This is a genomic window from Paenibacillus sp. FSL W7-1279 (assembly GCF_037969845.1).
In the GTDB taxonomy this organism is placed as follows: Bacteria; Bacillota; Bacilli; order Paenibacillales; family Paenibacillaceae; genus Paenibacillus_AQ.
In genome coordinates, this window is sequence record NZ_CP150215.1 from 5,533,725 (window position 1) to 5,649,067 (window position 115,343).

General features: G+C 50.5%; 94 protein-coding genes, 1 pseudogene, 1 riboswitch and 2 other annotated features (1 of these 98 only partly in view). Of the genes and pseudogenes, 24 read left to right on the forward strand and 71 right to left on the reverse strand.

The window, feature by feature from the left end; all coding sequences use genetic code 11:
* The first annotated feature begins 1,052 nt into the window (after positions 1-1,052).
* Positions 1,053-2,192, forward strand: coding sequence for a zinc-dependent alcohol dehydrogenase (locus MKY82_RS25000; protein WP_194543994.1), 1,140 nt, complete (start codon positions 1,053-1,055; stop codon positions 2,190-2,192).
* A gap of 203 nt (positions 2,193-2,395) precedes the next feature.
* Here MKY82_RS25000 and MKY82_RS25005 read toward each other — a convergent pair whose 3' ends face one another.
* Together MKY82_RS25005 and MKY82_RS25010 are read right to left on the reverse strand one after the other, a co-directional pair.
* Entirely contained in the window at positions 2,396-2,767 is a 372-nt protein-coding gene (locus tag MKY82_RS25005; RefSeq protein ID WP_339294610.1) for a hypothetical protein, read from the reverse strand.
* An 87-nt stretch (positions 2,768-2,854) separates the two neighbouring features.
* Positions 2,855-3,775 carry a phosphotransferase family protein gene (locus MKY82_RS25010; RefSeq protein WP_339294611.1) on the reverse strand — a complete coding sequence of 307 codons (921 nt, stop codon included), beginning with the start codon at positions 3,773-3,775 and terminating at the stop codon, positions 2,855-2,857.
* Positions 3,776-3,977: 202 nt separating this feature from the next.
* Between MKY82_RS25010 and MKY82_RS25015 the strand changes: the two genes are divergently transcribed.
* The 3 genes from MKY82_RS25015 to MKY82_RS25025 all read left to right on the forward strand — a co-directional run bounded on the left by MKY82_RS25015 (position 3,978) and on the right by MKY82_RS25025 (position 5,842).
* The gene (locus MKY82_RS25015; protein ID WP_339294612.1) at positions 3,978-4,475 is read left to right on the forward strand and encodes a DinB family protein; all 498 of its coding nucleotides are present in this window, start codon (positions 3,978-3,980) and stop codon (positions 4,473-4,475) included.
* 66 nt (positions 4,476-4,541) lie between these two features.
* Positions 4,542-5,534, forward strand: coding sequence for a YafY family protein (locus MKY82_RS25020; protein WP_339294613.1), 993 nt, complete (start codon positions 4,542-4,544; stop codon positions 5,532-5,534).
* Positions 5,535-5,539: 5 nt separating this feature from the next.
* On the forward strand, positions 5,540-5,842 hold the full coding sequence (locus tag MKY82_RS25025; RefSeq protein ID WP_339294614.1) for an antibiotic biosynthesis monooxygenase: 303 nt from the start codon (positions 5,540-5,542) through the stop codon (positions 5,840-5,842).
* A 64-nt stretch (positions 5,843-5,906) separates the two neighbouring features.
* Here the strand turns inward: MKY82_RS25025 and MKY82_RS25030 are convergent, their stop codons facing one another.
* Positions 5,907-6,734 (reverse strand): AraC family transcriptional regulator, encoded by an 828-nt coding sequence (locus MKY82_RS25030; protein ID WP_194543999.1) that lies wholly within the window; start codon positions 6,732-6,734, stop codon positions 5,907-5,909.
* Positions 6,735-6,853: 119 nt separating this feature from the next.
* Here MKY82_RS25030 and MKY82_RS25035 point away from each other — a divergent pair, with 119 nt between their 5' ends.
* From MKY82_RS25035 to MKY82_RS25045, 3 genes are all read left to right on the forward strand, one after another.
* Positions 6,854-8,203 carry an alpha-L-fucosidase gene (locus MKY82_RS25035; RefSeq protein ID WP_339294615.1) on the forward strand — a complete coding sequence of 450 codons (1,350 nt, stop codon included), beginning with the start codon at positions 6,854-6,856 and terminating at the stop codon, positions 8,201-8,203.
* 233 nt (positions 8,204-8,436) lie between these two features.
* Positions 8,437-9,321 (forward strand): ATP-binding cassette domain-containing protein, encoded by an 885-nt coding sequence (locus MKY82_RS25040; protein ID WP_339294616.1) that lies wholly within the window; start codon positions 8,437-8,439, stop codon positions 9,319-9,321.
* A complete protein-coding gene (locus MKY82_RS25045; RefSeq protein ID WP_339294617.1) occupies positions 9,321-10,109 on the forward strand; it encodes an ABC transporter permease in 789 nt (262 codons plus the stop codon). The genes MKY82_RS25040 and MKY82_RS25045 overlap by 1 nt, the downstream gene beginning before the upstream one ends.
* A 423-nt stretch (positions 10,110-10,532) precedes the next feature.
* Here MKY82_RS25045 and MKY82_RS25050 read toward each other — a convergent pair whose 3' ends face one another.
* From MKY82_RS25050 to MKY82_RS25065, 4 genes are all read right to left on the reverse strand, one after another.
* Positions 10,533-11,333 (reverse strand): TetR/AcrR family transcriptional regulator, encoded by an 801-nt coding sequence (locus tag MKY82_RS25050; protein WP_339294618.1) that lies wholly within the window; start codon positions 11,331-11,333, stop codon positions 10,533-10,535.
* Between the two features lie 147 nt (positions 11,334-11,480).
* Positions 11,481-11,831: a VOC family protein gene (locus MKY82_RS25055; RefSeq protein ID WP_339294619.1), complete on the reverse strand. Its 351-nt coding sequence runs from the start codon at positions 11,829-11,831 to the stop codon at positions 11,481-11,483.
* 278 nt (positions 11,832-12,109) lie between these two features.
* Entirely contained in the window at positions 12,110-12,847 is a 738-nt protein-coding gene (locus tag MKY82_RS25060; protein WP_220684265.1) for an SDR family oxidoreductase, read from the reverse strand.
* A gap of 65 nt (positions 12,848-12,912) precedes the next feature.
* Positions 12,913-13,176 carry an Atu4866 domain-containing protein gene (locus tag MKY82_RS25065; RefSeq protein ID WP_220684264.1) on the reverse strand — a complete coding sequence of 88 codons (264 nt, stop codon included), beginning with the start codon at positions 13,174-13,176 and terminating at the stop codon, positions 12,913-12,915.
* Positions 13,177-13,375: 199 nt separating this feature from the next.
* On the opposite strand from MKY82_RS25065, the pseudogene MKY82_RS25070 reads away from it, so the two are divergent.
* Positions 13,376-14,305, forward strand: a pseudogene (locus tag MKY82_RS25070) (AraC family transcriptional regulator).
* Positions 14,306-14,409: 104 nt separating this feature from the next.
* On the opposite strand, the gene MKY82_RS25075 reads toward MKY82_RS25070, so the two are convergent.
* From MKY82_RS25075 to MKY82_RS25085, 3 genes are all read right to left on the reverse strand, one after another.
* Positions 14,410-15,243 (reverse strand): carbohydrate ABC transporter permease, encoded by an 834-nt coding sequence (locus MKY82_RS25075; RefSeq protein ID WP_113060616.1) that lies wholly within the window; start codon positions 15,241-15,243, stop codon positions 14,410-14,412.
* Between the two features lie 16 nt (positions 15,244-15,259).
* The gene (locus tag MKY82_RS25080) at positions 15,260-16,150 is read right to left on the reverse strand and encodes a sugar ABC transporter permease (protein ID WP_194544008.1); all 891 of its coding nucleotides are present in this window, start codon (positions 16,148-16,150) and stop codon (positions 15,260-15,262) included.
* Positions 16,151-16,251: 101 nt separating this feature from the next.
* Entirely contained in the window at positions 16,252-17,652 is a 1,401-nt protein-coding gene (locus MKY82_RS25085; RefSeq protein WP_071223248.1) for an ABC transporter substrate-binding protein, read from the reverse strand.
* A 323-nt stretch (positions 17,653-17,975) separates the two neighbouring features.
* Between MKY82_RS25085 and MKY82_RS25090 the strand changes: the two genes are divergently transcribed.
* The 3 genes from MKY82_RS25090 to MKY82_RS25100 all read left to right on the forward strand — a co-directional run bounded on the left by MKY82_RS25090 (position 17,976) and on the right by MKY82_RS25100 (position 20,292).
* Complete coding sequence (locus MKY82_RS25090) at positions 17,976-18,461, forward strand: anthrone oxygenase family protein (protein ID WP_339294620.1); 486 nt, start codon at positions 17,976-17,978, stop codon at positions 18,459-18,461.
* Between the two features lie 170 nt (positions 18,462-18,631).
* Positions 18,632-19,318: a G1 family glutamic endopeptidase gene (locus MKY82_RS25095; RefSeq protein WP_339294621.1), complete on the forward strand. Its 687-nt coding sequence runs from the start codon at positions 18,632-18,634 to the stop codon at positions 19,316-19,318.
* Between the two features lie 86 nt (positions 19,319-19,404).
* The gene (locus MKY82_RS25100; RefSeq protein ID WP_339294622.1) at positions 19,405-20,292 is read left to right on the forward strand and encodes a DUF2268 domain-containing putative Zn-dependent protease; all 888 of its coding nucleotides are present in this window, start codon (positions 19,405-19,407) and stop codon (positions 20,290-20,292) included.
* A 72-nt stretch (positions 20,293-20,364) separates the two neighbouring features.
* On the opposite strand, the gene MKY82_RS25105 is transcribed toward MKY82_RS25100, so the two are convergent.
* Together MKY82_RS25105 and MKY82_RS25110 are read right to left on the reverse strand one after the other, a co-directional pair.
* Positions 20,365-21,591, reverse strand: a complete 1,227-nt coding sequence (locus MKY82_RS25105) for an amidohydrolase (protein ID WP_339294623.1) — start codon at positions 21,589-21,591, stop codon at positions 20,365-20,367.
* A 32-nt stretch (positions 21,592-21,623) separates the two neighbouring features.
* Positions 21,624-22,229 (reverse strand): ankyrin repeat domain-containing protein, encoded by a 606-nt coding sequence (locus MKY82_RS25110; protein WP_339296717.1) that lies wholly within the window; start codon positions 22,227-22,229, stop codon positions 21,624-21,626.
* A gap of 206 nt (positions 22,230-22,435) precedes the next feature.
* Here MKY82_RS25110 and MKY82_RS25115 point away from each other — a divergent pair, with 206 nt between their 5' ends.
* Complete coding sequence (locus tag MKY82_RS25115) at positions 22,436-23,305, forward strand: LysR family transcriptional regulator (protein WP_339294624.1); 870 nt, start codon at positions 22,436-22,438, stop codon at positions 23,303-23,305.
* Positions 23,306-23,396: 91 nt separating this feature from the next.
* Here MKY82_RS25115 and MKY82_RS25120 read toward each other — a convergent pair whose 3' ends face one another.
* The 17 genes from MKY82_RS25120 to MKY82_RS25200 all read right to left on the reverse strand — a co-directional run bounded on the left by MKY82_RS25120 (position 23,397) and on the right by MKY82_RS25200 (position 45,008).
* Entirely contained in the window at positions 23,397-25,247 is a 1,851-nt protein-coding gene (locus MKY82_RS25120; protein WP_194544014.1) for an ABC transporter ATP-binding protein, read from the reverse strand.
* Positions 25,231-27,006 carry an ABC transporter ATP-binding protein gene (locus tag MKY82_RS25125; RefSeq protein ID WP_339294625.1) on the reverse strand — a complete coding sequence of 592 codons (1,776 nt, stop codon included), beginning with the start codon at positions 27,004-27,006 and terminating at the stop codon, positions 25,231-25,233. Before MKY82_RS25125 ends, MKY82_RS25120 begins: the two co-directional genes overlap by 17 nt.
* Positions 27,007-27,284: 278 nt before the next feature.
* Complete coding sequence (locus MKY82_RS25130; protein ID WP_339294626.1) at positions 27,285-29,342, reverse strand: UvrD-helicase domain-containing protein; 2,058 nt, start codon at positions 29,340-29,342, stop codon at positions 27,285-27,287.
* Positions 29,343-29,544: 202 nt separating this feature from the next.
* Positions 29,545-30,378 (reverse strand): ABC transporter permease, encoded by an 834-nt coding sequence (locus MKY82_RS25135; RefSeq protein WP_194544017.1) that lies wholly within the window; start codon positions 30,376-30,378, stop codon positions 29,545-29,547.
* A complete protein-coding gene (locus MKY82_RS25140; protein WP_194544018.1) occupies positions 30,375-31,325 on the reverse strand; it encodes an ATP-binding cassette domain-containing protein in 951 nt (316 codons plus the stop codon). Before MKY82_RS25140 ends, MKY82_RS25135 begins: the two co-directional genes overlap by 4 nt.
* Before the next feature lie 60 nt (positions 31,326-31,385).
* A complete protein-coding gene (locus MKY82_RS25145; RefSeq protein ID WP_194544019.1) occupies positions 31,386-32,204 on the reverse strand; it encodes an NAD(P)H-binding protein in 819 nt (272 codons plus the stop codon).
* Between the two features lie 75 nt (positions 32,205-32,279).
* Positions 32,280-33,170: a YafY family protein gene (locus MKY82_RS25150; RefSeq protein ID WP_339294627.1), complete on the reverse strand. Its 891-nt coding sequence runs from the start codon at positions 33,168-33,170 to the stop codon at positions 32,280-32,282.
* Positions 33,171-33,438: 268 nt separating this feature from the next.
* The gene (locus MKY82_RS25155; RefSeq protein WP_259445180.1) at positions 33,439-33,627 is read right to left on the reverse strand and encodes a hypothetical protein; all 189 of its coding nucleotides are present in this window, start codon (positions 33,625-33,627) and stop codon (positions 33,439-33,441) included.
* Between the two features lie 77 nt (positions 33,628-33,704).
* Complete coding sequence (locus MKY82_RS25160) at positions 33,705-34,976, reverse strand: Gfo/Idh/MocA family oxidoreductase (RefSeq protein ID WP_216530335.1); 1,272 nt, start codon at positions 34,974-34,976, stop codon at positions 33,705-33,707.
* Positions 34,977-35,010: 34 nt separating this feature from the next.
* Positions 35,011-36,633: an extracellular solute-binding protein gene (locus tag MKY82_RS25165; RefSeq protein WP_194544022.1), complete on the reverse strand. Its 1,623-nt coding sequence runs from the start codon at positions 36,631-36,633 to the stop codon at positions 35,011-35,013.
* A gap of 48 nt (positions 36,634-36,681) precedes the next feature.
* The gene (locus MKY82_RS25170) at positions 36,682-37,566 is read right to left on the reverse strand and encodes a carbohydrate ABC transporter permease (RefSeq protein WP_071223266.1); all 885 of its coding nucleotides are present in this window, start codon (positions 37,564-37,566) and stop codon (positions 36,682-36,684) included.
* 19 nt (positions 37,567-37,585) lie between these two features.
* Positions 37,586-38,512, reverse strand: coding sequence for an ABC transporter permease subunit (locus MKY82_RS25175; protein ID WP_233355130.1), 927 nt, complete (start codon positions 38,510-38,512; stop codon positions 37,586-37,588).
* A gap of 752 nt (positions 38,513-39,264) precedes the next feature.
* Positions 39,265-40,308 carry a LacI family DNA-binding transcriptional regulator gene (locus MKY82_RS25180; RefSeq protein ID WP_339294628.1) on the reverse strand — a complete coding sequence of 348 codons (1,044 nt, stop codon included), beginning with the start codon at positions 40,306-40,308 and terminating at the stop codon, positions 39,265-39,267.
* Positions 40,309-40,512: 204 nt separating this feature from the next.
* A complete protein-coding gene (locus tag MKY82_RS25185) occupies positions 40,513-41,697 on the reverse strand; it encodes an MFS transporter (RefSeq protein WP_339294629.1) in 1,185 nt (394 codons plus the stop codon).
* Positions 41,698-41,847: 150 nt separating this feature from the next.
* A complete protein-coding gene (locus MKY82_RS25190) occupies positions 41,848-42,150 on the reverse strand; it encodes a metalloregulator ArsR/SmtB family transcription factor (RefSeq protein ID WP_194544911.1) in 303 nt (100 codons plus the stop codon).
* Positions 42,151-42,195: 45 nt separating this feature from the next.
* A complete protein-coding gene (locus MKY82_RS25195; RefSeq protein WP_339294630.1) occupies positions 42,196-43,407 on the reverse strand; it encodes a glucuronate isomerase in 1,212 nt (403 codons plus the stop codon).
* Between the two features lie 29 nt (positions 43,408-43,436).
* Positions 43,437-45,008, reverse strand: coding sequence for an extracellular solute-binding protein (locus tag MKY82_RS25200; protein ID WP_339294631.1), 1,572 nt, complete (start codon positions 45,006-45,008; stop codon positions 43,437-43,439).
* Positions 45,009-45,332: 324 nt separating this feature from the next.
* On the opposite strand from MKY82_RS25200, the gene MKY82_RS25205 reads away from it, so the two are divergent.
* A complete protein-coding gene (locus MKY82_RS25205) occupies positions 45,333-46,145 on the forward strand; it encodes an SDR family oxidoreductase (protein ID WP_339294632.1) in 813 nt (270 codons plus the stop codon).
* 55 nt (positions 46,146-46,200) lie between these two features.
* Here MKY82_RS25205 and MKY82_RS25210 read toward each other — a convergent pair whose 3' ends face one another.
* The 6 genes from MKY82_RS25210 to MKY82_RS25235 all read right to left on the reverse strand — a co-directional run bounded on the left by MKY82_RS25210 (position 46,201) and on the right by MKY82_RS25235 (position 58,056).
* Entirely contained in the window at positions 46,201-47,364 is a 1,164-nt protein-coding gene (locus MKY82_RS25210; RefSeq protein WP_339294633.1) for an MFS transporter, read from the reverse strand.
* A 443-nt stretch (positions 47,365-47,807) separates the two neighbouring features.
* A complete protein-coding gene (locus MKY82_RS25215; protein ID WP_339294634.1) occupies positions 47,808-49,370 on the reverse strand; it encodes a 2-isopropylmalate synthase in 1,563 nt (520 codons plus the stop codon).
* Between the two features lie 103 nt (positions 49,371-49,473).
* Positions 49,474-49,703: a binding site (T-box leader), on the reverse strand.
* Positions 49,704-49,784: 81 nt separating this feature from the next.
* Positions 49,785-50,852 carry a bifunctional 3-deoxy-7-phosphoheptulonate synthase/chorismate mutase gene (locus tag MKY82_RS25220; RefSeq protein WP_339294635.1) on the reverse strand — a complete coding sequence of 356 codons (1,068 nt, stop codon included), beginning with the start codon at positions 50,850-50,852 and terminating at the stop codon, positions 49,785-49,787.
* 470 nt (positions 50,853-51,322) lie between these two features.
* Entirely contained in the window at positions 51,323-52,546 is a 1,224-nt protein-coding gene (locus MKY82_RS25225; RefSeq protein WP_339219035.1) for a Gfo/Idh/MocA family oxidoreductase, read from the reverse strand.
* Positions 52,547-52,621: 75 nt separating this feature from the next.
* Complete coding sequence (locus MKY82_RS25230) at positions 52,622-56,566, reverse strand: Ig-like domain-containing protein (RefSeq protein WP_339294636.1); 3,945 nt, start codon at positions 56,564-56,566, stop codon at positions 52,622-52,624.
* Positions 56,567-56,841: 275 nt separating this feature from the next.
* Positions 56,842-58,056, reverse strand: coding sequence for a DUF418 domain-containing protein (locus MKY82_RS25235; RefSeq protein ID WP_339294637.1), 1,215 nt, complete (start codon positions 58,054-58,056; stop codon positions 56,842-56,844).
* 384 nt (positions 58,057-58,440) lie between these two features.
* On the opposite strand from MKY82_RS25235, the gene MKY82_RS25240 reads away from it, so the two are divergent.
* Entirely contained in the window at positions 58,441-59,136 is a 696-nt protein-coding gene (locus MKY82_RS25240) for a response regulator transcription factor (protein WP_220687343.1), read from the forward strand.
* On the forward strand, positions 59,133-60,596 hold the full coding sequence (locus MKY82_RS25245; RefSeq protein WP_220684237.1) for a HAMP domain-containing sensor histidine kinase: 1,464 nt from the start codon (positions 59,133-59,135) through the stop codon (positions 60,594-60,596). Before MKY82_RS25240 ends, MKY82_RS25245 begins: the two co-directional genes overlap by 4 nt.
* A 109-nt stretch (positions 60,597-60,705) precedes the next feature.
* On the opposite strand, the gene MKY82_RS25250 is transcribed toward MKY82_RS25245, so the two are convergent.
* On the reverse strand, positions 60,706-61,662 hold the full coding sequence (locus MKY82_RS25250) for an HD domain-containing protein (protein WP_194544035.1): 957 nt from the start codon (positions 61,660-61,662) through the stop codon (positions 60,706-60,708).
* Between the two features lie 185 nt (positions 61,663-61,847).
* Between MKY82_RS25250 and MKY82_RS25255 the strand changes: the two genes are divergently transcribed.
* The gene (locus MKY82_RS25255; RefSeq protein ID WP_220684236.1) at positions 61,848-62,774 is read left to right on the forward strand and encodes an NAD(P)-binding domain-containing protein; all 927 of its coding nucleotides are present in this window, start codon (positions 61,848-61,850) and stop codon (positions 62,772-62,774) included.
* 130 nt (positions 62,775-62,904) lie between these two features.
* On the opposite strand, the gene MKY82_RS25260 is transcribed toward MKY82_RS25255, so the two are convergent.
* Positions 62,905-63,825 carry an aldo/keto reductase gene (locus tag MKY82_RS25260; RefSeq protein WP_339294638.1) on the reverse strand — a complete coding sequence of 307 codons (921 nt, stop codon included), beginning with the start codon at positions 63,823-63,825 and terminating at the stop codon, positions 62,905-62,907.
* Between the two features lie 207 nt (positions 63,826-64,032).
* On the opposite strand from MKY82_RS25260, the gene mgtE reads away from it, so the two are divergent.
* Both mgtE and MKY82_RS25270 read left to right on the forward strand, forming a co-directional pair.
* Complete coding sequence (mgtE, locus tag MKY82_RS25265) at positions 64,033-65,388, forward strand: magnesium transporter (protein ID WP_339294639.1); 1,356 nt, start codon at positions 64,033-64,035, stop codon at positions 65,386-65,388.
* A gap of 262 nt (positions 65,389-65,650) precedes the next feature.
* Positions 65,651-66,727 carry an SDR family oxidoreductase gene (locus MKY82_RS25270; RefSeq protein WP_339294640.1) on the forward strand — a complete coding sequence of 359 codons (1,077 nt, stop codon included), beginning with the start codon at positions 65,651-65,653 and terminating at the stop codon, positions 66,725-66,727.
* Between the two features lie 72 nt (positions 66,728-66,799).
* Here the strand turns inward: MKY82_RS25270 and MKY82_RS25275 are convergent, their stop codons facing one another.
* The 4 genes from MKY82_RS25275 to MKY82_RS25290 all read right to left on the reverse strand — a co-directional run bounded on the left by MKY82_RS25275 (position 66,800) and on the right by MKY82_RS25290 (position 71,171).
* Positions 66,800-67,174: a helix-turn-helix domain-containing protein gene (locus tag MKY82_RS25275; RefSeq protein ID WP_194544039.1), complete on the reverse strand. Its 375-nt coding sequence runs from the start codon at positions 67,172-67,174 to the stop codon at positions 66,800-66,802.
* A 285-nt stretch (positions 67,175-67,459) separates the two neighbouring features.
* Positions 67,460-68,614 carry a bifunctional diaminohydroxyphosphoribosylaminopyrimidine deaminase/5-amino-6-(5-phosphoribosylamino)uracil reductase RibD gene (gene ribD / locus MKY82_RS25280; RefSeq protein ID WP_220684232.1) on the reverse strand — a complete coding sequence of 385 codons (1,155 nt, stop codon included), beginning with the start codon at positions 68,612-68,614 and terminating at the stop codon, positions 67,460-67,462.
* A 17-nt stretch (positions 68,615-68,631) separates the two neighbouring features.
* On the reverse strand, positions 68,632-69,381 hold the full coding sequence (locus tag MKY82_RS25285; RefSeq protein WP_194544041.1) for a GTP cyclohydrolase II: 750 nt from the start codon (positions 69,379-69,381) through the stop codon (positions 68,632-68,634).
* 187 nt (positions 69,382-69,568) lie between these two features.
* A riboswitch (cyclic di-GMP riboswitch) is annotated at positions 69,569-69,662 on the reverse strand.
* Positions 69,663-69,824: 162 nt separating this feature from the next.
* Positions 69,825-71,171: a PLP-dependent aminotransferase family protein gene (locus MKY82_RS25290; RefSeq protein ID WP_220684231.1), complete on the reverse strand. Its 1,347-nt coding sequence runs from the start codon at positions 71,169-71,171 to the stop codon at positions 69,825-69,827.
* A 178-nt stretch (positions 71,172-71,349) separates the two neighbouring features.
* On the opposite strand from MKY82_RS25290, the gene MKY82_RS25295 reads away from it, so the two are divergent.
* Positions 71,350-71,982, forward strand: a complete 633-nt coding sequence (locus MKY82_RS25295; RefSeq protein WP_220684230.1) for a nitroreductase family protein — start codon at positions 71,350-71,352, stop codon at positions 71,980-71,982.
* Between the two features lie 126 nt (positions 71,983-72,108).
* Complete coding sequence (locus MKY82_RS25300) at positions 72,109-73,092, forward strand: glycoside hydrolase family 43 protein (RefSeq protein WP_339219055.1); 984 nt, start codon at positions 72,109-72,111, stop codon at positions 73,090-73,092.
* A 171-nt stretch (positions 73,093-73,263) separates the two neighbouring features.
* Here MKY82_RS25300 and MKY82_RS25305 read toward each other — a convergent pair whose 3' ends face one another.
* The 4 genes from MKY82_RS25305 to MKY82_RS25320 form a co-directional block, all read right to left on the reverse strand.
* Positions 73,264-73,902, reverse strand: a complete 639-nt coding sequence (locus MKY82_RS25305) for an SdpI family protein (protein ID WP_194544045.1) — start codon at positions 73,900-73,902, stop codon at positions 73,264-73,266.
* Positions 73,886-74,170, reverse strand: coding sequence for an autorepressor SdpR family transcription factor (locus tag MKY82_RS25310; RefSeq protein WP_015736836.1), 285 nt, complete (start codon positions 74,168-74,170; stop codon positions 73,886-73,888). The genes MKY82_RS25305 and MKY82_RS25310 overlap by 17 nt, the downstream gene beginning before the upstream one ends.
* Positions 74,171-74,399: 229 nt before the next feature.
* Positions 74,400-74,909: a GNAT family N-acetyltransferase gene (locus tag MKY82_RS25315; RefSeq protein ID WP_220684228.1), complete on the reverse strand. Its 510-nt coding sequence runs from the start codon at positions 74,907-74,909 to the stop codon at positions 74,400-74,402.
* 140 nt (positions 74,910-75,049) lie between these two features.
* The gene (locus tag MKY82_RS25320; RefSeq protein ID WP_194544047.1) at positions 75,050-75,631 is read right to left on the reverse strand and encodes a TetR/AcrR family transcriptional regulator; all 582 of its coding nucleotides are present in this window, start codon (positions 75,629-75,631) and stop codon (positions 75,050-75,052) included.
* Positions 75,632-76,009: 378 nt separating this feature from the next.
* On the opposite strand from MKY82_RS25320, the gene MKY82_RS25325 reads away from it, so the two are divergent.
* The gene (locus MKY82_RS25325; RefSeq protein ID WP_339296718.1) at positions 76,010-77,179 is read left to right on the forward strand and encodes an MFS transporter; all 1,170 of its coding nucleotides are present in this window, start codon (positions 76,010-76,012) and stop codon (positions 77,177-77,179) included.
* Between the two features lie 182 nt (positions 77,180-77,361).
* Here the strand turns inward: MKY82_RS25325 and MKY82_RS25330 are convergent, their stop codons facing one another.
* From MKY82_RS25330 to MKY82_RS25345, 4 genes are all read right to left on the reverse strand, one after another.
* Complete coding sequence (locus MKY82_RS25330; protein WP_339294641.1) at positions 77,362-78,843, reverse strand: chromosome condensation regulator RCC1; 1,482 nt, start codon at positions 78,841-78,843, stop codon at positions 77,362-77,364.
* Between the two features lie 127 nt (positions 78,844-78,970).
* Positions 78,971-80,272: a DUF1963 domain-containing protein gene (locus MKY82_RS25335; RefSeq protein WP_339294642.1), complete on the reverse strand. Its 1,302-nt coding sequence runs from the start codon at positions 80,270-80,272 to the stop codon at positions 78,971-78,973.
* A 710-nt stretch (positions 80,273-80,982) separates the two neighbouring features.
* The gene (locus MKY82_RS25340; protein ID WP_220684223.1) at positions 80,983-81,837 is read right to left on the reverse strand and encodes an NAD(P)-dependent oxidoreductase; all 855 of its coding nucleotides are present in this window, start codon (positions 81,835-81,837) and stop codon (positions 80,983-80,985) included.
* 614 nt (positions 81,838-82,451) lie between these two features.
* A complete protein-coding gene (locus MKY82_RS25345; RefSeq protein ID WP_194544051.1) occupies positions 82,452-82,634 on the reverse strand; it encodes a GapA-binding peptide SR1P in 183 nt (60 codons plus the stop codon).
* Positions 82,635-83,081: 447 nt separating this feature from the next.
* On the opposite strand from MKY82_RS25345, the gene MKY82_RS25350 reads away from it, so the two are divergent.
* Positions 83,082-83,729 carry a transcriptional regulator gene (locus MKY82_RS25350; protein ID WP_339294643.1) on the forward strand — a complete coding sequence of 216 codons (648 nt, stop codon included), beginning with the start codon at positions 83,082-83,084 and terminating at the stop codon, positions 83,727-83,729.
* A gap of 1,629 nt (positions 83,730-85,358) precedes the next feature.
* Here MKY82_RS25350 and MKY82_RS25355 read toward each other — a convergent pair.
* The 4 genes from MKY82_RS25355 to MKY82_RS25370 form a co-directional block, all read right to left on the reverse strand.
* Positions 85,359-85,970, reverse strand: coding sequence for an SRPBCC domain-containing protein (locus MKY82_RS25355; RefSeq protein WP_339294644.1), 612 nt, complete (start codon positions 85,968-85,970; stop codon positions 85,359-85,361).
* Between the two features lie 80 nt (positions 85,971-86,050).
* Positions 86,051-87,019, reverse strand: a complete 969-nt coding sequence (locus MKY82_RS25360; RefSeq protein WP_339219075.1) for a YafY family protein — start codon at positions 87,017-87,019, stop codon at positions 86,051-86,053.
* 343 nt (positions 87,020-87,362) lie between these two features.
* Positions 87,363-88,286 carry an NAD(P)-dependent alcohol dehydrogenase gene (locus tag MKY82_RS25365; RefSeq protein WP_339294645.1) on the reverse strand — a complete coding sequence of 308 codons (924 nt, stop codon included), beginning with the start codon at positions 88,284-88,286 and terminating at the stop codon, positions 87,363-87,365.
* Between the two features lie 167 nt (positions 88,287-88,453).
* Positions 88,454-91,207 (reverse strand): LuxR C-terminal-related transcriptional regulator, encoded by a 2,754-nt coding sequence (locus MKY82_RS25370; protein ID WP_339294646.1) that lies wholly within the window; start codon positions 91,205-91,207, stop codon positions 88,454-88,456.
* A 297-nt stretch (positions 91,208-91,504) separates the two neighbouring features.
* Here MKY82_RS25370 and MKY82_RS25375 point away from each other — a divergent pair, with 297 nt between their 5' ends.
* Positions 91,505-92,377 (forward strand): AraC family transcriptional regulator, encoded by an 873-nt coding sequence (locus MKY82_RS25375; RefSeq protein WP_339294647.1) that lies wholly within the window; start codon positions 91,505-91,507, stop codon positions 92,375-92,377.
* 164 nt (positions 92,378-92,541) lie between these two features.
* Positions 92,542-93,612 carry a hypothetical protein gene (locus MKY82_RS25380; RefSeq protein WP_339294648.1) on the forward strand — a complete coding sequence of 357 codons (1,071 nt, stop codon included), beginning with the start codon at positions 92,542-92,544 and terminating at the stop codon, positions 93,610-93,612.
* Positions 93,613-93,716: 104 nt separating this feature from the next.
* Here MKY82_RS25380 and MKY82_RS25385 read toward each other — a convergent pair whose 3' ends face one another.
* From MKY82_RS25385 to MKY82_RS25470, 18 genes are all read right to left on the reverse strand, one after another.
* Positions 93,717-94,802: a nitronate monooxygenase family protein gene (locus tag MKY82_RS25385; protein ID WP_339294649.1), complete on the reverse strand. Its 1,086-nt coding sequence runs from the start codon at positions 94,800-94,802 to the stop codon at positions 93,717-93,719.
* A 207-nt stretch (positions 94,803-95,009) separates the two neighbouring features.
* The gene (tyrS, locus tag MKY82_RS25390; RefSeq protein ID WP_100538678.1) at positions 95,010-96,269 is read right to left on the reverse strand and encodes a tyrosine--tRNA ligase; all 1,260 of its coding nucleotides are present in this window, start codon (positions 96,267-96,269) and stop codon (positions 95,010-95,012) included.
* 90 nt (positions 96,270-96,359) lie between these two features.
* Positions 96,360-96,590: a binding site (T-box leader), on the reverse strand.
* A 118-nt stretch (positions 96,591-96,708) separates the two neighbouring features.
* Entirely contained in the window at positions 96,709-97,524 is an 816-nt protein-coding gene (tetB(58), locus tag MKY82_RS25395) for a tetracycline efflux ABC transporter Tet(58) subunit B (protein ID WP_071223302.1), read from the reverse strand.
* Positions 97,521-98,552, reverse strand: a complete 1,032-nt coding sequence (tetA(58), locus tag MKY82_RS25400) for a tetracycline efflux ABC transporter Tet(58) subunit A (RefSeq protein ID WP_194544058.1) — start codon at positions 98,550-98,552, stop codon at positions 97,521-97,523. The genes tetB(58) and tetA(58) overlap by 4 nt, the downstream gene beginning before the upstream one ends.
* A 297-nt stretch (positions 98,553-98,849) precedes the next feature.
* Positions 98,850-99,797 carry an ArsR family transcriptional regulator gene (locus MKY82_RS25405; RefSeq protein WP_071223304.1) on the reverse strand — a complete coding sequence of 316 codons (948 nt, stop codon included), beginning with the start codon at positions 99,795-99,797 and terminating at the stop codon, positions 98,850-98,852.
* A 241-nt stretch (positions 99,798-100,038) separates the two neighbouring features.
* Positions 100,039-101,436: a family 43 glycosylhydrolase gene (locus MKY82_RS25410; protein WP_194544059.1), complete on the reverse strand. Its 1,398-nt coding sequence runs from the start codon at positions 101,434-101,436 to the stop codon at positions 100,039-100,041.
* A 90-nt stretch (positions 101,437-101,526) separates the two neighbouring features.
* Complete coding sequence (locus MKY82_RS25415) at positions 101,527-103,269, reverse strand: sugar-binding domain-containing protein (RefSeq protein WP_339294650.1); 1,743 nt, start codon at positions 103,267-103,269, stop codon at positions 101,527-101,529.
* 57 nt (positions 103,270-103,326) lie between these two features.
* Entirely contained in the window at positions 103,327-104,331 is a 1,005-nt protein-coding gene (locus MKY82_RS25420; protein ID WP_220684214.1) for an aldose 1-epimerase, read from the reverse strand.
* A gap of 13 nt (positions 104,332-104,344) precedes the next feature.
* Positions 104,345-106,123 carry a sugar-binding domain-containing protein gene (locus MKY82_RS25425; RefSeq protein ID WP_194544062.1) on the reverse strand — a complete coding sequence of 593 codons (1,779 nt, stop codon included), beginning with the start codon at positions 106,121-106,123 and terminating at the stop codon, positions 104,345-104,347.
* Positions 106,124-106,174: 51 nt separating this feature from the next.
* Entirely contained in the window at positions 106,175-107,110 is a 936-nt protein-coding gene (locus tag MKY82_RS25430) for a carbohydrate ABC transporter permease (RefSeq protein ID WP_071223309.1), read from the reverse strand.
* Between the two features lie 15 nt (positions 107,111-107,125).
* Positions 107,126-108,097 (reverse strand): ABC transporter permease subunit, encoded by a 972-nt coding sequence (locus MKY82_RS25435; protein WP_071223310.1) that lies wholly within the window; start codon positions 108,095-108,097, stop codon positions 107,126-107,128.
* A 29-nt stretch (positions 108,098-108,126) separates the two neighbouring features.
* Positions 108,127-109,860: an extracellular solute-binding protein gene (locus MKY82_RS25440; protein ID WP_339219102.1), complete on the reverse strand. Its 1,734-nt coding sequence runs from the start codon at positions 109,858-109,860 to the stop codon at positions 108,127-108,129.
* Between the two features lie 612 nt (positions 109,861-110,472).
* Positions 110,473-111,426: a glycoside hydrolase family 43 protein gene (locus tag MKY82_RS25445; protein ID WP_220684209.1), complete on the reverse strand. Its 954-nt coding sequence runs from the start codon at positions 111,424-111,426 to the stop codon at positions 110,473-110,475.
* A 313-nt stretch (positions 111,427-111,739) separates the two neighbouring features.
* Positions 111,740-112,390, reverse strand: a complete 651-nt coding sequence (locus MKY82_RS25450; RefSeq protein WP_339296719.1) for an SUMF1/EgtB/PvdO family nonheme iron enzyme — start codon at positions 112,388-112,390, stop codon at positions 111,740-111,742.
* A gap of 61 nt (positions 112,391-112,451) precedes the next feature.
* Positions 112,452-112,820 carry a DUF4180 domain-containing protein gene (locus MKY82_RS25455; protein WP_339294651.1) on the reverse strand — a complete coding sequence of 123 codons (369 nt, stop codon included), beginning with the start codon at positions 112,818-112,820 and terminating at the stop codon, positions 112,452-112,454.
* 2 nt (positions 112,821-112,822) lie between these two features.
* Positions 112,823-113,482: a TetR/AcrR family transcriptional regulator gene (locus MKY82_RS25460; protein ID WP_220684207.1), complete on the reverse strand. Its 660-nt coding sequence runs from the start codon at positions 113,480-113,482 to the stop codon at positions 112,823-112,825.
* 284 nt (positions 113,483-113,766) lie between these two features.
* Positions 113,767-115,224 (reverse strand): ABC transporter substrate-binding protein, encoded by a 1,458-nt coding sequence (locus MKY82_RS25465; RefSeq protein ID WP_339294652.1) that lies wholly within the window; start codon positions 115,222-115,224, stop codon positions 113,767-113,769.
* A gap of 70 nt (positions 115,225-115,294) precedes the next feature.
* Positions 115,295-115,343, reverse strand: the final stretch of a protein-coding gene (locus MKY82_RS25470; protein WP_071223322.1) for a carbohydrate ABC transporter permease. The gene runs 848 nt beyond the window's last position; only the last 49 of its 897 coding nucleotides appear in the window; the start codon falls outside the window, past its right edge — the gene reads right to left on this strand; the stop codon is at positions 115,295-115,297.

Genomic DNA, 115,343 nt, shown 5'->3' on the forward strand with positions numbered 1-115,343 from the left:
AACATGCAGATCCAATTACCAATTTACTGCTTCTATCACCAACCTGCTATCCCAAACAAGTGAATTCCATCACACAACTTGCAGCTGCCATCACCAAACAAGCTAATCCATCCCTAACAGTCGGCGGCTATCGCCAACAGCGGCTACGATCACGAAAACATGCAGATCCAATTACCAATTTACTGCTTCTATCACCAACCTGCTATCCCAAACAAGTGAATTCCATCACACAACTTGCAGCTGCTATCACCAAACAAGCTAATCCATCCCTAACAGTCAGCTGCTATCACCAAACAGACAGGTTTCATCAGCTGCATACGGCTGCTCTCCCCAAAACATGCGGATCCATCACTAACAGTCGGCTGCTATCACCAAACAAGAAGGTTTCATCAGCTACATACGGCTGCTCTCCCCAAAACATGCGGATCCATCACTAACAGACGGCTGCCATCACCAAACAAGCGGCTTCCAACGGACTACAGATCCGTTATTCGCCATATTTCAGGCGATTCTCTTATCCTAACGGACACCAAGTCCGTTATTTAACCTTTTTGCTGCGGAAAAACGGACTTTTTATGCAAATAACGGAACTCATGTCCGCAAGTATTAAAGTTTAGCTCTTATCAGAGCAAATAACGTATCCTGTGTCCGGTAAATCCCATTTGACTCATTTGGCACGTTTGCTACATTTATCCCCTTTGACACGTTTATCACGTTTATCCCCTTTGCCAAGTTTGTCATCAGTTTGTGCAGCCTGTTCACTTTACACGTTTGTCATCAGTTTGCGCAGCCGGTTCACTTTTACACTTTTGTCATCGAGGTTCGCGCAGCCGGTTCACTTTTACACGTTTGTCATCGAGGTTTGCGCAGCCGGTTCACTTATACGCGTGCCCCTAGCGACCATCAGAAGTAATTAGCACTGGTCTTTCTTCCACAAACTATGTTTTTGCGCGTATCAGCGCATAGGCATGAATAGCGGTGGGGATGTTAATACAATTGGATATCGGGTATTAAAAAAGAGAACTTCTGTACAACGCATAAGGAGGGAACGTATGAGAGCAGTCACATTTCAAGGCGCAAAAGACATTCAGGTCAAACACGTAGAGGATCCATCCATTCGGACCCAGGATGATATTATCGTCCGCATCACCTCTACAGCCATTTGCGGTTCCGATCTTCATATATACCTAGGAGCTATGCCTGCGGCTAAAGATTTCGTGATCGGCCATGAGCCCATGGGGATCGTAGAAGAGGTCGGTGCCAACGTAACCCGCGTGAAAAAAGGCGACCGCGTCGTTCTTCCGTTCAATGTTTCTTGCGGTCACTGCTACTATTGCAATCATGATATGGAGAGTCAATGCGACAATTCCAATCGCAACCCGGATGTCCATGCCGGAGGGTTCTTGGGTTACACCGAACGCTACGGCAACTACCCTGGCGGACAAGCTGAATATTTGCGCGTGCCGTACGGGAACTTTATGCCGTTTGTCATCCCTGAGTCATGCGAGCTGGAGGATGAAGCGCTTCTGTTTTTGTCTGATGTTCTTCCTACTGCCTATTGGAGCGTGGAGAATGCCGGCGTGAAGCCGGGCGATACCGTGACGGTGCTCGGCTGTGGACCGATCGGTCTGATGACCCAGAAATTCGCCTGGATGAAGGGGGCCAAACGGGTAATCGCTGTGGATCGTCTCCCTTACCGGCTGCAAAAAGCAAAGCGGATGAACAACGTGGAGATCTTCAATTTTGAAGACTATGATGATATGGGCGCATACATCCGCGAGATCACCAAGGGCGGCACGGATGTTGTGATCGACTGTGTTGGTATGGACGGCAAGAAGTCAACCATGGAAGCCATCGGTCAAAAGCTGAAGCTCCAGGGCGGAACGTTAAGCGCAATCGATATTGCCATCGATGCCGTTCGCAAATACGGCACGATTCAGCTGACCGGCGTATACGGTTCATTGTACAATATGTTCCCGCTCGGCCATATTTTTGAACGGAACATTACCCTTACCATGGGACAAGCCCCCGTCATCCATTATATGCCGGAGCTGTTCAAGAAGATCACCGCCGGGGAATTCGACCCAACCGAGATTGTATCCCACCGTCTTCCATTGGAGCAAGCAAGCGATGCCTATCGGATATTTAACGATCATGAAGAAGACTGCACCAAGGTGGTTCTGAAGCCGTAGCGTAATTCCTCAGCAAAAAGTTAAACCAAGCATCCCTGTCACAATCTTTTTCTTGGATAGCAGATGCTTGGTTTTTTTTGTGTCCCGGTTCATGGAATGTAGTGAGCAAAAAATTTTACCGAATACGTGGTTGGACGCTTCGACATAACCTCACGTCTCAAGGGATGTATCGTCAACGGCTAACCAACGCCGGTTAGGCTTGTCTATTCACTCACTTTTCTAGGATTCACCCGAATGATCGTCCCGCATGGATCGGATATCCAGTAGCCCTGCGAGTTCTCGTAAACCTCCACCTCATCCCTGCGATCTACCTGATGCTCTTTCAAATACGAAGCGGCCGCCTCGGGATGATCCGTAGTGACCTCTAACCAGACATCCTGCTGAGCATAGTGAGTCATGCAATCCAGCCATAAATTGTTCGGACCGTGCTGGAAGAGGTGGGAACCATCCTTGAAGCCCAAATAAGGCAGCTGCAAAACCTCTTTGTAAAAATGCACGGTTTCCTCATACTTGTACTTCGGAATTTTAAGGGCAATATTGTTTCCGCCGACAAACCGAATATCCGCTGATGACATGAGTACAAACCTCCATCTGTTTTTTTATATCGTATCATGCTGCGGCTTCAATAAATTCTTCTAGATTGCTATCCTGTCAATGATAGGCTAAGATGACCCCGGCATCGGTTTATACCAATTGGGTATATGCGTCTCGAACCCCTCATACCAGTTCAGTACGTCTTGAGCCTGATTCAGCATAACCTCCACTTCCTGCTCACCGAATGGAATTGCCCAGTGTATCGAGGAAATCTGATTACTCGCGATATAAAGTGCCATTAATCTGAAGAATGAATCCGGTACCTCTCCACCCTGGAAATATCCGTGAATACGACCGGAAGCAAACCACGGGCTAATCGCAGCATCCCACGTAATCCGGTTAAACTCCTCCCAAGGATCACCGGAATCCGCCCGGTTGAAATCGATGATGCCCAGCTCGCCTTCAGGCGTAACCACCATATTGCCGACATGATAATCCCCATGCTGAAAAGAACGGGGCCGCTCATCAAGCAAATATCGGTGCTCCTCCATATAACGAATGATGTTCTCAGCACCTGCGAGCCGGATACCGCAGCTCTCATAATTTTTGATGTACCTATCCATCTTGGAATTATAATAAACCGCCCACGTATCAAAGCCGCTCTCAGCCGGAATGCTATGCATCTTGCACAAATATTGGCCTGCCTGAACGCCCAGCCGGTACTGCTCCTCAGAATCCAGCAATGGAATGGCGTCCCTGGCATCTTCTCCCGAAACCCATGTGAACAGGGAAAACACTTGGCTGCCATCACGGCATACACCAAAATCAATCGGGCGGGACATACGCATTTCGATAGGATCCAGCTTTTTTACCGTTTCAAACTCCCATCGCTTCCTCTCGTATTGAGAGATGTCGGATAGCCGAAGGAGCCACTCCTTGCCTTGCGTATCCTGAACATAATATTTACGATCTGCCGACCAGCCCTTGTCAATCGCTTGAATGACGATCCATTCTTGAGCTCCCGGGATTTCACGAAGCATTTCCTGCATGCTGTCCCCCCTATATTCCTTCACGAAATTTAAATCTCATACATTATAAATGATGAAGGATCTGTAGACCATCGGATCAATATTCGGCTAAACCCTGGAATAAATAAATTCGTATCGCCCATAATCACTGACCGTAACTGTCAGGAATGGTGTAATATACTCGACTTGCAGCACACATCCTAAACCAAAGCGAGGGTTATACATGAACATGAGTATAGAGGATTTTAAGACTGAATGGTTAAAAGAGGCGCATATCACCGAACAAGTCATGAACGCTTTAACCGACGAATCGCTCAAAACCGCTATGACGGAGCAGCATCGCACGCTTGGACAGCTGGCCTGGCATTTGGTGATGTCGATTCAGTACATGACCATGCTCGGTTTGCAATTTGATGGCCCGTCCCGCGAGCTGGAAACCCCCGATTCGGCCGCCGAGATTCAGGACCGCTACCGCCGGATTCGGCATGACCTTCTGGATGCGGTTCAGTCCCAGTGGAGCGAGGAGGATCTTCGTGCTACCCGCGAATTCGACGGAGAGCCATGGACAAACGCGGCATTCCTGCATTTTACCCTGGTTCATCAAGCGCATCACCGCGGACAGATGACGGTGCTGATGAGACAAGCCGGCCTGCGGATTCCCGAACTCTACGGCCCGACCTACGATTCCTGGATCGACAAGGGCATGGACCCGCTCGTGTAGAAAAGATACAATCTACTTAAACGTAAAACATTCGGGATCATCCCATCCTAGAAGGAGCGAATCTAGATGTCCAAAGCGGATAATATGCTGTCGATCTTGTGGATGCTCCGCTCGGGCAAGAAGATGACCGCACAGCAAATTGCCGATGAGCTGGAAATCCATGTCCGAACGGTGTACCGCTGCATCGATTCGTTATGCGCCAGCGGCGCGCCCATCATTGCCGATTCCGGGCCGAACGGCGGCTTTCGGATCCTCGGGCAGTTCGCGGAATCCCCGCTGATGTTTGACGCCGAAGAGCAGAAAGCATTAGTGCACGCTTCGATCTTTGCCAAAGAAACCGGCTATCCGTATACGGACGCACTGGAGCGGGCGATCGACAAGCTGAAGCTTTATACAAATGAGGAGCAGCTTCATCAGATCGAACGGCACAGCAGCGGCATCTCGGTTTTGCAGCCCCCTGTCCATACCGGGCTTCAGCCGTTGCTGCAGACGCTGGAGAATGCCGCGGCGCAAGGACAAACCTTGAAGATGTCGTATTCGAAGGGCAGGGAAGGCGAGCGCGTCGTCCGAAACTTCGACCCCTACGGCATCATCCATTGGAAGGGTCAGTGGTATGCTGCCGGCTTCTGCCATCTGCGCCAAGAGATTCGCAATTTCCGCGTGGATCGGATCATCGGGCTGGAGCTGACAGAACATGTATTTGAACGGCCCGCTGACTTTTCGGCCAAGGATGTACTGCTTGGCAGTCTTCTGCCCGATTCAGGCAGCCGTGAACCACTGATCCATGTCGTCGTCCAAGGCCATGAGCATGTACTGAATGAATTAAGCCAGCATTGGTTATTTGGACATACTCTCGTGAAACGTCGTGATGGAGAAGCTCATTTCCAACTGGATACGTCTTCGCTGATGTCCTATGTTCCCTATTTTCTACTCCCTTACGGCAAAGCTTTAACCATTCTGGAGCCCGCTTCTCTCGTGCTCAAACTGTCAGAGATCACGACAAGCATGGCGCTCCATTACGAACGCATGCTAAGCGACATGACCAAAAAGGAAGGGTGAACCCGATGGAGAAGTTCGCGATGTACGGAAAGCTGATTGCCCATCCCGGTAAACGGGATGAACTTGCGGAGATCCTGCTCGAAGCGGCAGCGATGCTTCGCGATAACGTAGACTGTGAGCTCTATATCGTCAACATTTCGGACAGCGATCCGAATGCCGTATGGGTCACGGAATTGTGGCGCAGCCAAGACGCGCATGCCGCTTCGTTGCAGGGAGCCGATACGTCCGAGCTGCTGCAGCTCGGGCGTCCGCTGATCGCCGGCGCGGAGCCGCTCAAGCTTAAGCCGCTTGGAGGAAAAGGTTTTTAGGCAAACCTGATCAGAAGAATAGAGGCTATCCCCGAATCGAATTTCAGGGACAGCCTCTTTTTTGCTATATATTGTTCCGATATTCCGAGGGGCTGTAACCAACCTCTTTACGAAACGTTTTCGAGAAATAGTTCGCTGATTCAAAGCCGGTTGCGTCTGCAATTTCTTTGATGCTTAGAGAGGTGGTTCTTAGCATGAGTTTGGCCTGCTCCATCCGCTTGAGGCTTAGATATTTTTGCGGCGTGATCCCAAAATGCCGTTTGAAGTACTTAATAAAATAATTCGGATGCAAATGCAGCGTTCCCGCCATCTGCTCCAGCGTAATCTCCTCATGCAGGTGATTCTTAATGTACTGCTGCACTTTGTGGAGCCTGCCCATATCTTCCATTTTGTCCGTATGAATCTGCGGCTGCTGGTGCTCGAACACGCGGGACAGGATGTCCAGCATCACCGACTTTTCCTTTAACCGCGCAGCTATCGTACCGGTACGGTGCGCTTCCACCAACTGCTGGAATAATGATGGAATCTCCGCATTGCCCGATAAATCATAACAATAAGGAACGTTCAACCAGGAAAACACGTCGGAATCGCCTACGGTCGCCGAGAAGTGCGACCAGTATTTAAGATAGGGGCGGCCGCTGATGACGGAGTAGGATTGCCTGGTGCGTGCCGGCATCAGAACCAATTGACCCGGAACGGGATACAGCTCCTCATCGCCGATCTTCACCCATCCTTCCCCATCCAGGATAAAATAGAGCTTGTTGTAAGACACGGTGTAGTCGAATTCCTTCCACTCCGGCCAGCACTGCGTTCTTTCGGCCTCCCAGATCTGAACCTGCATGTTCAGGAGCATCTGCTGAATGGCTTCATGTTCATTTCGTTCATTCTTCATCTTCGATTATCCTCTAAAGTTATTATAATACCCGTCAGAGTTAAGTAATTATCTATTCATACTAACACATTCTTGTTAAAATCAAACTCGACAATTCCAAGAATCGGAGGTTTGAATCCATGACAACGACTACCACTCCAACCATTCAAGTCATCCACGATCGCAACCAGCGCGTGCAATGGTTCCAGAACGACCGTTTCGGCATGTTCATCCACTGGGGGCTCTACTCCATTCCGGCCAGAGGCGAATGGCTCCGAAGCACGGAACAGATGAGCATCGAAGACTACCAGACCTATTTCGATGAATTTGATCCCGTTGACTATAACCCTCGGGAGTGGGCCAGAGCGGCCAAGAAAGCTGGCATGAAATATGCGGTGCTGACGGCCAAGCACCACGACGGATTCTGTTTGTTCGACAGCAAGCTGACCGAATATAAATCAACGAATACCAAAGCCGGGCGGGACCTCGTGCAGGAGTTTCTGGAAGCATTCCGTGAAGAAGGCCTTAAAGTCGGCCTCTACTTCTCACTGATTGACTGGTACCATGAGGACTATCCGGCCTATGGGGACCGCATTCACCCGATGCGGGCGAACGAAGCCTTTAAGCGCGATCCGAAAAACTTCGACCGATACCTGGATTACATGCATGGGCAGGTGCGGGAGTTGCTGACAGGCTACGGCAAACTCGATATCATGTGGTTTGACTTCTCTTATGATAACATGCGCGGCGAGGTGTGGCGCGCTACCGAGCTGATGAAGATGATCCGCGAACTCCAGCCGCATATTCTTATCGATAACCGGCTTGAAGGCAGCGGCGAGAGCGGGGGCAGCATCTACACTACCGATCCTTCCGTTTACAGCGGAGATTTCGCTTCGCCTGAACAGATCATTCCGCCGCACGGCGTCGTGGATCAGACAGGTGCCCCGATCCCATGGGAAGCCTGCATCACGTTGAATAACAACTGGGGCTATGCAGCCGCTGACCGCAATTACAAATCGGCAACCACGATCATCCGTAAGCTGGTGGAATGCGTCAGCAAGAACGGCAACATGCTGCTGAACGTCGGACCAGACGCGAGAGGCGTCATTCCTAAGGAGAGCCTCGACGTGCTGGAGGAAATCGGTGACTGGATGAGCAAGAACGGCGACAGTATCTATGGCTGCGCGGCCGCCGATTATCCGAAACCGGATTGGGGGCGGTATACCCAAAAAGGCAATAAGCTGTATGCCCACGTTTTTGAGGAGTCCATCGGACCGATCAATCTCATAGGTATGGCCGACAAGGTGAAGAAGGCCCGTCTGCTGGCTGACGGATACGAATTGTTCCTCAGCCGCCCATGGAGCGCAGCGGAATTCACCGAGGACGCATTTGTGAATTTCGCGCGACCTGAACACTTCACGTATCCGCTTCCCGACAAGCGCAATACCGTCATTGAACTCGAGCTTCATGACGAATCGGATCGTTCATAGCGCCAAGCCGGCCTATACCCTGGCTTACATTCCTGAATAGAGCCTGACACGATGTTTTGTTACATCGTGCCAGGTTCTTTTTTTATACCCAGAAGCTCCATCATCCCTGTAATCTCACGCAGCGTCTATACTTAAAAAAACATATTGCAAGTCAACTGTTTATACAATATACTAATTATCAATTAAACTGTTTATCATATATACAATTTATAATTCAAGGAGATGAACCTAACATGAGTAACTATGCTGTTGAGATTCGTCAATTGCGTAAAAGCTTTGGACATCAAACCGTCCTGGACGGGATCAACCTGAACGTGCCGGCAGGAAGCGTATTTGCCCTTCTCGGTCCCAACGGCGCCGGCAAAACCACCTTAATCAACATTCTATCGACCTTGGTGACACCCGATGCAGGCAGTGTGCGGATCAACGGATATGATCTGGAAGAGGGCAAGCAGGATGTCCAGAAGTCCATTAGTCTGACCGGCCAGTTTGCTGCCGTCGACGAAGTATTGACCGCGGAAGAGAATCTGCGGATGATATGCAGGCTGTCGGGTTTATCCGCAGCGGAAGCACGCCTGCGAACCGCCGAACTGCTCGAACAATTCGATCTCGCAGCTGCTGCAGCCAAGCGCGTGAAGACGTATTCGGGCGGAATGAAAAGACGGCTTGATCTTGCGATCAGCCTTGCCGTGCCGCGTCCCGTTCTGTTTCTGGATGAACCGACCACGGGACTGGATACACGCAGCCGCCGTACCCTGTGGGATATCATCCTGCAATTGAAGAGTCAGGGCATCACCATACTGCTGACCACGCAGTATTTGGAAGAAGCCGATCAGCTTGCGGACCGGATTGCGGTCCTGGATAGTGGACGAATCGTTGCTGAGGGGAGCCCGGCTGAGCTGAAGACGCAGGTCGGAGGTGAAATGCTGGAGCTCCGCAACGTACACGACGAGGTGATTCACAGGATTCCGACAAACGGCAGCATCAGGGATGTCGCGCAGACGCTTCAAGAGTTGACTCGCCTGCTTCCTAGCGAGACGCGTGTAAGTCTTCACAGACCAAATATGGATGATGTATTCCTGTCGCTAACCGACAAGAAATTGGAGGAAATTGTATAATGAGAGCAACAGCTTCGAACTCAAAAACAGCGTCTTTAGCGGTCACCCAAACCGTCTTTATCGGTCGCAGCTTACGTCACAGCATCCGAAACGCGGAAGCGATGATAACGGCGATGGTGCTGCCGATCATGTTGATGCTGCTGTTCACCTATGTATTTGGCGGCGCCCTCGATCCCAGCGGACAGTATGTTAACTACGTGGTTCCGGGGATCATCCTGCTATGCGCCGGCTTCGGATCGTCCAGCACGGCCGTCGATGTCTCCCAGGATATGACCAATGGCATCATTGACCGCTTCCGCACCATGCCCATTCAAAGCATCAGTGTCATTACAGGACATGTGGTAGCCAGCCTTGCCCGAAACATGCTGGCGACATTCGTCGTTATCGCTGTAGCTCTGCTCGTCGGATTCAGACCTTCGGCCGGACTTCTGGATTGGATTCTCGCCATCGGTTTGATCGCGCTGTTCATCTTTGCCTTCACTTGGCTCTATGCCGCCATCGGCCTCGTTGCAGGCAGTCCGGCAGCGGCCGGCAGCTATGGATTCGCCCTGCTATTCCTCCCCTACCTCTCCAGTGCCTTCGTTCCTACCGAGACGATGCCGACATGGCTGCAAGGAATCGCAAGCTACCAGCCGATCACCCCGGTCATCGAGTCCATTCGCGGGTTGCTGACGGGTGGATCTGTCCAGGATCACATCGGCTGGGCAATAGGATGGTGTCTGTTCATCCTTGTCGCCTCTATGGTATGGGGCATGTGGACCTTTAAGCGAAAAGCTGGTCGACGTTAAATATGCTTTAAGCGCGGTAACCATTCAAGCATGCCCCGGACCACACACCGCATAGAGGGAGCAGTACTCACAATATAGTATTGCGTTTTTAAGAGCCACATAAGGGAGTTCGTCCTCCTTCCAGCGGCGGTCATGTCCGTCCGGAAACGATATTTACCAAACTAGATCCTGGTCCCCCGGATCAGGCTTTATGAATTAGCAAAAAACCGATCCTCATACGAGGATCGGTTTTTTTACTCAGCTGCGGCACACTTTTTCTGCATGCTCTTACAGCATACTCATACAGCGTACTCATACAGCGTACTCTTATTGTGTATACTCTTACAGCATACTCTTACTGTGTACTTTCTTAATGCACTTTCTTTCTGTCTGTACTCTCTTACTCCACACTCTTACAACCACGACCTGTAACTTTGACGAATATCATGACTTGTCCGACTGTCCGGGCTGTGTCTTGGCCTGAAGATAATGATCAATGCCGTCCAAGATGCGTTCCAACCCGAAATCAATGTCGTTGCCAATCGGGTTCTCTTCCTGATTCTCTTCCGTGTAGACTCCCGACATCACAACCGGATGCAGGAATGGAAACCGATCCGGCGTTACAAGTTGTTTCAGCGCGGCCGTATAATCGAGTCCGCTAAATTGTTCCGGGGTGGATCCTGCCTGCAGGGCGCGGTCCATGTCCCGCTGCATCATGCCGCTTGATCTTGAATAATTGCTTAACAGGAGAATCAAAGACATCCGCTCATAATCATTCAACGGCATGTCCTTCATGAAGCGCAGGCCCCAGTCGATAAATCGCAGATTGTTTGGCGTAAGGGGGATACCCGCAATCGGTATGTCGCCGAACCAGGGATGGTCACGGAATACCTGCATCGTCGATTTGACGTAGATTCGCATATTCTCGCGCCAATCCGCGGAATCTTCCGGTGGAATGGGAATATCGCACACGGCGTCCTGCATCAGGAGCAGCAGGTCATCCTTGCTGGTAATATACCGGTACAGGGACATGGCAGTAAAACCCAAAGCGGATGCGATCCGATTCATGGAGACCGCCTGAAGCCCTTCTTTATCAGCGATGTCGATGGCCGTCTGCACAATCTGCGTCAGGCTCATCTCCCGTTTCGGTCCCCGCTGCGGCGGCTTTACCAATCCCCAGCTCAGAGCCGCCCCTCCGGGAAGCTTGGATCCAATATCCGGATCTATATTCTCATCTTTTGACATGATTTGTGTATCCTTTCTGCATGCTAGCTTCTGATGTGCATTGATAATTGTTTATATTATAAACAGTATATCATATGCGTTGATTCTTATGTACAGAGTAGAATATGAGCATACTTGCTAGGATACCAAACTTGACGCACCGTGCACTCATACATGCGTCAATATGTTGACCAGCTTCCCGAACGGATCGCGGACAAAAAAGCGTCTTACTCCCCAAGGCTCATCAACGGGTCCGTATTCAATGGAAAAGCCCGCCGACCTCATCTCTTCCAGCACAGCCTCTATCTCATCCACTTCGATTGACAGATCCGGGACGGGCGTGCCGCCGCCTCCCTCGGAAGCAAAGCTGATCTGTATGCTCATCCTCTCCTGCGAGCCATAAGTGGCAATCCAGCCATGATCCATTAACATATCCAGACCCAGCACATCTTGATAAAACGTCTTGGCTGCGGCGACATCCTTCGTTACGACATTCGCGACAATGCGTTTAACTCCCAACTTGTCTCCTCCATTCATTCATTCATTCATTCATGCTAAAGAAAGTCATTGCATCCATGCTGTACGCGCCCTTATGTAAAATACATAACTAAAGTATAACAAATCCTTCCAACAAAAAAAGCTGTTGAGGTTTACTCAACAGCTGATTTCCTTAGCCCTTTGATGCAGTGGTCCCTCCATGCAGAAGCCCAAGGCCTGCGCTCAAACTTATGCTTACTCGATACTATGAACCAAGCGCTCCCAAAGAGGGTTGCTATCGTCATGGATGTATCCTTAAGTTAAGCGGAACTTGCGGTCGGCCTAATGATGATTTCATTTACATCGACTTCAGGCGGCTGCCCGATAGCATATACAATCGCTTGCGCAATCGAAGTCGCCGGAATGGATATTCTTCGATATTCCTTCATGACCTGTCTGGCCGTATCATCGGAGATACTGTCGGCCAGCTCCGACTCCGTTACCCCCGGCGATATTTGCGTGACCCGTATACCGCTTCCGACCTCCTGCCGCAGGCCCTCCGAGATTGCCCGAACCGCATGCTTGGTCGCACAATAAACGGCTGCGGTTGGCGATACTTCGTATGCCCCGATGGAAGCAATATTAATAAATTGACCAAAGCCCTGCTTCTGCATCACCGGCAGCCCTGCCGCAATGCCATGGAGGACGCCGCGGATGTTCACATCGATCATCCGGTTCCATTCGTCCACCTTCAAGGCCTCCAAGGGTGACAGAGGCATGACGCCAGCATTGTTGAGCATGACATCCAGCCTACCGAATCGGCTCACCGCCAAGTCAATGAAAGATTCCATTTGATCGAGATGAGCCACATTCAGCGATTGGTAAACAGCTGATCCGCCTTCCCGATTCAATGCGGAAGCAAGCTTCTCCAGCCTGTCCGTCCTTCTCGCCCCAAGAACCACATGAGCACCGTGATGTGCCAGCAGCCGGGCTGCCGCTTCACCGATCCCGCTGCTTGCGCCTGTAATGGCCACGACTTTTCCTTTAACGTTAGACATACAGCTCTCCTCCTGATACCTGTTCTGTACTTTTAAGCCAAACCGTTCTCTTCTATCTCGCACGTTTAGTTTTCCCGAACCAATACCATCCCTGCATGATAGAGAACGCCGTCCCGAAAATCACCGTCAGCCGTGAATCCGGTATCATCCACATATTCGATGTGATCGCCTTGAATGAAATAGCGTCCTTGATAAGCGCTTTTCCGCCGGCCCCGTGCTTCATCATAACGACCGTTTGGCAGCAGTTCGTGGCGAATGTATCCGTCCTTGGTCACCCACATGCCTATATAGGGATGCTGAACCTCATTCCCATTAAGAGCTGGATCCATTCCAATACCTCCTCATTACACTTATCTGATCCTCTTGAGTTTCATGCATAACCGTCTTGCCTTCAACCATCGAGGATACTCTAATTATGCCTTCATGGAGTATTTATCCGGTAGCCGAATCCACCATGATTCTTGCCTATTCCTGCAAACCTGATTAAGATTAAATCAAATACCATCGGAGGAGGCTCGCCGAACCGGGATGTTAGATCATGGAGGAAGCAATCTGCAGAATGAACTTGCAGGATACATCGAAAAATATACGGGTACGGACGGTACCCATACTACGCCTATACCCAATCTATCTTTAATACGGGCAACCGACGGGACGGAATTGATCCACACCATTCACGAGCCCGCACTTTGCATCGTAGCTCAAGGCAGAAAACTAATCATGCTGGCACAATAAAGCTATTTTTATGACTCGAACAGTTATCTTGTCGTCTCGCTGCAATTGCCCATATCCGGCCAAGTGATTCAGGCATCACCGGAGCGGCCCTACCTGTGCCTTAGACTGGATTTGGATCGACATCTGATCTTCGACCTCATTCCATCCTGCCAAGAAACTCTTCCTAAGAAAACCGACTCCACAAAAGCCCTCTTTGTCAGCTCGATGAATCAGGCACTCCTGGACGCCGTCGTCCGCCTCGTGCGCCTTCTGGATACGCCGGAGGATATTTCCGTCCTTGCTCCCCTGGTCACGAAGGAAATTGTTTATCGAATCCTTCAAGAGGAACAAGGCCAATCCCTGAAACAATTTGCCGTCAGCGGCAGTCATGCGCAGCGAATCGCGGCAGCGGCCCAGTTGATTGAGCGGGATTATAATCAGCCCCTTCACATCGCTGATCTGTCCGCTGCCGTCAATATGAGTCCTTCTTCGCTTCATCATCACTTTAAGGAAATCACCGCCATGAGCCCGCTGCAATATCAAAAACAAATCCGATTGCAAGAGGCGCGCCGACTTATGCTCTCAGAAACATCCGCAGCTGCGGATGCCGCCTTTCAGGTCGGCTATGAAAGTCCCACTCAGTTCAACAGGGAATATGCCCGCATGTTCGGTTTGCCTCCGATCCGGGATATCAAGCGTCTGCGCGAGTCATTGGACCTCGGCCCTAGGCAGGGCCATGCTTAATTTGACCAGACAGCTCAAGGGAACGATTTCGCCAAATACAAAAAAACGGCATGGCTGCCGTTTTTCTATTTTGAGCATCCCATGCCCTTCATTCTGTTTTTTCCCTATCCCTTCGTTCCGCCTTGCAGCCCGAAGCCCTTGGACATGAACTGCTGGGAGAGAATATACATGATGATCGCCGGAATGGCGTACAGCACCGAGAAAGCGGCCAGGCTGCCGTAATCGACCATGCCATACTGCCCGAAGAACTGATAGAGCTTCAAGGAAGCCGGGAACTTCTCCGGCGACTGCAGCAGGATATATGGAACGAAGAAATTGCCCCAGCTGCCCGAGAAGGTAAATATCGCGACCGTACAAATACCCGGAACCATCAGCGGCGCCACCACCTTGCGCATTCCCGTAAACACCGAAGCGCCGTCCACCCAGGCGGCTTCCTCCAGATCGCTCGGCACGGAATCCATGAAATTCTTCATCATCCATATCCCGTACGGCATGGACGATGCTACATAAAACAAGATGACGCCAAAAATATTGTCATACAGCTTGAGCCCCAGGAACAGCTGGTACACAGGCACCATTACGGCCGTAATCGGGAGCGATGTCATAAACAGAATGGTCAGCATAAAGGGCTTTTTATATTTCATCTGATATCGGGATAGCGGATAAGCTGCGAGCAGCGCCAGAAGAACAACCAATACGGCTTGGCCAAGCGACATCACAAGACCAATCAGATATGCGCGCTGGTTCTCGCTGCTGGTCATCACCTCTACGTAGTTTGCACCGGTAACCCTGCTGGGCATCTTCAGCGATTGCATCGCATTCGGATCGACGGAAGCCACGAGCACCCAGAGCAGCGGCAGCACAAAGCAAATACCGATCCCCGTTAGGATCGCGTACGGCAGAATTCGATAGATTAATTTACGTTGTTTGGCATTCATATGATCTCACCTCTGGTTACTCTTTCATCGACCTGATATACAGCAGGCTTAACACAATCCCGATCAGCAGCAGCAGCAGCGAAATGGCGGTTCCATAGCCTAATTGATAGTTCACAAATGCCTGATTGTACATGAAGATCGGCAGGGTCGTCGTCGAATTGCCCGGACCGCCCCCGGTCATCGCATAGATGAGTCCGAACACCCCAAGCGTCTGCAGCGTAACCAGCATCATGTTGGTTGTAATGGTGCTTTTAATGTAGGGAATAATGATGTGCGTGAAGATTTTCCACTTGGAGGCTCCATCCACCACCGCCGCTTCCTCAATTTCGTTAGGCACATCATCCAGCGCTGCTTGAAATACCAGCATCGAGAAGGCGGTGCCGTGCCAGATGTTCGCAAGAATGATGGTCAGCATCGGGACGGTAAACAGCCAGGTCACTTCCGAAAATCCAAAAAAAGTGATGATCGCATTCAGCGTGCCTTCATCCCCGAAGAAACTGTACAAGCAAAGAGCACATACAATCTCGGGCGTCACCCATCCTGCAAGCACAATCGTTCCAATCACTCGCCGAAACGTTTTGTTTCTCTGCTTCATCAGCAGCGCGATCAAAAATCCCAGCACCTGCTGCCCGATCACAGCCGAGCCGATGAGGAAAACCAGCGTGTTCCATATACTGATCCGAACCGTGGGGTCCTGGAACATCCGGGTATAGTTGTCAAGGCCGATAAACTTAAGCTCCCTCGCCGCTTCGCCGGTTAACGCCAGGTTGGTGAAGGAATAGAAGAACGTTAACAGAATGGGATATATAAAAAACACGAGCATAATCGCGATTGAAGGAAGCAAAAAAAAGAGCCAGGTATACGTTTTTCTTCGTTTCGGGTAAACGTCTACGGACAGACTGCTCATGGTTCGTTCTCCTTTTCGTGCAGATGATCTGAAACACCGCTTGCCCAAGCCTCCGCGATACATGGAGCGCTTGAGCAAGCCGGTTCTGTACGTATAGCCGATTATTTCTCCAAGATATGATCCGCTCCGACAATGCGGGTGACGTCCTGCGCATATTTATTCATGGCATCTGCAGGCGATGTTCCCGTTGCTACGGATTCCACCATGGTCTGAATCTGCGTCGACACTTCCGGATACTTCTCCTGGGCCGGTCTAAACTCTGCGTTCTGCAGGTATTCGGTCGCGATTTCGTTAAACGGCATTTTCGTATATTCCGGATCCTTGGCAACATCGGCACGGACCGTGATATTCCCTGAGGACATGACAAGCTTCTGCGTATTTTCCTTGTTTAGCGCATACTTGATAAATTCCCAAGCCTCGTCTTTGTTCTTGGAGTTGCTTGGAATCGACAGCGCCCACCCTCCGGCTAGCGTAATCGATCCAGGGTCCTGCCCTTGGCTGGTCGGCATCGGCGCGAAGCCGAGAACATCTTTGTATTCAGGCCATGGCGCCGCGCCTGATTCCATATAGTTACCTGTGATCCAGGATCCATCCAGGGAAATCGCCAGCTTGCCTTGCGGCAGGTATTCGCGGGAAGCCGTGTTGCCTGCCTGACCATTCAATACTTTGGAGAGCGGGGGGCCAAGCTTCTCTTTATTGACCGTCTCCACAAAAGTCAGCGCGTCCAGAATGCCCTGGCTTTTTGTAATCCATTTGCCGCTGGCATCGTCATACAGCCTTTCTCCAGTTCCGTAGAGCAGCATTTCATAGGTTTGCATGGAGGTAGCTTCGCCTGTAGCCTTGCCCATGTTCATCCAGATCGGCACAACGTCAGGCGCCTTCTCCTTGATCGTACGCGCAGCGCTTAAGACCTCCTCCCAGTTCTTAGGCTGCCAATCCTCCGGAAGACCTGCCTGTTTGAAAATGTCCTTGTTGTACCAGAGGCCCCTGGAATCCGTATTGTACGGTACGCCATAAACCTTGCCATCGCTGGCAGTAACCCCCTTCTTCATCGCTTCGATGAAGGAACCGTTGCCCCAGTCTTCCCATCCCGCCAATTTATCGTCAAGCGGTTCGAGATAACCTGCGCTTGCATCAGAATTCAGGATAAAGGTATCCTCTGTCACGATATCCGGCGCCGTATCTTTTGACTTGAGCGCCAAGGCCACCTTGGCAAAATAATCGCCTTCCGAGGCCTGAATCGGTGTCGGCTTAATCTCTACGCTTTTGTCAGGGTAGCTGGCCGAAACTTCCTTGAGCCATTTATAGAACGCTCCGTTCTCGCCGATCCCGTCATCCCGAAACGTTACAGTAATGATTTTCTTGGCCGTCTCTCCATCCTTTCCTGGCTCCGGATCGCCGGTATCGGCCGGCGCTCCCTTCCCCCCGGTACAACCGAATAACAAAGAAACGCTTAATAAAGCCGTCGTTACTAGCCAAAAACCCCTCTTGCCTGACTTCATACTACTCCCTCCTTTTGGCTGCAGCACATTTGATATATTATCCAAATTCTGTATACGCTTACGAGAGCGTATATATAACTCTATTTTGAAAATAGTGGGGATATTCTGAACTTTTTTTCTCATAACGCGCGGCGTAATGAACTAATTACCAAAAATAGAAAATATTAATAGATCATTCAGAGTCTATTGATTGATTATCATTTTCTGCATATTTAGGTCTTTACTTTTGCTGGAAATCCATTTATATTTGTATGTACAAACAATTATATGAATATACTGGAACCATACCAGTAATAATCTATGACATTGGAGGTTTACTATCCATGAGTGACCGCTTAATTTTTTTGTTGGCTGTATTCTCGGTAACCGGATCGGGACTCATAGCCGGACTGTTCTTCGCTTTCTCGTCTTTTATAATGACAGCGCTAGCCCGAATTCCCAATGAACAGGGGATCCATGCCATGCAGTCCATCAATGCAACCATTCTCAATCCTTTGTTCGGCACATTGTTTACAGGCACTGCGTTAACCAGTATCGTGCTTGCGGTCGTATCCATCATGCGCTGGGGGGAACCCGGCTCGTTGTATTTGCTTGCCGCCAGCCTGCTCTATTTAGCGGGATTCATCGTAACGATGGCATTCAACGTCCCGCTAAACGACGCACTGGCCGCTGTTGACCCAGGAAGCAGTGCCGGAGGCGAGGTATGGAACAACTACCTGAGACGCTGGCTGCCCTGGAATCATGTGCGAACCATCACTTCTTTAGGGGCGATGATCCTGTTTGTTTTTGCGCTAAGATTTCTTAACTAAGAAGCGATTACGAGGTGTCTATCACCCATCGCTCCTAAATGCCCGCATTCCCTGCGCTGCTCTCTTCATTGGTGAACCACATCTTATCTAAACTTTCTAACAGAAAACCCATACCAACTCTACCAATTCTTCATTAGATATACTATCAATCTAGTAAAGGCGGTGGAGATATGGGGATTCTCACGATAGATAAGTGGAATCACACTTGCCAACTTGACACTTCAGCCAAGCCGCGTCGTAACATCGGATGGATTTCAAGCAATTGGAGCGGATACAGCCTCAAAGGAAAAAAAGGTGCTTACAAACAGATCTCCGCCAAATGGAATGTGCCGTTTGTTCGTCCAAGCCGTGCGGCGACCTATTCCTCAGCATGGATTGGAATTGACGGCTTCGGCAATAGCAATCTGATACAGACCGGAACAGGTCATGAATTCATAGACGGCAAGGCTTACTATTATGCATGGTGGGAGATCCTCCCGGCCTCGGTTACGATCATTCCGCTGCCGATTCTGCCGGGTGACCGGATGCATGCCAGCATCAGCAAGCGCAGCGGTTCGAACTGGTTGATCTGCCTTCGAAACGTAACCCGAAATTGGACATTTCGGACATTACAACGATACAATGGTCCGCAGACCTCGGCGGAATGGATCGTTGAAGCGCCACAGGTCAATGGGGCTCTTGCAACAATGGCACGATTATCTCCTGTCGTCTTCTCCTGCTGCCGGGTCAATGGGAAAAGTCCAAAGCTGACTGCCGATAACGGGGGCATCATGCTCCAGAATTTAAAGGTTACCTCCATTCCCTCCGATCCGAACAGGGCAGGAGACCGGTTCGTTGTCAAAAGTATTTATTCATAATAGAGACTTGACCTTCACGCAGCGTAAAGGATTATCCTCAACATTATACGAAGCAGCTATTGCTTCGATAAGAGGAGGATATCAGTATGCAATTGATCGCCATCGATACACTAACCCATCAACAACAAGCTCTGGAATCTGAGCCTGAGCTGCGGATCACCGCATTTGAGCAGCTCGTGAATAAGCCGCTTCAGCCGTTTATGGACACGATACGCAAGCGTATGCCTCAAGGACAAGACGATTACGATATGACGCAGCTGCTGGGATTATTTCGCCCGGCCGATCATCCGGAGGAGGCGCTCCAGGCTTTGTCTCGCTTGGAACAAGCGAGTTCCTGGAGCCGATGCAAGGAAGCCGTGATGAAGGCACATGCCGCATTAAAGCCGCAAGCTCACGGCATTGAGCTTGGAGATTTACTCTTTACTCTCGCGCTGGGTGACCGTGAACGCTTCAGCCCCCATCCCGGATACACAGGCTCAGGGGGAACACCGGGACAAATCATGGTGGTTGTGTGGCCGAACGATTATAACCTGCCAAGGCTGGCCGCCATTACGGCACATGAATTCCATCATAACGTGAGGCTCTCTTATGAGCCATGGAGTGCCGAGACAACGGTCGCTCAATACCTAGTGCTGGAAGGACTCGCTGAAGCTTTTGCCGCCGAAATGTACGGCGAGGGTCACTTGGGACCCTGGATTCATGCCCTGAACGAAGATCAGCACAGCGAGCTTCTGCCACGTTATAGGGAAGCTCTGCAGGTAACCGGATTCAATGAGATACGAGGTTACATGTTCGGGGATTTGGAAGGGGATCTTTACGGCTTTACGAAAATGGGCATTCCACCCTATGCGGGGTATTCCATCGGATACCGGATCGTAACCGATTATTTAAGACAGAGCGGTAAATCCGCGGTCGAGGCGACTTATATTCCCTGGAGGGAAATCATTGCGAATTCCCTTATTTTTAGGGAATAACAACCCAAAGCCCATAACCAATAACAGCCGCTGCACGCCGGAAAACTCCGGCAAGCAGCGGCTGTTTTTTTATCATGATTCGTAAACCGGTTTTCCCTTGAACAGGACGGCCCGGCGGCGTGACCGCCTGGCAACGGCTTCGGCGGAACAGCTGGCTTCTACGATCACCGCGTCCGCCGCATCCCCGACGTTGGGCCAGGCATAACGGCCGTCCTGGTCTAACGGCGTCACCCCTCCCGTAATAAACCCGAGAGCCTGTCCGAGCGAACGCTCATCGTACATATGGAAGCGTTCGGCCAGCGTGCCCGCTTTGTCCAGATTATCCCCTTTGCCGAACGGGGACCAATGGTCCATAATGCTGTCTTGCCCAAGCGAGATGTCTACGCCGCGGCGGTGCAGCTGCGGAATCGGAATGGTTCGGCCAAGCGGTACGGAAGAAGTGAGCGAAATGCCCAGATCCGCCAACCGAATCGCCACCTCATCCACTTCGCTTGGTGAGACGTCCGCGAAAGCCAGCGCATGGCTGAGCGTAACCCTCCCGTTCCAACCCGCCTCTTCCGTAAGGTCAGCTACCCGCTTAAAGGTATTCAGCCCTACATGCGACGACTCATGCAGGTGCAGGTCAATGCCGGCGTTGGCTTCAACGGCGAGCTCCATCACGGTGTTCAGTGATTTTTCCATATTTTCATCCACCGTTGTGGGATCCAAACCACCAACAAGCGCTGCTCCGTTCCGGAGCGCATCCCTGACCAGAGAGACGGACTGGCTGCGAAGCAAGCCGTGCTGAGGAAATGCTACAATCTCGACAAAAGCTTTTTCCCTGTATCCTTCAACCGCCTGCAAGGTGGCCTCTAAATTTCTCAAGCCGACAACAGGATCCACATTGCAATGGGAGCGGATATGGGTAGACCCGTAGCGCAGCAGCAGATCCAGCAGTCCCTCCGCTCTTTCCTTGGCAGTAGGCAGCAGCTCCGGAAGCAGCCTCTCCTCCTCCTCGATTCGGCTGAAGATTCCGTGAGCCGGACGGCTCGGTGCCTTCCATGGGCCCCCATAATAGGTTTTGTCCAGGTGGATATGCATATCTCTAAATGATGGGAGCATTAGATCCCCCTGCATATCCCGTGTCGGCAGTAACGTATCAGGCAGAGCATCCGCAGGGCGGATCTCTGAGAAAGCCCCATTTTCTATTTTTACATGAAAGAGTCCCGTTTCGGTTCCAACCACGACCTCATCCTCGTAGCGGTAACCTGTTTCCAGACGGACATTCAGCAGCCAATATGCAGTGCTCTGTTCGTTCATAGCGTTCATCCCCTTCTCGCTTATACCTGCCTCTATTTGACTTGCCCTTCGTTTACAGCGTCCAATAAGATGCGCTCGATCTCTAGATATCCCCGCTCCCTGGCATGCTGCAGAGGAGTTACACCATTCCCGTCGGGAATCCGGGCATCCGCCCCATGATCCAGCAGCAGCTTCACGATGCGCTGATATTTCTCACTGCCGTCACCGAGAATGACAGCCTCCAGCAGTGCGGTCCAGTTCAAATTATTTATATGGTTCACATCGACGTCGGTCCGGGTCAGCAGCTCCTGAACAATCTCCACATGTCCGCGGTCAGAGGCCGGAATGAGAGCCGTCCCGCCATAACGGTTCGTCAACGTCACATCGGCATCGGCTTCGATCGCGAGCCGCAAAATTTCCATCATTCCTTCTGCACCGGCATACAAAAATACGTTATTCCGTTGGTGATCCCGAATATTGATATCGGCGCCTGCCTGAATCAAAGCCTCTACCGTTCCGACATGATTGTGATAGGTCGCAGCCATCACGGCAGTTCTTCCCTGCTCATCCGTCGCATTGATGTCTGCGCCGGATTGAAGAAGCTGTCGTACTTGCTCCGTATTGCCTTGCTCGGCATATTCAATGAGTTCACGATTCATATTCTGCACCTCTTCTTTCTCCGGATTGGATTGACAGGCCGACAGGAAAAGGATCAATAGAATCGCTGATAAACGCAGCACTCGATGCTCCCTCCTCTTTCTATCGTGTATATTGGTATGCTAACATGAGACACAACCATATGAAAAATACTTAAAAAATTGAATTCACTAAGGTTTTTCATATACAAGGAGGATGGTTTCAACCTATGGACATCAGACAGCTCCGGTATTTTATTGCCATCGTGGAGGAAGGTACGATCTCGCTTGCCGCCAACCGGCTTCATATATCCCAGCCGCCTCTCAGTCAGCAGCTGAAAGCGATGGAGGAAGAGCTCGGGTCCGTCTTGGTATATCGCCGAGGAAAGCGGCTCGAAATCACCGAATCGGGTAAAGCGCTGTACAAATATGCGCTCCAAGTAACCCAGCTTATGGAAGAGGCCAAAGCCGAGGTTAAAGAGGTCGGAAACGGCGATAAGGGCACGCTGAGTCTTGGTATCAATACTTTATCCTCGGTAGAGCTGCCGTCATGGCTGCATGAGTTCAAGGCAAGATATCCCCAAGTCTCGTATAAAATTCAGCAGAACGAGTCGTATCAGCTCTGTGAACTCGTAAGAAACCGGTCACTCGAACTAGCGATCGTCCGCCTGCCGCTCGAATTGGATGATTTCTCGATCCTTCATCTGCAGACGGAGCCCTTTTATATGCTCACCTCTGAGGCATCCACCGAACAGGAGACAACCCTCTCTCATATTGCGCAGTATCCGCTCATTCTGCCAAGCACGGAAGGATTGGGCGTATATTATACGATCCAGATGGCTTTCTCGGAACAGAAACTCCAGCCGAACATTGCAGCCGAATGCTCCGACATTTCGCTGCTGCTGCGCTTGGTCGCTTCAGGTTTTGGCGTGGCGATCGTTCCCGAAACGCTGGTCAAGCAGCACTTGCCAGCATCTGTTCATGCCTTCAAAATCAAGGACACTCCGGCAGCGGCTTCCACAGCCTTGATCTGGCTGAGGGATCATCACGTCTCCAGAACGGCTCTGAACTTCATTGACTTGTTGACAAGTGCCCTATAACTGCCTGCTTACTGCTTCTATAATCTGCCGCTCATACAAAAAGAGGACAGAGCTAATGCAAGCTCTGTCCTCCGGCAAGAAATTAATGCAATTATCTTGTACGATACAATGAACCGGCAGCCTCGTGCTCCTGCTTCTGTCCTTGGGAGTGAAGATACAGCTCTTCATAATACCCATGGGAGTTCAGCAGTTCCTGATGCGTTCCCTGCTCTACGATCCGGCCTTTGCTCATGACCAAAATCCGATCCGCCCCCATGATCGTAGATAGGCGATGGGCAATGACAAGGGTCGTTCGCCCCTCGGCCACAAGTTGAAGGGCGTTCTGAATCAGCTGCTCCGTATGCGAATCCAGATTAGCGGTCGCTTCGTCTAGAATGAGAATCTTGGGCTGGAACACAATGATTCGGGCGAAGGAGATCAGCTGCCGTTCGCCGGCGGACAAGCCGCTGCCCCGCTCCGACAACCGGGTGTCATAGCCTTCCCTCATCCTCATGATGATCGAATCCGCACCGATAAAGCGGCAAGCCTCGATCACCCGTTCCCTCGAGATGGTCTCGTCGAACAGCCGTACATTATCCAGCACCGTCCCGGAGTAGAGATACGGCTCCTGCTGAACAAGGCCAACCATCCGGTGGAGATCGGACTGTGCCAGCTCCCTGATGTCGATTCCATCAATTCGAATGCTTCCTTCATTTACATCATAGAAACGGCACAGGAGACTGATAAGCGAGCTTTTTCCCGCGCCGGTGGTACCGACAATCCCGATCATCTCTCCAGGGTTGATATGGAGATCCAGGTCCTGAATGACCGGTGCCCCGCCTTCGTAACCGAACGTGATCCGATCAAATTCAACGCGTCCCTCGACACTTGCTTTCTCGATGGCCACCGGCTTGCGTTGATCCGTAACCTCAGGCTGAATCGCCAGGAGACCCCATATCCGGTTAATCGCCACCGTTGCCGATTGCAGCGTGTTCCACTGCTGGGTGATCGTGTTGATCGGCTGAAAGAATAAACGGATATACGTTATGAAGGCATACAGCACGCCGAACTCCAGCGTCGTTCCCAGTACGGCTTGTCCGCCGAGCCACGTCACGAACGCAATCGCCAAGTTGTTCAATATTTCATAGGAGCGGTTAAACAGCACATTCGTCCGGATCTCCCGAATGTTGGCTTTGAAATAAGAGTCGTTCCGTTCCTCGAACTGCTTCTCCTGCTCCTTCTGCTGATGAAACACTTGAATCAGATTCATCCCCGATAGATTCTCGGCCACAAAGGCCACCAGCCGGGATAACCGCGTTCTGGCCATCTGATAGGTGTGGCGCATATAACGCCGGAACGCAATGGCAATCCCCGCAATGATCGGCAGCAGAATCAAGCAGTATAAGGTCAGCGTGACATCCAGCTGGAACATCAAGACCAGAATGAAGATCAAGGTGAAGCCGTCGCGGAACAGGCTGAGCAGCACCTGGTTAAAAAACTGATTGATCGCTTCGGTATCACTGGACACATGCGTAATCAAGCTGCCGCTCGGCACTTTATCGAAATAAGACATCGACAGCTTGGATATATGGGCAAACAGCCGTTTGCGAATGCTCGCTACAATGCTCTGCCCCGCCTTCTGCAACAAATTATTTTGCAAATAGGTAAACACCATGCTGAGCAGCGATAACAAAAAATAGATAGCGCATATGAGCATCAGGCCCCGAAAATCGTTCTTGCCGACCATCAGATTATCATCGATTGCGATTTTCATCAGATACGGCTGCAGCAGCTCTGCCGAGATGGCAATCAAGGTGCAGCCGATAAACCCGGCAAAAATCAGTCGGTATTCCTTCATATAACCCGATAGAGCACGGAATGTGGAAATATACTTGGGCTTGGACTGAGGGGCATTCAGATCCGCCTTCTGGTCCAGCTGCCAATTGTTAATGGCCTGTGCCATGAAACTTCATCCCCTCTTCCTGAATGTCATGCAGCGTCCGGTACAGTCCGTCCTTCGACAGCAGTTCTTCATGCGTACCCCGCTGAACCATCTCTCCCTGATCCAGGACGATAATCTCATCGGCATGTTTCAATGCACTGATCCGGTGGGCAATAATGATCGTAGTCTTCCCAGCGCGGATATCCCGAACCGTCTCCATGATTTCCGTCTCCGTCACCGCGTCGACGGCGCTTACGCTATCATCCAGAATGAGGATAGGTGCATCCTTGATTATTCCCCGTGCAAGGCTGGTCCGCTGCCGCTGTCCTCCGGACAGGGTAATGCCGCGCTCCCCAAGGCGGGTCTCGAACTTGTCCGGAAACTCCACGATGTTGTCGTAGACCCGTGCTTTTCGCGCCGCTTCCTCGACGACAGCCGGCTCCGTGTCCCGTTTATAGAAGGCAATATTCTCGCGGATGGTCGAGCTGAACAGGAAGCCGTCCTGGGGAACATAGGCGATCCCTTCGCGCAGGCTTTTTAATGTAAGCTTCCGAATATCCACACCCCCGATCAGCACTTTCCCCGGAGGCGGGTCGAAGGTACGCAGCAGCAGCTTCATAAGCGTAGTCTTGCCGCTTCCCGTGCGGCCAATGATGCCCAGCGTCGATCCGGGCGGAACATCCAATTGAATGCCCCTCAGAACCTGTCTGGCCCCCTCCTCTTGACCATCCGCATCCTCGTAAGAGAAGGATAAATCACGCACTTCAATGCCCGGGTTCTCCTGATTCAGCTCCTTGGCGCCAGGCAGTTCCTTAATGTCGGCCTGCTTGCCAAGCAGGTCGTTTAATCGGTCAAGCGAAGCCCTCGCGCGCTGAACGACATTAATGACATTGCCGATCTGCTGCAGCGGATTCATCAGCATGCGAATGTAAAGCGTCAATGCGACAAAGTTTCCGACCGTAATCCGTCCCAGAATGGTCAGGTAACCGCCGAATAAGAGGGCGATAATGAGTGAGGTAGCGCCCAGAAACGGAATGATCGATTGAAAAAGCGATGATACGCGTACCAGCCGCAGCTGCTTGTCCCGGATGCGGTCCACCGTCGTCCCAAAACGCCGCTTCATCGTGTCTTCCACCGCGAACTTCTTGGTGACACGGATCCCGCCAAACTGCTCCTCCGCGGATTCCGTCATCACACCCAGCGCTTCCTGTACCTGCAACGATCTTCTTCTGATAATCGGTCCGAGCCAAACGACAATGACCGGAATCAGCAGCAAAGGCGCGATGCTCGCAGCCACCAGATACAGCGGTACGTTCGTGATCAGCAGCATGACGATTGTGGAGACCAGCAGGATGGAGGAGTTTGCCGTCTGATTGATCCCCATCGAGATCGCTTCCCTTACCGTCGTCACGTCATTCATGAAATAACTTAGCAGCTTGCCAACGCCATTCTTGGAATAAAATCGCTCACTGAGCCCCGTAAAATGGACAAACAATCGGCGGCGGTTCATAAATTCGAAATACCGCCCCGTGTACATCACCAGAAACTGACCGATCCCGCCGATGACGGCGAACCCGACACCGATACCCAGCAGCGTCCAGCTGTACTGCACGATACCGTCGACAGACAATAAACCATCCTTCAGTTCATCCGTAAAATTGCCCAGTACCCTTGGGAAGTTCACATGGATGATGTTAGCAACCAGATGACAGCAAACCGACAATACATAAAACGGCCACGTCTTCCTGAAAAAGTCTCCAAGTATTCGATGAGAGTCCAATGTCCCATATCACTTCCTGTCCCGTTATTGGATTGATTAGCCCGTTACGTTCCTCCTTCCATACGTTTGCTGTGATACTCCCATATTAATAGGTTCTAGAAATAAATCAGTCCTCCTTCCCGAACGGCCATATGATTTATACAAATTCAGACATACTGAGTAACAGGAGCCGATATCATTTCAATCCAATCATCCAAAGAAAAAAGCCGCAACCATTCGTCGCGACTTTTTTAAAAGGTGGTCCTATGGATGGCGCTATCCTGATTTTCGGCTCACGCTCACACCGCCAACCATGGTGCCGGCTCGCCCGAATAGGTCAGCGAAAGCTTATGCATGGCCCGGGTACAAGCAATATAGAGTAAGCTTCGATCCATCTCGGAACGATAGTTTTCGGCGTCCACAAAAGGAACTAAAACCTGATCGAATTCCAGACCCTTGGCCATATGGGCGAAGGTGATCGTAATTCCCTCCTCAAAGCGTTCACTGCTAAAGTCGAGCAGATTCACGCTGCCCTGAAGCCCCCTGATGGACTCATACACCTGCCGGGCCTGCGAAGACGTTTTGCATATGATCCCCATCGTCTGCATCCCGGAATCTAAAAAGTGACGGCTAAGCTCTTGAATGAACTCCAGCTCCTCCCGGGCGTCACGACACCGGATCACCTGCGGCTCTTCTCCATGCCGCTCCACGGGAATCATGGTGCTGCCCGGATGAATTCGCTTCGCGAGTCCCATAATTTCCAGCGTGGAACGATAGCTTTTTAACAGCTCTATTGTATCGGCATGCGGAAATACGCTCTTGATATCATCCAGTGATGTGGACGTATATACGTTGACCGACTGGTTGCTGTCCCCAAGTATCGTTTTTTTGCACGAAAACCATTTCGATAGCACGACGTATTGAATCGGTGTATAATCCTGCATTTCATCGACCAGCAGATGCTTCACCATATCGTATGACGCGTTTCCTTCCAAATGCATTTTGAGATACAGCAGCGGAAAAACGTCCGCATACTCAATCGTTTTTCTTCCGTTCATGACAAACATGTCCGGTTTGTTCCTATATGAGAAAAATTCCTTGTACATGCTGAGCGCATTTTGAAATTTGAACATGTTCTTGATCGCGGTTTTGACTTTTTTGGCTTCTGCCGCAGTCAGTCTGTCTCCATCCTCTGTACGAACCCGGCCTGACAGGATGGAAGCCGTCTTCTCCAATCGCTGCCTGATCGGCGTGATCATGGTGCCAAGATAACAGTCCCTGATCTCCGAAGCCGAAATACATACGTCTTTCAGCTGAATATCCGCAGCCAGGAAAAAATGCTCCTCGGCATGTATCATATAAGCCTCCAGCTCATGTACGAAGTGCATGCTGGCCTTATACCGGATCCGTTCAATGGCCTGTTCGTCATCGGCGCTCACGATTTCGTTCACCTGTTCGAAGAAGGTCTGAAACTGACATAATCCCCCCAGCTCTTTGGCAGCAAGCTCCTCCATCGTAACCTCCATGATTTTCTCTTCGCCAAGCTCTGGCAGAACGTTGGATATATAATCAGAAAACACTTTATGGGGAGATATAATGAGCACGTTGCTGGAAGTCAACGTCTCCTTATGGCGGTACAACAGAAAAGCTACCCTGTGCAGAGCCACGGAGGTTTTGCCTGAACCTGCCGCCCCCTGTATGATCAGCTCATTCGCGGTTTCGTTTCGTATGATGGCATTTTGCTCCTGCTGAATGGTAGCCACAATATTCTTCATCTTCTCGTCCGACGTGCTGCTGAGCTCCTTCTGCAGCACGTCGTCATTGATGTTCATGGAGCTCTCAATCATATATTCCATTTGACCGTCTTTGATTTTGTACTGCCTTTTGACGGTAATTTCGCCTTGCATCCTGCCCATGGGGGCTTCATACGACGCAGGACCGACATTGTAATCATAAAACAAGCTTGCTACCGGCGAGCGCCAATCATAAATGAGATGCTCCTGACTCTCCGGGTTCGTGAAGGAATGGATGCCAATATAGTAGGCACCTTCTTCTTCCGGTTCATTCGATCGGAAATCCACCCTGCCAAAATACGGCGACGTGAGTAGCTTGCGCATCTTCTGCAGCCTGGCCGCCGTCTTCTCACCCGTATCAATGGACAAGGAAATATCAACCCGGTTGGCTGCCCGTTCCGCCGCATCCAATTGGGCCATGTTGACCCACAGGTACTTCTTGGCTTCAATGATATCCCTGTAAGAATCAGACACCTTCCCCTCTAATTCCTTCGATGCCCGATGAAGCTCCTTTACTACAAACTCTAGATATTCCCGCTCTGCGCTTTCGCTTGGATTCAGCATTAGGAACCTCCCCCTCTTTGCTAAAGAATAGCTTTAAGTATAGGGGTTTCCCGAAAAAAATATAGACTTATACTTTCCGTTGTAGTATTGTGTATTTATCGTGGGTCCAAAAACACCTATACGATTTAATCAACCATAATGTCATGACATAGATAAAAAACCAGGCTGCATGCTCATGCAAGCCTGGTTTTTTTCATGCCTCTTACCGCTCGTTTTTGGTTTGGTACAGATACAGCGTAAGTGGAACGAAAATAGCGATAATCACTACGCAGACCCCGATTCCTGTCATGATCACAGGCATGGTTGACGTGCCGTTCATCAGTCCCCTGACCGTGGCTGCCGCCATGCTGATCGGATTCAGGTCGATGAGAATACCCGTCCATTTCGGCATCGTCGACGAATCCACCAGAATGTTGCTGGCGAACAGCAGCGGGTATATCGCGATCATGCTCGACCCCGATACCGTCTCCGGCCGTTTGGCCACGACGCCGATCAGCGCAAATATCCAGCTGACACCGAATGCAAAGAACAGGATGAAGGCAATGGCAAGTGCCATTTGGATGACGCTGCCCTCGGGTCGGAAGCCCAGCGCAAGCCCCGTGCCCAGGGCTACGATTACGCCGATTGTATAGCGCACACCATCCGTCAGGATGGAGCCAAGCACCGAGGCCGGCTGCCAAAAGGGCAGCGTTCGAAATCGATTATATACCCCTTTGGTAATATCCGAGCATATCGTGGTTCCGCTATACACCGTCATGGGCACGACCGTCAGGATCAGAATGCCAGGCAATAGGAATTGAATATAAGCCCCGGTTGACCCGGCCATAGCGCCGCCGAACAAGTAACTAAATATAAACAGCAGCAGAACCGGCGACAGAACCGCGTCCATCACCAGACCAAACCCGTTGTGCTTCGTATGCTGCCAAGTTCTCCACATAAAGATTCGGATCGCCGTCAGGGCATGGGGAGGATCGGTATCGGCTTGGCGAACAGGCAGCACGCCGTCCTTATTCGCTGTATGATGGCTTACACTCATGGCGTGCCTCCCTTCGACTTCGCGCGGGTCAGTGACAGAAAGACCTCATCCAGACTCGGTTCGCTTAAGGCGAAATATTCAATAGCGAACCCGTTCTTCATCAGTGTATGAAGGGCCTGATTAGCAGCACTTGCATCCTTCACCGGAATTTTATGTACCAAGGGATGATCGTCCTGCAATAAGGTCAACGCGTGTTCCTCATTTAACAAAGTACCCAGCTTGTGCTGGTCGGCCGGTTCGTTGAATTGAATGGTTAACGTTCTGTTGCCAACGGAAGCCTTCAATTGCCGGGGCGTCCCTTCCGCAATCAGGCTCCCCTTATCCATCACGGCAATCCGGTCCGCCAACTGATCGGCTTCTTCCAGATATTGCGTCGTCAGCAGCACGGTGGTGCCCCGTTTCAAAAGCGACCTTACAACCTCCCACACTTGAATGCGGCTTTGCGGATCGAGGCCCGTTGTCGGCTCATCCAGAAAAATAACGTCGGGCTTCGTAACGATACTGGCGGCAATATCCAGCCGCCTCCGCATCCCGCCAGAGTAATGCAACAGCGCGCGGTCCTTTGCTTCGCTGAGTCCAAAGGATTCGATCAGCTCCTCGCTTACGGATCGAGCCGATTTCGCCGAATAACCGTAAAGCCTTGAAACCAACATTAAATTCTGAAGACCGGAGAGTCCCTCATCCAGTGCTGCAAACTGGCCTGTCAGGCTGATCTTTCTTCGAACGTGCCGGGCATTGCTTGCGACATCATACCCGGCCACGCATGCGAATCCCCCATCCGGCTTAACCAGGGTGGATAACATATGAATGGTGGTTGTTTTTCCGGCGCCGTTCGGACCCAACAAGGCAAACAGCTCTCCTTGCTCCACTCGCAGATCCATTCCTTGAACGACCCCAATGCCGTTATAAGATTTGCGAAGCTCTTTCGTTTCAATGGCGTAAGGCAAGTTTCACAACTCCTCCTCTTCCTATACAAATCGACCTCTAGATTGCCATGCTGCTTGCCCTTAAAAATCGTCCTTATGATCACGGACCCAATCAGCAAGCGTGGCTGCCGGCCGCCCTGTGACCTGCGCTACCGTCGGTAATACCGTATAACCGATCTCGGGCGGATTTTTTCCCATTTGCACAAAAAATTCAATCGACTCCTCGTCATAGCCTTGCTCTCTCCATTTAGCTCTCGCCTGTTCCTCGGTCAGTTCCACAAAGCGGATGTCCCTGCCTGTTACCTCGCTTATAATCCGAACCGCTTCGAATCGCGAGAGGGCTTCCGGTCCCGTAAGGAAATATTCTTGTCCATGGTGACCTTCCTCAAGAAGTGCGGCGACGGCAACGCGAGCGATATCGGCTTCGTGGATTCTCGCACTCAGCGCATGGCCGAACGGCTCACGAACGACTCCTTCGTGGCGGATCGATTCCTGCCAATCCACCAGAATATTCGCCATAAACTCGCATGGCTTGAGCAAAGTCCACTCCATTCCGCTGTCTCGAAGTGCAGCTTCCACAGGCCCTTCTTCATAGCCCACCAATACCGTTACCCGCTGTATGCCAGCCTTCTCGGCAAGCTCAATAATCCGCGGATCCGTCTGCAGGGTCCCATACGCTTCATCACTGGAAATGATCAAATGCATGGCCCTCACGCCTTGCATGGCGGGGATCAGGCTATCCGGGTCATTGAGATTCCCGGCTACCACCTGTACACCCTCCGGCAGATTCGCTTGCTGCGGATTGCGTGATATCGCTCTCACTTCTATGCCTCGCTGCACAAGCTTCTGCACGATATGCTTTCCAACAGTTCCTGTAGCTCCTGTTACCAAAATAGTCATATGAAACTTCCTCCTCGAGTTTTAATCTAACGGTTCATATTCATTCATTGTTCATTGTTCATTGTTCATGGTCCATCATTCATAACGTTTACGGATTTCCTCCAGCTCCTGCAGCAGTTCGTCCTTCAATTCCGGCGGAGAGATGATCTCCACCTTTGCACCGTAGCTTAAAATCACCGAGATGGCATAGGCTTTGGTATAGAACACCGTTCGGACATCTAGGAATCCCTCCCCGGAGATGAAAGCCTCCGGAAATTGCTCGGTCACCCTCGGTCCGGCGGATGAATCGAAACGGAGATGAGCCTGTATGCCCTGCACCGCCTCCTGATCCTCCCGCACCAGGTTTCCTCTTGGGATGAACGTGTCGGTGGATATTTCAAGACTGAATATGCGCGATACTCTGAAGATTCGTTTCCCCTGCTTTAACAAGCAGTAGGCCTCCAAATACCACACGCCTTGTTCCCAGTACAGCTGCAGCGGCTCCACTTGCCGCTCCGAGCGGCTGCCGGATGTACTCGTATAGTGAAGGGTCATCAGGTTCGAGCGTTCAATGGCATTTAGAATGGGTCGTACCCATGCCCGCTCATACTCCGACGTGCTCATATCGAATAGAATTTGTTCATGACATCCTCCGTTCAACAGGGCAGGCTGCAGGGTTCCAAGCTTATTCAGGATGGAAGTGTATCTCCCCTTCACAGTCCCTTCGACGCCCTTCAAAAGATTGTAGATCGCCAAAAAATCGTCAACGGAGAAGTGCTGCCTCGTCAGATAGAACCCGTTCATCAATTCAAAGCCACCATCCGCACCGGGATAGGAAACAACCGGAATGCCAGCCTGATTAATGAGGTCTACATCGCGGTAGATCGTACGAACCGAGACTTCATACCGGGCGGCAAGCGCCGTGGCCGTCACTCTTTGTTTGGTCAACAATTCCATCGTAATGCCTAGCAGCCGGTCGAGTTTCATCGGTAACACTCCTCGCGTCTCGTAGTTTTTGACTTCTGAATCGAATGATAAAGCATGAATCCTGACATCTAGTATGTCAGGATTACATATCGTTCTTGATGGAATGGGATTATTTTTTAGGAAAAGAGTAGATGAGGTGGGATAACAAAAAAAAAGCTCCGTATCACGGAGCTTCCTGCATAGATTATATCAGTTCAAACTGTCTAACTGCTACTGAAACCATCCGCTGACAGCTAGCTGTTTCCGCTGTTATGCCAGCTGTTGCGCATTACGCGTTCCATTCGACCCATTCGCCATCCTGCGGAATCTTGATTTGGGCGCGCAGATCTTCCGCTGTCAGACGACTTGACAGCTCCTCTCTTGTCACAAGACAGTGGTTGTTCGCTTCCATATGGACCGCAACCGCCATCGTATATGGAGCATACCGAAGCAGTTCGATCGCATCACTCTCATCCATGGTGATCGGATCTGATCTCCTGTAAGAAACTATCTATTGCGAATTTTTCATATGATGTATTTTTAATATATTTTCTTTTATTTCACCGCATTTTCTTCTGCCATCAATTCCCGCGCATATTCGTTCAAATTGATGGATTGGCCGTGATTCAGCCTCGATTTCTCCGCTGCGAACGCAATCAGATGGCTCCGCACGGAGGCACTGGCCGACGTCAGGCTCTCCTGCCCGTTATAGCTCCGAACCTCCTTCAGGAAACTCGCCACAATTCCGCTGTCGCCCCCGCCATGTCCGCTCGACTGCGAAGGAATCGTAATCTCCGTTTTCTGCCCGGTCAGGAAATCGTAAACCGTAATCTTGCCTTCCTCTCCCCGAAGCTCGCCGCGGGTGCCCATGATCTGAATTCTGCGCTCCTGTTCATACGTAAACCCGCACATGCTGAACATTGCAGTGGCGCCGCCTTCAAACTCCATGTTGACGACCTGATGATCGACCACATTGTTATCGCTCCGATATACGCAGCGGCCATAGTCTGTATCGCGAAGCCCCTGAATGATATTCGGCTTGGTCAGCTCCTGGGTGAAATGCCCCGCCCATCCCTTGTACTGATCGCTCAAGTAAAACCGGGGGGCCGAATATGGACAGGTTGCTTCTACCTGGCAATCGAGGCAGCGGTCGGCCGAACCTTCGGGGGCCTGCTCCTCCCGGAAATGCATCAGGGAGCCAAACGAAGTGACCTGCGTGCAAGGCCGGTCCATCAGCCACGACAGCACATCCATGTCATGACAGGATTTGGCCAGTATCATCGGGCTGGCCTTGTCGGAATGATTCCAGTTCCCCCGCACAAAGCTGTGCGCGATATGCCAGTATCCCACATTCTCGTTCAGCTGGATCGAAGCCACCTCACCGATGGTCCCTTCCTGAATCACGCGTTTGATGGTACTCCAAAAAGGGGTATATCTCAGAACATGGCATATGGTCAGCAGCCGGTTGTTGCGAATGGCCGCCTGCTCCATCTCAAGACATTCCTTCGGTTCCGGAGACATCGGTTTCTCCAGAAGCACATGATACTGCTTCTCCAGCGCTTGCATGGTTGGGCCATAGTGCATGCGATCCTGCGTGCAAATGACGGCGATATCGGCAAGCTTTGGCTCCGCCAGCAGCGGCTCCCAGGATTCATAACACTGTTCCGGCGGAATTCCGAACCTCTCGGCAAATCGGATGCGCCGCGCCGGATCGGCCTCGGCCACGGCCACGAAGGTCAACTCGTGCGGGTAATCCAGGGCATAGGGGGCATACCCCCCGGCGCCGCGAGCGCCGGCCCCGATCAATATGGCTTTCAATTGTGTCATAACATGTCGCTCCTTTTAGGTTCTGTACACGTGTTTATTTGGTATATCGGTCTGCCGCGGACTGGTAAATGGCCAGATAGCGCTCCGAGCCCATTTTTTGCAGGTTAGCTACATATTGGTCCCAGTTATCAAAGGACTCGTTCCCAGCTATGAATTTATCCCGCATTTCATCCACGTACGTGTGAATGTCGGTTTGGATACCGGTAAGCTCGGACTGCTCATCGGCCGTAAAGTTAAACGGCGGCCAGACCTTGTCTTGAGGGATGACGTACGGCTCGGCTTTTTTTGCGTTCTCTACAGAAGTCGGCAGGCCTTCCGCTCCCTTGAAATACTTCTGGGTCACGAAGCCCGGATAATATCCGCCGGGCCATATCAGATACTGACCTACCGCCTGGTCCAGATTGAGACCTTCCGGATTGTTCTTGATGTCGTCCACGTAATCCACATTGCCTTCTGCATCTTCCTTATACGTTTCGTCTTTCCAGCCCATGAAGAACATGCGGATGCCTTCGTCGCTGTAGAAGTAATCCATCCAGCGGATGAGCGCGGCCGGATTCTTCGCTTTATCGGTCAGTACAAACATCCCGATGTTCCCCAGCGGAGAGCCCGTGGCGCTGAACATCTGGTCGCCGTGCGGCCCCTTCAATACCGGCAGCCCCACATAACCCTCCTGATTGTAGATGGCGACCGGATCCACGTTGTCAACAACGCCGAGAAGGCCTTCAACGCCTTTGGCGTCCACCTCCGTGCTCTTCACGGACATGATATCCTGCTCCAGCAGGCCGTCCTTGTACAACTTGTTCACGAATTGAAGCAGTTCCTTGTATCTTGGATCCGTCGGAATGAACCGGACCTTTCCGCTCGCCGGATCGGTATCCACATTAATGTTCGAAGTTCCGTGATAATTGAGACCGAACGAGCCGCGCAAATAGTTGACGATGCCGGCAGTCCCCACGCCGCCCCAGGCATATTCATCCTTCTGGCCGTTGCCGTTCGGATCCTTCTCTTTGAACGCCTTCAACATATCGTAGAATTCATCCAGCGTCTGCGGCTCTTGAAGGCCAAGCTTGGTCAGCCACTCCGACTTCACCCACGGCGTTCCGTACAGCACGGACCGGAATTCCGGATCGTATATCGTCGGCAGCCCGTAAATGTTGCCGTCCGGCATTGTAATCCCCTTCTCGATAACCGGATACTTTTCCATGAGGGCTTTAAAATTCGGAGCGTGTTGATCAATCAGGTCATTCAGCGGAATAAAAGCACCCTGCTTGCCGTATTTCAGCAGGTCTGTCCTTGGAAATGCGGAAGCATAGAACATTTCCGGATAATCGCCGCCGGCCAGCAGCAAGTTCCGTTTTTCCGCCAAATTGTCTTTGTGCACCGTGTCCCACTGCACCTGAATATTGGTCATTTTCTCATATTCCTGCCACAGCCTGATGTTGTTCCAGTCGGCGTTGGCAAAGAACTTTCCGGCAAAACCGGTCACCGTCATCTTGTCGTCCACAATCGGAAAACCCGTTTCATTTATCGCGGATTTCCCTTCACTCGAAGGGTCCGATTGAGCCGTTCCTCCCGAGCCTTTCGAGCTGCAGCCCACCGCCAGCGATACCGACAACATGCAGGTCAACAGAAGACTTCCCCATTGCTTCAGCTTCATCCGTAATCCTCCCCTTTTCATGTTCCATCCATATTTCCATGCAAGGAATTATCCTTTGATGGCCCCAATCATCACGCCTTTGACAAAATATCGCTGCAGGAACGGATAGAGGGCCAGCACCGGAATATTCGCCACGACCAGCACCGCGTACTTAATGCCCTCCACTTCCCTCTGCTGCTTGATCGCCGATTCGGTCGACATTTTGACCATATCGTTCGTTTGTCCCTGAATCAAAATTTCGCGCAGGATGAGCTGCAGCGGAAATTTATCTTTATCCGATAAATACAGAAGTGCATTGAAGAACGCATTCCAATGACCGACCGCATAGAACAATATGGTCACAGCGATAATCGGCATGGACAGCGGCAGTATAATACGGGTCAGGATTTTAATGTTCGAGCATCCATCAATCGTCGCGGCCTCCTGCAGCTCGCCGGGTATGGACTGCTGAAAGAAGGTGCGCATAATGATGATGTTCCAGATGGATACGGCATTCGGGATAATCATGACCCAGAGCGTATTCAGCATGCCGAGGTTCTTGATCAGCAAATATGTAGGAATGAGTCCTCCGCTGAAAAACATCGTGAAGACCAGCAGCGCCATGATCGCATTTCGCCCGACAAAATCCTTCCGGGACAGCGGATAGGCGGCAAGGATGGTCATCGTGAGATTAATGAACGTGCCAAGCGACGTATATACCAGCGTGTTGGAAAAGCCGCTGATGATATCCTTGTTCTGAAAAATTTTTACGTAGGAATTCAGGTTAACGCCCTTGGGCCACAGCAGCATCTCGCCCCTCAGAACCGCCTGCGGGTCGCTAAACGATGCGCTGAGCACAAAAACCAGCGGGTACATGACAATGATGGTAACCAGGATCAGAATCGTATAATTGATAACATTAAAAATGCGGTCCCCTCTGGTTTCAATTTGCATGGTTCTTTCACTCCCCTCTTTACCAAAGACTGGTCTCGCTCACGCGCTTCGAAATAAAGTTCACAACAACCAGCAGGACAAAATTGATGATGGAATTAAACAATCCAATGGCAGCGGAGAAACTGTACTCGGCATTCTGGATCCCCATTCGGTAGACGTAGGTGGCTATAATGTCGGAGCTCTCCATATTCAGGTTGTTTTGCATCAGGAGCACCTTTTCGAACCCGATACCCATAATGCTGCCCATATTGAGGATCAAGAGGATGATGATCGTTGGCATGATGCCAGGGATGTTAATATGCCATATGCGCTGAAGCCTGGTTGCACCATCGACGCGCGCCGCTTCGTGCAGCTGGTTGTCAATGCCGGCAAGGGCAGCCAAATAAATAATGGAGCTCCAGCCCATGGTCTGCCATACATCCGACAGAACGTAAAGAGACTTAAACCAAGAGGGTTCAGTCATGAAATTGATCGGCTGACCGCCGAACATTTCAATAAAATGATTGATGATGCCGTAACGGGGCGACAGGAAAATCATCATCATCCCGACAACGACCACGGTAGAGAGAAAGTGAGGCGCATATGTGATGGTCTGCACGAATTTCTTGAACCGTTCAGCCCGAACCTCGTTCATGAGCAAAGCCAGAATAATCGGGATCGGAAAACCGACGGCAAGACTGTATAAACCGATGCCCAGCGTGTTCTTGATCAGGCGCCAGAAATAATAACTGTTGAAAAAGCGATCGAAGTGCTCAAAGCCGACCCAGGGACTGCCCCATATCCCCTGCGTTGCTATAAAATCCTTAAAGGCGATCTGGATGCCGTACATCGGAACATACTGGAACAGGATGTAATAGGCGATGACCGGTGAAATCAGGGCATAAAGCTGCCAATTGCGTAAGACGCGATTCCACAGTAAGCGCTTACGTTTCGTTTCGGGAACCACGGTTGCTGCGGAGTGCAGGGGCGTATTTGCCAATGAGCATCACCTCGTATGTATGGGATTGGATTAACCTCGTTTCACCAGCAAAGCGATTCTGACTTGCCATCAAAACATGGGTATCCGCTCAACCAGCGGATCAGTTTCTTTACATGCATCGAGCTTGAAAAGTACTCGTTACTGATTTCCCTCCTTTGCTATGCAATCCGTCATATGACTAAGCTACCACCGTCTCAGCTAGCCGTTTGTTAAAATACGGTTATTGCAACACCCCTATATGTTAGGTATAGTAACGCCAAATTAATTTATAAATAAGACCCGAGCAGGCGGGTGTTATTTCATTTACTTGGAGTGGTTTTGGATATATTTTTGGATGATTACGGATTAAATTTGGATCCATACTGGTATATAAGGCACCATGCGAAGGGCCTATTTCATGAATGGGAGGAATTCTCTCTATTATCAAAACCTTTATATTACAAGAGATGAAAACGAAATTAATGACTAGAGTGAAGTTATGCGAAGAATCGTTTAGCAGTTACCAAGACCAGAAATATCATTCCAAACATTTGGTTGATTTTCACTCATGATAATATAGCAATATGGCATTGTCAAATACTTTTTTGGATTATTTTGGCCCAAAAACCTCAATGTTTGGATGAGAAAGCACAAAAAACAGCTATCGGATTTCAAGCCGACAGCTGTTCAATAATCTTTATTTCATATTTAATGTTAACTATTCGAACATAACGAGTTAGTTAAATGTATGTTCTGGTGAAACTTGAAGACTCCCGAACAATCAATGAGCATGGCAGCAATATTTTGGTTGCCACCTTGAAATGCCCGTCCAAATAATCCACGATTGATTTGGCAGCTACCCTGCCGATTTCGTACTTCGGCACGGAGACAGAGCTTAACGGGGGCGTTGTATACTGGGCCACATCAATGTTATCCATCCCCACGATCGCGATATCTTCCGGGATTCTGCCTTGATTCTCGACAACGGCACGCATCGCCGGAATGGCCAGCATGTCGCTGGCACAAAAAACAGCCGTTGGCCATTGCTCTTTGGGAAGGCCTCTGAGCAGCTCGGACAGCTTGCTGAAGCTTCGATCCACATTCCATCCGGTATTCATCAGCCACTCCTCACGCACCTCCAGGTTGGCTTCCAGCATAGCGAATTTATATCCAACATACCGTTCTTCGCTCTCCATCTGCTTGGAATACGCAGGCCCCCCGATATAGGCGATTCGCGTGTGTCCCTGGTCAATCAGGTGGCTTACGGCTGCCCTCGCGGATGAAATCCGGTCACAGTCTACAACCGGTACGGTCAGCCGCTCATCATTCAAACTCACTCCCATGATGGCAACGCCGGCCTGCTGTATCAGTTCAAACAGCTCCTTGTCATACCAACTGACGGCTACAATCCCCTGAGCTCCTGTCTCCCTCAGCATGAGGCGTATTTTGTCCGCATCGGCGACTTCCTCGCATGTACGAACGATCGCCGGGGGCTGTCCGAGCTCCTCCATTTTTTTATGGAAACCGGCAAGAACCGTTGAGAAATACGGGTGGTCGTCCATCAGGTTTTGGGGAACGACGCAGACAACCCGCTTATCGGCTATGCCGTTATCATGTACGCTTTGGGATGACTCAGGCAGTTTATAACCAAGATCAAGCGCCGCCTGCCGGATTTTCTGCTTGGTATCCTCGCTGACCGGACGGCTTGCATCGTTGCTGATGGCACGCGAAACCGTAGATATGGATACCCCGACCCGTTCGGCAATATCTTTGAGCTTAGCCAATCGCATCTCCTCCTTCGCAAAATTTGGAACCAAATTTTCCGCCATCCATTGATCATAGCATAAACTTTCTGGTTTTGGGGCGTCAAATTGATGACTCTGATCGCTGAGAAGAAAGGAGATGTCTCATGGATTCTTTCGTTTACGAAAGTATGAAATGCTGCATTTTAAGCTATCCCACAGCACTGCGTCATCAGTGGTTATTCATTAAGCTTCCAATGGCGCGCGCCCCATGCTCTCCCGCTTTCCTAAACGGAAAAGTACAAACGACACTACCATGGCTATGGCAACGCCCCCGGCACCGATCCAGGTGATGGATGACAAGGACCATTGCTCAACGGCAACTCCTCCGATGCCTGCGCCAGCAGCCATGGCGAGCTGCATCACGGATTGGTTCAGGCCTAGCATGACCCCCGATGAATTCGGCTCCAGCTGAACGAGATTATACTGCTGTGTCGGACCGGAAGACCAGGCGGATAACGACCATATAACAAGAATTGCAAATACGGGGATGGCCGATACGGCTGCTTGAGTAAAAGTCAGAACGATTAACGCGAGAATATGCAGCATCATGCCCCCTGTTAATGTAAGCGGCACTCCCCATCGATCCGTACTGAATCCGCCGAACTTGGAGCCAATAAGGCTGGCAATGCCAAAGGCAAACAGCGCCGCACTAATCAGACCTTCGTTCAGACCGCTAACATGAAGAAGGTAAGGAGACAGGTACGTATAGGCAACGGAATACCCACCCAGCCAGAAGAATGTGATCGCCAAACCGAGTGCGACTTTAGGCTTCTTGAGCAGTGCGAATTGCTGGAGCAGCGGTACGGGAGCATCTCCTTTGGTTTTTGGAATCGCCTTGTACAGCACGATCATGGAAACAACCCCCAGAACGGCAATGAAACCGAACACTGATTTCCATCCAAAAACAGCAGCTACGACACGGCCGAGAGGGACGCCGATAATCAGGGAAGCCGTGAAGCCCATGACAACCGTAGCGATCGAACTCGCCTGTTTGCCCGCAGGCGCGATTTTGGCGGCGATCCCGAGTGCTGTTACAACGACCATCCCTGCGCCCACCGCCATAATAACCCGCGCAATGACAAACGGAATATATCCCGGAAGGGCAAATGACAGCAGATTTGCGATCACAAAAATACCCAATGAATAAACCAACAGCTTCCGTCTCTCCATTCTAGCGGTCAGTGCCATAAGAACGGGGGTTAAGATCGCATAGACCAATGAGAAAATCGTGATCAGCTGACCGGCTGCGGTTATCGTAATTCCTAACGAATCCGCAATTTTATCCAAAACTCCCGATATAATATACTCCGATGTTCCTACTAAAAAACTAACGATCGCTAAAAAGTAAATTTTCCAAGCACTCGTCATGATTGTATTTCCACTCCTTTAATAATATTTATATATCACGATTTGTCGATATGTTAAACCAATAAAAAGACATATCGCAATATCTAGATGTGTAGTGCGAGACAATACTGAATATTTCCTTTTTTCTGAAGGAATCATTCAGTACCTGCTCTAAATCTCCTGCTTTAAATACTCTCCAATTTCTCGGATAGCCTCTTCATCCCGCTTATAATACGTAAATTTCCCAAGCCGCTCCGTCTTGATCAAACCCGCCCGATGCAGAATCGATAAATATTGCGATGCGGTGGACTGCGTCATATTCAATTTCTCGGTCACCTGGGTTACGCATACCCCGACTTTCCTCATATCAATCCCTTCGTGGGGTGTAAAATGTTGTTCCGGTTCCTTGAGCCACTGCAATATTTCAAGCCTTGATTCATTGGACAGCGCTTTAAAAACTTCGATTGGTTTCATACGTATCATTATATCGGGATTTATCGATATGTCAACCCGTTTCCCTTACTGATCCTCCGTACGAATGCCATAGCGTTTCACGGCACTCGCGTAGAACCATTCGTTTGCCGTATCCAGCGCCGTCTCTTCGTCGATCCAGCCAGATAGGACCCGCTCCCACAGAAACTCGGCAGCCAGCTTCTTCACAAGCAAAATCTTGCCGTAACTCCATTCCATGCATCGGGCATCCGAGACGATAATCGAGTTCTTGCTTGCCGGGAGTGCCTCCAGACGGTACTGCATGCTGTCCCGGTAGGTGCTCACCCGGAAGTTGAACCACCACATGCCGCCGACATGAACGTTCGGGAAATTCCAGGCCGCCTGCACGGCATCGAGGTTGTTCAGTTCCGATGCAAGCACAAGCTCAAATTCACATCGGTACGACTCAAACAAAGCCGTCAGCTTAAGAATCCGCTCTGTATCATTGGCAGGGAACGCCGTGCCGCACCATGATCTCTCTACTCCGAGAAACAGTTGAACGAGCAGGCCATTCCGATCCGCAGCACCACATATGACGTGCAGCAGCTCCATCAGAATGTCGTCTCGCCCGCTTGCCGGCCCAATCTCCTTACGGATGTGCGAACTCGACTCATACCGCGGCAGCGTTGTCATGATGCCCGGGAGGCCGGCTTCGCGAAATCCGTCAAGCAGCAGGTCAATCTCGCCTCCCACATCAAGTAAAGTCCTGGCAGGATCATTAGATTGCACGATGCGGTCAACCCATGTACCCAGCACTCCGTCAATCCGGGGGATCAGTACAGCATCATCCCGCATGCCTTGAAACGTTGCATGCTCCGGATGATTCACGACAAACCGGCGAATATTCATCCGGTCAGCCGTTTGCTGTGCCCAGCCCTCTTCGGTCGATGCGTGCCGTACGCGAGCCATGGCTTCCCGCACCGAATGTTCATCCTTGATGGTGACTCCGTATAACTCACGCATAATGGAGGTAAATACCCAGTTCATCAGCGTGCTTCTCGTTGATCGATAGGCTTTTAGAAAAGCGGCAATTCGCTCCTCCTCCGGTAATTTATCCGCTTCATCCGGGTATCCTCCAGCTTGGAGCTCTCGGTAAAACCAGAAGTAATGGGCGATTTCCCAAAAATCCCTTGCACCGAGCCGGTCACCGATAAGGTGAGTATGGGTATCGAAGACCGGCAGCCCCATGATTCGCTCGAAGAATACGGCTTGTTTGCCGCTCATATCATGCAAGCTCATATGAACATCTCCCTCTCTTCATGAATCGGTTATTTCCGGTTTTCCGAGACGACAATGCCCTTCCCTTCGTTGTAACGGTCCGTGGCTTCCTTAATGATCTCAAGGCCGCCCTTCTTCTTGTATTCCTCAATCACTTTCGGCCAATCCGAGATCGGCTCTCTGCCGTAAATCATCTTGATCATATGATCAAGAACGAGCTTAGGCCCCACGTCATCGCCTTGCGGCGCGATATCCGGATATTTGGAATAAGCGTCCAATGCCGGGGAGAAGCGGATCGACCCCAGACCTTCCTTGAAGACCACCGTATCCATGAACTTGATCATATCCTGTCCGTCCTCGGTAAGCTCTTCCTTTGCCTTGTTGTATACCATATCGTGGACGAACCAGAACATGCTGCGGAAACCGTCTTCATCCATCGCTTCCGGCGTGGATGGAGGCGTAAACTTGATCGCGCCGTTCTCCCGGGTGAACGTTTCGCCTTCAATGCCGAACGAGAAATATGTCTCTGCCTCCGGCGTCAGCATCCAGTCAAAAAACTTGATAATGCCGACGGCCTTCTCTTCTGAGACCTTGCTGTTAATATAGTAGGATGTATTGATGCTTGAATACAGCAGATGGCCTCCTGTGTTCTCCGGACCGCGCGGCGAAGCAATGATATCGACCTTGGCATCTGGCACGGCATTTTTCAACTTACCGCGGAATCCCGAGAGAAGCTGGGCATTGGCTGACCACATGCCGGATTTACCGCTCTCAATGTTTTTGCCATAATCACTCGAGGTCAGGGTCGCAAAATCCTTAGGAATCAGACCTTCATCGTACATGATCTTATAGGTCTCGAGCGCCTTCGTCATATTGTCCACGTCGAAGAACTTGGGAACGACCTCCCCGTTCTGGAGTTCGTACTGTGATGGCAGCACGTCGAACGCTCCCAGAATCGTGTCCGCATATTTAAAGTTCTCCCGCATTTGATACGGGAACTCCACGCCTTCCTTTTTCATCGCACGCATCACGTCCAGAAATTCATCCACCGTCTTTGGAGCAGGGAGGCCTGTCTTCTCCAGCAGATCGGTCCGGATATACAGCCCTCTCCGGGACGGGTTGGACAGCCATGCCGGTATTCCGTAAATTTTGCCGTCATAGCTTGTCTCCTGCCAGGCTTCCTTCGGCACACTCTTCATCAAGTTCGGAGCATGCTCCTTCAGCAAATCGTCAAGCGGCATAAATACGCCTGCTTCTACGGAACCGGACATTCCCTTGCTTGTAGCCCCTCCCACGTTCTGAACGACGTCAGGAATATCATTGGAGGCAAACATTAAAGTCATTTTGCTATCGAAGTCCTTCAGCGGAAGCATCGTCAGTTCAATATCCGTATTGGTCAGCTTCTCAAGCTCCTTCACCCATCTCTCTTCATTTACATCCTTCGAACGCTCGGCATGTTTGTTTCCGCTGGTTGCCATGGACATCGTGAAAGACAGCTTGCCATCAGCGGCAGCGCTTGATGAGCCGGAGGTTCCTCCATCCGCTTCCTTGGCACCATTACAGCCAACCGCTGTTACGGCGATTAGCGCACTCATCAAAACCAAACTCCATATTCTTCTCATCCATATCGCTTCCTTCCATAATTCTCATCTGAAAATCTAAAGCGCTTTCATAATAACATCCAATTCCCTTGCATTAACATGTACTTTCTTCTGATCGCATGTGTTTTCCTATGCTGGCCGTTCAAGGAGACATTGTGCTTATAGCCGGTATCATAGCTCACTCATGACCACACTTGGTCATTTCGACTCCTCATTATAACGGATGAAAGAGTTCCTTAACCATTCGAATTATATTTAATTTACTAATTTAATAAAATTAGTTTACTTTGTTCATAGTTCGTTATATACTCTCCTTGCAAGTGAGAATAGAGGGGGAATAAGACTATGAAGACCATTTTAATTACAGGCACATCCTCAGGAATCGGAAGAGGAACCGCACAGTATTTTTGGGAGCGAGGATGGAACGTTATCGCAACCATGCGTTCGCCGGAGAAGGAGATGGAATTCATACAGCGAGAGCGTATGCTGGTCACAAGACTCGATGTTGTACGGAAGGAAACGATCGAAACATCCATCGCCGAAGGGATTCGGCAATTCGGTAAAATCGATGTGCTGCTGAACAATGCAGGCTACGCAGCCATTGGCGCATTTGAAGCCGCAACGGATGAACAGGTAAGAAAACAGTTTGATGTCAACGTATTTGGTGTCCTCCAGACAACCCAGTCTATACTCCCCCATTTCAGAATGAACGGCGAGGGAACTATCATCAATGTTTCATCCGTTGGCGGCAGAGTTGCCTTTCCTCTTCTGTCTTTGTATCATGCGAGCAAGTGGGCCATCGAAGGGTTCTCGGAGTCCTTGTTCTATGAGCTGGCTGCACAGAATATTAAGGTGAAAGTTGTAGAGCCCGGAAACGTTGCAACAGACTTTACCGGACGTTCATTGGATCTGCTGTCACACCCTTCGCTGAATGCTTATGCAGCCTATTCAGAAACGGTGCTGCAAAAACAAATGGCCAGCTTTGAAACCAACGTCGCCACACCGGAGTTAATTGCGGAAACCATTTACGAAGCGGCTACAGATACATCCTCCCGTTTCCGCTATTTATCCGGAGCGGATGCTCATTTCTTGATGGATTTGCGAAGCAAAGCCTCGGAGGAGGAGTTTATGGCGGGGATCACGCAGCAGTTCAGCTGAAAATTAGAAACCACCAGCTCCCTTTTATTCGGAGCTGGTGGTTTCAGGTAATGCATCATTGATCGGAAGACAGAGGCTGTGCTTTCCCCCTACCTCGCACGGCTGGCAGTAAGGACAGCAAACCGAGAACAGCCAAGAACGCCCCAACCCATAGAGGCGACGCCAAGCCAAAACCAGCATCCATCGCCATCCCTCCGATGGAGGATCCAACGACAACGCCAAGGCTGATCACGGACCCATGCACCGTCGTAACAAGCGCCCCCGTATCGGCAACCCGGGTGACCCGGGTCGCCATGGCCGGGTTCATGGGCACACCTGCTAAACCTACGATCACAACCGCAATCATAGCGATCACCTGGCTGTGCACAAACAGCCCGAATACCACTAAAGCCGTCGCTAGAGCGACCAACCCAATGGTGAGGATCTGCATCATATAATGATCCGCCAGTCTGCCGGTGACCATGTTGCCAAGCACCGTCGCCACACCGTAAACGCCAAGCAGGATCGGAACCGCCTGAGCGCCAAAGCCGGTAAGATCGGTTAAGATCGGCGAGAAATAACTGAATGCGGCAAAGGTAGCTCCGATAATCAGCATGCTTGTGGCATATGCAGCCCATAGATGGCGATTCTTGAAGGCAACAAACTCTCCACGAATGCCGGCCGATTCCGTTCTGGGCAAGGATGGGATCGTAAACAGCCCCACCAGGCCCGATGCCAATACCAGAACCACAACAGCCCAGAAGCTGGCACGCCAGCCTAATAGCTGCTCGATCCACATCGCCAGCGGAAGTCCGATCGCCGTTGCAACCATTAAACCGCCGAGGACGATCGACGCCGCCCTTCCACGCGATTCCGGGCCGACGAGGGAAAAGCTAATCGCAAGCGAGACGCCAAACGCCGCTGCAGAGGAGATACCCGTGATCACTCTGGCAGCCATCATCACTTCATATGTGGCCGCGACAGCGCCCAGCGTCTGACCGACAAGAAAAATGGCAGCCAATATCAAAAAGGCCTGTTTGCGCGGCACCTTCAATAGCCCTACCGTCAGCAGCGGTCCTCCTATAATCATGCCGGCGGCATAAGCGGTAATGAGATAACCGATGGCTGCAACCGAAACGCCGAATTCTTCCGAAAGCGAAGGCATAATGCCTGCTACCATAAACTCAGAGGTTGTCATCGAGAAAATCATAAGTCCTAATATATAAATGGATAAAGGCAAAGGAAACCACTCCTGTCTTTTATTATTCCACACTTCTGTAATTATCGGTACAAAAATAGGATCCGTGAGTCCCGTAAGCTCGAATAAGACGCACTTCGCATACACCTAACTATTTTACCGATTAGTACAAAACAATCCAAAAAAAATATGCCACCTCGCCCACTCTACATTTCGGCATGAAAGAACATGCCATTCCGCTGCAAGGACGTATTCCACCGTAATCTTCGCACCATGATCGGCTCCTCTCTCCTATAGTTTCCAGCTCATTATATATATTTTGTAACGATCGGTCAATAAGTATGCTTTTAAAATCCATCGGTTACGGGCGGCCGCATACCCCACCTCTACATTAGAAGTAGACGTGGGGTATCCACCCTCCGCACCAGCGTTACGTTACCGTTATGGATTGGCCTCTGGTGAACGCAACCGTCTCATACCATGAATTATCGTGCATCCACCGGCGCTTGCAGCTGCACATCCTGGCCGGCATCAAGCAATACCGCGTTAATCCCGTTAAGAAAAGCCAACGCGCTTGCCTTAATGATATCCGTATCCATCGCGCGCCCGGAATAGGTTTTGCCTTGGTATTCGATTCGAATGTTTACCCGGCCGATGGCTTCTTTTCCCCTGGACAGACTGTTGATTTTGTAATCCTTCAACTGTACGTCCAAACCGACCAACGCTTTCATGGCGCTGTACAGCGCATCGATCGGGCCATCCCCCACCATGCTGTCCCTGAACGTCTCGCTGCCTTTTCTCAGCTTCACGGTTGCCGTCGGATACAGATCATTGGTCACGACCTGGAACGAATCCAGCTCATACAGATGACTGCTGACTTCTTCATGGATACGGTGCTGGGTCACCAGATAAAAAACGTCATGGTCGTATACTTCCTTCTTGGCATCGGCCAGCTGCAGAAATTTCGCGAACAGCGCTTCAAAATCTTCGCCTTCGCCTGTCTCGAAGCCAAGCTTCTCCACCGCATTCTTGAACGCGTGCCTTCCGGACCGCGCCGTCAGGATCAGCTCCATGCTGTCTGCGCCGACTTCCTCCGGCGACATAATCTCATAAACCTGTTTATCCTTCAGTAATCCGTCCTGGTGAATGCCGGATGAGTGCGCGAATGCATTCTCACCCGTAATCGCCTTGTTCACCTGCACATCCAGGCCCGTCAAATGCGTCAGCAGCCGGGAGGTTCTAATCAGCTCCTTGAGCCGGATGTTGGTGGAGGCCTTAAAGTGATTCTCCCGGACCTTCAGTCCCATGACCACTTCTTCCAGCGATGTATTGCCTGCGCGCTCCCCTAAACCATTGATCGTGCATTCTACTTTCTGGGCACCATTTCTCACTGCGCTGAGCGTGTTCGCCGTAGCTAGCCCGAGATCGTTATGACAGTGAACACTGAGAATAACCTGGTCGTTCAGATTCTTCAGTCGTTCATTGATTTTGCGAATCAATTCGCCGAACTCATCCGGAACGGCATAACCGACCGTATCCGGCACGTTTATCATCGTTGCTCCGGCCTTCACGACAGCTTCGATCGTTGTCCACAGATATTCAAAATCGGACCTGGATGCATCCTCCGTCGAATACTGGACATGAGGCAGCAGTGTTTTGGCATATTTCACCGCATCAACGCCCATCTGGAGCACCGCATCCTTGGAGCGATTGAATTTCTTCTCCACATGAATGTTCGAGGTGCCAAGCACGATATGAATCAGCGGATTTTGCGCAAGCTTAATGCTCTCATATACGGCATCGATATCGCCCTTCACCGCGCGTGCAAGCGCAGTAATGGAGACGCTATCGCCTACGGTTCGGGCGATTTCCTGAACCGCTTGAAAATCCCCTGCCGAAGACGCGGGAAAACCAGCCTCGATAATATCGACGTTCAGCCGCTTTAGCTGCTGCGCAAACTCGATTTTCTGCTGTACGTTCAGTTTGGCGCCCGGAACCTGCTCTCCGTCGCGCAAGGTTGTGTCCAATACGATAATATTGCGTTCCATTTGATATTCCTCCTCGATCATCGATCGTTCATTTTCATTCATTTATATCAAGCGGGGTTGGTTAAACCCGGAATTTAACCAACAAAAAAAACCCGCCTCTACGTATAGAGGCGGGGTTGGACCCGCGGTACCACTCTAATTCATTTTATGCAAAATGATCTTCTTCGATGGCCATCACCATCTATCCCTATAACGGTGGAACTCCGGCTAACCCTACATGATCAGGCAGCTGTTCATAGACGAGTTCAAAGGGAACGACATTACCGTTTCACACCTTCCAACGGCTCTCTGAAAAGTCATTTCGCTTTTACTATTTCTAATCAAAACATTTCAATATGAATTTTGATAATTATCTTAAGGAATGAGAAGCGCTTTGTCAACCCTTTATCTTCCAGAAGCGAAAGAGTGCATTTTTTACAGCAATCCGGACTTCTTCACATTCGCCAGAAAATCATGGAATTCCGGAATATTCAGCTGCTGCGCCGCATCGGACAACGCCGTAGCCGGATCGGGATGAACCTCTACCATCACGCCGTCAGCTCCTGCAGCGAGAGCCGCTCTGGCACAAGGGGCCAGGATGTCCTTGCGGCCTGTGGAATGGGTCACGTCCACCAGCACCGGAAGATGCGTTTCCTGTTTCAGAATCGGCACCGCCGAGATGTCCAGGGTGTTTCTCGTCGCCTTCTCGTATGTCCGTATGCCGCGTTCAATCAGCATCACTTGCGCATTGCCGCGGGACACGATGTATTCCGCAGCGTGCACGAACTCATCGATCGTAGCCGCTAGTCCGCGTTTCAACAGCACCGGCGTCTGAACATCCCCTGCCGCTTTTAACAGCTCAAAGTTCTGCATGTTCCGCGCACCGATCTGAATGACGTCAATGTATTCGCACGCAAGCTCGATATGCGCAGGATCCACGATTTCGCTGATCGTCTTCAGGCCGAACTCGGACGCCACTTCCTTCAGAATTTTCAGGCCCTCAATGCCCAAACCCTGAAAATCGTAAGGCGATGTTCTCGGTTTGAACGCGCCGCCGCGCATGACGGTTATGCCCGCTTCCTTAAGGGCAGCCGCAACCTGGCGTACTTGCTCATAACTCTCAACGGAGCATGGCCCTGCGATCATTACCGGCGTGCCGCCGATCACCGTATTGCCCAGCTGAATCAGCGTGTCTTCCTGCTTCTTCTTCCGGCTCACCAGCAAATGCTTCTTGTGATCGACTTGCTGCAGCTTCAAGGATGCCTGGAAAATCTGTTTAAATAAATGACGCACCGTTTCATTATCGAAAGGACCTTGGTTATGCTCCACCAGAGTATCCAACATTTTTTTCTCGCGTACCGGGTCAAAATCAGGAACTCCCTGCTTTTGCTTCTCCTGACCGATCTCCTGGGCGATTCGTGCCCGCTCCGACAACAGCTCCAGCAGTTGAAGATTAACGGAATCCAGCTCTGATCTTAATTGTTCCAAACGTCCTTGACTCATCTGAAATCTCTCCCTCACCTTTTATTTCTGGTTTATAAAAACAAAAAGACCCCCCGCCCGAAAAGGGACGAGGAGTCGTGGTACCACCCTTATTAGATATGCCGAAAAAAAGCAAACACATCTCACTTGAACCTCTTAACGCAAGGGTTACGGGTAAACCTACCCTCTGCACGCAACATGCAGATTATCAGCATACCAGCTCCGGAATGAACTTCAGCGGAGAACCTTCGCCCGGGCGCTCTCAGTCGGTGGCTGCCCTTTCCTGTCAGGAACGTTCTTTCGCTTACTCTTTCCATCATCGCTTGTTATAACATATCGTGTTGGTTAATTAAGAAGCATTGTATTACACTCCGAATTAAAATTGCAAGAGTTTTATTTAAAGCTTGGGTGCTTTGATGCAGTGAAGAAACTTTATTTCTGCTTTTTGCAGGTGTTCACCATCTCCATACACACATAGATCTTTCCCTTACTTATAGTGCATAAGCTGTGGAGTTGCCCTGAGGTCTGTTCATCCATTTCCCGTTCGTGAAATCGGGGAACGGAAGCATTGTGCCTCCAAGTTCAATCGACTGCTCGGATAGCGCGGTCACCGCCATCCAGGCGGCCATGTCGTACACATCGATCGGCATTTCCGTTTTCTTGAGCACACTCTCGACAAAAGCGCGCAAGCATAGATAGTCCATGCCGCCATGCCCTCCCCGTACGCCGTCTTTCAAATAATTCGCCCACACCGGATGCTCGTACTCGTGGAAATAGGATTCGAACGGCTCCCATGCATGGGCCGGGCTTCGATCCTCGATATGAATAACGGCGCCGTCCTCCATCCAAATGCCCTTCGTTCCCTGTATGCGTCCCCCGCGGGAATATGGACGGGGCAGGGATGTATCGTGCGTCAACAGAATCGATTCACCGTTGGCGCACTGAATCATGGTGGTAACAATATCACCGAGAGCCATATCCGTAAGCGTAGCCGGGTGCTCGGCACCCAGGTTTCTGCGAGCCCACTCTGTTATTCCGCGCGTCTTGGTGGACATGGAGGAAAGCTTGGTAAGACGGTTGCCCCGGTTGATGTTCAGCATTTTGGCTGCTGGCCCCAGACCGTGGGTCGGGTACACATCGCCGTTGCGGTGCAAATAATTGTGGACGCGGTAATGGCGGTTTTCCACCCCCATCGCTACTTCTTCCCGGAGGTCATGCTGATAAGCCCCCTGACAGTGAAGCAGTTCCCCGAAAATCCCTTCTCTTACCATCCTCAGCAGCGCCATTTCTTCCCGGCCATAACAGCAGTTTTCCAGCAGCATGCAGGGCGTACCGGTCTCCTCATAGGTGCGAACCAGCTGCCAGCATTCCTCGAGGGAAGCAGCGCCTCCCACCTCCGATGCCACGGGCTTTCCCGCCCTCATCGCGGACACGGCGATCTCGCTGTGGCTGGTCCAGGATGAAGCGATGATAACAGCCGTTACATCCCTACGTGCAATCACTTCCCGATAATCCGTAGAGGAAGCAGGGACAGGACTTCCAGTTTCAGCAACCTGCCGTGCAGCCTCTTGAAGGCGATCCTCGTATAGATCCGAAATCGCCGTAATCTCCACATCCGGCATATCACTCAGCAGCCTCAGCAGATCCTTTCCGCGTTTGCCGAGACCGACAAAGGCTAACCGAATCTTTTCTTGGGAATCGTTGTACCCGATCATATATGAACTACTCCTTCTATCATGAATTGGCCCCTTTAAACTTATGTTGATAAATGGCAGAACGAGGCTCTGCCATCATCGTCCCCTGCCCCATCCGTTTCCGTTCATCGGACGAAAGATGCCGACCTCCGTGTAATTATTCCATTGGTTCGACGTATTGCCCGATCCGTTGATGCGGATAAATCTCGCCGTTACCTCGGGAAATTGGAATACTTCCGGTTGGGCGGTCGTTCCTGAGCTGAGTCCGTCCGGGTAAACCGTGTTCCAGTGGACCCCGTCAGTGGATGCCGTCACGGTAAAATAGGATCTGCGTGTTTCACCGCTGAAAAAAGCGATCGAAACCGCGCCCACCTTCCGGTTCTCGCCGAGATCGTATTGAATCCAATGCGATCCTTCCGATGTCCAGCGCGTCTCGTAATCTCCGTCGATCGTCTTGTCCGGGGTATATCCGTAGCTTGCCTGCGGAGAAGCGCTGGCTGTGACCTCCTGAATCGGCAAACGGTGACCAGGAGGGGGATCCCCAATCAACGGCCCAGGTACCAAAGCAACGGTATACCGATTGCGAACACCCGGATTGGATGGATCGGTCACATCGATATACGTCTTGCCGGGGATACCCTCGGCATGTATGACAGCAGCGTCAAAATCGGAAACAACCCCTATCTCCGGAACCTTCGAGCGCTGATCGTACGGAACCGTCCATTCGTAGTAAGTTCGCTGCGGATCAAACCCGGCCAGAGCGGAGCCGTCCACCAGGATGGAATTCACTTCAGGCAGCCGGTCCCTTTCCTGCATGGGACCGTCCGGAATCGACCAATCGTCAAGACTGCGGAATTCCGGCGCTTCTTCCGGAAGCGGAGCCTCTTCGGTCAAAGGGACCATCCACAGCGACAGTCGGCCCCGGTTCGCGCCGGCCATATGAACAACCAGCTTGCGTATGCCGTGATTTACAGTTTGACCCGAAGGATTCGGCGTCCCTTCCAGCGGCTGGGCCATCATCTCGGAGAATGCCGCCCCTTCGGGAGCATCCAGCATTTTGACGTACAGTTTTTTGTCCTTCTGCGTCAGCACGGCTTCTTGGCCACTCCCGAGCACTTCAATATGCGCTTCCGTGTGCATGAACCAATAGAGCTCGGATGACGATTTTAAGTCAAATTCATCCTGCACGATCAACTGCTGGCGATCGCCGGTCAGCATTAATCCACGCCTGTAGGATAATGCATCTTTCGGATACCGCTCAGTTAGGTCGATAATGCCGAAAGCGCCCCGCGGCTTGGAAGCACTTCTTACAAGCGGTGCTCGCGCATCGTAATCCTGCATGAAGACGGGATTCGATTCCGGGTTCATTATCATCACGTTTTGTCCCTGTGCGCCCTTACGGTAATAGGTCCAGCGTTGTCCGCCGGCATAGTCCCAGAAGCCGGGCAGGTTATAGTTTTCCATCCCTAAATCCGTCGCCCACCGCTCACCCAGCGCATCGAACACAAATGTGCCTGCGTCCATATCGATATGGCTCAGCAATGTATCGTTAAAACCTTTCACCGAAGCGAAGGTATCGTTCAAGTTCGTCCATCCGCTACGCATGGATATCGATTCGATACCTGTGAATGTACGGTCCAGTGAAGGGGGCAACTCATCAAACATCCCCGGACGGTAAAACAGCAGGTAGTAAGGAGAAAAAGCCCCTTTACGACGGGTCAGTTCGCCTGCATACCAGGCGATGTGCGGCTGATCGTAGAAATCTGCCATCCAAAGGGTCTGGGGATGCACATTCGGTGTTGCCGAATCGTAAAAATTAAAGAATCCTCCCGGCCCCCATAAATGCAGCGGATACTCGCCGGATTCCTTCACCCCCTCAAGCTCGGCCAACCCGTAATCGGTTCCAAGCGTACGGTGCATGGCAGCCATCTTGAAAAATAGAAACTCCGTCCCGTACTGCCAATAATGCGGCCCCTCCGGCCACGATCCGTCCTCCGTAAAGAAACGGAGCGTATTCTGCAGCTTGCGATAAGACCCGCGCAGAATTTCAAGCCCGGCTTGCGTCACCTTCTCTTCATCGCCCAGCATGGCTAGCGCCGCAACGGAAAAGCTGCCATTATCCACCAAGTTGATGTTGTTATACTCCCCGTTATGGGTGAATTCGCCGCGATACCAGGAGAGCGCGTGGCTGAACGCATGCTTCATGACCGCCTCCCGTACCATGTTCCGCTGCTGTTCAGTCATGGCATCATACAGCCAGTCGTATGCGAGCGAAAATCCAAGCGTCATATACGTCAAGGAGAGCATATTGTTATAACGTCCTCCCCAGTCGGGATATGCCGCGGCAGCCTCCAACTCCTCGATTGCCCGCCGAGCATAGGCTTCATCCCCGGTCAGCTGATACATCATCGATGTTCGAATCAGCAAATCCCGAACATTGCTGTTGCTGCCTCCATTCGCAAGATATCCGTACGGCTCCGTATCCAGCAGCCGATCCGCCTCCCGCTTCAACTGATCAAACCACTTTGTCACATATTCATCCTGCCCGATGAGTTCACGGATGGAAGCAAAATCACCGGCATCCGCAAACACGCGGGGATGTATGCCTTCATTACCGATGGAGGTCAATTGATCCAATAGATCCTCTTCATCCGGTACCACAAAAATACGGGTCTTCCCGGTCGCCGATTTTCCGGATGCTGTCGTCGCCGTAACTTCAAACGTATCGTAGCCGACTTCATTGGGGGCAGGCGTATAAGTAAAGGAGCCGTCCGAAGCCAGACTCATTTCACCGCGGGGAGACGTGCTGAGTGTCCATTCCACCTGTTCTTCCGACAACAGGCGGCCCAGTTGTCCGGTTAGCGGAGTGTTTTTTTCGGTCGAATACCACGTCAGATCCAAGAGCGGAGGCGAATCCAGAGGAAGTACCTCAATCTTCGCCGCGGCGGCTGCAGGTCCCCCATCCGCTCCATAAGCCAAGAAAATGAACGAATCGGCACCCGCGTAACCACGGTTCGGATAATACCGGAACGAACCATCAGGCAGGACCGATACCGTACCATTGCGTGGTGCAGCGGCCAGTTCAAATGAAACCGAAGCTCCCGAGCTGTCGGCAGCAGCTAGCTGTCCGTCTAGTACGCCATTCTCGCTAATGGATCCCAAGTAGGACTCGGCGATAAGCGAAGGCGGCGTACCCACGGTAACGACGCCCTGTCTTGTTATCCCGCTCTGCGGGGACATAGCAGATATGACAGCATGACCGGTCGCATGCGCCGCCACCTCCCCACTTTGATACACCGAAGCTACGACCGTGTTAGATGAAGCCCATTCCAGGAACGTATCTGAAGTATTCTCCGGCTCATAGGCTGCCTGGAAACGCCCGGTCTCTCCCGGTTGCAGGCTGATGGTCTGCCGGTCGAGTGTAATATCCCGCAGCGGGACATACTCCCGCATGGAGAGCTGGTCGAACCAGACCGTACCCGCCGATTTCTCCAGAAAGGCCTCCACCTTTCCCTGAGGATTGGCATCCATGTCCGCAGCCACATGAACGACATGGCTGAAGTAGGTCCAATCCTTGGTCCCCCTTTCACCTTGAAACGCATAGCTAATGCTGCTGGTACCGCTTCTCTTGTACTGGAAGCGGACCAGCACCTGATCCGAAACGTTTTCCAGTTTATACATGCCGGTGAGCATATAACTCTTACCCGCTTCAATGCCTGCCGCAGGGAGCGTTATCGCTCCCCGGTCGGTTCCAGACACAGTACCGGTAATGGAGACGGAACGGGCCCCACTATAATAGACGGAGTCATCGACCGCAAACACCGGATTTCCTGCCGCCTTCCATTCACTGACATGCTCGGGAGCCACCTGGTCCAGCCAAGAAGCCTTCGTGGTCACGGCTTCAAAGTCCGAATTCAGCAGCAGATTGCTGCCTTGCGTATCCGCTTGATCTGCCCAAGCCTCACCTCTCGTCTTCGAAAGCCCACCTGCTGACAATGCGATAACAAGCACGATCATTAGCCAGCGTTTAAAGAACATCATCCAATCCCTCCCACTCACAGATTCATCAGATTTGCCTTGCTTTATGCTGCTCTTGCCCCTCATCTCCTCTCATCTCGAATTATTATACCTAGCATCATAACGCAAGCACCTTAGAGCCGTACAACATATCTTAAAAATTGATAATGCATCTTTAATCGGTATCATGCCGCCCGATATTTTTGTTCGGTTTTCTTATAAAAAAACTCGCCCCATAAGGGACGAGCGCTTAGTGAAATTTTTATGAAAATACACTTTATGCGAGGCTCTAACCTAGATTATTCAGCATGCATTGCGGCCTTCTGCCCCTGTTGTTTCACCGGATTTCCCCAATACGTAAACAGGCGCCAGATATATTCGAATGGTCCCATCGGAAGCCGCTTCAACCAGACCCTGCTTAAGGCTGCTTGCAGAGCAAAAATGACGACAACTATCACCATCTGCCAGATCGGTTCGATCTTCCCATACCACCCCAATCCGTAGCTGTAAAAGATCAATCCGCAAAGGATCGATTGAAGCAAATAGTTGGTGAAGGCCATTTTTCCGGGATAAGAAAATAAATCCAGCACCTTCTGCCACGTCTTATTCTGGTATAAAAGTGCAAACGCACCGATATAGCCCAGTGCCAAGAGTGGTCCTCCAACGAATAAAACTACCGCCTCGCACCAGGATGGCAATCCATCCGCTAGCGACATCACAAGTTGAAGGACAAGACCCAAACTACCTCCAATGACCACCAATCGGATGATCCCTTTCCGGTTCTTCTGGACCTCATGCAAAATACGACGATTGCAGAAGTAGGCACCCATCAGGAACATCCCTAATACTTGGGGGTAGAAGACCACCATATTCAAGATGGAGCCGATGTAATCATTCAGCCGCTGAGCGATGATCTGGGCCATCGTCCCCTCTCCGTATATGGCTGCATCCCGCTCCTGAAAATAAACACCTATCTGATGCGCATCCGCTTGGCTAAACGGCTCAAAGACCTGTCCAACCGAAGAGCTCAGCAGACTTGCTCCCGTCAGCAGAACAGGAACGAGCAGCAGCAGGGATAGCGACCAGACCAGCAGCGTTCTCGGCTTGCAGCGTTGAAACAGCATCAGCAGAAAACCCATGAGTGCATAGTGGGTCAGAACGTCTCCGTACCAAATCAGAATTCCATGGATCAGACCGACTAGAAGCAAAGCCGTCAACCTTCGAGTATAGATGCGATTAAAGCTTCGTCCTTTTGCCTGACTGCTCTCCTGTAACATCACCATGCCAAAACCAAACAGGAAAGAGAATATCAATATGAATTTGCCGTCAATTACAATTCCGCGCAGCAGCATCAGGACTTCATTGTACCAGCCTGACCATAATTCAACCCCGAACGAAATGGTTTGCAGCGATGTCGTAAAAAACGTAATGTTCACCAAAAAAATGCCTAATAGTGCAAATCCCCTCAAGCTGTCAATGAGCCTTATTCTTGGCTGTAAATTCGTTGCCATCATCGTACCTCCTTATCAATGTGCCTTCAGGTTAAGGTACAATCATAAAGAAAGGATAAAGAAACTTATATTGAACTGTAAGTACATAGTAGCTTAGGCATCACTGCGCATGCGGATCATTCTTCCGATCGCTGTTGCCCCCAGATTTCTATCTATCCATTTAAGAATGGTTGAAATCCGGATGCTGTGTTTGCTTCCGATGCCAGCTTTCCTTTGGAAGGCTTTCAGGCGACCGCTATCGCTTCTCCAGAACGATTTCCGCCTGCTCCGTTGAAGGTTGGGCAATTATAAACTTCAAGTAATCGGACTTTCTTTATTCATTCTTTAGAAATGCGGTGTACACTAACTAGATAGATCTTTATAAATAGCTAGTTCTCGGAGGATGTAATAGATATGGCAAACGAAACGATCCTATTAGTCGATGATGAAGAAGAAATCATCTCTTTTATAGAAGATGCCCTGGAGCTTGAAGGCTATCAGGTACTAACTGCCGGAAGTGGACAGGAGGCGTTAATCCAGAGCAAACAGCAGCCGTCCCTGATCATACTCGATGTAATGATGCCTGATATGAACGGCATTGAGGTATGCGAGCAGCTTAGGGAAAGGACGCAGTGTCCCATTGTGTTCTTGAGTGCATGCCAAAGTGAAGTGGACCGAATTCGAGGGCTGGCTGCCGGCGGGGACGATTATTTGCTCAAGCCCTTTAGCCTTGCTGAATTAAAAGCCCGTATCCATGCCCATCTGCGGCGAGAACAGAGAATCCGCACCCACAAAGAACAGGGTTTCCTGCGCTTCCCAGCCCTGACGATCGATTGCAAGGGACATGCCGTTACCTGCAACGGGCACAACCTCGCTCTTACGAATAAGGAGTATCAGATCTTAGAACTGTTGGCGATGCATCAGGGGCAGGTCTTTTCCAGAGAGCAGATTTATGAGAAGTTATGGGGATTTGACGCTGAAGGGGACGACTCTACCATCACGGAGCATATTAAGAAAATACGGGCCAAGCTGGCCGCCCACGCACAGGACCGCAGCTATATTCAAACCGTATGGGGCATTGGCTACAAGTGGGATCCCAAATGATGAAACAGCGTTCCATCAAAAACACGTTCGCCCGCCATTTCGCCTCGATCCTGGCCTGCAGCTTGCTGGCTACGCTTGTAACCTGGGGACTGCTCGCGATGCTGCTTGGATACTTGTTCAACCATGACATCGCGTTCCCGGCCAATCATTATGAAGCTCAAATCCCTGTAATTTCGGAGTACGCCGAAGCCCGGGGCGATTCTGTCATGAGCAAGCAGGGACAAGCCGATCTGGAAAAGGTGATCCCCTCGCAGGGCATGTCCTACCTGGTAGTGTCCCTTACTGGCGAACCCCTATATGGTGATCTTCCTCTCAACGAATCACTTAGCCGGCAGAAAATACTGGCACGCTTGAACCAGACGCATAGAAGCATGAATCAAGTCGTGAAATACACTCCGGTTGTCTCCAGTGACGGAAATCTTGCAGGGGCTCTTCTGCTTGGATATAACCTGAAGGTGACGGCATCCAATCCGGCGCTGAATCCCTTGGTAACCATCGGGTCCCTCCTCTTTGTTCTGACGCCTTTTCTGTACATCATCTTGTTCACGCTAATATTCGGAAGGCGATTCAGCCGACAGATCAGCACTCCGCTGCAGCAGCTTCTGCAAGGAGCCGAGCAGATTAAAGAGCGAAATTTACACTTTTCGATGACAGGGACATCGTCAATAACGGAAGTTAACCGGCTTACACATGCTTTTGAGGACATGCGCCAAGAGCTGGAGCAATCCATTGAGCGGGAGTGGAGATTAGAGCAGGATAGAAGCACCATGTTTGCGGCTCTCGCTCACGACCTTCGGACACCGCTTACGATTATTCAAGGGCATGTTGAGGGCTTGGAGCAGATGAACGGGGAGTCTTACGAAGCCAAACGATCGCAATATCTTCAAGTCATCAAACGCAACACGACACGTGCTTCGAAGCTCCTTCAGGATATGAACACCATCGCAGAAATTGAGAAGGTCTCTTTTCGGCTTCAGCCGCTTCCCGTGGATCTTGAAGAACTGGCAGATGATAAAACCATGGAATATGCCGCTTTATGCGGCAATCAGAATATAATCTTCCATACAGAGATCAACGATAATCGATTGAACAAGAAGCCCGTCCTCTTGGATCCCTATCGCATCATGCAGGTACTGGATAATCTCGTTTCGAACAGCATTCGATATACTCCTGAAGCCGGACTGATTCTATGGCGGATCGAAATCACCGAGGAGCAGGTGATGATGGCTGTTACGGATAATGGAGCAGGCTTTGGGCAGCATCAGGATCTGCAGCAGGTATTTAAGCAGTTTTATCAAGGGGATCATCATTCCTCCAGACAAAAAGGGCATTCCGGTCTGGGGCTGTATATCGCCAAACTTCTCATTCAGCATCATGGAGGGCATATTTCTGCCGAGAACACCCCGCCTCGCGGGGCAACGGTGCGCTTTACCATACCGATATCGAGCCAAGAACCTTAAACTTTTCCAAGCATAACGAAGAGGCATCCTCCATGATCCAATGGATCGAAGGATGCCTCACTCATTTTATGAAAGGCACTCTCTTTTCTTACTCGTATTCAAGCAATCCTTATACCTTCAGTCGATAAATCGCCTTATTGTCGAGTCCGCGGATCATCGGTGTCCACGGCTCCGTTTCAAGTGTCGTATCCAGGGCATCCTCTACCATCTGCAGCTTGGCATCCAACAGATCGATATGATGCAGCGCGACGGCTTCAGCCGTCTGCGGCTGAACCGGGCTCCCCCACTCTCCCAGGTTATGGTGGGAAAGTACGAGATGCTGTAGTCCCAGTACCACTTCGGAATCCAGCGCGATGTCGTTCTGTATGGCCGCTTCAACGATCCAATTGGATGCCAGCGCGATATGTCCGATCAATTTTCCCTGATTGCTGTAGTCCGTAACAATGCCCATCTGAGCGATCATCTCTTCCGGCTTTGCGATATCATGAAGGATAATGCCCGCCCTAATCAAGTCCGGATTCAGAAACGGCCGCTGCTTGCAGATGAAATCGCCAATCTCCAGCATGCGTACAATGTGATAGGCAAGTCCGGCAAAATAGGCATGATGATAGGTTTTGGCAGCCGGATAATGCATCAGCTTCTCTTCCACCTTCGACACACAATACTGCACAATGCTTCGTACCTGCGGCTCCGTAATCTCATTCATCTTAAGTTTGATCGTATGTAACAGATCCACGGGACGGATTGGTGCAGCCCTCACAAAATCGGTTAAGGAAACGCCGTCCTCATCCGTTGCTTTACGGATTCGGCTGATTTTGACTTGAGGCTGATCCCGGTAGCTCAGCACGGTTCCCTGGATTTTGACTAATTGCATCGGCAGGAACGTTTCTTTATCCTGTATGGTTACATCCCAGTACTTGGCCGAGATCTGGCCGCTCGCATCCGAGAGAATGATGTCAAAATAATCTTTCGGCGGCGTGCCGTTGGTCTGTCTCATATTTAATTCCTTCAGCAAGTAAAATCCAACAAAATCATCTTGAACGCTAAGTTTATTAATAGGTTTCATCTGGTTCCTCCCCAAAAAATCCCGTTAAGTTAACTATAACAAAGTCCCGTGCAATGAGTCTATTACACTGAAATATTCGCTCAGCAAAATCACAGAATCATTAGCCAAACTTCAGCTGTTGACTTTGACACCAGTGTCATCGTTTAGCATAGGGTTAGACTTATTGAGAGGAGCTATAATTCAAAATGAAAAACACTACGCAAAGTCAATCATCCGTGACGATCATAGGCCTGGGACCGATGGGTCAAGCCATGGCACGCACGTTACTGAATCACGGTTACGAGGTCACATTGTGGAATCGCACAGCCAGTAAAGCCAATGAGCTTGTTGATCAGGGAGCAATCAGAGCGTCCACAATTAAGGAAGCCTTGAATGCAAGCGAGGTAGTCATTCTCAGTCTTACGGATTACCATGCGATGTACGCTATTCTTGAAAAGGACTCAGACAGCCTCGCCGGCAAGGTATTCGTTAATCTAAGCTCGGACACCCCGGAGAAAGCCCGGGAAGCAGCCAAATGGCTGGCCGGACATGGCGCTTCGCATCTCACAGGCGGTGTGCAAGTCCCACCGTCGGGAATCGGAAAGCCGGAGTCGTTCACCTTTTACAGCGGCCCCTTGGATGTCTTCGAGTCCCAAAAGGAGTTGCTTGAAGTGCTGACGAGTACGGATTATCGGGGTGAAGATCCTGGGCTCGCCGCACTATATTATCAGATCGGAATGGATATGTTCTGGACGGGGATGCTCAGTTATTTGCACGCTGTTGCAGTAGGCAAGGCTAACGGCATCACAGCAGAGCAATTGAAGCCTCATGCGATCAGCACGATGGCATCGCTGCCGCAATTCATTGAGTTCTATACGCCGCGCATCGATGCAGGAGAATATCCGGGGGACGTGGACCGGCTCGCCATGGGCGCTGCCAGCGTTGAACATATCGTCCATACTACACATGACGCTGGGATTGACGCTTCACTGCCTGAAGCGGTGCTGGAGATCTTTAAACGGGGGGTTGCCAATGGCCGTGGCGGGGACAGCTTTACCAGCCTGATTGAAACGTTCATGAAGCCCGCGGATCATGTCATTGAACCATCCCGTGCTTCTAAGAGTCATCTCTAAATTTCGATTCCATCCTGCGAAGCGGATGGTAGCCGGTTTGGCAGGCAGGATGTGGATGATACAAGAAAAAGCACCTTCACAGGTGCTTTTTCTTGTATCATCGCCCAATTCGCACTCGAGTCTGGCTGTACTAAGGTTTCCACGCTCCCGGATGGTCGTCTTGGACCAAATCCAGCTCCACGGCTCTTGCGTTCGTCTCCACCTGCTCCACGCTCTTGCAGCCGGGAATGACACAGCTGACAGCCGGATGCTTTAAGCACCAGGCCAAGGCCCACTCGGCCATATTCACGCCCTCCGGCACTTCGTTCTGCTTGATCTCTTCCACAAGCTTCAGCTTGGCATTGATCTCGTCCTGGTCACGATTCTTGCGCACATTGTCGCTGAACACCGTTCCCGGCTTGTACTTTCCGCTTAAGTACCCGCTCGCAAGCGGAACTCGCGCCAACACGCCAAGATCCTGCTTCATGCATGAAGGGAAGACCTCTTCCTCCGGAGCTTGGTCCAGACGGTTATACACGACCTGAATGGCTTTGGCATTCACCTCCGCAGCATTATCGGTTTGATAGATATTTCTGTTGCTTCCGATGGATATGCCCAGATTGCGGATCGTTCCCGCCTGAACCTGCTTGTCCAGCATCGTCCACATGTCATCATTGTTGAACACTTCATCCGAGCCGGAATGGAATTGATACAGGTCGATGTAATCGGTACGGAGCGCTTTAAGTGACTCTTCCAGCTGAATTCGGATCTGCTTCGCATCCCAAGCGTTCTCCCATTGCTCATGCCATCGATGACCAAACTTCGAGGCAATGACCCAATCCTCGCGGCGGTCGCGCGACAAGAAATCACCGATGAAATTCTCAGACATATGATGAGGACCATAACATTCGGCTGTATCCAACAGATTAACGCCGAGCTCCTTCGCATGCGTTAAGATGGCGTCGACTTCCTTTTGGTTGAAATCCTTCCCCCAATCACCGCCAAACTGCCAGGTTCCCACACCGACTACCGATACTTTCAGATCGGTTTTTCCAAGACGTCTGTATTTCATATACTCACCCCTGCTCTTTAGATTTGTGCGCCTATATCTTATGTGATATTGCAACCGTTTGCAACTCATGCTGCGGTCTCTTTTTTCTCGTCCATCACCCTTATTTTCATCCACTCGGATTGTTTAATAATAAGTCGTTATGGTGAACCCTATAATATGTAATCATTTCGTTATCATATAAAGGAATCAGAAAGGAGGATTGTCGGCGTGAATACCCGGACACTAGAGCAATGGATGCCGGACATTATAGAGAGTCTGAAAGCAAAAACACCCAATGACTTTCAGCGAATAATCGATGAATTTCTTCCTTATGACCTGGCCAGAATACATAGCCACCTCAGCGATACGGACCAAACCCGATTTCTGCAGTTTCTGAACGAGGAACAGCTGGCCGATATGGTTCAGGAAATGGAGCATGACCAGCAGATCGAAGTTTTGGGCAAGCTGGGCAAAGAAAAAACAGCCATCATCCTGGACTTGATGGATAACGATGACCTCGCCATTCTGCTTGATGAGCTGTCGCCTGAGCAGAAAGACGAATTCCTCAAGGGAATGCGGGACGAGGAATCCCAATTTGTCCTGAACCTGATGAAATACCCGCCGGAAACTGCGGGACGAATCATGACCAATCGTTATGTGTGGATTCCCCAGCATTACACCGTATCAGAGGTCGTCCAGAAGCTGAAAACCTACGTCTCCATTTCCGAAACGATCAACTATCTGTACGTCATTGACCAAGACAAGAAGCTAATGGGTGTGGTGTCCTACCGCGGTCTTATCTTGGCCGAACCGGATGAATATATGGTGGATATCATGCACAGCCGGGTACTGTCCGTACCTGTGGATGCCGATCAGGAGGAAGTCGCGCAGATAATCCAAAAATACGATTTGGTCGCCATCCCCGTCGTTGAACAGGATAACAAACTTGTAGGCATCATTACGGTTGACGATATTCTCGATGTCGTCATCAAGGAAGCCGATGAGGACATTCGGAAAATGAACGCCACCGGGGGCAAATCCATTGACTTCAGCACCAAAGCAACCGTTGCCGCCTTTCGAAGATTACCGTGGCTGGTCCTGCTCTTATTCATCGGTCTGATCTCGGGAACGATCATTTCCCGATTTGAAGAGACGCTGGCACAGGTTGTGGCGCTAGCCTTCTTCATGCCCATGATTGCCGGAATGACCGGCAATACCGGCACGCAGTCGCTAGCTGTTATTGTACGCGGCCTGACTACGAAAGAAATGACCAAGTCGCTGGTGTACCGGCTGTTAGCGAGAGAGCTGAAGGTCGGCTTGATGATCGGGGTCACATGCGGGATCCTGATATCCTTGATCGCATACTTCTGGCAGGGCAATGTTTATCTGGGGCTTGTGGTCGGAAGCTCGTTGATTGCAACACTCATCGTGGGCACGATGGCCGGCACCATCATCCCCCTCATTCTGTTCAAATTCAAGATCGATCCGGCTGTGGCCTCCGGTCCACTGATTACAACCATTAACGATATCCTGTCGCTTGTCATCTACTTTGGTATCGCCACCCTGTTTCTATCTTACATTTAACCGAAATTTACGAACAGACAGCATCAATTAGGGTGAAAAAAGCCTTCCCGCACACGAGCAGGAAGTCTTTTGAGGCTCTGCCAGATCAAGTTAATCCACGGGTTTCTTATCCGGCAAGTTATTTAAACTCATGTCATCCCTGTTGGCATTGCTTAAACATTACCAAAAGGTGACTAGGTCACTTCAAAGTGCGTACTTCCCAAGCCGAACCCTAACGTGCAAAATGACATTAATCAAGAACAAGACGTTAGGAGATGAATATATGAATACAGATCAACGTTCACATCATTCGCAAAAGACGGCATTGGTAGTAGGGGCCAACGGGGTGATCGGCCGCAACCTCATCGAATACCTTGCGACGCTTCCCGATTGGAATATCGTCGGCGTATCGCGCCGAGGCGGCGAATCCACGAAACGTATAAGCTATCTATCGGCCGATTTGCTTGATCGCGAGGATACGGTCGCCAAATTAAGTCACTTATCGGAAGTAACGCACATCTTCTATGCCGCCTATCAGGACCGGCCAACTTGGGCCGAGCTCGTTGCCCCGAATCTGGCAATGCTCGTTCATGTTGTGGAAGCTATCGAGCCCATTGCCGCCAACCTGCAGCATGTCAGCCTGATGCAGGGATACAAGGTATACGGTGCTCATCTCGGTCCATTCAAAACGCCAGCACGGGAGACGGATGCAAACCATATGCCGCCAGAATTCAATATCGATCAGCAGAACTTCCTCGAGGAGCGGCAGCAAGGCAAAACCTGGACCTGGTCAGCCCTGCGTCCATCCGTAGTCAGCGGCTTCGCCCTTGGAAATCCGATGAATCTGGCGATGGTCATTGCCGTCTATGCCTCGATTTCGAAAGAGCTCGGAATACCTCTGCGTTTTCCAGGTAAGCCGGGGGCCTCTCACAGTCTGCTGGAGATGACCGATGCCGATCTGCTCGCGAAGGCTACAGTATGGGCCGCAACCGATGAACGATGCGCCAATCAAGCATTTAACATCACGAATGGGGATCTGTTCCGTTGGAACGAGTTATGGCCGAAGATTGCGCAGTATTTTGAGATGGAAACCGCACCGCCTCTACAGATGAATCTGGAAGTTGTCATGGCAGATAAAGAGCCGATCTGGAATCGTATGGTTGAGAAGCATGGACTTGCGGAGCACACGTATCAAGAGGTTTCCTCCTGGAAGTTCGGTGATTTTGTGTTCTCATGGGATTATGATTTCTTTGCAGACGGTTCGAAGGCCCGCCGCTTCGGATTTCATGAGTATGTCGATACAGAGGCCATGTTCATGAACATCTTTGACGAGCTCCGGCGGCGTAAAGTCATTCCCTAAGTTATCGCGCAAGCTGCATGACAAAGAGCCGACTATACGTGGAATAGTCGGCTCCTTCATTTATCATACCTGTTAATGACGATCCTCAAATGCAGGCTTCTCCAGCACCATGGCGGATTCGCCGTATTTTCGCTCGATATGAATATCGCCCCATCGGCACATCAAATGGAGAATTTCCTTCAAGCTCCAGCCATACTCGCTCAGTTCATACTCTACCTTGGGTGGAACCTGATTGTACGTTTTTCGTACGATAACGCCCTCCTCCTCCAGCTCCCGCAGATGCTGTGTCAGCATTTTTTGCGTGATCTGGGGAATCAGGCTTAAAAATTCGCTATTTCGTCTTTTACCGAAAGTAAGATGAAAGAGAATGACCGGTTTCCACTTCCCGCCAATGACCTCCAGCGTTGCTTCCACCGCAGTATTGTAGACTTTATTAGGATTTTCCATGCGCGTACTCATCTTCCTTTCGATATGCTGAACCCTTCTTCTCCAACAAGCATATCATTTTCCCCCTTGCTTACGATTTATCAGCAGTTCTACATAAAATGTCTCTTACAAAGATATACCATCTGATTTATGCTATCAACAGGGCACCTGATAACCAGTTGGATGGAAAATTTGAATAAGCTGTCGATCATAGATTCGAATATATGGATGAGAAAAAAACGGCAGTTAGGTACCCCACTGCCGTTTCTATCATCCATAATATCATTTACTCTATTTGTCTATTCACTAATAACTATTCAAGGAAAGTTCATAAAGATTATCTGTTACGCAGGAACTTTTAGACATGGAATAATCGTAATTCGGATAAGCGGTAATGCAAATATCTTCACCGATTTGTTGTACAGATTGAATCTTTACGCGTACCGCGTCATCCATTAATTCCAAATCCGAGCCGCCATAGGGGGAGAAGGATTGCCGTCCCCCCAACACTTTGGGAGCAATATAAATCATCCATTTATCAATAAGGTTGGCTCGAAGGAATGATCCATTTACTTCGCTGCCTCCTTCTACCAGCAGGTCGGTAACACCTCGCTGATATAACATATCCGATAATGCATGGAGGTCCAGCCCGAAACGGTTCACTGGAACGAACAGAACTTCAATTCCTTTTTGCTGCAGCATGTGTACTCTTCCCGGATCAGCCCCCTCCTTCGTGACTACCCATGTCATTGCTTCCGAACAATCGGTAACTTTGGCATCTTCGGGCAACCTCAAATTCGAATCTAAAATTACCCGTATGGGATTCTTCCCGCTTTCTTCCGGCAGTCGGGTCGTAAGGAGCGGATCATCGGCCAAAACCGTATTAATTCCTACTAATATGGCGTCGACTTTGTTTCTTAATTTATGTACTACAAGCTGTGTTTCATCACATGTAACCCATTTAGAATGCCCCGTTGACGCGGCAATTTTTCCGTCAAGCGTCATGGCTACCTGGGAAATGATAAACGGCCGTCGTTTTGACATATTGTGCACGAATCGTTCATTAAGTAACTCGGCTTCCTTCCCCAATACACCCACATCAACTTCTATTCCATTCTCTCTCAATAATTGAATGCCTCTTCCGGCCACCTTCGGATTCGGATCCTCCATCGCCACGACAACTCTTGCGACTCCCGAATTTAAGACTAATTCTATGCAAGGAGAGGATTGAGGGCTTGGTTCCAGCGTAACATAGAGCGTTGCGCCTTCGGTATACCCATCAGCCATCCGGAATGCGTGCACCTCTGCGTGAGGTTCCCCAGCCTTTCTATGAACACCTGCGCCGACTACTTGTCCGTCTTTGACTATCAGTGCGCCAACGACCGGGTTCGGATTGGTTTTCCCACTGGCCGTACCTGCCAAATCCAATGCCAGCTTCATAAATTGTTGGTCTAATTTCATATGATTAACACTCCCCATCATAATAAAGCGGTCTCCACCAAAGAGTCGTAAATATGACCCGATTTTTCGATCTTCGTTGCCAAATACCGATTATTATGCTCGGATACATCTCCCCAAATGGATTTATGATGATCGGTTAAAAGTCCCTTTTCCCGCAAAGACTGCAGCTTTCTAGGGTTGTTTGTAATAAGGGTGACTGGTTTTTGCCGCAAGCTTTGGAGTACACGTATGGCTTCATCATAAGATCGATGGTCATCTGCAAAGCCAAGGCTTAGATTGGCCTCTACAGTATCGCACCCCTCATCTTGCAAAAGATAAGCTAACGATTTTGGGAAAAGCCCTATTCCGCGACCCTCGTGATTCGCCAAATAAAAGAGAGCTCCACTACCGTTTTCAATGATCATGCGCATGGATTGCCGCAGTTGGTAGCCGCAATCGCATCGTTTACTTCCAAAGATGTCTCCCGTATGGCAAATGCTGTGCATCCGTATCAAGGCATGCTCCTCATTGGCAAAATCGCCATATACTAGTACGGAAGACTGCTGATGTGAAGCGAGATCTGCCTGAGATAATGATTCCAGAATGTCATTCTTATCCATAAATGAATTGCCTGTATTTAACCATGTATACCATTTAAATACAGCCTCATGGTCCTCCAACTGCACAGGGAGCCGAACGGGACCAACAAGACCGATGTTGGGACATTCCGGCTGTTTAAGAATGGTTAATTTACTAGCTAGCAATTTCCTGACCTGGTCCATAATCATGAATACAACTCCTTGTTGGTTTAGATGGGGATCAATCGATTGGTTTGTTTCCCTCCTTGAAAACGTTGGCAGTTTTTACGTCAGCTACTACTTCTCCAACCTTAAAGAATTTGGTTGGGAAATGGAATTTTTTTATAAATAAACACAAAAAGCCCCTGTCTGAATAGACGGAGGCTTTTCCGTCGTATTCGGTAACTGGCTAGCATAGCGGATACGAGTAATCCGCCTTAGCCCCTATAGCTTTGCGTCGCCACTTTTCAGTGGGTTTGCCATTATCGTACGATGTCATTTCATAAAATAAATCCGCGATCATTGCCGAATATGGAAGAACACACCATATCGGAAACAATCGAAAGTAATAGCTTTTTATCATATAACTACCAGATGAATATAAAATACATTTTTATGAAATGCAACCTAAATATAAACATGACCCGAAAGAATCACCATAGATTGCCTTCTTCTCGCTTCACTTCCTCAACGATCGCTTGAACCCCTTCCTCAATCTGATCCAACCGTGCTCTGGAAATGCTGATACGTATAAACTTCTCGCGCATAAGGTTGTTAGATAGATAGAACAGCTTGCCGGACACCACATGAATGTTCCGCTCTTTCAGCCGCCTGATCAACCGCTCCAGGTTAACGGTCTGCGGCAGCTTAAACAGCTTATATATGCCGCCGTCGCCAGGCACGGCTTCAATCCATCCGGCTCCCTCGTATCGCTGCACAGCCGCATTCAGGGCTTGCATTCGGGTTTCATACTGGCTGTAAATCTTCTGTTTATGCCGTTCATACATTCCGTTGCTAATATAAATTTCAAGCGCCGCTTGGGACAGCAGCGACGTATCCCCATAACTTTTAAAAGCACGGAACGTATCGAGCAAACGTTCCGGCAGGACGACGGCTCCCAGGCGCAATCCTGGGAAAATAATCTTCGAGAAGCTCTTCAAATACACCACATGCGATGTTCGGTTGTAGGCATAGATGGGATCATATCCCCGTTCCTCGCCTAGATCAGCCATATAATCGTCTTCCACGATATAAACATCATATTTCGCCGCCAGGTTAGCAATGGCCTTTCTCTGCTCTGCGGTGTAGGAGTTGCCCAGCGGATTATGGTATCTCGACATCGTATAGAAAAATTTAATATGTCCGGATCGAAATTGCTCCTCCAGAGCCTTCAGGTCGATCCCCGCTGCCGTGCGGGTGATTCCGATAACGGGCACTCCTTCACTCTCCAACAGCTGCAAATAATTATTGTAGCTGGGCTGTTCGACCAGAATGACGGACTTTCCGCCGGGAAACGGCATTTTTGTCAAAATCTCAAGCGCCTGCTGGGCGCCTGCCGTAATCATAATCCTCTCCGCGGAAGTGAACACTTGAGCTCCTGCCAAATGGGAGACCAGGGTGCGGCGCAGTTTCTCCATTCCTTGCGGATCACCATAGGTAAACAGCTCATATTTATAGGTATCAATCGCCTTGTTCAGGCAATGCTGAAAATCCAGATACGGGAATACGTTCACGTCCGGAGAAGCCGACGCAAAATCAATCAAACTCTTATCCATGTTATTCGAATCCCCATCTTTCTGGACTACATAATAACCGCTTTGCGAAACCGAATAAATGGCGTGCCGTTTCTCAAGCTCAGTATAAGCACGAATCACCGTACTAATGCTGCACCCGTAGGATTGTGCCGCACTTCGAACGGAAGGAAGCTTCTGCCCTGAACGATATTGGCCTTCCTGAATTTTCGATTCCATATCGGTAAGAATGGATAAATATTTTTTCATTACCCCGCCCCCTCGCGACTCTTATTATACAGGATCTCAACACTGTATCGATACAGTTGTCAAAATAGGGTATGGTTTCGAACCCATCATTATCCTATATTCAAGTAACCGTTCGCTGTGTTGGGAACACCTTCCCGGCCTTAAGAATGAAGATAACTACGATAGGGAGCTGATTCACATGCCATCCATTTCGCATGCCGATTTTTTAACTACTGTACGTGAACGTCAAGCGGTTAAACATTTTGATCCCCAACACAACCTCAGTCATGATGAGATTAAAGAAATGCTAGAGATTGCGAGTACCGCACCTTCTGCCTGGAATCTGCAGCATTGGACGTATCTTGCCATTACAGATAAGGCCACCAAAGACAAATTGTTACCCATCGCATATGGACAAAGGCAAATCGTAGAAGCCTCCGCTATCATCGCGGTTTTGGGAAACCTGCGGGCCCATCAACATGCTGAAGCGATATATGACCAAGCGGTTCAGGCAGGATTCATGCCAGAGGAGGTCAAAACGAATCTGGTCCGGCAAATAATGAATTCCTACACCCATGCGCCTGAACTTGCCCGGGAAGAAGCGATACGGAGCGCCTCCATGGCCGCCATGCAGCTCATGCTGGCTGCAAGGGCGCGCGGTCTTGATTCATGCCCGATGGGCGGATACAACTCAAGCCTTTTTATTGAAGCATTCGGGGTTCCGCGCCATTTGATCCCCGTTATGCTGGTTGCGATCGGTAAGAAGTCCGTACCGGCTCATCCTTCAACCCGTTTACCCCTAGAAGAGACGGTCTTTTGGAATCACTTCTAATGCTCAATCCAAAAAGATCTAATATTTTTAGGTGAAAAACCTAATTTTATTAGGTTTTTGGAGAGGAACACGTCTGATAAAATGAATACAAGCGCTTACAAAGTGATGATCCAAGGAGGAACCGTAATGAACAAGCCCGTACAGCCTAACGAACCGATCGTAACCCATATCTATACTGCAGACCCATCCGCCCACGTATTCGAGGGTAAAATTTATATTTATCCATCCCATGACCTGGATCATGAGAACACGTCCAATGATAACGGCGACCAGTATGACATGGAAGACTACCATGTTCTCTCGATGGAGAATGTGGATGCTCCCTGCGTGGACCATGGCGAAGCTCTTCATGTGAAGGATGTGCCATGGGCGAAGAAGCAAATGTGGGCACCGGATGCTGCCTTCAAGAACGACACTTACTATTTATACTTCCCTGCCAGGGATCATGACGATATTTTCCGCCTTGGCGTAGCAACAAGCTCGTCGCCTCACGGCCCCTTTAAACCGGAGCCTCATTACATCCCGGGCAGCTACAGCATCGACCCCGCCGTATTCGTGGATGACGACAACCGTGCCTATATTTACTTCGGCGGCCTCTGGGGTGGACAGCTGGAACAATGGCAGACCGGATCGCACATTCCGGATGCGGAAGGGCCTCCCGCAGACGCGCCTGCCATCGGACCGCGGGTCGCTGAGCTGAGCGATGACATGCTCACTTTCAAAGAGGCGCCCCAAGAAATATCCATCGTCGATGACAAAGGCAACCCGATTGTTGCAGGGGATGAAGAGCGGAGATATTTTGAAGGACCTTGGGTCCATAAATACAACGGAACCTACTATCTTTCTTATTCCACCGGCTCAACGCACAAAATCGTCTACGGCACGAGTCAAAGTCCAACGGGGCCTTTCGAGTTCAAAGGCACGATTCTAACCCCCGTAATCGGCTGGACGACCCATCACTCCATCGTTCAGTTCCAGGATAAATGGTACCTCTTCTACCATGACAGCTCCCTTTCCGGCGGAGCGGACAACAAACGCAGCGTCAAGTTTACCGAGCTGACCTACAATGAGGACGGCACCATTCAGACGATTCATCCGTACGACAAATAAGGCACGGGGAAGGCTGGATTCCAAGAGTATGGAGTCCAGCTTTTTCATTTCATTTTCTGTTCCCGATACGGATAAACTCGCGCTCTGCCGTATAATAAAACAAGCTGCCCCATCGTTCATGGAGTCAGCTTGCTAGCCGTTCAGGACGTTTATGTGTTGCAGCCCCGCCCGTTACACGCCCTTTTTAAACAAAGAGAAAGAGTAAATCGCCGGAGCCGCCACAATCAATATAATGACAGGAACGATTGCGACGGCAAGGTTCATCTTCAGAAACGCCGTCAGGATCATGAACGCTCCGCCTGCCATCCACAGGTATCCCGCAAAACGATGCGTTTTATTCCAATTATTCTGGCTGTTCAGCGTCCAAGGCAGCTTGATGCCCACCGTATAGTTCTGTTTGCTCTTCGGCAAATAATTTCCGGTGACCACGAGCAGCATGCCCACGAGAGCCGGTGCAATCGTCTGGATCGGCAGCTCGGCCCCCATGGCCTTGAACAGCGTGATCGGCATGAGAATGAGAGACAGCGCGGGGATGAGCCATAGACCCATCGTTCTTAAAACCGGGGCAGCGTTCATTTTCTTTGGATCGTTGTTAAGCGCTACATTGACTATGACGTTAATAACCGCTGTAATCAACGGAAGCACAAACGCCGCAACCGCCTTCGACACATAATTATCCGGATTGCCCGCCGCGTCCCAGTGAACAGCCACCTGCTCAGGCAATTGGTTATACAGCGTCATCGATAAAATAATCGGCAATAAACATATCAGCGTTGTTATAACCAGCATCGAACTATTCTTTTTCCTCATCTTGTTTCCCCCCGTTAAATTGTGAAAACCACAGCATGATTTCTTCGAAGACGGACACGTTGATCTCATAGTAAATATAATTTTTATATTTTGTTTCAAATATCAGTCCGGCCTTCTTCAGCTGCGACAGATGATACGAAATGGTCGCCCCGGTCATATCGAAATGCTGACCGATCTCTCCGGCTGACATTTTGCCGCGCTTGAGCATAACCAGGATGTCCCGTCTCACCGGATCAGATAACGCCTTGAATGTTTCCGGAAACCCCAATGTGCATCACCCATGTTTCTATTTAGAATTTCATCTAAATACATTATCGCTTATCCCTGCATCCAATTGCAATACCTATTTTGAAAAAATTCTAAATAGAAAGTGAAATCGGCATCCCGACAAGCCCCATCGCACCATGATAGTAATCGTAGTTTTCCTATAAACAGCAAAAGCCCGCCACGGACCCGCATTACGCGCTGATCCATAGCAGGCTTGCTTCACGGCCTGTTTATCCAAGCACCTTCTCAAATACCGGAAAGCTTGCCGCTCTCCCTGGGAAGTTCACTTCTCCCCGCAGGTCATAACCTAAGCCTTGATACAGCTTGAGCGCAGCCGTGTTCTTGGCATAGGTATCCAATCGTAGACTCGTGTAGCCCTCTCGCATGGCATATTCCTCGGAGAAGGCTATCAGTTTTCGCGCAACTCCCTGTCCTTGGGCTTCCGGATCGACAGCAAGCCGATGCATCATTAAATGAGGCCCTTTCATCTGCTTCCAGTTAATGGTCTCATACTGCTCATCCTGGGATTCGTCAAGGACGATGATCCCTAAGATGCGGCCTTCGCCCTCAGCTGCAAACAACGTTCCTCGCTGCAAATCCTCACCAATGACCTCTCGGTTCGGATACTGATCATCCCATTGATCGCTGCCTCCAGCCTGCATGACCGCAACACAGCGGGCTATCAATGCCATGATTTCTTGAAGCTCCTCTATTCGTCCTGTCCGTATGTTTATATTCATCGATGCACCTACTATTGTTTTTTTAGAACATTTTACTATGCTTGGACGGCTGCAACAACATGTAAACATGAAACTCAACGTCATCCCACGAATTACTTGGGTGGGATAATACCTTTAAAGGTTCCATTACAGATACCCTTTTATTCAAGCAATGTAAGAGTCACCTCTATCGTATTCGTTACGAATGAGCGCTCCGGACGGGATTTCAACATGACGGTCAACCCAATCAGCGATACGATCAGCGCTTGGGATAAAGCTTTCGCGTCTGTCCCGATCGCAAGCTCGCCCGATTGTATGCCTCGTTCAATGGTTTCTTGAAATATGACCGCCAAGTACATCTGATGCTCCCTTGTCAGAATTTCAAATTTCTCATCATGAGGCGCAAGCTCGACCATCGTATTGATACAAAAGCACCCTCGGCTGCTGCTTTCGGAATATTCCTTATCAACCACATTTTCAAAAAAAGCCCGAAACGCCTCCCTGACCGATCGATGGTTTTGCAGCCTGGCCCGCGCCTCGGAAGCATGTGACATCGTGTATTTGCGCAGAGCTGTTTCGAACAGCTCCTTCTTGTCTCCAAAGGCTGAGTATATACTGGGCCGTTGAATGCCCATTCTGGAAGTCAAATCGCTTAATGAGGTAGCCTCATATCCCTTCTCCCAAAATAACTGCATTGCTGCATCTAATACTTTCTCTTCATCAAATTCGCGGACTCGTCCCATATTGAATTACCTCTCGTTACATTTGATTTTAAGGAAAACTTCATGATCACCAAAGGAGTAAAGATCTATTTTCATTACCAATCAGTATAATTAAATTTATGATGTGCGGATGCTTTTGTCAAACACCGATTTCCTGTATATTGCTGATTTATATTAGAAAACCCCGTTGTTTCTTAACGTTTGAAATAAACCTGTTGACATGGATCGTAAGGATGGGATATATTAATCGGGCGATTTATCATACCGATCAGTACATATAAAAATCGAAAGGGTTGGATTCACACAATGGAAGAGATCATAGCAAAAAAAGCGGTCCATAACGAAACAGCCGCGAATGCGTCACAGGGGACGGCGACTACGGCCAAATCCGGTAATCGTATGCCTCTGACTCGTTCCGTTACGTTATTGTTTGCGATTGCTTGCGGCATGTCCGTTGCCAATATCTACTTCGCTCAGCCGCTGCTCGATGAGCTGTCGTACGAGTTCAACTTGGACTATGCCGTCATTGGAATTCTGATTACCGTCACACAGATCTTTTATGCATTGGGACTGCTGCTGCTGGTGCCTCTGGGGGATTTACTGAACCAGCGGCGATTAATTATCGGTCAAATGGCGATCTCCGTGGCGGCTCTCGTGATCGTTGGTACTGCTTCATCCGGCGCGATGCTCTTTGCAGGTTTGGCTTTGGTCGGATTGCTTGCCGTTGTAACGCAGACGATTGTGGCGTTCGTGGCGACCGTAGCTGCTCCTGCTGAACGAGGGCGAGCCGTAGGCATGGTAACCAGCGGAATTGTGATCGGGATCCTTCTGGCGCGAACCATTTCAGGAGTTTTGAAGGATCTTGCAGGATGGCGTTCGGTTTATCTGGTTTCTGCTGCGTTGATGCTGTTCATGGTTTACGCATTATATAAGGTGCTGCCAAATGTTAAGCGTAAGGTAAAAACTCTTTCCTATTCTCAACTGCTTAAGTCGGTACTGGTGTTGTTCCTTCAAGAACGGCTACTACGTGTCCGCGCTGTTTTGGCTATGCTGATTTTTACGGCTTTCAGCATTTTGTGGACGCCATTAGTGCTGCCTCTTAGCGCGCCGCCACTATCCCTTTCGCACTCTGCCATCGGGGCGTTTGGTCTCGTAGGCGTCGTGGGTGCATTGGCTGCAGCAAAAGCCGGTAAGCTAGCCGATCGAGGTTACGGACAAAGAACGACCGGAATTGCATTGTCCCTGCTATTGCTGTCATGGCTGCCGGTCAGCTATACAGAACGGTCCCTTTTTGCCTTAGTCATTGGTATTATTCTGCTGGACTTGGCGGTACAGGCGGTGCATGTCACGAATCAGAGTATGATTTTTGCATTGCGCCCGCAGGCGCGCAGTCGCATGGTTGCCGGGTATATGATTTTTTATTCCATCGGAAGTGCCGCCGGTTCCATTGCTTCGACCCATATCTATGCACAGTATGGTTGGCATGGAGTTTGTATGCTTGGAGCCTCCGTCAGCGCTATTGCCCTTATATTTTGGGCTGTGACCAAAGGCGATAAAGGTGCCCATTGACAATAAAATCAAACTACAAAAGATCGTACCCACAGGGTGGCGATCTTTTAGAATATCCACGAACAGTAGCAGCCTTGCCAGCCCATACGTCAATCATTTTGGAAACTCTCTATTTAGCGTTAAGGATGCCGTTCCTCAGAATAACAAAAGACACGCCGTATGGGCGTGCCTTCAACATATTCTTATGGTGTTTTCCCCAGGATCACTTCGCCTGTCGTCTTATTCCAGGACATCGGAATGCCAAGCTTTGTCGTGATCAACTCCAATGGAAACATGCTCGAATTAGCCAGGAATGGAATGCTGACATCTTCTCGCGTCACCTTCCCGTTCACTAATACAACGGCGGGATCACTGGATTTAATGGACACGGTATTCCCGCCATAAGAGAAAGACCATACCGGAAATCGATGATTTCCGTGTTTCGGATCCGGATTCGACTGTCCGCGCTTCACTTTGATCCCGAGGGCTTCAAAAACGCTAGTATACGGTACATACAGCTTGCCTTTCACAATAGCGGAAGAACCGTAGAAGCTAACCGATTGTCCGTTTGCCGTCCAGGATAGAGGAGACTGTACCATGACTGGATTCCCATCGTTCTCGTTAGGCGAGCCGCTGCCTTGATATTTCTCTTCTCCCCAAGCCAGCAGCTTACCATCTTTGTTGGTTGCATAACCTGTATATCCATTGCTTCCCCAAAGCGCCTTGATACCTGTCAAACCTTTCACTTGAAAAGGCTTCGCCGCCGGGTCGTTGTATTTCCACTGCCAGACCGTGCCGTCATTTTTAAGCATGTACAAACGGTTAGACCCCGTTCTTATCTCTTGGATATCGTTTAATCCCTTCACCGCAGCCGGCACTTGCTGCTTTTCATTCACATTCCACCGCAGCACCGTCCCGTTCTCATGCAGCAGAAACACGTCATACCAATCCGCGGCGATTCCGGCAATGGAGGAAGTAACCAGCGATTTAATCTCACGGAACTCACGCTCCAGCCGGTACCGATCGTAGAAACTGTTATATACCGTTAACATATCAACACTGCCGTCATCACCGAGAATCAGCGCCTCATGTCCGGCGACCACTATTGTTTTTGCATTTATGACTCCCTTGATCGGAAAGTACTTTACCGTCATCTTTAAATGATCATTCGGATCAAACGTCGGATTCCATATCGTTGCAGACCCATCCTTATGCAATGCGACAGAACCATGGTTTGAAATAGCCAAGCTGGCTACATCCTTAAGTCCTTCCAGCTTGATCAGCCCTCCCCGTTTTTGGAAAGGTAACAACGGATCCCCGTTAATATAAGGAGAGTAATAATCGCCCCAGGCCCACACGTCCCCGTTCTTGTCCAAGGCAAATGAAGAATTGTCCCCTGCCGCCACCTGAACAATATCAGTTAAACCCGCGACTTGCTTTGGCACCAATTGATGAATGCTAGTCCCGTCACCTACTTGACCTGACTTGTTATAACCCCAGGCAGTCACGGAGCCGTCGCTCCATGCCGCAACACCATGTCCGCTGCCGCCAGCCACGCTTACCGGTGTATGCGGTGAATCTCCATGCACAGCTTCGGCAGCTCCCACACTGTCCATTGCCATACAATTGACTGCTAACAATATCGTCATTAACATATAAGCTACTCTACGATTCAATACCTTCAAGTATGAGGCCTCCATTCGCGATCTTTATAATGGTATATAATACCATACAAAAGATAGTATGGAAAAAACAGTAACTTCCCGATTTGCTTGCTGTTATCCGTAATACTTAGGGTTGCCGGATTCAGGCCTATGTCTGCTGAAACAAGGTTGCCGTCACCTGGCAGTCCGCGCACAGGAACATATAATAAATGCCTTCTCCATACTCCTCGATCTGTTCCCAATCCAGCTGCCCGATGAATGTCATGCTTTGGGAACAGCAGGAGCAGGAGGGATATACGGCGTCCTGAATCCAAGCCGGGTAGCCGCCGATTTGCGAAACCGCCGAACCGAGCGTCCAATAGGCCGCATAATAGCTGTTGCGGGGATGGTCCGCAAGCCGTAAGGACTGCCCCTCCGCCGCATAGCTTCTATCATCCTCCTCGGAATCAGGCTCCGGTAGATATTCCGGTTTAATATTAGCTTGGCTCCATTCGGATTTTCCGTGGAAATCCACATCCATATAGATCGTATCGTAACAGCTGCAATTCACACAGGTGCACACCCGCAGCCTCTCTCCGGTCAACCCCAAGAAATGAAGCTTCGGATGGCGGATGTCCAGATCCGTCAAGGTGGTCAGGCCGCTTCCGCACCATGGACAGAGAGCGGAATTCTCCTTCAAGAATTCTGCGGGTTCAGGTTCTGCTGCATAGGTGCTTTCTGATGGCACTATTTTCGCTATGGCGTAGCTGTCATGGTAGAATAGCCGGCGCTTACTTCCTTTCTCCGTAAGCTCCCAGCCCCCCTCATGCGCATAAGCTTCAGGCGGGACGTATAATTCCTCCGCCCATGATGGAGGCACGGTCCTCCATTCTTGAAATTGGTGCACGACCTGATCATCCCCGATCCAAGCCAGGGCGAGCAGCAGATGGTTGCGGTTATCCTTGTCCTGTTCCACTTGTTGAAGCAGCTCGTCTCGGCTACGGGCGGATGCATCTTTGAACAGAATGCCGGGGTAATAGATACCGCGCTCCATCATTGTCGGGATACAGGACTCAAGCGGCTTGTTCTGATAGCAGACCAGGGAAACAAGAATTTCCTGGCAGGTGTCCTCATCACCTGCTTCCAGCAGATCAAGAGCAAAAGTCAGCAAGCGATCGGCCTCGCCTGGAGATAACGCCGAATATACCTCTTCTCTTTTCAGAGGATAGGGAATATATCGAATCAATGGATCCCGCTTCAGCGGGGCATGCATGATCTTAAGGATCCCTACAGGATCTGTAATCCCTTCATATAAGTCGATATCTCTCCGATTTTGTTCTATGTAACGCTGCCGTTCCGCACGCTCCATCTCCTGCTTGCACGGCATGCAATAACCGCCGGTCTTGGCCGCGGTTGCCGGTAATATCGTTGCCGAACATCCTTCGCTTCGGCATGGCAGCCGTTCTGTCATGCTAGCCCCTCCTTAATCTATGGCAAGTTCACTCAGTTGGATCCCGGCTCCTATTCTATAGTAAGCCCACCTCAGCTGGATCCCGGCTCCTATTCTAGGGTATGCCCACCTCAGCTGGATCCCGGCTCCTATTCTATGGTAAGTCCACCTCAGCTAGATCCCGGCTCCTATTCTATGGTAAGTCCACCTCAGCTAGATCCCGGCTCCTATTCTATGCTAAGCCCACCTCAGCTGGATCCCGGCTCCTATTCTATGGTAAGTCCACCTCAGCTGGATCCCGGTTCCTATTCTATGGTAAGTCCACCTCAGCTGGATCCCGGCTCCTATTCTATGGTAAGTCCACCTCAGCTGGATCCCGGCTCCTATTCTATGGTAAGTCCACCTCAGCTGGATCCCGGCTCCTATTTCCTCACGGTCATGAATCTCCTTTATTAACTATAGCTTTCTTTTCATTCCCATATCAACAAGGAGCTCTCTTATAGACCACGACCGGCAAGGCTATGGGGTGTCGGCATATTAGGAGCATGGTAATTGAAAATAATCTTATAACGTCTCCATGGAATCGTGAGCACTGCTCCCTGAGCGCACGGTGTGTGGTCCGGGACATGCTCTACATTGTTACCCTTCAGATACGTTGTACATTGTGAATAGCATACTCCTTGTGTATGTACTCTTAACGGCGGAATCGGTTGGCGCATCGCTAAGCTCGCTCACCTAAGCGATTGCGCGAACCCTGTTCGCCACGTGGGATATAGCGGCTCCCAGCCGTACTCCTTCCGGGCTTTGGCGTTCGAAGCGCCGCGCTCGCCGCGCTTGCTCCCCGCTTGATATGCTGGAGCAGGCGCGTGCAGCGCCTCAGCATACAACGGCAGCCACAACGTACCGGCAGCAGGCTCGTCATCTACGATATTGACCGGCCCCGTCGGCCAGTCCAATGCCTGCAGTGCGGCATTCGCCGCATCCTCGACATGGAGAAATGACATAACGCCATCCGTTGCTGGAAGAGCTCGAGTTCGTACCTTTTCCGCCATGATTCCGTTGGCGTCGTACCACGTGCCGGGACCGTAGAACATTCCGTACCTTAGAATGACGTGGTTCGGCAGTTGTGCAACGGCATGTTCCAGCGAGATGATACCGTCTATCGTAGATTTGCGCGGCGGAGGCGCCTGGACATCCAGAGGGACGTTCTCGGTGGCGGGATAATCCCCGGGTTCATAGGCCCAGGCAATGCTCTGGGCAATCATGCGTTTAACGCCGTGGATCTGCGCGGCTTCTACCAGATGACGGGTGCCCTCCATCCGAATCCTCGCATTATCCTCCAGATTCCATTGGCTTAACGAAGTGAGCTGATGGATAATGACATCCGGCCGCACTTCCCCAATCGAGGCTATGATCCCTTCCCGATCAAAGGCATCCGCAACGATCCCCTTGGCTCCCCATGATTCGATCAGCCCTTTCCGCTGAGGGTCGTGGGTCATGCCGATAACTCCATGGCCGGCTTGCACCAATCTGGGAAGTAAACGCTGGCCGATAACGCCGGTAGAGCCCGCTACGAATATTTTCATAAATGACAACCTCCATTCCACTGCATATGAAGATAATTGATCCAACCCATCAAAAATGGGATATAGGCAGTTTCATCTTAGCATGACGGATGGGCAGCTATAAGTACCACTTTTCATCAAGTCAACCATGCCATTTCATTCGATTGAGAGGTTATCTCCACAGTTGGAAAGAGCATAGGACGCTCGCGTTTTTGACAAACGTGACGGAGCAGCGTAGTTGGGCAAGCACGAAGGACGCATTGGGACAAGCATGGATAGTGCAACCGCCTTTTGATAAATGCACAACATTATCGTAGTATTACAAGCGCGATAGAGCACCGCTGTACGTGAACCAAGCATTGTAGTTAAACAAGTACATAAAGCACATAGTTGGACAAGCACGACAGGGTATGCAGCACCCGCAGTTAAACAAGCGCGATAGAGCACCGCTGTACGTGAACTAGCATTGTAGTAAAACAGTGCATAAAACTCCGTAATTTTAGAAACACGACAGAGCACGCAGCACCCGCCGTCAACAAGCGCGACAGATCACGCAGCAATAAGCACTCTTCGTTCAACGCAAAAACGCACCACATCAAGGGGTGCGTTTTTGCGGGAACAACCTTCTTCTATCATTACTCTTCGTCTGTTACATCACTAACTGATACATGCATGTGGCTGTGCAGCTGCCGGCACTCCGGCTGATCACACACGCCATAGAAGGTAGCGATTCGATTCGTATCCACCGTATCGACTTCAGCGCTGCAATGCCTGCACAAGATGACGCCCATTTCCAACTTTTTAACGGAAGTGTTCATGCTTCACTCATCCTCTCCAGTATCAGATTGTTATGCATTTTTTATAATGATCTTCATGTAATTAATGTACAATATAAATAAATAATACACAATATATATTCATTAAATTGTTGAATTTCGTTATATATGACGTCATATTTATGAGGATAATATAAAAAAGCGCTCCATGTAGTAACATGAAGCGCTTCATGGCATGAATTTGCGAAAAATCACGCAATCACATGTTTTTTATCTTGGAAGAACTATATCGCTGTCACACATAGCTGGAGGCAATACTATTGCAAAACCCGCAAAACACGAGTTATACTAGCCATCATAAGGACGTGAAGAACACGCCGCTTCTATGCAAAGTGCCCCAATGAAGGATTGGGGTTCCATTGTATGGAGCGGCTTTTTTATTTTCTAGCGCAATCGCATTCCATCTAATACTAAGGAGGAAAAATGAACATGTCACGGTTTGATCAACAATATGAGCTCTGGATACACACGAATATTTTGAATGAAAAGAATCCCCGCAGGCTCGAAATCCTTCAGAAAGGGTTAGGCCACGGTACCGTCGAGTTTCTGCGCTCAGTGTGGTTTCCCGCAATCGGTAATTTCAATGACTTGCATCCGGAATGGGAAGTACGCGATTTCAGCAATGGTTATCGTTATTTAGACCTTGCCTACATGCCCGGTGGTGCGAGAGGAGGCATCGAAATCCAAGGATACGGCCCGCATGCCCGCGATTTGGACGTAAGAAGGTTTAAGGATTTATGCCGCCGTCACTGCTTACTGGCACTGGATGGTTGGACATTCCTTCCCATTGCTTACCCCTCCATCGTCGAAGAGCCAAAACAATGCCAGCAGCTCATTTTATCCTTCGTCGGCAGATTTGTGGCGTCAGATGTACCTGCGTCCTTAAGTTGGCTGGAGGCAGAAGCTGTCCGATTTGCGCGGCGATTGCTGCGCCCGATAACCCCATTAGAACTCGCGAATCATCTTAGGGTGAGTGACCGGCATACCCGACGCTTATTGCATAAACTGGTCAAGCTTCAGATACTGGACATAGCAAGCGGTGAACAACGAGCCCGTACCTATAAACTCCGCTTGTAACACAGTACCGACGGGAGCATGCATCAGTTCCTGCAGATACCCAAGCGACGAATAAACAAACTAGTGGACACCAGATCCGTTATTCCGAAAAAAACAGCCACTTTTCCCGTACTTCCGGACTCAGAATCCGCTATTTACTTTAAATACCACGAATTATCACCATTCTTTATGTAATAGCGGATCTGGTGTCCTCATATTGCCCAAAACCCACCCGTCCAGACGTAATAGCGGAACCTCTGTCCTCATATTACCCAAACCTACCCGTCGGGACGTATAGCGGAACCTCTGTCCTCATAACGTCGCAGTAGCCCACCGCGAGACCACGCCTCATAAAAACATCTCTAAACTCCGCTCATCTCTAAAGTCAGCTTGTAACACAGTACCTGACAGGAGCATGCATCAGTTCTTGCCGATACCCAAGTGACGAATAAACAAACTAGTGGACACCAGATCCGTTATTCCGAAAAAAACAGCCACTTTTCCCGTTCTTCCGGACTCAGAATCCGCTATTTACTTTAGATACCACGAATTATCACCCTTCTCTATGTAATAGCGGAACTGGTGTCCTCATATTACCCAAAATCCACCCATCCAGACGTAATAGCGGAACCTCTGTCCTCATATTACCCAAGCCCACCCGTCAGGACGTATAGCGGAACCTCTGTCCTCATATTACCCAAGCCCACCCGTCAGGACGTATAGCGGAACCTCTGTCCTCATAACGTCGCAGTAGCCCACCGCGAAACCACGCCTCATAAAAACATCTCTAAACTCCGCTCATCTCTAAAGTCAGCTTGTAACACAGTACCTGACGGGTGCACGTATCCGTTCTTGCAGATACCCAAATGACGAATAAACAAATCAGTTCTTGCCGATACCCACGAGACCAATAAACAAACTAGTGGACACCAGATCCGTTATTCCGAAAAAAACAGCCACTTTTCCCGTTCTTCCGGACTCAGAATCCGCTATTTACTTAAAAAACCACAAATTATCACCATTCTTTATGTAATAGCGGATCTGGTGTCCTCATATTACCCTAAACCCACCCATCCAGACGTAATAGCGGAACCTCTGTCCTCATATTACCCAACCCCACCCATCCAGACGTAATAGCGGAACCTCTGTCCTCATAACGTCGCAGTAGCCAAACCCACCCGTCGGGACGTATAGCGAACCTTAGTCCTCATAACGTTGGAGTAGCCCACCGCGATACCACGCCTCATAAAAACATCTCTAAACTCCGCTCATCTCTAAACTCCGCTTGTAACACAGTACCTGACAGGAGCATGCATCAGTTCCTGCAGATACCCAAGTGACGAATAAACAAACTAGTGGACACCAGATCCGTTATTCCGAAAAAAACAGCCACTTTTCCCGTACTTCCGGACTCAGAATCCGCTATTTACTTTAAATACCACGAGTTATCGCCCTTCTCTATGCAATAGCGGATCTGGTGTCCTCATATTACCCAAAACCCACCCGTCCAGACGTAATAGCGGAACCTCTGTCCTCATATTACCCTAAACCCACCCTACGAGACGTAATAGCGAACCTTAGTCCTCATAACGTTGGAGTAGTCAATTCAATCCAGCTGATAAACCCTGAGTCCCATATAACGGAATCTGTTCAGTTCGGCACCATCATCCGGTTTTGCAGCGTCGTCAGCATCTCATCCCAATAACGCCTCATGATCTCTCTCATATAAACATCATCCAGCATCTCCTGGTGAATCGCGATGGTTGTTTTTCCAGTCTTCGTGGACAACACATAGATTTGCAGCCGGGACGGGTTGTCCCACTCCTTGCGTTTCCAAGTCAAGCGCAGCTTATGGTAGGGTACGACCACCGTAATTTTGCCGGACACGCCTTCCTTCGATTCATACTCATGCCCGACCTGCAGCTCCAGAGAAGGAACATCCCCGATCCATAATGACAGTCCCTCGGAAGACATGAGGAAATCCCAAACCCTCTCTTTTGTCGCGGCTATCGTCTTTCTGACCCCGATCTGCACCCCGGCATCTTTGGATAAGCCGACGGGCACCCGCCCCATGACCTGCTCATACATGACGGCGATCCACTCGCCCCATTCCCCGGATACTTGATGCTGCTCAACGATATGGTTTCGGATCTGCTCATGTGACCAGAGCGGGCCCACTTCCTGCCCAAGGGCCACAATCCATTCCTCCCACGAACGTTCGGTTGCTTTCATCACTTCTTGTTTAAAAATCGTGCCTGCCATCGAGCTCTCTCCTCCCTGACGCTATCTGTTGGAGTTCATTATATAATACAAACACTGACAAAGAAGGTCAGTGTTTATCTTCAGGATTGATAATATTTCAAGAGGGACTCCGCAATGTCGATCATGCCTGATTTCAGTTCCTCGGGCCCGATGATTCGAATCTTCCCGCCAAATGACAATAGGTAGTAGGCAACTTGCGTGTATAACATATGCTCATCCAGCCTGAACACCGCATGCTCCGCCGTACGTTCGACGAGGGCTTGACTGAGCAGCCAATGCGCGCATAAATCGTCCAAAGCTTGAGGGAGGCCTTGGATATGTACGGAAACCAAATGAGGATTGGATTCGGAACCTTGCCCCGATAACAAGCTGTCCAATACGTATTCCCGCGGGGAAAACGACGCCGGACGGTCAAACGCGTTGTCGGTATGCCGGATATCGCGCATACGGTCGACGCGGAAGCAGCGAATTTCACCGCGCAGATGGCAATGGCCCACCGCGTACCATTTGCTTTTCCAATGGACGAGTCCGTAAGGATCCAGGATACGTGGTTGTGTTATACCGTCATAGCCTGTGGCGTAGTCGATCTCGAGGCTGGATTGCCGGTCGATCCCCGCCTCGATCTCATGCAGTATCCTGGTAAGCGAAGAAGCTGTAGGAGGATGGATGGCCTCAATACTGCTTTCGTGGCGCTCCAAACGCTCCAGCTGCTCGGAATTCGTATATCGTTTTATTTTGGAAACGGCTCGATTAAGCGGCTCTTCGGATGGATAACCCGCTTCCCGTGCGAATGCGGCGGCATGAAGAAGCGCCCTTTGCTCATCGGCCTCAAAAAACAGCGGCTCCAGCTTGATATGCTCCGGGATGGAGTAGCCTCCATCGCGCCCAATCTCGGATACGACAGGCACGCCGGACATGCAGAGCGCGTCAATGCATCGGTAAACCGTCCGGATATGTACGCCCAACTCCTCCGATAGTTGTTTAGCGGTTATTCTTCTTCGCGATTTCAGCAGCCATAGCATCGCCAGCATATTATCGGCTTTAGACATCGTTATGCAGCAGCCCTTCCCTTGGAATTCATATATGTGATCACATTATATATCACTTCCTAGTAGAAGGTTTAGAGATTTCTTCCTGCTTAATCCGGATGGTAATCACTGATTCCCCACGTTCTAATGAGAAAAGCCAACCCTCTGCAGGATCGGCTAGTCAATGAGTACATCGTGCGGCACTGCTACCTGTGTCCGCACGGTGAGTGGTCCGGGGCATGCTTGAATGTCTGTCTATACCTTGAATGTCTCTCTATATCCTTGGATGGCTGCTATATCCTTGAATGATGCCTAACTTCATCAGCTGTCATAATCATGCTCCGCCGTGAATGATGACTTATCCTCAATGATCATGGTCCACCGTGATGACAACGCTGCCCCTCTTGCGACCTTCATCCACATACCGGTGCGCCTCGGCCATTTGCTCCAATGCATACCTTCTGTCGATGACCGGCTTGATCTTCCCCGTTCCCAGCAGCTCCGCTAGCAATCTCAGATCCTCCATCAGCACCTTGGCTACCCCCTGCCCTTCAACGGTTACATAGCTCCCGCCCGGGGTGAGCAAATGCTTGCATTTGGATTTTGGCAGTTTACCGACCGCGTCCAGAATAATGTCGTATTGATCTCCGGTCGTCGTAATGTCCTCTTTGGTATAATCAAGGACCCGATCGGCTCCGAGCGACCTCACCATCCCCATATTCACGGCACTGCAAACGCCGGTTACCTCTGCTCCATAATGTTGCTTAGCAAGCTGTACGGCTAACGTCCCAACCGCACCGGACGCTCCATAAATCAGAACCTTGTGTCCCTGCCGGATATTCCCTTTTCTAAGAAAATGCAGGGCCGTCGTTCCTCCGAAAGATACGGCGGCGGCATCGTCATAAGTCACATGATCGGGCTTTAACAGCAATAACGCATCTTCACGCATGCAGATATATTGGGCATACGTACCGAATCGCATTCCCCTGAATGCCAAGACCTGATCGCCTACCTTGAATTGCGTAACATCCCTGCCAATCGCTTCGACTTCCCCCGCCAGCTCTACCCCGAGTATCGGTTGTCTTGGCTTTCTCAAACCCAGCACCAGCCGCATGGGAATCCTGTACAAAAGAGGACTGCGAAATCCCCGCACGCGGCAATCCCCCGAATTGACGGTGGTTGCATAAATTTTGATTCGAATTTCGCGACCCTTTGGGATCGGCTTCTCTACCTCTTGCAGCTGTAAAACATCCGGTGCTCCATAAGCGGTGCATACCATTGCTTTCATGGGTTTCCTCCAAACTGGCATTTGCAATCAGTATATCTGCCGTCAGGTACCGGAACATAGATACTTAAGTATGGTTTTCTTATGGACAGCACAGTATGGTTCTCTCATGAATAGCGGTATAGGAAGGGAGATAGCCATGGATGAATATGTATACTACGATTGTCACCTTATAGTAAACCCAGCTCTCGCGCTCGCGCTACAGCTTCGGTACGGCGCGTGGCCTGGAGTTTATCGAAAATCATCCGGTTATGCCCTTTCACGGTGCTGAGCGTAACAAAAAGCCTCTCGCTAATCTGACGATTCGATAGCCCCTCGGCAATGAGACGCAGAACCTCCATCTCCCGCCGGCTTAGCGGCTCAATCAGAGAATCCGCAGGCTGAACAAACCCAGGAACGAATACGGATGTGACTCCACGTTTCAGTCCTTCAGCCTCAAATGCATGCAGCAATCGCTCCAGATAGTCACGGATGGGCCATAACAGCTTCTGCTCCGGTTTGTCTACGGCTCCTCTTAAGGGCAGCTGCTTGGGTTTGTCTACAGCTTCACTTAACAGCTTCTGCTTCGATTTGTTTACAGCTTCGCTTAATGGCCAATGCTTCGGCTTATTTATCTTCTGCCTCATTTTGCTCAAAGCTGCTGCGTTGATCAATTCCCGCATCGGCTCCCCTTCATCGATAAACATCCGGATGAAGCCGCCCGGCTCGCCCATCTCCAGCACATCCGCAATAACTTGTGCCGCTCTCCGTTTCTCCCCACAGGCGTGAAGGGCCAAAGCCTGCAGCACCATCACCTTAAGCTGTTCGTTCATCCATTCTTTAACTTCCATATCCGTCCGCAGTTGTTCGAGGATCACCAGCGCTGTCGCCGTATCCCCCTGTGCCAGCAGCACCCTGGCTAGGCTTAGCTTGAGCTCAAACCTCTGGGCAAGCTGCAACGCTGAACTGACATCCCCTTGCTGCAGCAGGGCAAGCACCTGTGCCTCGGCAATATGGGGCAGCTGATGCGTGAAATGATGCTGACGGGCGAAGTGATCCGCCTTGGCTAACATGGCAGCCGCTTCGCTCACCGCTCCCCGTGTAAGCTTCAGCCTTGCGAGAAACACCTCGCAGGCCACGCCCCTGTCGATATGCTCGAACTGCCCGGCCAAGCGGAGGGCCAGCTGTCCATGCTGTTCCGCGGCATCCAGATCATTCCACTCGCTGCATATTCGGGCTAGGCCCAGATGTGCTTCGCATGCTGCCGGCAGTGGAGGATCGCCCGCCAAATCCAGAACGCGCCGATACGTCTCGGCCGCAACATATAACTGATTCTCCGCTTCCTGAATCATTCCGAGTCCGAGCGTCGCCATCATGTTGATCGTGATGTGCCCAATCTTCTGACTGATGATCACGGCTTCCCGATACGCCTTGCCAGCAGCGGCCCGTTCCCCCTGCAGCTGGTAGGCATATCCCAGCGTCCATATCGTCGCTGTGCGCACGGGCAGATTATGCGGACTCAAAAATTCCAAGGCCCGGCGCGATTCCGCCATGATGGTTTCCGTCTGATGTTGACTGACAGCAAGCGTGGCACGTATGGAGGCGATATGCCCTATAAGATCCCGGGTATAATCGTCCTCCGCAGCTTGCAGATAGGTTTCGGCGGCTTGAAGTTTAGGTTCGATACCGGTCATTTGACCGACCATTAACATGGCGGAAGCATGCATGACATGTAGCGCGGGCCTTGCATCCATCTCCTCCTTAGGCAAGGAATCCAGCCAATGGAGCACAGGGCCTATTGCCCCACGGAAGATCAAAGGTATCCCCTTCCCTTCAATAAGGCGTGCGGCGCGATCCACATCCGAAGCGGCAATCGCATGCTGGAAAGCTTCCAGCAGAAGATCTTGACGTTCATGCCATTCGCTGGCACGACGATGCAATTCGGACACGTCCCTCTCTCCGCCAACCGCAGAAGCACCCGTTCGGGTCAGACGCTGCCGAAGCGCATCCGAGAACAAATGGTGATATCGGTACCAGCGCCTCTCCGTGTCCAGCGGGACGATGAACAGGTTGACGCGCTCCAGGTACTCCAGGGTTTCTTGCCCGGAGATGGCGCTCAGCCGAGAATCACGAGCTCCGCTCCGAAGAACGTAGTCACACAATGGACCACACAACCGCTCAAGAATGGAGGTGTTTAGCAAAAAATCCTGAATATCCTCGGGCTGCTGCTGCAGTGCTTCTTCAACCAGGTAGTCCAGTACGTCACGGTGCTTGCCGCCGAAGGATCGGATAAAGGTGGCAGCGTCGTGATGGCCCTGCAAAGACAGCGCCGCTAATTGCAGGCCGGCAATCCAGCCCTCCGTGCGCGATTCGAGGAGCGCTGCATCCTCCGCCGACAAATCCAGTCCCATGGAGCGGCGCAGAAATTCAGAGGCTTCATCGGATGTGAAGCGCAAGTCTGATGTCCGCACTTCCGTCAACTGGTCCCGGACACGCAGCCGGGCCAAGGGCAGAGCGAGATCCTGGCGGCTGGCGATAACCACATGCATCTGCGGCGGCATGTGCTCGATGAGAAAATCAAGAGCGCTGTCTATCGCTTTGGAATCCAACACGTGGTAATCGTCAAGAACCAGAATGAATCGATTCGGCAGGGCCGCTATGTGGTTAAGGATGGCCGTGACGATACCTTCGAGCGGCAGAGGAAGAGGGGATGGCGCTTGGAGTTTGCTCATGATGCCCTCTCCGATTTCAACCCCGACGGTTTGCAGGGCGGCCACAAGATAAGCCAGGAATCTTGCGGGTTCACGATCCCCCTCCTCCAAAGACAACCAGGCGACGGGCAGCGGGGAGTCTTTGATCCATTGGCTGAGCAGCGTAGTTTTACCGCAGCCTGCTGAGGCAGAAATCATAGTGAGCTTGCGCTGCAGACGCAGTCCCTCGTTCAAACCCTCGATTAGGCGGGGGCGAAGAACAGCCCTCGATCGGGGAGATGGTATATACAATTTTGTAGACAAAATAGGCGTGGACATCATAACCCCCGTTATGCCGTCATTGCAGCATTTTTTAACATATATATTATGATAAAGTGTTCGACAGCCTCCCGGTTTTCCCTCTTGTGCGCGATATTCGCTTGCTGCAGTCAAACGCAGAAGCATGATTTACAGGGTTAGGCATACGATGTATCCGAAATGCTGGAAGCCCTGTAATTGAACCCATCATTCATGCAAAAGGAGGTTTTTCAGATGAAAATTCACCATTCGATTCCTTGGCGTGACAATCTGTATCTGTTCAACTATCGAAGCGTACATACCGAGCCAGTGGAGTATTTTCATTATCATGAAGGGTTGGAGATTCTGTACATTCACGAAGGCGCCGGAAGATATTTCGTCGATAATCAAACGTACTCGCTCAAGCCTGGCACCTTGGTGTTGATTAAACCTTTTCAAATTCACCATATTGAAGTCATCGTACCGCCGAATTACATTCGCAGCCTGCTGAAAATCAAAGCCTCCGTCATCGAGCGTTTCCTCACCGCACTCCCACAGTTAACAACCGCGGTTTCACAATTGCTGGAGCATCCGTGGTCCAATCAGGTGTTTCATTTGTCGCTCAAGGATTCCATATATTTGGAAAATCAGTTTCTGCAATTGCATGAAATGCTGGCCACCGTTCCGCCCAAGGTTCAGAAGGAAGTTGTTGCCTTGTTTTTATTTCATTTCTTCACCTACTTCAGTAGCCATATTTACCCGGCGGATCGTAGCGGGGGCTTCAAGTATCCTGCTCCCGCTGCTTCGATCGAGCCTGTCGGCGCCATGGTAAGGTGGATCGGCAAGCACTATCATCTATCCTTCACGATTAACGAAATGGCTGCGGAGCTTCATTTCTCTCCCAGTTATTTGTCCAAGCTGTTCAAAGAGCAGATGGGCATGACCATCATCGAATATACGAACAACAAGCGCTTGGAGGAAGCCAGAACGCTTCTTGGCTTGCCGTCTCTAACAATCGAAGACGTCAGTAAACAGGCCGGATTCAACTACCCCTCGTATTTTATCGCCATGTTCAAGAAAAAGTACGGTTTGACGCCTCTTCAGTATCGAATGCAGACGGAATTATGATATTTTCAAGCAGCAATGTGGTATGGGGATTGGATTATAATTAGAGCGCTTAAACAATGATTCTGATCCCTGTTAAGTGAGGTGATGTGTTTCGCACAGAAAGATTTGTAAGGCAATTCATGCGACAGTACGGTGAATCGTGTCCAAAATAGCGAGGAGGTTTCATGATGATCAAGCCATCCATCAAGTTTGGCATCGTATCCTTATTTTGCTTCATGCTTGTATTTGCATTCTACCCTGGTCATATTGTAAAGGCGGCAACCAAAACGGTCCCGGCCGGTGACGTCGCGACGCTGCGGAGCTACCTAGCCAGCGCGAATCCCGGTGACATTATTGAAGTATCCGGGACCTACTCGGTGTCGGATGGAACCATTGCAACCTCCCGGAACGGATCGTCAGACAATTACATTACGATTCGCGGCACGGGCAGAGGAGCCACTTTTCATTTCACCGCATCGGCAGGCAATGCGGCTTTCCATATCAAGAACAGCTATTATCAGCTGGAGAATGTGACGATCAACTCCAACTCCAAATCAAACAAAGGCCTGCTGATTGAGGCCTCTCACGGCTACGTTACCAACGTAACGGTCAAAAATACGACGGCAGAAGCGTTCAAGATTCGGAAAAACAGCCAGTACTGGCTTGTCTCGAACAGTACCGCCCATAGCGCGGGGCAAGGCGGGAAGTTCGGCGAGGGCTTCTATGTGGGGGATGCCGATCAGAACTGGACCACACTGCCCAATCCGGATCGAAGCGGATATATTACGTTCCTGAATTGCAGCGCCATACAGACCAAAAACGACGGCTTTGATTTTAAAGAGGGTACGCATCATATCAAAGTGATCGGCAGCACGGTTGACTTTCAGAATACAGTGCCGGAGTCGACCGTGGGCAACAACGGAATATTCATGCGGGCCAATGACGTACAGATCATCAACACCACCGTCAAAAACAATGCGGCCACGGGCCAGGCATTCAGAACAAACAAAACCACGGCCTCGGACGGAGTGTCCTACGGAAGCAATCTGGAGCTTAAGAACGTAACCGCATCGAATATTTCGGGAGCGATGATTTACACGAACTATACGTCGAACAAATTGTATACCGACTATACCATGACCGGTGTTGCCGGAGGACTCTACGCTTCCGGCTCCAAAACAGCGACTTCTTCCAATCCGTCCTCCTTCGTGGAGATGACGTGGAGCGGCGAAGGCGGAGATACTTACGGCTTCTAGCCAAAAGATATGCAGGCCACCTTATGGGTTTTCTTCAGGTGGCCTGCTGCTTCATGTTTTCCTAAGCGAATAACATAATCCGCTCTCATCTCCAATGATCGGATTTACGAAGAAAATGGGCAGATCAACAGCGCTTCCCGGATCGTCTCGGCTACAATATCCGCTGCCGTTTGTCCCGCAGTCAGCCCTCTGGTGCCTTGCCCCGCCCACAATGACATATACTCCGGATTGTCTTGGCGATTGGCCGCGTTTCGGATGTCGCGGGTCACCGTATTCTGCGTAGGAAAAGGCAGCGGCTCTATGCCGCTCTCGTCCCATTGCCGGATGAATGCATTGCGGATTCCCCTTGCAGGCCGTCCCGAGAACGCTTTGGTGATCACCGTGCTCTCTTCCGTACTCTGAAGGAGCGCTTGCTTATAAACCTCATGCGCACCCGATTCGACTGCGGTCAGGAATCGCGTCCCCATCTGAACGCCTTGGGCTCCAAGAACAAGCGAAGCTGCGAGCCCGCGTCCATCCATCACGCCTCCGGCGGCAATAACGGGGATCTTGATGTGATCCACGATTTGCGGTACCAAGGCAAACGTTCCGATCTGGGCCCCCATCGGGTGCTCCGAAATATCAAACGTTCCACGGTGTCCCCCCGCTTCGCTGCCTTGGGCAACGACGGCATCACACCCAGCCTGCTCAGCCAGCATGGCTTCGCGGACTGTGGTAGCCATCGCAACAACCCGAAGCCTAGCCGCTTTTGCTTGCTGCATATGAGGCTCATCCAGAATCCCGAATGCCGTACTAATGACAGGCACCTTCTCTTCGATCAGAACCGCGAATTGCTGCTCGAACCAATCCGGGGTTGCTACGTGGTCCTTGCCCGCATGGGGAATGCCAAGATCATCCCGCATCCGGTTTAACTCCTGTTGAACCTCTCCGATTCGCTCATGGCGATCCCGGGCACCCGGCACAAAAAGGTTGACGGCAAAAGGCTGATCCGTCCGCTTGCGGATTTCCTGAATGCTGTCGCGAATGGCAGCCGGCTCCATGTAAGCCGCACCCAGCGTGCCGAGTCCGCCTGCGTTGGATACGGCGGCGACCAGTTCTACTGTTGTCGGTCCTCCGGCCATCCCTGCCTGCAAGAGCGGATAACGGATTTGGAACAGCTTGCACAGCTCGGTCTGCAGTTGAATGTTCATGATATCATCTACCTCCTTTAACACTACAGATATTATCCTATTAGATGAGAGAAACTTTCAAATAAAAGAAAAACGCCAATAGGCCAACCAAAAGATTCTGGATAACCTGGTAATATGAAAGCCGCTAAGCACATGAAACGTGTTTAGCGGCTTTTTATGGGTGTTTTCGTCCGGGGAGACCGTTCTCCCCGATGGTTACAACGTCTTCTAGGACATTTTCACCAAGCTGTAGTTTTTCTTGCCTTTGCGAATGATGATGAAGCGGCCGCCAATCGCTTGGTCGGCTGTCACCTCGTGACCGACGTCGCTGATACGCTCGCCGTTCATCGAGATGGCGCCTTTGGTAATATCCTCACGAGCTTGCCGCTTGGATGGCTCGATGCCCAGATCCACAAGCCAGTCCACGATATTCTTCGTTTCCGGCGTGGCTTCGAAAGTCGGCATCTCCTTAAATCCCTGCTCGATCTCATCGGCCGTAAGGGATTTAATATCGCCGCTGAACAAAGCCGCCGTAATGCGCTTAGCCTGCTCCAGCATCTCTTCGCCGTGCACGAATCTCGTCATTTCCTCAGCCAGCATTTTTTGCGCTTCGCGTTTATGCGGCTCGCTCTGCACCTTTTCGGCCAATTCGTCAATTTGCTCTTTGGTCAAGAAGGTGAAGTACTTCAGGTATTTCACAACGTCGCGGTCGTCGGTGTTCGCCCAGAACTGGTAGAACTCGAACGGCGTCGTTTTGTTCGGGTCGAGCCAGATCGCGCCGCCGGCCGTTTTGCCGAACTTCGTGCCGTCGGCCTTCAACATGAGCGGTATGGTCAGGCCGAATGCTTTTGCTTCGGGCCCTTCTTTCTTCCGGATCAGATCCAGGCCGCTTGTAATGTTGCCCCATTGGTCCGATCCGCCGATTTGCAGCTGCACGTCCTCATGCTGGTACAGATGCAGGTAGTCGACCGACTGCAGGATTTGGTATGAGAATTCCGTAAACGAAATCCCGCTGTCAAGCCGGCTCGCAACCACGTCCTTCGCCAGCATCGAGTTAATGCTGAAGTTCTTGCCGTAATCGCGCAGGAATTCGATAATGTTGATTTTATGCGTCCAGTCGTAGTTGTTAACCATGCGGATTTGATTGTCACCCTCGGTTACGAAGAGTTTTTTCATTTGTCCGGTCAGCGCGTCAACGTTAGCCTGAACCTGCTCCAGCGTCTGCAGGGAGCGCTCAGTTTGACGTCCGCTTGGATCCCCGATGGTGCCTGTCGCTCCCCCGATCAGAATGACCGGACGATGGCCGGCAAGCTGGAAGCGTTTGAGCATGATAAAGGGAATCAGGTGACCGATATGCATGCTGTCGCCCGTTGGGTCCACGCCGCAGTACAGCGAGATGGATTTTTCATTCGTAAGTTCCCGGAGGCCTTCGGCATCCGTCTGTTGGTTGATCGCATCGCGCCATTCCAGTTCGTCGATAATATTCACAGTGTTAACACTCCTTTTAGTTCAGTAATTTCCTTATAACGAAACGTCCAACTCGTTGAAGAACAAAAAATCGCCCCTTGTCTGTATAGACATAGGGACGATTGTTAACCGTGTTACCACCCTGATTGCACGAATGATCTGCACGCTGCCGCGCGTCATTCATGCCGCTCATTAGACGAGATATCGTTCGTCGTTTCCGCTCGGCATTACCCGAGATACTCCAGAGTGTATTTCGCCGCCTTGGTGTGTACCGGGTTCCATCATCCCCCGGCTTTCTAGAACAGGGACCAAGCTGCTACTGGGCTCTTTCAACGTATGTCGCTTATAAGATTACAGACAGTATAGTGAATTAATAAATCGATGTCAACCTGCGTTTCGGACGGAAGTCCTGCTTTCTCCGACAGGATGGGTAAACGCCGTTAGGCGAGCCCCCTTGGTATCAAGTGCGGCGCATGTACGCACGAACCGTAATGGGAGCAAAGATCGCCACGATAACCGCGGCACCAACCAAGGATATCGTGAGATCCCAGCCCACAGTGCCAGCGTTGGTGAGATCCCGAACGGCTGTTACAAGATGCGAGATCGGATTCATATTGACGAACCACTGCAGCCAGCCCGGCATCGTATCCACCGGCACAAACGCGTTGGAGAGAAACGTGAGCGGAAATAGCACGATCATCGATATCCCCTGCACGCCGGAGGCAGATCTTGCAATCACGCCGCAGAAAGCAAAAATCCAGCTAATGGCCCATGAGCACAAAATGACGACCAACCCCGCAAGCGCAACATAACCCAAGCCGCCCTCAGGCCGGTACCCCATAATATATCCCATCGTAAAGGTAAGCACCGTCGCAATGGTATACCGAATCGTGTCTGCCAGCAGGGCGCCCGCCAGCGGTGCGATGCGTGCAATCGGCAGCGATTTGAATCGGTCGAATACGCCTTTATCCATATCCTCGCGCAGTTGAACGCCTGTGACGACGGAGGTCGTAATCACGGTCTGGACGAGGATGCCTGGAATGATGACGGGCAAATAACTCGCCACGTCACCGGAGATGGCGCCCCCAAAAATATAGGTGAACATCAGCGTAAAAATAATGGGCTGAAACGTGACGTCAAACAACTGCTCGGGCGTGCGCCGGAGCTTCAGCAGCCCGCGGTAAGCCATGGTCAACGAATTTCGGACCGTCTGACCCAAACTCGTGCGGTTCTTAAGCTGACGTTCCGTCCCAGGCTGAATCATGGAGCTGCTCATACCCGTGCCACCTCTCGATCATTGGATTCATAAGACCCTTGGGCAGCGTCTTCCTTCACGCCGTGGCCGGTGATCGTCAGGAACACCTCATCCAGGGTCGGCTTCTGCACGCTCATCTCGGACAAGCCGATTCCTGCCGTTCGCAGCTCGATCAACAGGTCTGTAACAAGACCCGCATTTGCCATCGGCGCCGTTATCTTTCCGGCTTCCGGCGATACATTGGCATGGACGCCTAACACTTGTTCCACGGTATGGCGGGCGCGATCCATGTCAACCGAATCCTCGACAGTCAAATGCAGCGAGGAAGTGCCTACCGACATCTTCAGTTCATCGGCCGTACCCTCGGCCACAACCCGGCCGTAATCGATAACGGCGATGCGGTCTGCCAGCTGGTCCGCCTCCTCGAGATACTGCGTGGTCAGCAATACCGTTGAACCGGTATTCACCAATCGGCGGATCGTATCCCACATCTGGGAACGCGTCCTTGGATCCAGCCCCGTCGTCGGCTCATCCAGGAAGATGAGCGGTGGCTGGGCAATCAGGCTTGCCGCCAGATCCAGTCTTCTCCGCATGCCGCCGGAGAAATTTTTTAGCGGCCGCTTCGCGGCTTCCGACAAACCGAATTCCTCAAGCAGCTCTTCCGCCTTGCGCCTTGCCTCCTTACGCCCCAAACCAAGCAAACGGGAGAATATAATCAGATTCTCCGTAGCGCTGAGCGATTCGTCCACCGACGCATATTGGCCGGTTACCCCGATCAACTGACGGACAATCTGCGATTCCGCCAGCACGTCATGTCCGAAGATTCGGGCCGAACCCGCATCCGGTCTTAGCAAGGTCGCCAGCATCCGGATGGTGGTCGTCTTGCCTGCCCCATTCGGGCCAAGCACACCGTAGATCGTTCCGGTACGTACGTTCAGATCCACCCCATCCACGGCGCGGTTATCGCCGAATGTTTTGACCAGTCCGTAAGCCTCAACGGCCAAGTCGCCAGGTTTTGGTTCTATTTTCTTTTTGTATGCATGCTCCATTATGATTTCCTCCTCTTCGCTAATGGATGATGATTGAATCGTAGCACCCCTATTTAAACGGAATGTAAACCGGGAAAAGAATGGGCTCTTTTCATGAAAATGATCCTCATTCGATAAGGATTCGCGTGTTACTCCGAATACTTCTAAGGGCAAACAAAAAAAGCGACAGCACAGAAATACCTTCTGCACTGCCACTTTATCCTTTATCTAAACGGGAAACCTCTTCGCCAACAAGCTGCCGCTGACTTGCCTCTTCTTCGTCAACAGCTGAGCCTTCGGCCACTTATACAAGCGTGATTAAAGGTCTTCCCCATCCTGATCCATCGTATATTTCAACTGCATGATGATATTCTGTTCGTGATCTCCAAACTGGCGACCGAACAGATTCAGCCCTCCTTGATTGACGGCATCGGGCTTAATGCCGATACGCAGCCGCAATTTGGGACTCTCGGAAAGATTCAGCTCAGCCAATGTAACACCCGACACTTTCTCCATATCCAGCGTCGTCTTCTCATGATCAACCCGCCAAGTCTTGAGAAACCCGTACTGCGTTGCCCAATCATACCACCAATTCGGGTTCAGCTTGCCGCGCCGATCCCCGAAATCGCCGGGGCTTGTCCACATGCCAATTTCAACGCCATTGACCCACACGGAAATATTCGAAGGCCAGTTATGATCATAATTGGGCGCCTCGGAACACATCTCCATGGACAATTCAAGCGATTCGATGCGAGCTCCGGCCGGAATATCCATCGGCATCAAATATTCCAAATATCCCTTGCGCAGCCAGATGATCTGGGCATTAACATGCTTGGGATGGTAAAAGCTCGCCGGCTCGTCTTCCTTTATGATATACCCGTCGGCATTCGCCATTCCGCATGTCGGCGATACTTCGCAATCGCTGTAATGGCCAATCGGCATCTCTACTTCATAGACATGCGTTACTCCTTTGGGTACCGAGTTTCTCAAATTCAACGCAATATGAATATCATCATAATTCCGGCTGCAGACCTTCATGGCCCCACGTGACGCCGGAAGCAATTCCGTATTAATTAACTCAGCCGCTTCCAACACTTTGATATTGCTCGCTACCGTCGAAACGGGGAGTTTGAGCTTCTCGGCGATTTCGATGATATTCAAGTTCTTGGAATTCAAGAGCCTTAGAATATCAACCCGAGAACGTGTTGACAAGGCATGGGCTACCGTGACCAATCTTTCCGGGTCGTTAAAACCAAGTTCCAGCACAAATCTGCTCTCCTTTAAACATATTCATTACAATAATTTTTCTTCTTAATGAAATGAAAAACAATCATACTGGAAAGGCTTACACCAGCCATTTTACTGCCTCTTGACATAAGGCATCATATAGCCGGACAAGCAAACCATGACTTTCATAGCCAGAAATGGCCTCCGGGAGAACCGGAAGCCATCCATGATCAAGCTAACAACTCTTTATTTATCGACCCACTGTGCCATCGGTTGTGTCCTAATTCGCAGGCTTGATGTCAAAAAAGTCGATTTCTCCGTATCCCTCGCCTTTTGAAAAACGTATCGTGTTCACGCCGGCCTTCAACTGAATCCGCGCCGTGGACAGTCCCCAGTTCTCCCATCCTTTATTCGTGATATGGAACTTGCTCGCCGTACCGGCATTTACGCTGAGCATGAGATGGGACCAATTCCCCCCGGCTGTCCCGTTCGCCGTGCGGGCGAGCAGAATGTATTCACCTGCCGACGCGGCATGAACCGTGAATTCCACATAACTCTCCGGCGTATCGATATGCCCGGCCTTCATGCCTCCCGAGCCGTTAGGGCTCTGAGATGCGTAGGCGATACCGCCGAATGTCCCTTCCTCGCCTTCGTAACGGATATGTGCTGCTTCGCCGGAAGGCAAGGTTATCGGAGCATTCGGATTCACCGGGACGCCGAGATTTGGCGTGTTGTCGGCATGCCACGTGAATTTCTGCATTCGAACCTCGCGGTTCCACCCGGCATTATTGTATTTGGCGACATGATAGAGTATCCAGTCCTCCGTACCGTCGGGCGACTTGGTGAACGAATGATGACCCGGTCCGTACAAACCGTTACCGGACTTGAATATAGGCTGGCTGCGTTTGCTCCATGATGCCGGATTCAGCAGATCGCTGGTTGCGCTGGCCGTGATGAGGCCCAAGCAATAGTCGTTCGTCCAGCTTCCGCTTGCAGAGTATACCAGATTGATGAGACCGTTTCGCACAATCACCTGAGGCCCTTCGTTTACGTGCGGGGAATGGTTCGTTTCCCAGCTGTGGGTAGGCCTTGCGATTTCAACGCGATTCGAATCGATCGTCCAGGGATTGCTCATGCGGGCGATATACAAATTCTGCCGGACATTGGTGTCGCCTTCCCAGCCGGACCATATAAAATACAGCTGACCGCCTGTTTGCAGCACCGTGCCGTCAATCGCCCATTTGTTCGTCGGGTCCGTAATCTGGCCTTTGTACTGCCAGGTTCCCTGCGTCGGGTCCGCCGACGTGTTCTCCATGACATACATGCGGTGGTTGACGTTATCCCCGTCATCCTTGGCATAGTAGATGTACCAGGCCCCATTGATGTAATGCAATTCGGGAGCCCAGATGCTGCAGCAGCCCGTTTCCACGACCCTCGTCGGAGCTGCATCAATCGTCGTAAGCTGTGCGGACTTCCATATGGTCACATTTCCGCCGGTCGTTTTTGTGAAGTAGTAAAAGCCGTCGGTGTGTTTATAAACCCATGGATCCGCGCCCTCCTGCATGACCACGTTGTAGAAGTTATTTTGAAGCGTAGCCGCATGTGTCGCCTGACCCATAGGAAGAATAAGGAATGCGCATATCGTGAGCAATAATTTATTCCGGTAATTCACCTTCATCCTTCGTCACGTTCCCTTTCGGATAATATGCAATCATACATCATGCAGAAATGTAACACTGCCTATTTCGATAACGGTCATGATAACGGCTCAATCTTCAATCGCGGCCTTACGGGAATTGATGCGGCGAATCACGTCGGGATCGAATTTTGGACGTCTGTCATAGGTATACAATCCGTTCACTTCCTGCTCCACGTCGTACAGCTGGGTATAACAAAAACCGAACATCATCGGATGATCCAGCAGCACATTCGTTAAGCCCGCATAACGCGTTAGAAACGCTGCTTCGGATGTCGGCCTGTCGCCGTACCCCCAGGACTTCTCGTCTTTTTGGTCCGGATTCCACCATATGCCGCCATATTCGCTGATGAAATAAGGCTGGCCTTCATACTGCTGCCGATTCGGGAAGCTATTGTACACCTCTCCACCGTTCTTCATCGGCTCATATCGCTGTTTGAACGTCTCCGGGTTCTGGTCGTAATCATGGATATCGAAAATATCCGTCACGACATGGAAGTTGCCGCTCGTATCAATCACGGGACGCGTCGGGTCCATTTTCTTCGTGACTTCGTATACAATACGCAGTACGTCGTTATTTTGCTTGGCGCCGTCCCGGTCCCACGTCTCGTTGAAGGGACACCAGCCGATAAGGGCAGGATGATTGAAATCGCGCTCCATCCCTTCGAGCCATTCCGGCAGAAAATGGGACAATCCCTCCGCCGTGGTAATGTCGAGCCCCCAATTGGCATGCTCTCCCCATACCAGATACCCTAACCGGTCAGCCCAATACAGAAAGCGCGGTTCGAACATCTTCTCGTGAAGCCTTGCGCCGTTAAAGCCGAGTCCCATCGAAATTTCGATATCTTTGCGGAGATCCTCATCGCTTGGCGCAGTGTAGACCCCATCCGGATAGAAGCCTTGATCCAGCACAAGTCGTTGAAATACGGATTTGCCGTTGATGCGGAAGGCCATTCCGTCCAGCATGACGGTTCGGAGCCCGAAATAGGATTGGACGGTGTCGCACACCTGATCCTGTCCTTGCAGGGATAATTCCAGATCGTACAGCCTGGCCTGACCCACCTCCCACAAGTGAACCTCCGATAATGGAATGGTAAGTTTGACATACGGCCCGGATACGACGGCACTCGCATTCCCTACCGCTTTCCCTTCATACAGGGCGGATGCGGTCAGTTTATGGCCTGCTGCGTTCCCGTTGATCTTAATCTCGAGGTGGGCACAGCCATTATCCGGGTCACCCACCAGCTTCATGTCGGACATATAGACCCGCGGCACTTGCTCCAGCCATACCGTCTGCCAAATCCCCGTCGTACGGGTATAATCGCAGCCATGCGAGTGGAAGCGTCCGCTTTGTTTCCCACGCGGCTGGCGTCCGGAACGGACGTCATCCTCCGCACAGACGGTAATCACGTTCTTGCCCGGTATTACATGCGAGGTGATATCTAAGCTAAAGGGGGTATATCCCCCGCGATGCGATCCTACGGATACACCGTTTACCCATACTTCCGCCTCGTAATCCACAGCCCCGAAGTGAAGCAGGATGCTGCCTTCCCATGCTTCAGGCACGGTAAAATCCCGCTTATACCATACGGCTGCCATGAAATCCTTATATTCAACGCCGGACAGCTTGCTTTCGGGGCAGAAAGGAACGGTGATCGTTCCGGACAGATCATGTCCCGGCTCATGGAATCCGCGCTCCTTCCCGCTTTTCCCATGATCGATTTCGAATTGCCAAGAACCGTTCAGATTGATCCAGTCGGGTCTTACCCATTGCGGACGGGGGTACTCCGGACGCGGCAGTGTTAATTCAGTCATGTTTAACTCCTTCATTATGTTTAATTTGTCGGCTTGCCCGGCAATCGCCTGCGGCTTTTAGCCTCGACTTTCCTTCACATACAGCCTGCTGGTCTCTTCCCAGATTTCATTCGGTTCAAGGCTGAAACATCCGATCTCTTCAGCTTCCATGTCCATATTGGGTGCATTGACCAGATTGATCTGCGGCTCAGGGCAAAAGAAACCCTCGGTTGCTTCGTTGTTCCAGATCATCCATTGTTTGTAGGAGGTGCCTACGTCATAAACCAGCGTCAACTTTTTTGCTCCATCGGTAAGCTCCATCCGGTTTCTTCCGTTTTGGGGCTCGGCGGTATAATGATTGTCCATGCTTTCGAAGAAGGGATAAACGCCTGCCCCCTGCATGGCCTGCTCGTTCGCCGACAGCTCCTGGTGGGAGCCGGTGGGCAGCATTCGACCATCCAGCTCCCACCGCTTCCCGACGGTCAGCTTTAAGCGGTAATCCCGGGCGTCGCCTCCCTCGGTAAATGGCGCGTTAACGGACGTATGAAACGCCAGCAGACACGGCATGGCTTCTTGGCCTGTATTGGTAATCGTTACCCGCTGGGATAGCCCCTGCTCGCTTAATCCGTACCGAAGCTGAATATGGAACCGGAACGGGAAGCTCCGAAATACCGGATGCCGTTCATCCACGCGGACAGACACGGTCACATAAGCTTCCTGCCCGGAATGCCCGTATTCATCAACCTCCCATGGAATATTGTACAGAAATCCATGCAGATGATGACCGGTTGCCTCTTCATTAACCGGCAGCTGATGGATTTTGCCGTTCCACCTGAACCGGCCATCCTGATACCGGTTCGGGGGAAACAACACCGGAATGCCATGGATCATCGGCCTTGCTTTGAAGGCCGACATTTCGTTAAGCGTCGGTTCATGCAGAAACCGGCAGCCCGTATCGAGGTCCCGGAACGATATCAAATTTCCGCCGATATCCGGAAGCATGATAGCCTCATAACTCCCGGCTCTTAAATAAACTGCTTTCTCGTTATGGTATACCCCTTCATAAGCATTCGTCCCGTCCATTACTCCACACCTCCTATTGTCCCGTCATGATGCTGCGTATGGTTTCAAGCGGCGCTTTGGGCTTGCGATCATACGTCAGCAAGCCGTTGATCTCCTGCTCGACATCCGTCAGCTGCGTGTAGCAGTATCCCTGGATCACCGGGGAAGAGAACATGGGATCCACTACGGCCTTGAGCCGGATCAGGAAATCCTCCTCGTTCTCGGCTCCGGAATATCCCCAGCCTTCCCAATCGCTTTTCTTGAAGGCAATGCCGCCAAACTCCGACACCAGGATGGGTTGGCCTTCATAGGAAGCACCGCCGACGAATATCCTCCGGTTGGCCGGCATGGCTTCCACCGCCGATGCTGCTGTTGCATACCTCTTCTCCAGCACTTCCTGGCGGCTCTCGTAGTCATGAATCGTGACCAGGTCCGTGGTCATATGCTCCCATCCATCGTTATAAACAACCGGCCTGCTATCGTCCAAAGACTTCGTTAAATGATACATCGCAAGCCCGTGCTGCTGCTGACGCTTATCCAGCTGAACATTCGGAACTCCCCAGCTCTCATTGAGCGGAACCCAGGTTACAATGCAAGGATGGTTATAATCCCGTTCGATGATCTCCTGCCATTCCGCTGTGAAGCGGCGAACATACGACTCGGAATATTCATATGCGTTGGCCGCCTCGCTCCATAACAGCAGGCCGAGCTTATCGCACCAGTACAGGAACCTGGGGTCCTCCGTCTTCTGGTGCTTTCTCACGCCGTTGAATCCCATTTCCTTCGCCAGCTCCACATCGCGCTTCAAAGCCTCATCCGACGGCGCTGTTAGAATTCCCTCAGGGAAATACCCCTGGTCGAGCACGAGCCTTTGAAAATACGGGCGGTTATTCAGGCATAGCTTGCCGTTCTCGATTGATACCTTCCGCATCCCGAAATAGCTGGATACTAAATCGACGACGTTCTCATCCTGAACAAGGCGGAATTCGATTGTATACAGGTTCGGATGCTCAGGGCTCCACAGGCGTCCCAGACCATGATCCGTAAAATCACTCAAACCGATGGACCGCAGCTGCTCCGCGTTTCGAATTGCATATTGATCTTCGGCAACTTGTTCACCCTTATACGATACGGTGATCTGCAGCTTGAGATTCTCCATCGACTTGTAACCCTCAAGGAAGGTCCGAATGCGTATTTCGTTCCGGTCAATGTCGGGTGTCATCCTTATTTTTCTCAGATGTACCGAGGATACCGGCTCCAGCCACACGCTCTGCCAGATGCCGGTCGTACGGGTATAGAAAATGCTTGCCGAATGCTCAAGCCAGTACTGTTTGCCTCGCGGCAGGGTGACGTCTCGGCTGAAATCCTCCGCCCGCAGCACGATCGTGTTGCTTCCTTCCGCGAGCGCGGCCGTAATGTCGGCCTGGAACGGCGTATGCCCGCCTTCATGCATCGCCACTAAATGCCCGTTTACCCACACTTTGGCGAAATAATCCACGGCGCCGAAATGAAGCATAATCCGCTTCCCGTTCCAGTCCTGCGGCACGTCGAACGTTCTGCGGTACCATACCACATCATGAAAGGAAGGGTCGCCGATGCCGCTCAGCTTGCTTTGGAACGTAAAGGGCACGTTGATTTTCCGCGTGAAGGAAGCCTTCGCTTCCACCCGATGCCACCCTGCATCCTCGCCGATGGCTTCATCATCAAAACTGAAATCCCATTCGCCATTGAGGGTTAACCACTCTTTACGCTCAAACTGGGGTCTCGGATATTCATTGCGAACCGTTTGTGTCTTGCTAACTTCTGTCGTCAAGATGCAACTCACTCCTAATGATTCAGTCTCTCTATGTGCTCGTTTGAACGTCTAGCCTTTGATCGAACCCACATAAACGCCTTTCACGAAATACTTCTGCAGGAACGGATACACCATTAATATAGGCACCGTCGAAACCACGATCGCGCAATATTTAACCAGCTCCCGGAACGCGGTCGAGCTCTGGGCGCTGTTAATAACGACTCCGCCCGCGCTGCCGATCGTGGTGGCCGTCGAATCATTGGCAACCAGGATTTCCTTCATTAACAGCTGTAACGGAAACAATTCCCTGTCCTTCAGCAGAACCATCGCGTTAAACCAGGAGTTCCAATTCCCGACCAGATAATACAGGAAGATAACGGCCAGCGTGGCTTTCGACAGCGGCAGGATCACCGTGATCAGAATGTTGGCCTGGCTTGCGCCGTCGATCAATGCCGCTTCTTCCAGCTCTCTCGGAATCGATTGGAAGCCGGTTCTTAGAATGATGATGTTCCAAGTGCTTAAAGCGGTCGGCAGAATCATCGCCCACAGATTGTTGTACAAGCCGATGTCCTTCATTAACAGGAACCAGGGTATCAGCCCTCCGCCAAAGAACATCGTGATCGTAATCAGAACCATGATAAAATTCTTGAAATACAAGTCCCGTCTGGAGAGCACGTATGCCCCCAATATCGTCATGACCATATTGACCAAGGTGCCCAATCCAACATAAATGATCGTATTCATGTACCCCTTCAGCAGGCTGTTGTCTTTGAACACCAGCTTGTAACCGTCGAGCGTGAATCCCAGCGGCTTTAACAAAACCCCTTTATGCGCCATCAAGGCGCTGGGATCGCTGACGGAGGCAAACAAGATATGCAGTATGGGATAAAAACATACCAACGTTAAGGCGGTTAACAGCGTATAGTTCGTGAAGTCGAATACGCGGTCTCCTATGCTTTTATGCTTCCTTCTTCGTTTCACTTTGAGTTGCTTGATATCCTCCATAACCTTCCCTCTCTCTTACCATAAGCTGGATTCAGATCTGCGTTTCACGATGGTATTTGTCATCCATAACAGCCCGAAGTTTACGATGGAGCTTATTAATCCGACGGCTGTGGAATAACTCAGGCTGGCTTCCCTCAAGCCCCTGCGGTAAACATAGGAAGCGATGACATCCGCCGTATCGTAGATCAAAGGATTATAGAGCAGAATAATTTTCTCGTAGCCGGAAGCCATCAATCCGCCGATCGCAAAGATAAACAGGATGATGATGACCGGACTGATCTGAGGCAGCGTAATGTACCACATTTTTTTCACCCTGCCGACCCCGTCGATATCGGCCGCTTCATATAATGAAGGATCGATGGAGCTCATCGCAGCCAGGTAAATGATGCTGTCCCAGCCGATGCTCTGCCAGATTCCGGAGAAGGTATAAATCGGGCGGAACAAATTGGAGTACCCGAGAAGGGATGAGTAGTCTTTTCCCGTTATGAACGAAAGCAGCTGCGTAACGACCCCTTCATTGGCCGTAAAGATGTGAATGATCCCGCACACAACCACCAGTGAAATAAAATGCGGCATATACGTAATGGTTTGAACGGTCCGCTTAAATTTGGAAGAACGAACCTCATTCAGCAGCAAGGCCAGGATGATCGGTGCCGTAAATCCAAACACGATGCCCCAAACATTCAGCAGGAGCGTATTCTTCACGACTCTCCAAAAATAGGGTCCGGAGAAAAAATCGATGAAATGCTTGAAGCCCACCCAATCGCTGTCCGCGAAGCCCAGTAAAGGCTTGAAATCCTTGAATGCGATCATGACGCCCCACATCGGTCCGTAGCAGAAGATCAAGAACCACGCCACGACGGGAAGGGCCATCAGATAGACAAACCAATTCTTTCTGAGATCTTTTTGAATCAACCGTTTGGTATTCTTGGGCTCCGAGGGCGTCCGAACATGGCCTAGTTCCTTGTTTTTCTGTAATATCTCCATGAATCAACCACCTGTTCTTATTATGAAAACTATCGTTGGTTATACCGATCCAAGGCTGCCTGATGGAGACTTAGGAATTCGTCCAGCCCCATGCTCTGCGCTTCCTTCAAAAATTTATCGTAAGCATCGACCGGCAATTCGCCCATAATGATCTTGGCAAAGTATTCTCCGCGCAGCGTGGACAATTGGTTTCCAAGCTCGGCTTCGCGTGAGGCTTCTTCTTTCGTGAACGTGATCGGCGGCATCGCCATGCTGGTATCCATGTTTTCCGTCCAATCCTTTCGGATATCTCCGGAATAGCTTCCCTTCGCCGAAATCAACGGGTTGGCATTATGCTCATCGCGAATGTTCGGCCAACTGTGCCAGCGGTATTTCCAAAGTGTGACGTCTACCGGCTGACCGTCCGGGTCATTGTAGATGTAACTGTTTTCAGGATAATAAGGCATTCCTTGTTCATCCACTAAATGAACCGTGCCGTACTCGCCGAAGTTAATGAGCTCCCAGCCTTTTTTGCTGAAGTTGAAATCCAGCCATGCCATTGCAGCTTCGACATTTTTGCTCTGAGTCGTGATGGCTGCACCGGTTCCGGTTCTTTTGAAGTTTTTATAGGTGGTTGCGGATTTGTCCCCTTTATTCAGAACAGGATTCAGCGCCCCCACGAAATCAATATCGTTCTGCACCTTCCAATAGCTCCACATCGTATCCGGGGAGTCCATCATGACGGCCGTATCATCGGATATCGCGCTAGCCATCCGTTGATTGAAATCGGCGGTAGCCCAATCCCGATTCAGCAAGCCTTCCTTATTCCACTGCTGCATGGTCGCGAGATATTCCTTGGCTTTCGGTTGTGCAGGACCCCATGCGACTTTGCCGTTCTCATCCAGGAAGGTCCAGTCCCAGACGCCATATGCGCCATTAATGATGCCGGTAAAAATTTGGCCGTACGTCGATCCGTAATTCAGCGGCGCTTTATATCCGACTTCCTTGGATTTCTTCAGAAATTCATACCATTCGTCTATCGTCGTCGGGACTGGAAGTCCCGTCTTATCCAGCGCTTCCTGCTTGATTAATGTGCCGAACCAGATCCATTCGGAATATGGAGCGATCCCGTAGAAACCCAGCAGCCTGCCATCATCGGTCACGGTCGTTTTTCTTCTCGTTTCGTCCGAGTTGCGCCATGCCGAATAGTTCGGGGCATGCTTTTCCATCAGGTCGGTCAAATCGAGGTAAGCGCCGTCGTTTACCCCCGCTTCCAAGCCTCCCGGATAACGGCCCGGGTCAATGATGATATCCGGCAGCTCGCCAGAGGAGATCATCAAGGTGAAGGCATCCGCTTCCTGCCCGACGGGCGGCGTAATGAAGTTCACTTTAATGCCGGTGAGCTTCTCCACCTGCTTCTGAACCAAGTGATTATTCATATCCGGGATGTTGGAGTTGGCAGGCATCCATACATCCAGCACCACATCGCCTTTGACGGGATAAGCGGAATAATCGCTTGGAATGACTTCGTCAAATACATCACCGAGGTATGTATCATTGAGTGTGCCGTTGACCTCATCGATTTGTTCCTGTGTCGGCGCTTTATTGCCCCGTATGTCCCCGCTGATATCTTCGAACGTCACCTCATTCTTCTCTACGCTTTCCTCTTGGGTTACGGTATTGTCTGGCTCGTCACTTGCCTTGCCGCTGCAAGCGGTTACCGTCGAAATGATCAATATGGATATGAATAACAGAGTGAAATAACGTTTCATCGTTCTGTTCATGCTTAACCTCCCATGATATGAATAATTACGAGCACCCTCCGCATTAGCGCCCCAGAGGATCTATATTCCGTAGTTTTTCAGAGGTGCCAGTTTAAAACTTGCTATCTATCATCCTTCATCTTCGCCGTGTCTAAGCACCCCCAATCCGAAATGCAAATCTTCCTCATGGTCATTCCAATGGATCCCCTTTTTCACATGGTAATTGACGGCATTGCCAACCTCTACACACTCATTTAATACAATTATCCTGTATCTTTAACCGAAGTATAAGTTTATAACACTATTCTGTCAACGCTTTCATACATAAAATCCGTAACTAAATTTATTATTTTTTTAAAATCCGCACTTTTAATTTCAGATATCGGAAACAATCCATAAACTTAATAACCCTTATGTAAAAAGGGAGCGCCGTTTTATAACCACGATTTTCGTTATGGATATGTGTGTCTTACACGTTTTACTCTCATTCGTAATAAACCCCCATTCATTACAGATTATCTGTAATGAATGGGGGTTTATCGAATTCTATGAATATTCACTTACACCCTTCCAGCATTTGCAGCCTCTTGCCACTATCATCTACTCTTGGATCTCGTTATGAATCCGCATACATTATTCACCGGACGGTTTGGCCAGAGACTCAGACTCGCCGGCGGGTACGCCGAAATCCGGAGTTCCATCCGGCTTCCAGCCGAATTTCTGAATGCGGGTTGATCGCAAGACCGTATCTACTCCAGGCGCTGGAAGCGCATGGTAGACAATCCAGTCCTCCTTGCCATCCGGAGATTGCGTGAAGCTGTTATGGCCGGTAGCATACACCCCGTTTTCCACGCTTTTGCAAAATACAGGCTCCATGGACTTAGTCCAGGAAAGCGGGTCCATCGGATCCGCAGTTTCCTCCATCGTGAGCATCCCCAGCGCATAATCCTCAGACCATGTGGTGCTGGCCGAGTATACTAGGAAGATGCGGCCGTTTCGCTGAAGGACGACAGGTCCTTCGTTAATGGCCATTCCGCCTTGTTTTTCCCAGGATAGGGTCGGGGCAGTAAGTAATACATGATCTCCCGTCAATGTCCAAGGGTTTGTCATGCGCATGATGTATATAGCGGACCCATAATCCGGGAAGTGACCGTACCCGGCATACAGGAAATAAAGCTGATCCCCTATGGACATAACCGTACCATCCAGGCCGGGGACGGGAGTCGGCAGCGCACCCTTCCATTCCCACTCGCCTTCCATCGGATCAGGCTCCCCGTTCTCCAGCACGCATATTTGGCGCGACTCGTCGCCTCCCCCATCATTTGCCGTGAAATAAATGTACCACTTGTTGTCCACATAATGAATTTCCGGCGCCCACAGGTTATGACTATGACGTCCACCGGCTTCCGGAGTCCAGATCGTTTTCTTGCGACCCTCCGCAAGGCCTGTTAAGGTAGCGGATTGCGTCAGCTCCAGATATCCGCGTCTCGTCGACATAAAGTAATAATAGCCGTCCGTATGCTTCCATACCCAAGGATCGGCTGCTTGCTCCACAATCGGATTATTGAATGTTGGTCCATGCACCATCTTCTTATCCCCCTTATCCCTTGAATTTCCTGGTTTTTGATCAACACTACGGCAATTCAACCCTTGACTCCCTTAAGCTCCCCACACCTCCCCCGAAAAGTTAAACCCAATCTTACTGATGTCTTCCAGCCTTGTCTATACGCAATTTAGGTGTATTTACCGCGTTAGTTTATGTGACATATCTAGTTATAGTGAAGTATTGAAGGCCAAGCATCTATTACCTTCTGAAGAAAATTGACGGCGTTTCGATGCGTTTATTGGAAATTCGCTAGGGGCTGCACGATCAAAAAAAGCTGATCCCGAAGGATCAGCTTTATCGTGAAATCGATCTCGCCAAACGAAACCCGAGATCCTCAATCCGAAACGTCGGGTGGCTTCGACGGCGGCATGTCGCCCCGCAGCCCCTGGCCTCTTCCGCCCAGCTTCCGCCGCGGAATACTCTGTACGAGCCGTATACGTCCGGATCGTACACATCCCAGCACCACTCCCACACATTTCCGAGCATATCGTAAAGGCCCCATGCATTCGGACGCTTTGTGCCTACCTCATGCAGGGCTCCCCCGGAATTCCCTTCATACCAAGCGATGTCATCAAGTTCTCCGTAACGATAGCCATCACTCCCGGCTCTGCACGCATATTGCCACTCCGCTTCCGTCGGAAGGCGGTATCCATCCGCCTCCCAGTTACATATAACACACTCACCATCCTTCATGACCGAATAACATTCGTCCAGACCTGAGTGTCGAGATAGCACATTACAGAATTCAATCGCATCATTCCATGATACATCCACGACAGGAGCCTGCATGACCTCAGCGAATCCGGTTGATTGTGGCATGAGCGAGTAATATAAAGCCTCTGTAACGGGAACCGGTGCAAGCTGAAAAGCGTTCACTTCAACCGCCCAAGAAGATCGGATACGGTCGTCCCTTAATTGAATTTCGCCTGCCGGAATGCTCACCATCTGGTATTCTTTTGGATTAAATCCAGGTGCTGACAATGATCTTCCTCCCAGTTTTCATCTCTTAGTCCACCCTGCTTAACCGTTCAATCCCTTGCTGTTCAGTCGGCAGGAAAAAGAAGTCGTTCCCCTTATTGCATTCATATATGAAATCTTGCAAGCTTTGGCTCGGGTACACAGAAAAATCACCGATGATCGCAACCTTCACATGGTAATTGATATACTTCTGAAGGATTTCGCCTGCAAGGCGGGTCTTCAAATCGAAGAAGGCTTCGCTGAATATCGATTGATTCATTACCATACGATGGCTGCCCGTTTCATATTGCACGGTTGCCATAAGATCCAATGCAGACTGAACATCCTCAATTAATATTTCATTACTGCTAACAACCGCTATCGTTCCTCCATCTGTTTCAATCTTCTCTATATTCATAGTCACCCTCCTGTTATGGTAAGTCTTCTTACATAATCCTCACATATGTACCGATTGTCGTCGCCGTTGGCTGGCGGAACGTTAGCAACTCGAAAAAAACTCAGACCTATAGCCATCGCCAGCACACCATAGGCAGCACTGTGTGGATCCTCAACGGACATCTGTCCCGCCCGATTACCATATTCCATGATCTTGGCGATGCCTTGGAGATCCGTCTCGTAGCTCTTCGATACAACTTCCTGCAAATTGCGATCCAGCATGGCCTTTGAGTAAAACTGGACAAAGAGCTTGGCTTGATCCGCAAGCGGAATATACATCTTGTCGACCCCGTCCAGCTGCGACACATTAATCGTGCGATCCGCGTCATCACTGAGCGGGGGAAGTATAAACTTCAGGGTAAGATCCATCATTTCACCCGGTGTCATCGTATGCTCAATGCCTGATTCGATCTTCAGTCCATAGTACGCCAAGAACGATTTGAAGGCTTCGATCGTCAGATGATCCTTGTTTTTGAAATAATATGTGACAACTCCCTTGGAACAGTTCGCATGATCGGCAACCTTATCCAGCGTCATCCCGTCAATCCCATACATGCTGATGCAGGTTAACGTGGCATTAATGACCTCTGCCCTGCGCTTCGGTCCCATTCCTAATTTGGGCATGATTTCTTCACCTGTATCTTTGTATTTTATTTATACTGAACAGTCGGAATAAAAAGAGTGTACACAAGGATGGCACATATTGTCAATGGAGGTTTATGATCAGTCCCAGCGCGACAGCCCTTTTTGTTTATAAATCGCAGGAATGGAATGCTCCTATATAAAAAAAGAGATATTTCCTTATTCAGAAAATATCTCTTTGAGTGTTACACATCCTTTATCTCAGATCAGACTCGAAGCTTGCAGCTTTTCCGAGTTAGAATTGGAATAAAAGTAGATACACGCTGTTATTTCCCCGCCAAAAACTCATCCAGCTGACGCTGGATCTCAGCGACATAGTCATCAATGCCCGCCGCCTTCAGCTTCTCGATGGCTTTGGGATACTCCGTCTCAAAATCGACGAAACCGGAACGTATAGCGGCTAAATCCTTACCTGCGACTTCTTTCAGGGCCGTCTCGATTAACTTGACCTTTTCATTGTTAAATCGGAAGCCCAATGAATCGGATCGGATAGCCTGTTCATCCCAGCTCTTGTACTTATCGATGGACTCTTGCGCCACACTCGGCCCGAACAATTGGTAATTTTGGTTTCTAAACATCCATTCATAGAAGAATTCGCTAGCGGTGAGCTTATTGATTCTTCCATCCACAATCTCGTAATCCTTGCCTTCGACGCCATAGAGAGCAAACAGATAATTCTCCTGGGATTTATAAATCCAGTTCACGAACTTCATCGCGCCTTCCGGATTAGGAGCATTGACAGGTATGCCCAGCACTTCTCCGCCTGCGGCTGTCACATAACGCGGTTTATCCTCGGCTAACAGATACGTCTTCACCTCGGCATCCGGCGCATTGGCTTTGATGGCATCAACGATTTCCATTTCCTTACCCAAAGATCCTTCAACCCATAAGTATAAGCCTGTCTGCATGCGGGAGTCTCTCTCGTTATATTTGATGGTCAAATCCTCTGTATACAACCCTGCGTCATACATGGAGTTATTAAACTTCGCGACTTCCTGGAACGCTTCCGTTTCATAGTAGCTGTATGCTTTTTTACTCTCTTCCCCGAATACGACCAAATCTTCTACGGCGATCCAGTTATATTGTTCATCGGTAAAATATCGGGTCAACGGTTTAAAGACAATATCGGCGGGTCCCTTCATTTCAGGAAATTTCTCTTTCGCCCTTGTTGCGAATTCCTTTAAGTCGTCTGCTGTCTTCAAGTCCGTCATCCCTACCGCTTCGAGGATATCCTGACGAACGGCCACCAGCTGGTACATGGCGGAGGAGGGTGCGTAAGCGGATGGAATGCCATGAATCTTCCCATCGATCGTTGCCCCCTGAAGCTGCTCCATCGGCAGGACCTTTAGCATATCCTGACCATATTCCTCGATTAAATCATCCAATACCATGGCTTGTTTCTTGTTGACGATGGTAGAAAGGTCCGGGAGACCGTCCCAATATAAATCGATCGGTTCATTTGCGGCCAGCATGATATCTTTTTGTTCCCAATACTGGGCCCACGGCACAAATGTGACTTCGACCTTCAAACCAAGATCGGCTGCCATCTTCTCGGCAAACTCGTTGTCCAGAAATTCGCTCATGCGATCGCTTCGCTCCCCCGGATACAGAATCGTGACGGTTTCGAGCTTGGCTGCCCCCTCTTTTTTGTCGCTGCATCCTGCCATAACCGAAACGGACGCCATCAATAAGACCAACAAGATCAGCATTGTCCTTGCTTTCATGAAAGACCCTCCCTAATAAAATGGTTTATCTATGTTAAAAGCCGATATCGGCCAGTAACCATGCAGGCGTCTATTCTTTGACGGCACCAGCCATAATCCCGTGCACGAAGTATTTTTGA

Coding starts and splice junctions, on each gene's coding strand:
- MKY82_RS25420 (WP_220684214.1), bottom strand. CDS start 104,331: ATGGACGGGACGAATGCTTATGAAGGGGTATACCATAACGAGAAAGCA.
- MKY82_RS25245 (WP_220684237.1), top strand. CDS start 59,133: ATGATGAAACAGCGTTCCATCAAAAACACGTTCGCCCGCCATTTCGCC.
- ribD (WP_220684232.1), bottom strand. CDS start 68,614: ATGAAATTAGACCAACAATTTATGAAGCTGGCATTGGATTTGGCAGGT.
- MKY82_RS25335 (WP_339294642.1), bottom strand. CDS start 80,272: ATGACAGAACGGCTGCCATGCCGAAGCGAAGGATGTTCGGCAACGATA.
- MKY82_RS25220 (WP_339294635.1), bottom strand. CDS start 50,852: ATGAGTCAAGGACGTTTGGAACAATTAAGATCAGAGCTGGATTCCGTT.
- MKY82_RS25060 (WP_220684265.1), bottom strand. CDS start 12,847: ATGTCTAACGTTAAAGGAAAAGTCGTGGCCATTACAGGCGCAAGCAGC.
- MKY82_RS25030 (WP_194543999.1), bottom strand. CDS start 6,734: ATGAAGAATGAACGAAATGAACATGAAGCCATTCAGCAGATGCTCCTG.
- MKY82_RS25100 (WP_339294622.1), top strand. CDS start 19,405: ATGCAATTGATCGCCATCGATACACTAACCCATCAACAACAAGCTCTG.
- MKY82_RS25120 (WP_194544014.1), bottom strand. CDS start 25,247: ATGGCACAGGCCATTAACAATTGGCAGCTGGACCAGAAGGCGGATCTG.
- MKY82_RS25315 (WP_220684228.1), bottom strand. CDS start 74,909: ATGAATATAAACATACGGACAGGACGAATAGAGGAGCTTCAAGAAATC.
- MKY82_RS25340 (WP_220684223.1), bottom strand. CDS start 81,837: ATGAAAATATTCGTAGCGGGCTCTACCGGCGTTATCGGCCAGCGTTTA.
- MKY82_RS25185 (WP_339294629.1), bottom strand. CDS start 41,697: ATGACGAGTGCTTGGAAAATTTACTTTTTAGCGATCGTTAGTTTTTTA.
- MKY82_RS25050 (WP_339294618.1), bottom strand. CDS start 11,333: ATGTCAAAAGATGAGAATATAGATCCGGATATTGGATCCAAGCTTCCC.
- MKY82_RS25410 (WP_194544059.1), bottom strand. CDS start 101,436: ATGAAGGTGAATTACCGGAATAAATTATTGCTCACGATATGCGCATTC.
- MKY82_RS25455 (WP_339294651.1), bottom strand. CDS start 112,820: ATGAATATAGAGAAGATTGAAACAGATGGAGGAACGATAGCGGTTGTT.
- MKY82_RS25450 (WP_339296719.1), bottom strand. CDS start 112,390: ATGGTGAGCATTCCGGCAGGCGAAATTCAATTAAGGGACGACCGTATC.
- MKY82_RS25160 (WP_216530335.1), bottom strand. CDS start 34,976: ATGACACAATTGAAAGCCATATTGATCGGGGCCGGCGCTCGCGGCGCC.
- MKY82_RS25135 (WP_194544017.1), bottom strand. CDS start 30,378: ATGAGTGTAAGCCATCATACAGCGAATAAGGACGGCGTGCTGCCTGTT.
- MKY82_RS25090 (WP_339294620.1), top strand. CDS start 17,976: ATGAGTGACCGCTTAATTTTTTTGTTGGCTGTATTCTCGGTAACCGGA.
- MKY82_RS25355 (WP_339294644.1), bottom strand. CDS start 85,970: ATGGCAGGCACGATTTTTAAACAAGAAGTGATGAAAGCAACCGAACGT.
- MKY82_RS25025 (WP_339294614.1), top strand. CDS start 5,540: ATGGAGAAGTTCGCGATGTACGGAAAGCTGATTGCCCATCCCGGTAAA.
- MKY82_RS25270 (WP_339294640.1), top strand. CDS start 65,651: ATGAATACAGATCAACGTTCACATCATTCGCAAAAGACGGCATTGGTA.
- MKY82_RS25380 (WP_339294648.1), top strand. CDS start 92,542: ATGATGATCAAGCCATCCATCAAGTTTGGCATCGTATCCTTATTTTGC.
- MKY82_RS25075 (WP_113060616.1), bottom strand. CDS start 15,243: ATGAATGCCAAACAACGTAAATTAATCTATCGAATTCTGCCGTACGCG.
- MKY82_RS25325 (WP_339296718.1), top strand. CDS start 76,010: ATGCCTCTGACTCGTTCCGTTACGTTATTGTTTGCGATTGCTTGCGGC.
- MKY82_RS25190 (WP_194544911.1), bottom strand. CDS start 42,150: ATGAAACCAATCGAAGTTTTTAAAGCGCTGTCCAATGAATCAAGGCTT.
- MKY82_RS25130 (WP_339294626.1), bottom strand. CDS start 29,342: ATGCTGAATCCAAGCGAAAGCGCAGAGCGGGAATATCTAGAGTTTGTA.
- MKY82_RS25375 (WP_339294647.1), top strand. CDS start 91,505: ATGAAAATTCACCATTCGATTCCTTGGCGTGACAATCTGTATCTGTTC.
- MKY82_RS25260 (WP_339294638.1), bottom strand. CDS start 63,825: ATGAAATACAGACGTCTTGGAAAAACCGATCTGAAAGTATCGGTAGTC.
- MKY82_RS25285 (WP_194544041.1), bottom strand. CDS start 69,381: ATGATTATGGACCAGGTCAGGAAATTGCTAGCTAGTAAATTAACCATT.
- MKY82_RS25290 (WP_220684231.1), bottom strand. CDS start 71,171: ATGAAAAAATATTTATCCATTCTTACCGATATGGAATCGAAAATTCAG.
- MKY82_RS25000 (WP_194543994.1), top strand. CDS start 1,053: ATGAGAGCAGTCACATTTCAAGGCGCAAAAGACATTCAGGTCAAACAC.
- MKY82_RS25010 (WP_339294611.1), bottom strand. CDS start 3,775: ATGCAGGAAATGCTTCGTGAAATCCCGGGAGCTCAAGAATGGATCGTC.
- MKY82_RS25150 (WP_339294627.1), bottom strand. CDS start 33,170: ATGAAACTCGACCGGCTGCTAGGCATTACGATGGAATTGTTGACCAAA.
- MKY82_RS25155 (WP_259445180.1), bottom strand. CDS start 33,627: ATGGATGAGAGTGATGCGATCGAACTGCTTCGGTATGCTCCATATACG.
- MKY82_RS25085 (WP_071223248.1), bottom strand. CDS start 17,652: ATGAAGTCAGGCAAGAGGGGTTTTTGGCTAGTAACGACGGCTTTATTA.
- MKY82_RS25165 (WP_194544022.1), bottom strand. CDS start 36,633: ATGAAGCTGAAGCAATGGGGAAGTCTTCTGTTGACCTGCATGTTGTCG.
- MKY82_RS25300 (WP_339219055.1), top strand. CDS start 72,109: ATGAACAAGCCCGTACAGCCTAACGAACCGATCGTAACCCATATCTAT.
- MKY82_RS25115 (WP_339294624.1), top strand. CDS start 22,436: ATGGACATCAGACAGCTCCGGTATTTTATTGCCATCGTGGAGGAAGGT.
- MKY82_RS25255 (WP_220684236.1), top strand. CDS start 61,848: ATGAAAAACACTACGCAAAGTCAATCATCCGTGACGATCATAGGCCTG.
- MKY82_RS25350 (WP_339294643.1), top strand. CDS start 83,082: ATGTCACGGTTTGATCAACAATATGAGCTCTGGATACACACGAATATT.
- MKY82_RS25415 (WP_339294650.1), bottom strand. CDS start 103,269: ATGACTGAATTAACACTGCCGCGTCCGGAGTACCCCCGTCCGCAATGG.
- MKY82_RS25110 (WP_339296717.1), bottom strand. CDS start 22,229: ATGAATCGTGAACTCATTGAATATGCCGAGCAAGGCAATACGGAGCAA.
- MKY82_RS25080 (WP_194544008.1), bottom strand. CDS start 16,150: ATGAGCAGTCTGTCCGTAGACGTTTACCCGAAACGAAGAAAAACGTAT.
- MKY82_RS25430 (WP_071223309.1), bottom strand. CDS start 107,110: ATGGAGGATATCAAGCAACTCAAAGTGAAACGAAGAAGGAAGCATAAA.
- MKY82_RS25460 (WP_220684207.1), bottom strand. CDS start 113,482: ATGCCCAAATTAGGAATGGGACCGAAGCGCAGGGCAGAGGTCATTAAT.
- MKY82_RS25275 (WP_194544039.1), bottom strand. CDS start 67,174: ATGGAAAATCCTAATAAAGTCTACAATACTGCGGTGGAAGCAACGCTG.
- MKY82_RS25045 (WP_339294617.1), top strand. CDS start 9,321: ATGAGAGCAACAGCTTCGAACTCAAAAACAGCGTCTTTAGCGGTCACC.
- MKY82_RS25035 (WP_339294615.1), top strand. CDS start 6,854: ATGACAACGACTACCACTCCAACCATTCAAGTCATCCACGATCGCAAC.
- MKY82_RS25215 (WP_339294634.1), bottom strand. CDS start 49,370: ATGGAACGCAATATTATCGTATTGGACACAACCTTGCGCGACGGAGAG.
- MKY82_RS25445 (WP_220684209.1), bottom strand. CDS start 111,426: ATGGTGCATGGACCAACATTCAATAATCCGATTGTGGAGCAAGCAGCC.
- MKY82_RS25385 (WP_339294649.1), bottom strand. CDS start 94,802: ATGAACATTCAACTGCAGACCGAGCTGTGCAAGCTGTTCCAAATCCGT.
- MKY82_RS25015 (WP_339294612.1), top strand. CDS start 3,978: ATGAACATGAGTATAGAGGATTTTAAGACTGAATGGTTAAAAGAGGCG.
- MKY82_RS25295 (WP_220684230.1), top strand. CDS start 71,350: ATGCCATCCATTTCGCATGCCGATTTTTTAACTACTGTACGTGAACGT.
- MKY82_RS25105 (WP_339294623.1), bottom strand. CDS start 21,591: ATGAACGAACAGAGCACTGCATATTGGCTGCTGAATGTCCGTCTGGAA.
- MKY82_RS25345 (WP_194544051.1), bottom strand. CDS start 82,634: ATGAACACTTCCGTTAAAAAGTTGGAAATGGGCGTCATCTTGTGCAGG.
- MKY82_RS25065 (WP_220684264.1), bottom strand. CDS start 13,176: ATGGATCCAGCTCTTAATGGGAATGAGGTTCAGCATCCCTATATAGGC.
- MKY82_RS25005 (WP_339294610.1), bottom strand. CDS start 2,767: ATGTCATCAGCGGATATTCGGTTTGTCGGCGGAAACAATATTGCCCTT.
- MKY82_RS25225 (WP_339219035.1), bottom strand. CDS start 52,546: ATGATCGGGTACAACGATTCCCAAGAAAAGATTCGGTTAGCCTTTGTC.
- MKY82_RS25230 (WP_339294636.1), bottom strand. CDS start 56,566: ATGATGTTCTTTAAACGCTGGCTAATGATCGTGCTTGTTATCGCATTG.
- MKY82_RS25020 (WP_339294613.1), top strand. CDS start 4,542: ATGTCCAAAGCGGATAATATGCTGTCGATCTTGTGGATGCTCCGCTCG.
- MKY82_RS25250 (WP_194544035.1), bottom strand. CDS start 61,662: ATGAAACCTATTAATAAACTTAGCGTTCAAGATGATTTTGTTGGATTT.
- MKY82_RS25440 (WP_339219102.1), bottom strand. CDS start 109,860: ATGAACAGAACGATGAAACGTTATTTCACTCTGTTATTCATATCCATA.
- MKY82_RS25095 (WP_339294621.1), top strand. CDS start 18,632: ATGGGGATTCTCACGATAGATAAGTGGAATCACACTTGCCAACTTGAC.
- MKY82_RS25465 (WP_339294652.1), bottom strand. CDS start 115,224: ATGAAAGCAAGGACAATGCTGATCTTGTTGGTCTTATTGATGGCGTCC.
- MKY82_RS25205 (WP_339294632.1), top strand. CDS start 45,333: ATGAAGACCATTTTAATTACAGGCACATCCTCAGGAATCGGAAGAGGA.
- MKY82_RS25040 (WP_339294616.1), top strand. CDS start 8,437: ATGAGTAACTATGCTGTTGAGATTCGTCAATTGCGTAAAAGCTTTGGA.
- MKY82_RS25145 (WP_194544019.1), bottom strand. CDS start 32,204: ATGACTATTTTGGTAACAGGAGCTACAGGAACTGTTGGAAAGCATATC.
- MKY82_RS25365 (WP_339294645.1), bottom strand. CDS start 88,286: ATGAAAGCAATGGTATGCACCGCTTATGGAGCACCGGATGTTTTACAG.
- MKY82_RS25435 (WP_071223310.1), bottom strand. CDS start 108,097: ATGGAGATATTACAGAAAAACAAGGAACTAGGCCATGTTCGGACGCCC.
- MKY82_RS25360 (WP_339219075.1), bottom strand. CDS start 87,019: ATGTCTAAAGCCGATAATATGCTGGCGATGCTATGGCTGCTGAAATCG.
- MKY82_RS25305 (WP_194544045.1), bottom strand. CDS start 73,902: ATGAGGAAAAAGAATAGTTCGATGCTGGTTATAACAACGCTGATATGT.
- MKY82_RS25170 (WP_071223266.1), bottom strand. CDS start 37,566: ATGCAAATTGAAACCAGAGGGGACCGCATTTTTAATGTTATCAATTAT.
- MKY82_RS25195 (WP_339294630.1), bottom strand. CDS start 43,407: ATGAGCTTGCATGATATGAGCGGCAAACAAGCCGTATTCTTCGAGCGA.
- MKY82_RS25200 (WP_339294631.1), bottom strand. CDS start 45,008: ATGAGAAGAATATGGAGTTTGGTTTTGATGAGTGCGCTAATCGCCGTA.
- MKY82_RS25235 (WP_339294637.1), bottom strand. CDS start 58,056: ATGATGGCAACGAATTTACAGCCAAGAATAAGGCTCATTGACAGCTTG.
- MKY82_RS25320 (WP_194544047.1), bottom strand. CDS start 75,631: ATGGGACGAGTCCGCGAATTTGATGAAGAGAAAGTATTAGATGCAGCA.